This is a genomic window from Streptomyces sp. NPDC051909 (genome assembly GCF_040681095.1).
GTDB lineage: Bacteria > Actinomycetota > Actinomycetes > Streptomycetales > Streptomycetaceae > Streptomyces.
This window is the reverse complement of sequence record NZ_JBFAYA010000005.1, coordinates 1-110,411: the sequence shown is the minus strand read 5'-3', so window position 1 is coordinate 110,411 and position 110,411 is coordinate 1. Positions and strand designations below refer to the sequence as shown.

General features: G+C 72.8%; 112 protein-coding genes, 1 pseudogene and 1 riboswitch (1 of these 114 running past the window's edge). Of the genes and pseudogenes, 64 read left to right on the top strand and 49 right to left on the bottom strand.

The window, feature by feature from the left end:
• The 7 genes from sufB to AB0M18_RS09965 all read left to right on the top strand — a co-directional run.
• A protein-coding gene (sufB, locus tag AB0M18_RS09995) for a Fe-S cluster assembly protein SufB (RefSeq protein WP_365756348.1) crosses the window boundary here: on the top strand, positions 1-628 show its 3' portion. The gene continues 788 nt to the left of window position 1, outside the view; 628 of the gene's 1,416 nt are visible here — the last part of the coding sequence; its start codon lies off the left edge, out of view; it ends in the stop codon at positions 626-628.
• Between the two features lie 82 nt (positions 629-710).
• Positions 711-1,889, top strand: a complete 1,179-nt coding sequence (gene sufD / locus AB0M18_RS09990) for a Fe-S cluster assembly protein SufD (protein ID WP_365756347.1) — start codon at positions 711-713, stop codon at positions 1,887-1,889.
• Complete coding sequence (locus AB0M18_RS09985; protein WP_128984892.1) at positions 1,889-2,206, top strand: non-heme iron oxygenase ferredoxin subunit; 318 nt, start codon at positions 1,889-1,891, stop codon at positions 2,204-2,206. Before sufD ends, AB0M18_RS09985 begins: the two co-directional genes overlap by 1 nt.
• 7 nt (positions 2,207-2,213) lie before the next feature.
• Positions 2,214-2,978, top strand: coding sequence for a Fe-S cluster assembly ATPase SufC (sufC, locus tag AB0M18_RS09980; protein WP_365756346.1), 765 nt, complete (start codon positions 2,214-2,216; stop codon positions 2,976-2,978).
• Positions 2,975-4,243, top strand: coding sequence for a cysteine desulfurase (locus AB0M18_RS09975; protein WP_365756345.1), 1,269 nt, complete (start codon positions 2,975-2,977; stop codon positions 4,241-4,243). The genes sufC and AB0M18_RS09975 overlap by 4 nt, the downstream gene beginning before the upstream one ends.
• 9 nt (positions 4,244-4,252) lie before the next feature.
• A complete protein-coding gene (gene sufU, locus AB0M18_RS09970; RefSeq protein ID WP_365756344.1) occupies positions 4,253-4,717 on the top strand; it encodes a Fe-S cluster assembly sulfur transfer protein SufU in 465 nt (154 codons plus the stop codon).
• Complete coding sequence (locus AB0M18_RS09965; RefSeq protein WP_265866084.1) at positions 4,714-5,070, top strand: metal-sulfur cluster assembly factor; 357 nt, start codon at positions 4,714-4,716, stop codon at positions 5,068-5,070. The genes sufU and AB0M18_RS09965 overlap by 4 nt, the downstream gene beginning before the upstream one ends.
• 72 nt (positions 5,071-5,142) lie before the next feature.
• Here AB0M18_RS09965 and AB0M18_RS09960 read toward each other — a convergent pair whose 3' ends face one another.
• Entirely contained in the window at positions 5,143-6,216 is a 1,074-nt protein-coding gene (locus AB0M18_RS09960) for an oxidoreductase (protein WP_365756343.1), read from the bottom strand.
• A gap of 62 nt (positions 6,217-6,278) precedes the next feature.
• Here AB0M18_RS09960 and AB0M18_RS09955 point away from each other — a divergent pair, with 62 nt between their 5' ends.
• The 3 genes from AB0M18_RS09955 to dapD are packed head-to-tail and all read left to right on the top strand — an operon-like array spanning position 6,279 to position 8,223.
• Entirely contained in the window at positions 6,279-6,599 is a 321-nt protein-coding gene (locus tag AB0M18_RS09955) for a multidrug efflux SMR transporter (RefSeq protein ID WP_365756342.1), read from the top strand.
• On the top strand, positions 6,599-7,195 hold the full coding sequence (locus tag AB0M18_RS09950; protein WP_365756341.1) for a TetR family transcriptional regulator: 597 nt from the start codon (positions 6,599-6,601) through the stop codon (positions 7,193-7,195). Before AB0M18_RS09955 ends, AB0M18_RS09950 begins: the two co-directional genes overlap by 1 nt.
• A 44-nt stretch (positions 7,196-7,239) precedes the next feature.
• Positions 7,240-8,223 (top strand): 2,3,4,5-tetrahydropyridine-2,6-dicarboxylate N-succinyltransferase, encoded by a 984-nt coding sequence (dapD, locus tag AB0M18_RS09945; protein WP_365756340.1) that lies wholly within the window; start codon positions 7,240-7,242, stop codon positions 8,221-8,223.
• A gap of 69 nt (positions 8,224-8,292) precedes the next feature.
• Here dapD and AB0M18_RS09940 read toward each other — a convergent pair whose 3' ends face one another.
• Positions 8,293-8,739, bottom strand: coding sequence for a GNAT family N-acetyltransferase (locus AB0M18_RS09940; protein WP_365756576.1), 447 nt, complete (start codon positions 8,737-8,739; stop codon positions 8,293-8,295).
• A 37-nt stretch (positions 8,740-8,776) separates the two neighbouring features.
• Positions 8,777-10,624 (bottom strand): endonuclease/exonuclease/phosphatase family protein, encoded by a 1,848-nt coding sequence (locus tag AB0M18_RS09935; protein WP_365756339.1) that lies wholly within the window; start codon positions 10,622-10,624, stop codon positions 8,777-8,779.
• A 283-nt stretch (positions 10,625-10,907) separates the two neighbouring features.
• Between AB0M18_RS09935 and AB0M18_RS09930 the strand changes: the two genes are divergently transcribed.
• Complete coding sequence (locus tag AB0M18_RS09930; protein ID WP_365756338.1) at positions 10,908-12,383, top strand: hypothetical protein; 1,476 nt, start codon at positions 10,908-10,910, stop codon at positions 12,381-12,383.
• A gap of 131 nt (positions 12,384-12,514) precedes the next feature.
• Here the strand turns inward: AB0M18_RS09930 and AB0M18_RS09925 are convergent, their stop codons facing one another.
• Positions 12,515-13,285: an SDR family oxidoreductase gene (locus tag AB0M18_RS09925; RefSeq protein WP_365756337.1), complete on the bottom strand. Its 771-nt coding sequence runs from the start codon at positions 13,283-13,285 to the stop codon at positions 12,515-12,517.
• A gap of 87 nt (positions 13,286-13,372) precedes the next feature.
• Here AB0M18_RS09925 and AB0M18_RS09920 point away from each other — a divergent pair, with 87 nt between their 5' ends.
• Positions 13,373-14,806, top strand: coding sequence for an alkaline phosphatase PhoX (locus AB0M18_RS09920; protein WP_365756336.1), 1,434 nt, complete (start codon positions 13,373-13,375; stop codon positions 14,804-14,806).
• 42 nt (positions 14,807-14,848) lie between these two features.
• Complete coding sequence (locus AB0M18_RS09915) at positions 14,849-15,568, top strand: GntR family transcriptional regulator (protein ID WP_365756335.1); 720 nt, start codon at positions 14,849-14,851, stop codon at positions 15,566-15,568.
• A 107-nt stretch (positions 15,569-15,675) separates the two neighbouring features.
• On the opposite strand, the gene AB0M18_RS09910 is transcribed toward AB0M18_RS09915, so the two are convergent.
• Complete coding sequence (locus AB0M18_RS09910; protein ID WP_365756334.1) at positions 15,676-16,881, bottom strand: TerD family protein; 1,206 nt, start codon at positions 16,879-16,881, stop codon at positions 15,676-15,678.
• A 36-nt stretch (positions 16,882-16,917) separates the two neighbouring features.
• The gene (locus AB0M18_RS09905) at positions 16,918-17,157 is read right to left on the bottom strand and encodes a hypothetical protein (RefSeq protein ID WP_365756333.1); all 240 of its coding nucleotides are present in this window, start codon (positions 17,155-17,157) and stop codon (positions 16,918-16,920) included.
• Between the two features lie 55 nt (positions 17,158-17,212).
• Here AB0M18_RS09905 and AB0M18_RS09900 point away from each other — a divergent pair, with 55 nt between their 5' ends.
• Positions 17,213-18,178 (top strand): AraC family transcriptional regulator, encoded by a 966-nt coding sequence (locus AB0M18_RS09900; protein ID WP_365756332.1) that lies wholly within the window; start codon positions 17,213-17,215, stop codon positions 18,176-18,178.
• Between the two features lie 237 nt (positions 18,179-18,415).
• On the opposite strand, the gene AB0M18_RS09895 is transcribed toward AB0M18_RS09900, so the two are convergent.
• Complete coding sequence (locus AB0M18_RS09895) at positions 18,416-19,264, bottom strand: NAD(P)-dependent oxidoreductase (RefSeq protein WP_365756331.1); 849 nt, start codon at positions 19,262-19,264, stop codon at positions 18,416-18,418.
• Between the two features lie 174 nt (positions 19,265-19,438).
• On the opposite strand from AB0M18_RS09895, the gene AB0M18_RS09890 reads away from it, so the two are divergent.
• Both AB0M18_RS09890 and AB0M18_RS09885 read left to right on the top strand, forming a co-directional pair.
• Positions 19,439-20,374, top strand: a complete 936-nt coding sequence (locus tag AB0M18_RS09890) for a 5-dehydro-4-deoxyglucarate dehydratase (protein ID WP_365756330.1) — start codon at positions 19,439-19,441, stop codon at positions 20,372-20,374.
• 86 nt (positions 20,375-20,460) lie between these two features.
• Entirely contained in the window at positions 20,461-21,594 is a 1,134-nt protein-coding gene (locus AB0M18_RS09885) for a hypothetical protein (protein ID WP_365756575.1), read from the top strand.
• 71 nt (positions 21,595-21,665) lie between these two features.
• Here AB0M18_RS09885 and AB0M18_RS09880 read toward each other — a convergent pair whose 3' ends face one another.
• Entirely contained in the window at positions 21,666-22,595 is a 930-nt protein-coding gene (locus AB0M18_RS09880; protein ID WP_365756328.1) for a DUF2867 domain-containing protein, read from the bottom strand.
• Positions 22,596-22,650: 55 nt separating this feature from the next.
• Between AB0M18_RS09880 and AB0M18_RS09875 the strand changes: the two genes are divergently transcribed.
• Entirely contained in the window at positions 22,651-23,253 is a 603-nt protein-coding gene (locus tag AB0M18_RS09875) for a TetR/AcrR family transcriptional regulator (protein WP_365756327.1), read from the top strand.
• On the opposite strand, the gene AB0M18_RS09870 is transcribed toward AB0M18_RS09875, so the two are convergent.
• The 5 genes from AB0M18_RS09870 to AB0M18_RS09850 form a co-directional block, all read right to left on the bottom strand.
• The gene (locus AB0M18_RS09870; protein WP_365756326.1) at positions 23,243-23,677 is read right to left on the bottom strand and encodes a hypothetical protein; all 435 of its coding nucleotides are present in this window, start codon (positions 23,675-23,677) and stop codon (positions 23,243-23,245) included. The genes AB0M18_RS09875 and AB0M18_RS09870 overlap by 11 nt on opposite strands.
• Positions 23,678-23,757: 80 nt before the next feature.
• Positions 23,758-25,209, bottom strand: a complete 1,452-nt coding sequence (locus tag AB0M18_RS09865; protein ID WP_365756325.1) for a penicillin-binding transpeptidase domain-containing protein — start codon at positions 25,207-25,209, stop codon at positions 23,758-23,760.
• A gap of 81 nt (positions 25,210-25,290) precedes the next feature.
• Positions 25,291-25,947, bottom strand: a complete 657-nt coding sequence (locus AB0M18_RS09860) for a response regulator transcription factor (RefSeq protein ID WP_365756324.1) — start codon at positions 25,945-25,947, stop codon at positions 25,291-25,293.
• Positions 25,944-27,200 carry a histidine kinase gene (locus AB0M18_RS09855; RefSeq protein ID WP_365756322.1) on the bottom strand — a complete coding sequence of 419 codons (1,257 nt, stop codon included), beginning with the start codon at positions 27,198-27,200 and terminating at the stop codon, positions 25,944-25,946. The genes AB0M18_RS09860 and AB0M18_RS09855 overlap by 4 nt, the downstream gene beginning before the upstream one ends.
• Positions 27,197-28,216 carry a hypothetical protein gene (locus AB0M18_RS09850; protein WP_365756321.1) on the bottom strand — a complete coding sequence of 340 codons (1,020 nt, stop codon included), beginning with the start codon at positions 28,214-28,216 and terminating at the stop codon, positions 27,197-27,199. Before AB0M18_RS09850 ends, AB0M18_RS09855 begins: the two co-directional genes overlap by 4 nt.
• A gap of 106 nt (positions 28,217-28,322) precedes the next feature.
• On the opposite strand from AB0M18_RS09850, the gene AB0M18_RS09845 reads away from it, so the two are divergent.
• Positions 28,323-28,916 carry a hypothetical protein gene (locus AB0M18_RS09845; RefSeq protein ID WP_365756320.1) on the top strand — a complete coding sequence of 198 codons (594 nt, stop codon included), beginning with the start codon at positions 28,323-28,325 and terminating at the stop codon, positions 28,914-28,916.
• Between the two features lie 22 nt (positions 28,917-28,938).
• Here AB0M18_RS09845 and AB0M18_RS09840 read toward each other — a convergent pair whose 3' ends face one another.
• The gene (locus tag AB0M18_RS09840) at positions 28,939-29,709 is read right to left on the bottom strand and encodes an IclR family transcriptional regulator (RefSeq protein WP_365756319.1); all 771 of its coding nucleotides are present in this window, start codon (positions 29,707-29,709) and stop codon (positions 28,939-28,941) included.
• A gap of 109 nt (positions 29,710-29,818) precedes the next feature.
• Here AB0M18_RS09840 and AB0M18_RS09835 point away from each other — a divergent pair, with 109 nt between their 5' ends.
• The 3 genes from AB0M18_RS09835 to AB0M18_RS09825 all read left to right on the top strand — a co-directional run bounded on the left by AB0M18_RS09835 (position 29,819) and on the right by AB0M18_RS09825 (position 33,354).
• Positions 29,819-31,354, top strand: coding sequence for an aldehyde dehydrogenase (NADP(+)) (locus AB0M18_RS09835; RefSeq protein WP_365756318.1), 1,536 nt, complete (start codon positions 29,819-29,821; stop codon positions 31,352-31,354).
• Between the two features lie 138 nt (positions 31,355-31,492).
• Positions 31,493-32,188 carry a DsbA family oxidoreductase gene (locus AB0M18_RS09830; protein ID WP_365756317.1) on the top strand — a complete coding sequence of 232 codons (696 nt, stop codon included), beginning with the start codon at positions 31,493-31,495 and terminating at the stop codon, positions 32,186-32,188.
• Between the two features lie 83 nt (positions 32,189-32,271).
• Entirely contained in the window at positions 32,272-33,354 is a 1,083-nt protein-coding gene (locus tag AB0M18_RS09825; RefSeq protein WP_365756316.1) for an aminotransferase class V-fold PLP-dependent enzyme, read from the top strand.
• A 10-nt stretch (positions 33,355-33,364) separates the two neighbouring features.
• Here the strand turns inward: AB0M18_RS09825 and AB0M18_RS09820 are convergent, their stop codons facing one another.
• Positions 33,365-33,871: a MarR family winged helix-turn-helix transcriptional regulator gene (locus AB0M18_RS09820; RefSeq protein ID WP_365756315.1), complete on the bottom strand. Its 507-nt coding sequence runs from the start codon at positions 33,869-33,871 to the stop codon at positions 33,365-33,367.
• A 157-nt stretch (positions 33,872-34,028) separates the two neighbouring features.
• Here AB0M18_RS09820 and AB0M18_RS09815 point away from each other — a divergent pair, with 157 nt between their 5' ends.
• Complete coding sequence (locus AB0M18_RS09815; RefSeq protein WP_365756314.1) at positions 34,029-35,096, top strand: alkene reductase; 1,068 nt, start codon at positions 34,029-34,031, stop codon at positions 35,094-35,096.
• A 16-nt stretch (positions 35,097-35,112) separates the two neighbouring features.
• Here AB0M18_RS09815 and AB0M18_RS09810 read toward each other — a convergent pair.
• Positions 35,113-35,388: pseudogene (locus AB0M18_RS09810) on the bottom strand (alanine--glyoxylate aminotransferase family protein); the annotation flags it as partial.
• A 143-nt stretch (positions 35,389-35,531) separates the two neighbouring features.
• On the opposite strand from AB0M18_RS09810, the gene AB0M18_RS09805 reads away from it, so the two are divergent.
• Together AB0M18_RS09805 and AB0M18_RS09800 are read left to right on the top strand one after the other, a co-directional pair.
• Positions 35,532-36,647 carry a hypothetical protein gene (locus AB0M18_RS09805; protein WP_365756313.1) on the top strand — a complete coding sequence of 372 codons (1,116 nt, stop codon included), beginning with the start codon at positions 35,532-35,534 and terminating at the stop codon, positions 36,645-36,647.
• 34 nt (positions 36,648-36,681) lie between these two features.
• Positions 36,682-37,779, top strand: a complete 1,098-nt coding sequence (locus tag AB0M18_RS09800) for an amidohydrolase family protein (RefSeq protein WP_365756312.1) — start codon at positions 36,682-36,684, stop codon at positions 37,777-37,779.
• Between the two features lie 15 nt (positions 37,780-37,794).
• On the opposite strand, the gene AB0M18_RS09795 is transcribed toward AB0M18_RS09800, so the two are convergent.
• Together AB0M18_RS09795 and AB0M18_RS09790 are read right to left on the bottom strand one after the other, a co-directional pair.
• Positions 37,795-38,361, bottom strand: coding sequence for a GNAT family N-acetyltransferase (locus AB0M18_RS09795; RefSeq protein ID WP_365756311.1), 567 nt, complete (start codon positions 38,359-38,361; stop codon positions 37,795-37,797).
• Positions 38,348-40,663: a penicillin acylase family protein gene (locus AB0M18_RS09790; RefSeq protein WP_365756310.1), complete on the bottom strand. Its 2,316-nt coding sequence runs from the start codon at positions 40,661-40,663 to the stop codon at positions 38,348-38,350. The genes AB0M18_RS09795 and AB0M18_RS09790 overlap by 14 nt, the downstream gene beginning before the upstream one ends.
• A 412-nt stretch (positions 40,664-41,075) precedes the next feature.
• On the opposite strand from AB0M18_RS09790, the gene AB0M18_RS09785 reads away from it, so the two are divergent.
• The gene (locus AB0M18_RS09785; protein WP_365756309.1) at positions 41,076-42,068 is read left to right on the top strand and encodes an SCO1860 family LAETG-anchored protein; all 993 of its coding nucleotides are present in this window, start codon (positions 41,076-41,078) and stop codon (positions 42,066-42,068) included.
• 125 nt (positions 42,069-42,193) lie between these two features.
• Here AB0M18_RS09785 and cobC read toward each other — a convergent pair whose 3' ends face one another.
• Positions 42,194-43,795 (bottom strand): Rv2231c family pyridoxal phosphate-dependent protein CobC, encoded by a 1,602-nt coding sequence (gene cobC / locus AB0M18_RS09780; protein ID WP_365756308.1) that lies wholly within the window; start codon positions 43,793-43,795, stop codon positions 42,194-42,196.
• Between the two features lie 6 nt (positions 43,796-43,801).
• Here cobC and AB0M18_RS09775 point away from each other — a divergent pair, with 6 nt between their 5' ends.
• Positions 43,802-44,602 carry a ZIP family metal transporter gene (locus AB0M18_RS09775; RefSeq protein ID WP_365756307.1) on the top strand — a complete coding sequence of 267 codons (801 nt, stop codon included), beginning with the start codon at positions 43,802-43,804 and terminating at the stop codon, positions 44,600-44,602.
• A gap of 2 nt (positions 44,603-44,604) precedes the next feature.
• Here the strand turns inward: AB0M18_RS09775 and AB0M18_RS09770 are convergent, their stop codons facing one another.
• From AB0M18_RS09770 to AB0M18_RS09740, 7 genes are all read right to left on the bottom strand, one after another.
• Positions 44,605-45,963 carry a cobyrinate a,c-diamide synthase gene (locus AB0M18_RS09770; protein ID WP_365756306.1) on the bottom strand — a complete coding sequence of 453 codons (1,359 nt, stop codon included), beginning with the start codon at positions 45,961-45,963 and terminating at the stop codon, positions 44,605-44,607.
• Positions 45,957-46,565, bottom strand: coding sequence for a cob(I)yrinic acid a,c-diamide adenosyltransferase (gene cobO, locus AB0M18_RS09765; protein ID WP_265866045.1), 609 nt, complete (start codon positions 46,563-46,565; stop codon positions 45,957-45,959). Before cobO ends, AB0M18_RS09770 begins: the two co-directional genes overlap by 7 nt.
• Positions 46,566-48,605: a putative cobaltochelatase gene (locus AB0M18_RS09760; RefSeq protein WP_365756305.1), complete on the bottom strand. Its 2,040-nt coding sequence runs from the start codon at positions 48,603-48,605 to the stop codon at positions 46,566-46,568.
• 49 nt (positions 48,606-48,654) lie between these two features.
• Complete coding sequence (locus AB0M18_RS09755; RefSeq protein WP_365756304.1) at positions 48,655-50,211, bottom strand: cobyric acid synthase; 1,557 nt, start codon at positions 50,209-50,211, stop codon at positions 48,655-48,657.
• Positions 50,208-51,182 carry a cobalamin biosynthesis protein gene (locus tag AB0M18_RS09750; protein ID WP_365756303.1) on the bottom strand — a complete coding sequence of 325 codons (975 nt, stop codon included), beginning with the start codon at positions 51,180-51,182 and terminating at the stop codon, positions 50,208-50,210. The genes AB0M18_RS09755 and AB0M18_RS09750 overlap by 4 nt, the downstream gene beginning before the upstream one ends.
• Positions 51,183-51,236: 54 nt before the next feature.
• Positions 51,237-51,312, bottom strand: a riboswitch (cobalamin riboswitch).
• 158 nt (positions 51,313-51,470) lie between these two features.
• Complete coding sequence (locus tag AB0M18_RS09745) at positions 51,471-51,722, bottom strand: hypothetical protein (RefSeq protein WP_365756302.1); 252 nt, start codon at positions 51,720-51,722, stop codon at positions 51,471-51,473.
• 20 nt (positions 51,723-51,742) lie between these two features.
• Complete coding sequence (locus AB0M18_RS09740; protein ID WP_365756301.1) at positions 51,743-53,020, bottom strand: inorganic phosphate transporter; 1,278 nt, start codon at positions 53,018-53,020, stop codon at positions 51,743-51,745.
• A gap of 361 nt (positions 53,021-53,381) precedes the next feature.
• On the opposite strand from AB0M18_RS09740, the gene AB0M18_RS09735 reads away from it, so the two are divergent.
• Both AB0M18_RS09735 and AB0M18_RS09730 read left to right on the top strand, forming a co-directional pair.
• Complete coding sequence (locus AB0M18_RS09735; RefSeq protein WP_365756300.1) at positions 53,382-54,509, top strand: alpha/beta hydrolase; 1,128 nt, start codon at positions 53,382-53,384, stop codon at positions 54,507-54,509.
• Positions 54,510-54,709: 200 nt separating this feature from the next.
• Complete coding sequence (locus AB0M18_RS09730; RefSeq protein ID WP_365756574.1) at positions 54,710-56,002, top strand: hypothetical protein; 1,293 nt, start codon at positions 54,710-54,712, stop codon at positions 56,000-56,002.
• Between the two features lie 18 nt (positions 56,003-56,020).
• Here the strand turns inward: AB0M18_RS09730 and AB0M18_RS09725 are convergent, their stop codons facing one another.
• Positions 56,021-56,425 carry a VOC family protein gene (locus tag AB0M18_RS09725; protein WP_365756299.1) on the bottom strand — a complete coding sequence of 135 codons (405 nt, stop codon included), beginning with the start codon at positions 56,423-56,425 and terminating at the stop codon, positions 56,021-56,023.
• Between the two features lie 31 nt (positions 56,426-56,456).
• Positions 56,457-57,347: a neutral zinc metallopeptidase gene (locus AB0M18_RS09720; RefSeq protein WP_365756298.1), complete on the bottom strand. Its 891-nt coding sequence runs from the start codon at positions 57,345-57,347 to the stop codon at positions 56,457-56,459.
• A gap of 211 nt (positions 57,348-57,558) precedes the next feature.
• On the opposite strand from AB0M18_RS09720, the gene AB0M18_RS09715 reads away from it, so the two are divergent.
• The 3 genes from AB0M18_RS09715 to AB0M18_RS09705 all read left to right on the top strand — a co-directional run bounded on the left by AB0M18_RS09715 (position 57,559) and on the right by AB0M18_RS09705 (position 60,673).
• On the top strand, positions 57,559-59,157 hold the full coding sequence (locus AB0M18_RS09715) for an ABC-F family ATP-binding cassette domain-containing protein (RefSeq protein ID WP_365756297.1): 1,599 nt from the start codon (positions 57,559-57,561) through the stop codon (positions 59,155-59,157).
• Between the two features lie 354 nt (positions 59,158-59,511).
• Complete coding sequence (locus tag AB0M18_RS09710) at positions 59,512-59,733, top strand: helix-turn-helix domain-containing protein (protein ID WP_006123601.1); 222 nt, start codon at positions 59,512-59,514, stop codon at positions 59,731-59,733.
• 130 nt (positions 59,734-59,863) lie between these two features.
• Positions 59,864-60,673, top strand: coding sequence for an enoyl-CoA hydratase/isomerase family protein (locus AB0M18_RS09705; RefSeq protein WP_365756296.1), 810 nt, complete (start codon positions 59,864-59,866; stop codon positions 60,671-60,673).
• A 34-nt stretch (positions 60,674-60,707) separates the two neighbouring features.
• On the opposite strand, the gene AB0M18_RS09700 is transcribed toward AB0M18_RS09705, so the two are convergent.
• Positions 60,708-61,346 (bottom strand): hypothetical protein, encoded by a 639-nt coding sequence (locus AB0M18_RS09700; protein WP_365756295.1) that lies wholly within the window; start codon positions 61,344-61,346, stop codon positions 60,708-60,710.
• A gap of 92 nt (positions 61,347-61,438) precedes the next feature.
• Between AB0M18_RS09700 and AB0M18_RS09695 the strand changes: the two genes are divergently transcribed.
• From AB0M18_RS09695 to amaP, 5 genes are read left to right on the top strand one after another with little or no spacing between them, the layout of a single operon-like run.
• Complete coding sequence (locus tag AB0M18_RS09695; RefSeq protein ID WP_365756294.1) at positions 61,439-61,894, top strand: Asp23/Gls24 family envelope stress response protein; 456 nt, start codon at positions 61,439-61,441, stop codon at positions 61,892-61,894.
• 30 nt (positions 61,895-61,924) lie between these two features.
• A complete protein-coding gene (locus AB0M18_RS09690) occupies positions 61,925-62,116 on the top strand; it encodes a hypothetical protein (RefSeq protein WP_365756293.1) in 192 nt (63 codons plus the stop codon).
• Between the two features lie 5 nt (positions 62,117-62,121).
• Positions 62,122-62,499, top strand: coding sequence for a hypothetical protein (locus AB0M18_RS09685; protein WP_365756573.1), 378 nt, complete (start codon positions 62,122-62,124; stop codon positions 62,497-62,499).
• The gene (locus AB0M18_RS09680; protein WP_365756292.1) at positions 62,496-63,131 is read left to right on the top strand and encodes a DUF6286 domain-containing protein; all 636 of its coding nucleotides are present in this window, start codon (positions 62,496-62,498) and stop codon (positions 63,129-63,131) included. The genes AB0M18_RS09685 and AB0M18_RS09680 overlap by 4 nt, the downstream gene beginning before the upstream one ends.
• A gap of 4 nt (positions 63,132-63,135) precedes the next feature.
• The gene (gene amaP / locus AB0M18_RS09675; protein WP_365756291.1) at positions 63,136-63,723 is read left to right on the top strand and encodes an alkaline shock response membrane anchor protein AmaP; all 588 of its coding nucleotides are present in this window, start codon (positions 63,136-63,138) and stop codon (positions 63,721-63,723) included.
• Positions 63,724-63,769: 46 nt separating this feature from the next.
• Here the strand turns inward: amaP and AB0M18_RS09670 are convergent, their stop codons facing one another.
• The 6 genes from AB0M18_RS09670 to AB0M18_RS09645 all read right to left on the bottom strand — a co-directional run bounded on the left by AB0M18_RS09670 (position 63,770) and on the right by AB0M18_RS09645 (position 69,354).
• Positions 63,770-64,525 carry an SDR family oxidoreductase gene (locus AB0M18_RS09670; RefSeq protein WP_365756290.1) on the bottom strand — a complete coding sequence of 252 codons (756 nt, stop codon included), beginning with the start codon at positions 64,523-64,525 and terminating at the stop codon, positions 63,770-63,772.
• 16 nt (positions 64,526-64,541) lie between these two features.
• Complete coding sequence (locus tag AB0M18_RS09665; RefSeq protein WP_365756289.1) at positions 64,542-66,320, bottom strand: glycoside hydrolase family 15 protein; 1,779 nt, start codon at positions 66,318-66,320, stop codon at positions 64,542-64,544.
• A gap of 95 nt (positions 66,321-66,415) precedes the next feature.
• Complete coding sequence (locus tag AB0M18_RS09660) at positions 66,416-67,219, bottom strand: SURF1 family protein (RefSeq protein WP_365756288.1); 804 nt, start codon at positions 67,217-67,219, stop codon at positions 66,416-66,418.
• An 83-nt stretch (positions 67,220-67,302) separates the two neighbouring features.
• Positions 67,303-67,536 (bottom strand): hypothetical protein, encoded by a 234-nt coding sequence (locus tag AB0M18_RS09655; RefSeq protein WP_078489738.1) that lies wholly within the window; start codon positions 67,534-67,536, stop codon positions 67,303-67,305.
• A gap of 124 nt (positions 67,537-67,660) precedes the next feature.
• The gene (locus AB0M18_RS09650) at positions 67,661-68,635 is read right to left on the bottom strand and encodes a DEDDh family exonuclease (RefSeq protein ID WP_365756287.1); all 975 of its coding nucleotides are present in this window, start codon (positions 68,633-68,635) and stop codon (positions 67,661-67,663) included.
• Positions 68,636-68,730: 95 nt separating this feature from the next.
• The gene (locus AB0M18_RS09645) at positions 68,731-69,354 is read right to left on the bottom strand and encodes a TetR family transcriptional regulator (RefSeq protein ID WP_365756286.1); all 624 of its coding nucleotides are present in this window, start codon (positions 69,352-69,354) and stop codon (positions 68,731-68,733) included.
• A 112-nt stretch (positions 69,355-69,466) separates the two neighbouring features.
• Between AB0M18_RS09645 and AB0M18_RS09640 the strand changes: the two genes are divergently transcribed.
• The 8 genes from AB0M18_RS09640 to AB0M18_RS09605 all read left to right on the top strand — a co-directional run bounded on the left by AB0M18_RS09640 (position 69,467) and on the right by AB0M18_RS09605 (position 77,151).
• Positions 69,467-70,267 (top strand): acetoacetate decarboxylase family protein, encoded by an 801-nt coding sequence (locus tag AB0M18_RS09640; protein WP_365756285.1) that lies wholly within the window; start codon positions 69,467-69,469, stop codon positions 70,265-70,267.
• Entirely contained in the window at positions 70,267-71,151 is an 885-nt protein-coding gene (locus AB0M18_RS09635; protein WP_365756284.1) for an SDR family NAD(P)-dependent oxidoreductase, read from the top strand. Before AB0M18_RS09640 ends, AB0M18_RS09635 begins: the two co-directional genes overlap by 1 nt.
• Before the next feature lie 12 nt (positions 71,152-71,163).
• Complete coding sequence (locus AB0M18_RS09630) at positions 71,164-72,456, top strand: amidohydrolase family protein (RefSeq protein WP_365756283.1); 1,293 nt, start codon at positions 71,164-71,166, stop codon at positions 72,454-72,456.
• Positions 72,456-73,691: an amidohydrolase family protein gene (locus tag AB0M18_RS09625; protein ID WP_365756282.1), complete on the top strand. Its 1,236-nt coding sequence runs from the start codon at positions 72,456-72,458 to the stop codon at positions 73,689-73,691. The genes AB0M18_RS09630 and AB0M18_RS09625 overlap by 1 nt, the downstream gene beginning before the upstream one ends.
• A 39-nt stretch (positions 73,692-73,730) precedes the next feature.
• On the top strand, positions 73,731-74,441 hold the full coding sequence (locus AB0M18_RS09620) for a VIT family protein (RefSeq protein WP_365756572.1): 711 nt from the start codon (positions 73,731-73,733) through the stop codon (positions 74,439-74,441).
• A 137-nt stretch (positions 74,442-74,578) separates the two neighbouring features.
• The gene (locus AB0M18_RS09615; protein WP_365756281.1) at positions 74,579-75,457 is read left to right on the top strand and encodes a sterol desaturase family protein; all 879 of its coding nucleotides are present in this window, start codon (positions 74,579-74,581) and stop codon (positions 75,455-75,457) included.
• A gap of 38 nt (positions 75,458-75,495) precedes the next feature.
• A complete protein-coding gene (locus AB0M18_RS09610; protein ID WP_365756571.1) occupies positions 75,496-76,092 on the top strand; it encodes a lysoplasmalogenase in 597 nt (198 codons plus the stop codon).
• A gap of 15 nt (positions 76,093-76,107) precedes the next feature.
• A complete protein-coding gene (locus tag AB0M18_RS09605; protein WP_365756280.1) occupies positions 76,108-77,151 on the top strand; it encodes a zinc-dependent alcohol dehydrogenase family protein in 1,044 nt (347 codons plus the stop codon).
• Between the two features lies 1 nt (position 77,152).
• On the opposite strand, the gene AB0M18_RS09600 is transcribed toward AB0M18_RS09605, so the two are convergent.
• Both AB0M18_RS09600 and AB0M18_RS09595 read right to left on the bottom strand, forming a co-directional pair.
• Positions 77,153-78,574, bottom strand: coding sequence for a CoA transferase (locus AB0M18_RS09600; RefSeq protein WP_365756279.1), 1,422 nt, complete (start codon positions 78,572-78,574; stop codon positions 77,153-77,155).
• Between the two features lie 63 nt (positions 78,575-78,637).
• Positions 78,638-80,185: a S8 family serine peptidase gene (locus tag AB0M18_RS09595; protein ID WP_365756278.1), complete on the bottom strand. Its 1,548-nt coding sequence runs from the start codon at positions 80,183-80,185 to the stop codon at positions 78,638-78,640.
• 326 nt (positions 80,186-80,511) lie between these two features.
• Between AB0M18_RS09595 and AB0M18_RS09590 the strand changes: the two genes are divergently transcribed.
• The 3 genes from AB0M18_RS09590 to moaA all read left to right on the top strand — a co-directional run bounded on the left by AB0M18_RS09590 (position 80,512) and on the right by moaA (position 83,722).
• The gene (locus AB0M18_RS09590; protein WP_365756277.1) at positions 80,512-80,907 is read left to right on the top strand and encodes a DUF485 domain-containing protein; all 396 of its coding nucleotides are present in this window, start codon (positions 80,512-80,514) and stop codon (positions 80,905-80,907) included.
• On the top strand, positions 80,904-82,553 hold the full coding sequence (locus AB0M18_RS09585; RefSeq protein WP_365756276.1) for a cation acetate symporter: 1,650 nt from the start codon (positions 80,904-80,906) through the stop codon (positions 82,551-82,553). Before AB0M18_RS09590 ends, AB0M18_RS09585 begins: the two co-directional genes overlap by 4 nt.
• Positions 82,554-82,732: 179 nt before the next feature.
• Entirely contained in the window at positions 82,733-83,722 is a 990-nt protein-coding gene (moaA, locus tag AB0M18_RS09580; RefSeq protein WP_365756275.1) for a GTP 3',8-cyclase MoaA, read from the top strand.
• On the opposite strand, the gene AB0M18_RS09575 is transcribed toward moaA, so the two are convergent.
• Together AB0M18_RS09575 and AB0M18_RS09570 are read right to left on the bottom strand one after the other, a co-directional pair.
• The gene (locus AB0M18_RS09575; RefSeq protein WP_365756274.1) at positions 83,705-83,923 is read right to left on the bottom strand and encodes a hypothetical protein; all 219 of its coding nucleotides are present in this window, start codon (positions 83,921-83,923) and stop codon (positions 83,705-83,707) included. The genes moaA and AB0M18_RS09575 overlap by 18 nt on opposite strands.
• A gap of 184 nt (positions 83,924-84,107) precedes the next feature.
• Positions 84,108-84,452, bottom strand: coding sequence for a DUF3099 domain-containing protein (locus AB0M18_RS09570; protein ID WP_365756273.1), 345 nt, complete (start codon positions 84,450-84,452; stop codon positions 84,108-84,110).
• Positions 84,453-84,620: 168 nt separating this feature from the next.
• Here AB0M18_RS09570 and AB0M18_RS09565 point away from each other — a divergent pair, with 168 nt between their 5' ends.
• The gene (locus AB0M18_RS09565) at positions 84,621-84,896 is read left to right on the top strand and encodes a GlsB/YeaQ/YmgE family stress response membrane protein (RefSeq protein ID WP_365756272.1); all 276 of its coding nucleotides are present in this window, start codon (positions 84,621-84,623) and stop codon (positions 84,894-84,896) included.
• A gap of 95 nt (positions 84,897-84,991) precedes the next feature.
• Here AB0M18_RS09565 and tyrS read toward each other — a convergent pair whose 3' ends face one another.
• The 3 genes from tyrS to AB0M18_RS09550 form a co-directional block, all read right to left on the bottom strand.
• Entirely contained in the window at positions 84,992-86,257 is a 1,266-nt protein-coding gene (gene tyrS, locus AB0M18_RS09560) for a tyrosine--tRNA ligase (protein WP_365756271.1), read from the bottom strand.
• A 69-nt stretch (positions 86,258-86,326) separates the two neighbouring features.
• The gene (locus tag AB0M18_RS09555) at positions 86,327-87,718 is read right to left on the bottom strand and encodes a metallopeptidase TldD-related protein (RefSeq protein WP_365756270.1); all 1,392 of its coding nucleotides are present in this window, start codon (positions 87,716-87,718) and stop codon (positions 86,327-86,329) included.
• Entirely contained in the window at positions 87,715-89,247 is a 1,533-nt protein-coding gene (locus AB0M18_RS09550; protein ID WP_365756269.1) for a TldD/PmbA family protein, read from the bottom strand. The genes AB0M18_RS09555 and AB0M18_RS09550 overlap by 4 nt, the downstream gene beginning before the upstream one ends.
• A gap of 186 nt (positions 89,248-89,433) precedes the next feature.
• Between AB0M18_RS09550 and fabG the strand changes: the two genes are divergently transcribed.
• From fabG to AB0M18_RS09535, 3 genes are all read left to right on the top strand, one after another.
• Positions 89,434-90,150 (top strand): 3-oxoacyl-[acyl-carrier-protein] reductase, encoded by a 717-nt coding sequence (gene fabG, locus AB0M18_RS09545; RefSeq protein WP_365756268.1) that lies wholly within the window; start codon positions 89,434-89,436, stop codon positions 90,148-90,150.
• 5 nt (positions 90,151-90,155) lie between these two features.
• A complete protein-coding gene (gene fabI, locus AB0M18_RS09540) occupies positions 90,156-90,929 on the top strand; it encodes an enoyl-ACP reductase FabI (RefSeq protein WP_365756267.1) in 774 nt (257 codons plus the stop codon).
• A 208-nt stretch (positions 90,930-91,137) separates the two neighbouring features.
• A complete protein-coding gene (locus tag AB0M18_RS09535; RefSeq protein ID WP_365756266.1) occupies positions 91,138-91,536 on the top strand; it encodes a hypothetical protein in 399 nt (132 codons plus the stop codon).
• Here the strand turns inward: AB0M18_RS09535 and AB0M18_RS09530 are convergent.
• Positions 91,505-92,194, bottom strand: a complete 690-nt coding sequence (locus tag AB0M18_RS09530; RefSeq protein WP_365756265.1) for a FadR/GntR family transcriptional regulator — start codon at positions 92,192-92,194, stop codon at positions 91,505-91,507. The two genes, AB0M18_RS09535 and AB0M18_RS09530, sit on opposite strands and share 32 nt — an antisense overlap.
• Positions 92,195-92,282: 88 nt before the next feature.
• Here AB0M18_RS09530 and AB0M18_RS09525 point away from each other — a divergent pair, with 88 nt between their 5' ends.
• The 4 genes from AB0M18_RS09525 (at position 92,283) to AB0M18_RS09510 (ending at position 94,712) form a co-directional block, all read left to right on the top strand.
• A complete protein-coding gene (locus tag AB0M18_RS09525; protein ID WP_365756264.1) occupies positions 92,283-93,653 on the top strand; it encodes an MFS transporter in 1,371 nt (456 codons plus the stop codon).
• Positions 93,654-93,657: 4 nt separating this feature from the next.
• Positions 93,658-93,774, top strand: coding sequence for an SGM_5486 family transporter-associated protein (locus AB0M18_RS09520; protein WP_365756263.1), 117 nt, complete (start codon positions 93,658-93,660; stop codon positions 93,772-93,774).
• 177 nt (positions 93,775-93,951) lie between these two features.
• Positions 93,952-94,155, top strand: coding sequence for a hypothetical protein (locus AB0M18_RS09515; protein ID WP_365756262.1), 204 nt, complete (start codon positions 93,952-93,954; stop codon positions 94,153-94,155).
• A 35-nt stretch (positions 94,156-94,190) separates the two neighbouring features.
• Positions 94,191-94,712, top strand: a complete 522-nt coding sequence (locus tag AB0M18_RS09510) for a histidine phosphatase family protein (RefSeq protein ID WP_365756261.1) — start codon at positions 94,191-94,193, stop codon at positions 94,710-94,712.
• 84 nt (positions 94,713-94,796) lie between these two features.
• On the opposite strand, the gene serB is transcribed toward AB0M18_RS09510, so the two are convergent.
• Positions 94,797-96,059, bottom strand: a complete 1,263-nt coding sequence (gene serB / locus AB0M18_RS09505; protein WP_365756260.1) for a phosphoserine phosphatase SerB — start codon at positions 96,057-96,059, stop codon at positions 94,797-94,799.
• A 279-nt stretch (positions 96,060-96,338) separates the two neighbouring features.
• Between serB and AB0M18_RS09500 the strand changes: the two genes are divergently transcribed.
• Complete coding sequence (locus AB0M18_RS09500) at positions 96,339-98,921, top strand: FHA domain-containing protein (RefSeq protein WP_365756259.1); 2,583 nt, start codon at positions 96,339-96,341, stop codon at positions 98,919-98,921.
• A 74-nt stretch (positions 98,922-98,995) separates the two neighbouring features.
• On the opposite strand, the gene AB0M18_RS09495 is transcribed toward AB0M18_RS09500, so the two are convergent.
• Positions 98,996-99,733 carry a transglycosylase SLT domain-containing protein gene (locus tag AB0M18_RS09495; protein WP_365756258.1) on the bottom strand — a complete coding sequence of 246 codons (738 nt, stop codon included), beginning with the start codon at positions 99,731-99,733 and terminating at the stop codon, positions 98,996-98,998.
• A 564-nt stretch (positions 99,734-100,297) separates the two neighbouring features.
• Between AB0M18_RS09495 and AB0M18_RS09490 the strand changes: the two genes are divergently transcribed.
• From AB0M18_RS09490 to AB0M18_RS09480, 3 genes are all read left to right on the top strand, one after another.
• Positions 100,298-101,446, top strand: coding sequence for a GAF domain-containing sensor histidine kinase (locus tag AB0M18_RS09490; RefSeq protein WP_365756257.1), 1,149 nt, complete (start codon positions 100,298-100,300; stop codon positions 101,444-101,446).
• Positions 101,439-102,089 carry a response regulator transcription factor gene (locus AB0M18_RS09485; protein ID WP_365756256.1) on the top strand — a complete coding sequence of 217 codons (651 nt, stop codon included), beginning with the start codon at positions 101,439-101,441 and terminating at the stop codon, positions 102,087-102,089. The genes AB0M18_RS09490 and AB0M18_RS09485 overlap by 8 nt, the downstream gene beginning before the upstream one ends.
• A gap of 143 nt (positions 102,090-102,232) precedes the next feature.
• Complete coding sequence (locus tag AB0M18_RS09480) at positions 102,233-102,472, top strand: chaplin (protein WP_365756255.1); 240 nt, start codon at positions 102,233-102,235, stop codon at positions 102,470-102,472.
• A gap of 553 nt (positions 102,473-103,025) precedes the next feature.
• Here AB0M18_RS09480 and AB0M18_RS09475 read toward each other — a convergent pair.
• A complete protein-coding gene (locus tag AB0M18_RS09475) occupies positions 103,026-103,814 on the bottom strand; it encodes a hypothetical protein (RefSeq protein WP_365756254.1) in 789 nt (262 codons plus the stop codon).
• A gap of 165 nt (positions 103,815-103,979) precedes the next feature.
• Between AB0M18_RS09475 and AB0M18_RS09470 the strand changes: the two genes are divergently transcribed.
• From AB0M18_RS09470 to AB0M18_RS09455, 4 genes are all read left to right on the top strand, one after another.
• Positions 103,980-104,777, top strand: a complete 798-nt coding sequence (locus tag AB0M18_RS09470) for an ABC transporter ATP-binding protein (RefSeq protein WP_365756253.1) — start codon at positions 103,980-103,982, stop codon at positions 104,775-104,777.
• 97 nt (positions 104,778-104,874) lie between these two features.
• Entirely contained in the window at positions 104,875-105,303 is a 429-nt protein-coding gene (locus AB0M18_RS09465; RefSeq protein ID WP_365756252.1) for an NfeD family protein, read from the top strand.
• Between the two features lie 96 nt (positions 105,304-105,399).
• The gene (locus AB0M18_RS09460) at positions 105,400-106,350 is read left to right on the top strand and encodes an SPFH domain-containing protein (RefSeq protein WP_365756251.1); all 951 of its coding nucleotides are present in this window, start codon (positions 105,400-105,402) and stop codon (positions 106,348-106,350) included.
• 114 nt (positions 106,351-106,464) lie between these two features.
• Positions 106,465-107,238, top strand: a complete 774-nt coding sequence (locus AB0M18_RS09455) for a sulfite exporter TauE/SafE family protein (RefSeq protein ID WP_365756250.1) — start codon at positions 106,465-106,467, stop codon at positions 107,236-107,238.
• A gap of 69 nt (positions 107,239-107,307) precedes the next feature.
• On the opposite strand, the gene AB0M18_RS09450 is transcribed toward AB0M18_RS09455, so the two are convergent.
• The 3 genes from AB0M18_RS09450 to AB0M18_RS09440 form a co-directional block, all read right to left on the bottom strand.
• Positions 107,308-107,814 carry an HNH endonuclease gene (locus AB0M18_RS09450; RefSeq protein WP_365756249.1) on the bottom strand — a complete coding sequence of 169 codons (507 nt, stop codon included), beginning with the start codon at positions 107,812-107,814 and terminating at the stop codon, positions 107,308-107,310.
• Between the two features lie 160 nt (positions 107,815-107,974).
• Complete coding sequence (locus tag AB0M18_RS09445; protein ID WP_365756248.1) at positions 107,975-108,508, bottom strand: YbhB/YbcL family Raf kinase inhibitor-like protein; 534 nt, start codon at positions 108,506-108,508, stop codon at positions 107,975-107,977.
• 55 nt (positions 108,509-108,563) lie between these two features.
• The gene (locus AB0M18_RS09440; RefSeq protein ID WP_365756247.1) at positions 108,564-109,346 is read right to left on the bottom strand and encodes a sporulation protein; all 783 of its coding nucleotides are present in this window, start codon (positions 109,344-109,346) and stop codon (positions 108,564-108,566) included.
• Positions 109,347-109,426: 80 nt separating this feature from the next.
• On the opposite strand from AB0M18_RS09440, the gene AB0M18_RS09435 reads away from it, so the two are divergent.
• Entirely contained in the window at positions 109,427-110,089 is a 663-nt protein-coding gene (locus tag AB0M18_RS09435; protein ID WP_365756246.1) for a DNA-3-methyladenine glycosylase, read from the top strand.
• Positions 110,090-110,411 lie beyond the last annotated feature (322 nt).

Below are 110,411 nucleotides of genomic sequence, written 5' to 3'. Positions count from 1 at the left end.
CTACACGACCATCCAGAACTGGTCGAACAACGTCTACAACCTGGTGACCAAGCGCGCCGTCGCCTACGAGGGCGCCACCATGGAGTGGGTCGACGGCAACATCGGCTCCAAGGTCACCATGAAGTACCCGGCCGTCTACCTGATGGGCGAGCACGCCAAGGGCGAGACCCTGTCCATCGCCTTCGCGGGCGAGGGCCAGCACCAGGACGCCGGCGCCAAGATGGTCCACATGGCCCCGAACACCTCGTCGAGCATCGTCTCGAAGTCGGTGGCCCGCGGCGGCGGCCGCACCTCCTACCGCGGTCTGATCGAGATCGGCGAGGGCGCCCCCGGCGCCAAGTCCAACGTCCTCTGCGACGCCCTGCTCGTCGACACGATCTCCCGCTCGGACACGTACCCCTACGTGGACGTCCGCGAGGACGACGTCACCATGGGCCACGAGGCGACCGTCTCCAAGGTCTCCGAGGACCAGCTCTTCTACCTGATGCAGCGCGGCCTGACCGAGCAGGAGGCCATGGCGATGATCGTGCGCGGCTTCGTCGAGCCGATCGCCAAGGAGCTGCCGATGGAGTACGCGCTGGAGCTGAACCGGCTGATCGAGCTGCAGATGGAGGGTGCGGTCGGCTGACGCCGCAAGGCCCCCGCCCCACCCCGCCCCGTACGCAGCGACCGATTTCTTTGTGATGCAGGAAGAGAGCAAGACGACAGCCATGGCTGAGGCTCAGAACATCCCCGCGGGCTCCACCACCGCGGGCTCGATCGCGGTGGCCGCCGAGTCCACCGTCGCCACGCGCATGAGCGCCCCGCCGTCCTTCGACGTCGCGGACTTCCCGATCCCGCACGGCCGCGAGGAGGAGTGGCGCTTCACCCCGCTGGAGCGCCTGCGCGGTCTGCACGACGGCACCGCCGTCGCGACCGGCGAGGGTGTCCGCGTCGAGATCGAGGCGCCCGAGGGCGTCACCGTGGAGACCGTCGGCCGCGACGACGCCCGCCTCGGCAAGGCCAAGCCGGTCGACCGGGTCGCCGCCCAGGCGTACTCCGCCTTCGAGAAGGCCGCCGTCGTCAGCGTCCCCAAGGAGGCCGTGCTCACCGAGCCGATCCGGATCTCCGTGCACGGCCAGGGCGGCGTCGCCTTCGGCCACCAGGTGATCGAGCTCGGCGCCTTCGCCGAGGCCCTGGTCGTCCTCGACCACACCGGCGACGCGGTGCTCGCCGCCAACGTCGACTACGTGCTCGGCGACGGCGCCAAGCTCACCGTGGTCTCCGTCCAGGACTGGGACGAGAAGGCCGTCCACGTCGCCCAGCACAACGCGCTGGTCGGCCGCGACGCCTCCTTCAAGTCGGTCGTCGTCACCTTCGGCGGCGACCTGGTGCGCATCCACCCGCGCGTGGAGTACGCCGGCCCCGGCGGCGAGGCCGAGCTGCTCGGCCTCTACTTCACCGACGCCGGCCAGCACCAGGAGCACCGCCTCCTGGTCACCCACAACACCCCGCACTGCAAGTCCAACGTGGCCTACAAGGGCGCGCTGCAGGGCCAGGACGCGCACGCCGTGTGGATCGGTGACGTCCTCATCGAGGCCAGGGCCGAGGGCACCGACACCTACGAGCTCAACCGGAACCTCGTCCTCACCGACGGCGCCCGGGTCGACTCCGTGCCGAACCTGGAGATCGAGACCGGCGAGATCGCCGGCGCCGGCCACGCCTCCGCCACCGGCCGCTTCGACGACGAGCAGCTCTTCTACCTGATGGCCCGCGGCATCCCGGAGACCGAGGCCCGCCGCCTGGTCGTCCGCGGCTTCTTCGCCGAGCTGGTCCAGCAGATCGGTCTGCCGGACGTCGAGGAGCGCCTGATCGCCAAGATCGAGGCCGAGCTGGAGGCTTCCGTCTGATGGCCTTCGTCCGCGCGTGTGCGCTGAGCGAGCTGGAGGAGGACACCCCGAAGCGGGTGGAACTCGACGGCACGCCGGTGTCCCTCGTCCGCACCGAGGGCGAGGTGTTCGCGATCCACGACATCTGCTCGCACGCGAACGTCTCCCTCTCCGAGGGCGAGGTCGAGGACTGCCAGATCGAGTGCTGGCTGCACGGCTCCGCGTTCGACCTGCGCACCGGCAAGCCGTCCGGCCTTCCCGCGACGCGCCCCGTCCCCGTATACCCCGTAAAGATCGAAGGGGACGATGTGCTCGTCTCCGTCACCCAGGAGTCCTGAGTCACCCATGGCAACGCTTGAAATCCACGACCTGCACGTCTCCGTCGAGGCCGAGAACGGTCCGCGCGAGATCCTCAAGGGTGTCGACCTGACCATCAAGCAGGGCGAGACCCACGCCGTCATGGGCCCGAACGGCTCCGGCAAGTCGACCCTGGCGTACTCCCTGGCCGGCCACCCGAAGTACACGATCACCGGCGGCACCGTCACCCTCGACGGCGAGGACGTCCTGGAGATGTCGGTCGACGAGCGCGCCCGCGCCGGTGTCTTCCTGGCCATGCAGTACCCGGTCGAGGTCCCCGGCGTCTCGGTCTCCAACTTCCTGCGCACCTCCGCCACCGCCGTCCGCGGCGAGGCGCCGAAGCTGCGCCTGTGGGTGAAGGAGGTCAAGGAGGCCATGGAGAAGCTCCAGATGGACCCCGCCTTCGCCGAGCGCAACGTCAACGAGGGCTTCTCCGGCGGTGAGAAGAAGCGCCACGAGATCCTCCAGCTGGAGCTGCTCAAGCCCAGGATCGCCATCCTCGACGAGACCGACTCCGGCCTCGACGTCGACGCCCTGCGCATCGTCTCCGAGGGTGTCAACCGCGTCCGCGAGACCGGCGAGGTCGGCACCCTGCTGATCACGCACTACACGCGGATCCTCCGCTACATCAAGCCCGATTTCGTGCACGTCTTCGCGAACGGCCGCATCGTCGAGTCCGGCGGTGCCGAGCTCGCCGACCAGCTGGAGAACGAGGGCTACGACAAGTACGTGAAGGGTGGCGCATCCGCGTGACTTCCGCCCATCAGGGGCTGACCGGCCTCCTCGACACCGAGGCGATCCGCAAGGACTTCCCGCTCCTGGACCGCACGGTCCACGACGGCAAGAAGATCGTCTACCTGGACTCCGCGGCGACCTCGCAGAAGCCGCGCCAGGTGCTCGACGCGCTCAACGCCTACTACGAGCGGCACAACGCGAACGTCCACCGCGGCGTGTACACGGTCGCCGAGGAGGCCACCGCGCTGTACGAGGGCGCCCGCGACAAGGTCGCCGCCTTCATCAACGCGCCGAGCCGCGACGAGGTGATCTTCACCAAGAACGCCTCGGAGTCGCTCAACCTCGTGGCCAACATGCTGGGCTGGGCCGACGAGCCCTACCGCGTGGACCACGAGACCGAGATCGCCATCACGGAGATGGAGCACCACTCCAACATCGTGCCGTGGCAGCTGCTCGCGCAGCGCACCGGCGCGAAGCTGAAGTGGTTCGGCCTCACCGACGACGGCCGTCTCGACCTCTCGAACATCGAGGAGGTCATCACCGAGAAGACCAAGATCGTCTCCTTCACCCTGGTGTCGAACCTGCTCGGCACGGTCAACCCGGTCGAGACGATCATCCGCCGGGCCCAGGAGGTCGGTGCGCTGGTCTGCATCGACGCCTCCCAGGCCGCCCCGCACATGGTGCTCGACGTGCAGGCGCTGCAGGCCGACTTCGTGGCCTTCACCGGCCACAAGATGTGCGGCCCGACCGGCATCGGCGTGCTGTGGGGACGCCAGGAGCTCCTGGAGGACCTGCCGCCGTTCCTCGGTGGCGGCGAGATGATCGAGACCGTCTCGATGCACTCCTCCACCTACGCGCCGGCCCCGCACAAGTTCGAGGCGGGTACGCCCCCGATCGCCCAGGCCGTCGGCCTCGGCGCGGCCGTGGACTACCTGTCGGCGATCGGCATGGAGAACATCCAGCGCCACGAGCACGCGATCACCGAGTACGCCGTCCGCCGCCTCCAGGAGGTGCCGGACCTGCGGATCATCGGCCCGACCACGGCCGAGGACCGCGGCGCGGCGATCTCCTTCGTGCTCGGTGACATCCACCCGCACGACGTGGGCCAGGTCCTCGACGAGGAGGGCATCGCGGTCCGGGTCGGCCACCACTGCGCGCGGCCGGTCTGCCTGCGGTACGGAATTCCCGCGACCACGCGAGCGTCGTTCTATCTGTACTCCACTCCGGCCGAGGTCGACGCCCTGGTCGCGGGCCTGGAGCACGTCCGTAACTTCTTCGGATAGGGCTGACCTGTGAAGCTGGATTCGATGTACCAGGACGTCATCCTGGACCACTACAAGCACCCGCACGGCCGGGGCTTGCGGGACGGCGACGCCGAGGTGCACCACGTCAACCCGACGTGCGGCGACGAGATCACGCTCCGCGTGAAGTACGCCGGTGAGCGCATCGAGGACGTGTCGTACGAGGGCCAGGGCTGCTCCATCAGCCAGGCCTCCGCCTCCGTCCTCAACGAGCTGCTCGTCGGCAAGGACCTGGCCGAGGCGCAGAAGATCCAGGGCACCTTCCTGGAGCTGATGCAGTCCAAGGGCCAGATCGAGCCCGACGACGCGATGGAGGAGATCCTGGAGGACGCGGTCGCGTTCGCCGGTGTCTCGAAGTACCCGGCCCGGGTGAAGTGCGCGCTGCTCAGCTGGATGGCGTGGAAGGACGCGACGGCCCAGGCGCTGGGCTCCGACGCGGAGAGGAAGTCGGCATGACCGAGAACGCGACCGAGACCGAGACCGCCGAGGCCACGATCAAGCCGGCCTCCGAAGAGGAGATCCGCGAGGCGCTGTACGACGTCGTCGACCCCGAGCTGGGCATCGACGTCGTCAACCTCGGCCTGATCTACGGCATCCACATCGACGACTCCAATGTCGCGACGCTGGACATGACCCTGACGTCGGCGGCCTGTCCGCTGACCGACGTGATCGAGGACCAGGCGAAGGCCGCCACCGACGGCATCGTCAACGAGCTGAAGATCAACTGGGTCTGGATGCCGCCGTGGGGCCCGGACAAGATCACCGACGACGGCCGCGAGCAGCTGCGCGCGCTCGGTTTCAACGTCTGAGGCGGCACCGCACGTGGCAAGGGCCGCACCCCGCCGGGGTGCGGCCCTTCGCGTTGCCCGGAGATCCGCCGCTCAGCCGACCTGAGCCTGCTGGGCCAGCAGCGGGCCCAGGTTCTCCTTGCGGATGCGCTGGTCGACGTAGACCAGGCCCATGACCAGGGGCTGGAAGGGGGCGATGAGCGCCTGGGTGATCACTCCCGCGACCGAGAGGATCGCCAGCACGCCGCCGAGGGCGGACAGCACCTCGCCCGGGGTGACGTCCTCGCCCGGCGTGAACGTCAGCATCGGGAGACCGGCCACGGTCTGGATCACCTGCTGGATCGCGAAGCTGACCATGCCGGCGAGCAGGCCGGCGGCGATCATGCAGCCGAAGGTCCGCCACCAGGAGCCCTTGACGAGAGCGGAGGAGCGGCGCAGCGAGGCCACGGCGCCCTGCTGCTCGATGACGGCCACCGTCGGGGCCAGGCTGAACCTGATCTGCAGCCACAGGGCGAACGGCACGGTCGCCAGCATGCCCAGGATGACCAGCCCGCCGACGACGGCCAGCCCCTGCCCGTTGTCGAGGGTGTTGTCCTCACTGGCCGCGACGGCCGCGAAGATCGCCGCCACCAGGAAGCCGAGGCCGACCACGGCGAGCAGCATCGGCACCATGACGGCGAGCATGCTGAGGAAGACCGAGCCGATCACCGCCCCGAGCCGCGACCAGGCGCGCCGCCAGGCCTCGCCGAAGCCGATCGGGCGGCCGACGACGGCCTCCTGGAGCACGGCCGGGACCGCCGCGTAGACCAGACCGCCGAGGAGGATGAAGCCGGCCATGGCAACGAGCCAGACGCAGCCGAAAGCGATGATCAGCGGCTGGACGTCGGCGAGGTCCGGGGCCTGGTCGGAGGGCAGGTCGCCCAGCCGTCGCACGTCGTCCCCGACGGCCGCCCACGCGGCCAGGAGCGCCACGCCGACCAGCACGGACGCGGCCGTGTAGGCGGCCAGGGCCACGCCGAGGAGCGGCTTCCAGTAGCGGCCGTAGGTGCTGAAGGCGCCGGTGAGGATCTCGCTGAAGCCGAGCGGCGCCAGGGGTATGACGCCCGGCTTCGGCGGGGGAGGCGGAGGTGGGTAGCCGTATCCGTACGGCCCCGAGGGGTATGTCATGCGCACACCGTATCGGGCGTCGGTGTGTACGGGCGTACACACCGATGCGTACACTCGTACACATGGGATACGGACTGCTCGCGGGGGCCATAGCGGCCGAGATCGCCGCCACCACCTCCATGAAGTACAGCGAGGGCTTCACCCGCCTCGGCCCCTCGCTCGTCACCGGCGCCGGCTACCTCCTCGCCTTCGCGCTGCTCGCCCGCGCCCTCAAGACCCTGGAGGTCGGCACCGCCTACGCGATCTGGTCCGGCGTCGGCACCGCCGCCGTCGCCGCCATCGGCGCCCTCTTCCTCGGTGAGTCCATGAACCTCGCCAAGATCGCCGGCCTCGTCCTGATCATCGCCGGGGTGGCCGTGCTCAACCTGGGCGGAGCCCACTGATGGCGCGCCCCCGGCGCCACGACCCCGAGCGGCGGGACCGGATCGTCGACGCCGCCCTGCGGGTCGTCGGCCGGGCCGGGATCGCCGGACTGAGCCATCGCACGGTGGCCGCCGAGGCCGATGTGCCGCTCGGCTCCACCACGTACCACTTCGCCTCCCTCGACGAACTCCTCGTCGCGGCCCTGCGCCGGGTCAACGCCACCTTCGGAGCGCGGCTGCGGCAGGGTCCCGAGGTCCAGGCGCCCGACCTGGCCGCCGGTCTCGCCGCGCTCATGGGGGAGTGGCTCGCCGCCGAACGCACCGGCGTGGAGCTGGAGTACGAGCTCTACCTCGCCGCCCTGCGCCGGCCCGCCCTGCGCCCGGTCGCCGCCGAGTGGGCCGACGAGGTCGTCGCCGCCCTCGCCCCGCGCACCGGACCCGGCACCGCCCGCGCCCTGGTCGCCCTCATGGACGGCATCAGCCTCCAGACACTGCTGACGGGCGCTCCGTACGACGAGGGGTACGCGCGCGAGATGCTCGCCAGGATCCTGAACGAAGACCCGAAAGGGCGGGCCGGGACCTCGTCGGATCCGCCCATGGACGCGACCGGCACCTGAGACCGGTTGGCCCGCGCCCGGGCCCGACCGTTAGGTTTTCCGTCATGACCTCTGCTCCTCGCTCCACCGGCGCCGTCGCCGCCGGCCTCGCCACCATCGCCGGCGACGGCACCGTTCTCGACACCTGGTTCCCCGCCCCCGAGCTGACCGACGCCCCCGGCCCGGCCGGCACCGAGCGCCTCGACGCCGACGCCGCCGTCAACGCCCTCGGCGAGGGCGCCGCCAAGGCCCTCGGCGTGGACGCCCGCCGCGGTGTCGAGGTGGTCGCCGTGCGCACCGTCATCGCCTCGCTCGACGACAAGCCGCTCGACGCCCACGACGCCTATCTGCGCCTGCACCTGCTGAGCCACCGCCTCGTGAAGCCGCACGGCCAGAGCCTGGACGGCGTCTTCGGCCTGCTCGCCAACGTCGCCTGGACCTCGCTCGGTCCGGTCGCCGTCGACGACGTCGAGAAGGTGCGGCTCAACGCCCGCGCCGAGGGGCTGCACCTCCAGGTCACCTCGATCGACAAGTTCCCGCGCATGACCGACTACGTCGTCCCCGCCGGCGTCCGCATCGCCGACGCCGACCGGGTCCGCCTCGGCGCCCACCTCGCCGCCGGCACCACCGTCATGCACGAGGGCTTCGTCAACTTCAACGCCGGCACCCTCGGCACCTCCATGGTCGAGGGCCGCATCTCCGCCGGCGTCGTCGTCGGCGACGGCTCCGACATCGGCGGCGGCGCCTCCACCATGGGCACCCTGTCCGGCGGCGGCAACGTGATCATCTCCATCGGCGAGCGCTGCCTCATCGGCGCCGAGGCGGGCGTCGGCATCGCCCTCGGCGACGAGTGCGTCGTCGAGGCCGGCCTGTACGTCACCGCCGGCACCCGGGTCACCATGCCCGACGGCGAGATCGTCAAGGCCCGCGACCTCTCCGGCGCCGACAACATCCTCTTCCGCCGCAACTCGGTCACCGGCGCCGTCGAGGCCCGCCCGAACAACGCGGTCTGGGGCGGCCTGAACGAGATCCTGCACAGCCACAACTGATCCCGGCTGATGCTGTGAGACGGCCCGTCGCCCTGGTGGTTCACCGCTCGGGGCTGCGGGCCGTCGGTCTCACAGCGCGAGCTTGAAGCCGTCGTGGCTGCGGGCGAAGCCCAGCGAGACGTAGAAACGATGGGCGTCGCTCCGGGACTTGTGGCTGGTCAGCTGGACGAGCCCACAGCCGCGGGCCCGGGCCCGGTCGACCGCGCCGTCCATCAGCGCCCGGCCGAGACCGCCGCCGCGCCGGTCGGCCCGGATCCGGACCGCCTCGATCAGGGCGCGCTCGGCGCCGCCCTTGCCGAGGCCGGGGATGTAGGTGGCCTGGAGGCAGCCGAGGACGGTGTCGTCGGTGTCCACGAGGACCAGCAGCTCGTTGCGCGCGTCGGCCTCGATGTCCGCGAACGCCCGCTCGTGGGCGGGGGTCACGGTCACCGAGGCCGGGTCGGTCACCCGCTCCTCGTCGGCGAGGAGCGCGAGGACGGCGGGCAGCTCGGCACGGGTGGCGGGACGCAGGACGATCACGGCCGCAGTCTCGCACACCCGTGCGCGGGGATGATCACGGACGGAAGCGCAGCACCTGCGGGTCGTGGTCGCTGTTCTGGTCGGCGAACTCCGCGTTGATGTGCACGCTGTCGTACTCGAAGTGGTGCACCCCGGGGCTGGTCAGGATCTGGTCGAGAACCTGGCTGTTGCCCTGGTAGACGTACGAGTAGCGCTCGCTCGCCGGCAGGGACTTGACGGCCGGGAACAGCGCGCCGTCCGCGGTCAGCGCCTGCGTGGCGCCGGAGAACTCGAAGTCGTTGATGTCGCCGAGGACCAGCACGTCGGCCTGCTTGTCGACCGCGAGGACGTCCTTCACGAAGGCGTTGACGGCCTGGGCCTGGAGCAGCCGCCTGGTCTCGGAGGAACGCTTCGGCGGCTGGTGGTGCGAGACGATCGACTCGTCGCCGCCCTTGGAGCCGAAGTGGTTGGCGACCACGATGACCGTCCGGCCGCGGAAGCGGAACTCGCCCGCGAGCGGCTTGCGGCTGTCCTGCCACGCGGCGTTCGACGGGTCGATGCGGCCGGGGGAGACGGTCAGGTGCGCGTCGCCCTTGGTGCCGGTGACCGCGGTCGCGGTGGTCGCGTCGCCGCCCGGGCGGTCCACGAAGGAGACCCGCGCGGGGTTGAAGAGGAAGACCTGACGGATATTGCCGCCGGGCTCGCCGCCGTCCTTGAGGTTCTCCGGGTCGATCGAGCGCCACTCGTACGCCGGGCCGCCGGCCGCGACGATCGCCGCGGTGAACTTCTTGAGCGTCTCGCCGGCCGTCACCGTGCCGTCGTTCTTGGCGCCGTTGTCGTCCTGGATCTCCTCCAGGGCGACGATGTCGGGCGAGGCCAGGTTCTCCACGACCGCCTTGGCGAGCGCGTCGAACTTCGTCTGCGGGTCGGACGGGTCGAGGTTTTCCACGTTGTACGTGGCGACCGCCAGCTCGTTCTTGTGCTGGCGGTCGGTCACCTCCCGCTCCAGACCCAGGTCCACCGCACGGCCGAGCGAGTTGGCGACCAGGGTGTAGCCCCCGTACTGGTTGAAGTCCAGCGGGCCCTCGGTGGTGCCGGCCAGCCAGTCGCCGACGTTCAGCTTCGGGAAGGGCTGCTGCGCGACCGGGGCGAGCTGCTGGATCTGCAGCCGGCCGGTGTTCTGGGACTCGTACGAGCCGTAGACCGTGCCGCCGCGGACGTTGTCGTTCTCGAACGGCTTCACCGTCACCCACAGCTCGTTGTACGGGTCGGTGGCGCCGACCACGCGCGAGGAGCCGATCCGGACGTTGGTGCCCTCCAGGGACTCGTAGTAGTCCAGGGCGTACGTCTCCGGGGCCAGGGTGAGGCCGTTGATCGAGCCGCCGGCCGCCGGGTCGCCCTCGGGGGCGTACGCGTCCGGGACGGAACCGGCCCAGACGGTGACCGGGGCCGGGACCCGGTTGCCCTTGGACAGGACGGTGACCACCGGCTTGGAGATCTGGGTCAGCGACTGGTTGCCCGAGTTCAGACCGCCCGGGACGTACTCGGTGACCGAGCCGTCGACGCTCACCGCGTCGCCGACGGCCACGGTCGGCACCGAGCTGGTGAAGACGAAGATCCCCTCGCTGGTGGCCGGGTCGGCGTCGGCCTGCGGGTCCTGCATCCAGAAGCCGCGCGAGCCGAAGGTGCGCACGCCGGTGACGATGCCGGTCACGCCGGTGACCGGCTTGCCGGCCAGCGGCGAGACACGGGTGGTGCCCTGGATGTCGTGGATCCGGACGGGGGCCGCGTCGGCGGCGGTCGCGTCCTCGGCCATCGCGGCCGAGCCGCCGAGCAGACCGGCGGCGAGGGCGGCGGAGACGACGGCGGCGACGGCGGCCGATCTCGGTATGGAGGAAGACATCAAGGTGCTCCGTGAGGGTTTGGACGAACGGTCGAACGATCTACGCGCGTCAATTTCCTTGGAGAGCCGTTGTCTTGTCAAGGGTCGACGGGTGTACGAAGGCTGACGCCCGCATGAACCGCCGGACCGCCCCCGGAATGCGTCTACGCTGAAGGCCGCACCGAAGGCCGCCCGAAGCACCGGCACACCGCACGGGACGCGCGCACCGCACGGGACGCACGCACCGCGCGCGACGTGGCCACCGCACGTACCCGCCGACACCCCGTCGAGGAGAACACCCCAGATGGCACCCGACCGCCCGACCCTTCCCCCCGTTCGGCTGCGCGCGGACGCGGAACTCGCGCGGGACGCCCTGGCCGCCCCCCTGCTCACCCGCGCCGTCCGGCTCGCCCGCTGGGCCGGCCCGGACACCCGGGTCGGCGCGGGCGGCGAACTCGTCGACGAGCAACTGCCCGCCGCGGCCGAGGTGCTCGGCCTGGCCGACGACGAGGACGGCGAGGCGTACGCGAGCGAGGCGTGGCGGGTCGCGGTCGACACCGGTCTGGTGGAGGTCGAGGACCCGGCCGAGGAGCCGGAGGACGGCGCCTCCGGTGCCGACGAGGAGACCGGGACCGCCCGGCCCGGCGCGAACCTGGCGCTGCTCACCGGCGGATCGCCCCACGACGTCCTGTCGATCTGGCTCGACGGTCTGGAGACCGTCTTCGCCGACGCCACCGCGCCGTACGTGGACGACCTGGAGGCGCTGGTCGGCGAGGACGGCACCATCGACTTCGAGGCGCTCGACTGGGACCCCGAGGGCGAGGCGGACTTCCTGGAGGGTGTCCTCGGCAACCTCTATCTGCTGACCGTCAGCGCGGGCGGCCCGGGCGAGGGTCCGGTGCCGCTGCCCGCGCTCGCCGCGTCGATGGTCGTCCCCGACGACATGGGGGAGCCGACCGACGACGTCCTGGAGCAGGTCTCCGACGCGATGATGCGGCTCGACGAGCAGTTCCGGATCCTGGAGCCGATCGGACTCGTCGCGTACGAGCCGGTCGACGAGGCGCTGATGGTGGAGGCGGGGGCCGAGGGCTCCGCGTCGGACGTGCCGTTCGACGAGGAGGACGTCAGCCGCTACGGCATGGTCCGGCTCACCCCGCTCGGCCTGTACGGGGTGCGCGCCCGCATGCTGGAGGCCGGGCTCGTGGTGCCCGCGGTCGGCGAACTCGCCGACAAGGGCGCGGAGGTCCTCCTCGACGGCATCGCCCACTACCCGGAGGAGGCGGCCCGCGCCGAGACCACCGGCTGGCTGGCCGGCCGCGAGGCCCCGTCCGCCGCGCGCGAACTCCTCGACGCGGCCCGCGGCACCGACCCCGGCGCCCCGCTCCGCCGCCTCCACGCCCAGCAGGCCCTCGCCCTCGTCGGCCCCGAGGCGGAGCCGGCCGTCCGCGACGTCCTCGACGACCGCGAACTCGGCGGCCTCGCCCGCGTCTGGCTCGCCGAACGCGGCGCCGCCGACATCCCGGCCCCGCCGGAGACGATGATCTTCTGGCTCGCCGTCGACACGATCGCCGCCCACCTCGACGCGGACGGCGACCCCGAGGAGCTCCAGGACCTCATCGAGGGCCTCACCGCCGGCCACGGCGGCTTCTTCGAAGCGGCCTGGCGCGTCGACCACCCGGCCACCGCCGACGTCCTGGAGGCGATGGGCCGCCTCCACCGCGACAAGCCTTCGGCGAAGGAGGCCCGGAAGGCGGCCTTCAAGGCGAGGTCGCGGGCCTGAGGTCCCGCCCGGGCCTGAGGTCCCGCCCGGGCCTGAGGCCCCGCCCCGGGCGCCGTTCCGTTCGCGGGCCGCGCCCGGCTGGGGCGGTCCCACCCACACGGGGGTGGGCGAGGGCTCCCGCGCCGTACCCCTCACGTCCTCAGGTGCGACGCCCCGTTCAGGTCCAGGATCGTGCCCGAGGCCCACTCCGCCTCCGGCGACGCCAGCCACAGCACCGCCGACGCGATCTCCTCCGGGGTGGCCACGCGGCCGAAGGGGCTCTGGGCCAGGATGGCCGCGCCCTCCGGGCCGGACAGGCGGGGGGCCACACGCTCCGTGGTGAAGAAGCCGGGGGCGACGGACGCCACGGCGATGCCGTGGGGCGCCAGGGCGACCGCGAGGGACTGGCCGAGGGCGTGGACGGCGGCCTTCGTGGCGCCGTAGGCCGGGTGGTCCGGTTCGCCGCGGAAGGCGCCGCGGGAGCCGATGTTGACGATGCGGCCGGGGGTGCCCGCGGCGATCATGCGGCGGGCGGCGAGCTGGCTCACGTACGCCGTGCCGAGCAGGTTCACGGAGACGTGCCGCTGCCAGAGCTCCACCCACTCCTCGTACGGCGTCGTCGCCGGCGGGTGCGGCAGGTTGACGGCCGCGTTGTTGACCAGGACGTCGAGCCGGCCGCCGAGGCCCTCCGCCGCGCCGGAGACGACGGCCTCCGCGGCGGCCGGATCGGCGAGGTCGCCGGAGACCAGGACGTGACCGGTGCCGTCGAGGGACTCCAGGGTCGCGCGGGCCTCGTCCGCACGGGAGCCGTAGTGGACGGCCACCCGGTCGCCGTTCGCGGCGAAGGCGCGCGCCACCGCGCGGCCCAGGCCGCGCGAGGCACCGGTGACGAGGACGCGGCGTCCGGAGGCAGGCAGGTTCATAAGGGGTCGCCTTTCTGTTCAAGTGCCGTTTATACGGGGGCGCGAGCGTGTGCCGCGACACCGGGTGACGACAGGAAGAAGACCGTCATGTCCCTCAACCGCAGAGAGTTCACCAAGCAGTCCGCCGCCGCGGGCGCCGCGCTCGCCCTCACCGGCGCCGTCGGCACGCTCGCCACCGCCCCGCAGGCGCTGGCCGCCGAGGACCACGCGGACGACCACGGCGCGGGCCACGGCCACGGTCACGGCCACCGGCTCGGCTACGGTGAGCTGATCGCCGACCCCGAGGGCCTCCTCGCCCTGCCCGAGGGCTTCACCTACCGCGTCATCACCCACAGCGGTGTCACCCGTCTGGAGTCCGGCGAGTTCACCCCCTCCAAGCACGACGGCACCGCCGCCTTCGCCGGGCCGCGCGGCACCACGTACCTCGTGAACAACCACGAGCTCAAGGGACCCCGCTCCAAGTGGGCTCACCCGGTCCCGCTCGCCGAGGGCCTGGTCTACGACCCGGCGGCCTCCGGCGGCTGCACGGTGGTCGAGGTGCACCGCGACGGCACCGTCGCCGAGTGGGTCGGCATCGCCGGCACCTCCACCAACTGCGCGGGCGGCAGCACCCCCTGGGGCACCTGGCTCACCTGCGAGGAGAACTCCGACCTGGCCGGGGTCAACGGCATGACCAGGGATCACGGCTACGTCTTCGAGGTCGACCCGCACGACCGCCGCGCCAACCGCGCACCGAAGCCGATCAAGGCCTTCGGCCGCTATGACCACGAGGCCGTCGTCATCGACACCAAGCGCGGCCACGCCTACCTCACCGAGGACGCCGCCGGCCCCAACGGCCTGTTCTTCCGCTGGGTTCCGCCGCAGGGCTTCGAGCACGGCCGCGGCCGCCTCGCGACCCTCGCCGACGACGCCGGCCGCCTCCAGGCCCCCAAGTGCTACGACTCCGCCGGCACGTTCGTCGACGACCTGTCCCGCGCCACGAAGATCGGCACCGTGTACGGCGTCGACTGGGTCGACGTCCCGGACCGCGACGGCCGCACGACCCCGGTCCGCAAGCAGTTCGGCACGGCCGAGGTCACCCGCGCCCGCAAGCTGGAGGGCATGTGGTGGGCCGACGGCGGCGCCTACATCGTCTCCTCGTACGCCCGTGCGGAGAGCCCCGGCGCCCCGCACGACGGCCAGGTCTGGTTCTACGACCCCAAGCGCCGCACCCTCACCCTCAAGGTGCTGCTCGGCGTCAACGCCACCCCGGACGTGGACGGCGCCTACGACGGCCCGGACAACATCACCGTCTCCCCGTACGGCGGCCTCGTCATCGCCGAGGACGGCGAGGGCGTGCAGCACCTCTTCGGCGCGACCGACAGCGGCCGCACCTACCCGATCGCCCGCAACGACCTGAACGACAGCGAGTTCACGGGCGTGACCTTCTCGCCCGACGGCGACACCCTTTTCGCCAGCATCCAGACCCCGGGCATCATGGTCGCGATCACCGGCCCGTGGCGCCGCCAGCCGCGCCGCTGAAGCCTGGTGTGCTCCCTGAGCCGACATCTAACATGTCAGTTCATGGACGCCTTGCGGCCCGTGGGCCGGACCCTGCTGCGTGACCGGGCGTACGAGACGCTGCGCGACGCCATCGTGCGCGGCGATCTCGCGCCCGGTTCCGTGGTCAAGGACTCCGAACTGGCCGAACGGCTCGGGCTCTCGCGCGCACCCGTGCGCGAGGCCCTGGCCCGGCTCGGCGACGAAGGCCTCGTCGAGACCAAGCCGCAGAGCTACACCCGGGTCACCCGGCTCGTCAGCCGGGTCGTCCGGGACGCCGCCTCCGTGGTGCGGGTGATGCACGAACTCGCCGCCCGCACCGCCGTACCGCTGCTCGGCCCCGAGGGCATCCGGGCCATGCGCGAGGCCAATGAGCGGTTCGCCGCGGCCGTGCGCGCCGCCGACGTCGACGCCGCCCTGCGCGCCGACGACGAACTCCACCAGGTCCTGGTCGGCGCGAGCGGCAACCACGCCCTCGCCACCACCGTCGAACGCCACACCCCGCTGATCCGCCGCGTCGAGCGGCATCTCTTCGGCGACGCGGGCACCTGCGTCTCCGCCGCGCTGCACACGCTCCTCATCGACGCGTGCGAGGCGGGCGACACGGAGGAGGCGGTACGGGTGACGACGGAGATATGGCGGGCCCTGGAGGAACTCGCGGACGAGGCGACCGAGCCCAGGACGCCGGCGCCCGGGCCCAGGGGCCCCGCGGCCAGGCCCAGGACGCCGGCGTCCACGACCTGACCGTCCTCTACGCCCACCTGGGCGGCCAGCCGGCCCTCAACGCGTACAGCGCGCTGTTCCAGGAGACACACACGCCCGAGCGCCGTACGCCGTGGTGAGCGCGCGGCTCAGAGCGACTGGGCCGCGGGCTTCACCATGCCCCGCACGGTGCGGGACTTCACGAACTCGCCCATCGCCGTCATCTCCCACTCGCCGGAGAACTGCTTGATGAGCTTGGCCATCATCACTCCGGTCTGCGGCTCGGCCGTGGTCAGGTCGAAGCGGACCAGCTCCTCGCCGCTGGCGGCGTCGATGAGCCGGCAGTACGCCTTGGCGACCTCGGTGAACTTCTGGCCGGAGAAGGAGTTGACGGTGAAGACCAGACCGGTGGTGTCGGCCGGCAGCCGGCCCAGGTCGACCACGATGACCTCGTCGTCGCCCGCGCCCTCGCCGGTCAGGTTGTCACCGGAGTGCTTGATCGCGCCGTTGAGGATGGACAGCTTGCCGAAGTAGCAGCTGTCGATGTGGTTGCGCTGGGGTCCGTACGCGATGACCGAGGCGTCGAGGTCGATGTCCTTGCCGCGGTAGGCCGGTTCCCAGCCCAGGCCCATCTTCACCTGGGAGAGCAGCGGGCGGCCGCCCTTCACCAGGGAGACGGTCTGGTTCTTCTGGAGGCTGACCCGGCCCTTGTCCAGGTTGATCTTCCCGGTGCCGGCGGGCGGCGCGGGCGGGGCCGGGGGAGCCGCCGGCGGGGCGGCGGGCATCGGGGGAGCGGTGACCGGAGCCGCGGGTGCGGCCGGTGCGGCGGCGGGCGCGGGCGTCGGCGTCGGCTCCTCGTCCACGCTCACACCGAAGTCGGTGGCGATCCCGGCCAGCCCGTTCGCGTACCCCTGGCCGACCGCGCGGGCCTTCCACTGCCCGTTGCGCAGATAGATCTCCATGACCACGAGCGCCGTCTCGGTGCCCAGCTGCGGCGGGGTGAAGGTGGCGAGCACGCTGCCGTCGTCGGCGTTGCGCAGGGTCGCGGTGGGCTCGATGCCCTGGAAGGTCTGGCCGGCGGCGTCCGGGCTGGCGGTCACCACGATCTTCTCGATCCCGGCCGGCACGGCGGCGGTGTCCACCAGGATGGCGTCCGGCCCGGCGCCGCCGCCCGAGCGGTAGGTGACACCGGGGCCGGCGGGCTGGTTGTAGAAGATGAAGTCGTCGTCGGAGCGCACCTTGCCGTCGGCGCCGAGCAGCAGGCCCGAGACGTCGAGCCGCACCGGGGCGGCGACGTCCACCGCCACGCGCGCCGCGGTGAGAGGGATGTTCGAGCCAGGGGTCATAGCGGTCATGACCGGGGTAACGAACGAGACGCCTTTGCCGTTCCCTTACCTTCCCCGGGTTCGGCCACCTTGATTACGCGGGTGGTTCCGGGCGGTCCGTTCGTTGCCGATCTTGTACGCGCCGGTCCAGCGCGCCATCACCAGCTGCCGGTCCCCGGACTCGACCTCGGCCAGGAACTTCTGCGCGCGGGCACCGCGCAGGGTGGCGGCGGTCCGCCCGTGATGGACGACGACGACCGTGCCGTCCGTGCGCTGCTCGTACCCGAATCCCCGTGGCTGTGGCATGACCGGCATCCTGCCGTTCCCGGTCACGTCCGTCATATGAATATTCTTTCGAACCGTGGGTGGGAGCTCTTTCCGGACGCGGGACGTGGACGAGGCGCGCGAGGAGATCGGCGCGCGCTATTACGCCAACTTCATGGATGTGATCGACACGCGCGGCCGGCCCTTCGCGGCCCGCTTCGACACCGTCGGCCTCGGGCCGCTGATGATCGGCGACCTCGGCTGCGGGGCCGACGTGCGGATGCGCTTCGGCGAGCTGGGGGCGTTCCACGTCAACGCGCCGATGAGCGGGACCATGGAGGTGCGGCAGGGCGGGAGCGGGCGTCGGCTGCTCGCCACCGCGGAGGAGGCCATGCTGCTCGACCCGTCGGGGGACACCTTCCTCGACCGGTGGAGCGGGGACTGCCGCTCGCTTTCGGTCAAGATCGACGCGGCGGCGCTCCAGGACCGTCTGGAGCAGCTCCTGGGCCGCTCGCCGGGCCGCCGGCTGACCCTCGGCCCGCGCCTCGACATCACCCGGGGGCCCGGACTGAGCTGGGTGACCTTCGCCCGGCAGGTGGCGGCCGGGGCGCTCGCCGGGGACGGCCTCGCCACCCACGAACTGGTGTCCCGCCCGCTCCAGGAGGCGCTGCTCAACGGCCTGCTGCTCGCCGCCGAGCACCCCTGGCGGGACGAGCTGGCGCACCCCGGCGGACCGGTCAGGCCCGCGCCGGTGAAGCGGGCGATGGACGCGGTGCGGGCCCGCCCCGAGCACCCCTTCACCACCACCGAACTGGCCGCCCTCGCCCGGGTCAGCGTGCGCCGGCTCCAGGAGTCCTTCCGGCAGTACGTGGGGATGTCGCCGATGGCGTACGTGCGCGAGGTGCGCCTTGACCGGGTCCACGAGGAGCTCCGGGCGGGCGACCCGGACGGGCTGAGCGTCGGCGAGGTCGCCTGGCGCTGGGGCTTCACCCACCCGGGCCGCTTCGCGGCCCAGTACCGGGCCCGGTTCGGCGAGGCGCCCTCGCGCACCCTGCGCGGCTGAGCCCCGCCCCTCCGTTTCGGGCGGCGGGGGCCGGGGTCCGTGTCCGGCATGCGAACACGTCGCGCTTTGCGGATGGTCGCCGCGCTCAGCGGATCGCGGTGATCTTGACCGAAACGTATCGTCGATCTTGTCCGCGGGCGTCATGCGTCGCCCGTGTCGAACCGGGTCCCGGCCGGCTCCCCCGCATTGTCCGGCCGGGCCTGTGCTCTTCCCCGCCGTGGGTGCCCGGGGTGCGTGTCAGTGCGGCCAGCGCGGCGGGTCGTCGCAGAAGTGGCCGCCCAGATAGCGGTCGAGGGCGCTGCCGGGGGCCGGGAGGCCCTGCTCCGAGAGGATCTTCTCGGCCCAGGCCTCCGAGTCGTCCTTCGGCTCGTAGCCGAGTGCCCGGGCGGACGACAGGTCCCACCACTCACGGGTGTTGGCGGAGGACCCGTACACCACGGTGTGGCCGACCCCGGGCGCGGAGAGCGCCGCGTGGAAGAGGCGCGCGCAGTCGGCGGGGCTCAGCCACAGCGACAGGCTGCGCACAGAGTTCGGCTCGGGGAAGCACGAGCCGATCCGCACCGAGACCGTCTCGACGCCGTGCTTGTCCCAGTAGAACTGCGCCAGGTCCTCGCCGAAGGCCTTGGACAGGCCGTAGTGGGTGTCGGGCCGGTGCGGGATGTCGACGGGCAGCGGCGGTTCGCCCGGGCGCGGCCGGGGCGTGAAGCCGACGGCGTGGTTGCTGGAGGCGAAGAGGACCCGGGGGACGCCCTCCTCCCGTACCGCCTCGTAGAGGTGCTGGAGGCCGACGACGTTCGCCGCGACGATCTTGTCGAAGCCGGCCTCCAGGGAGATCCCGGCGAGGTGGATCACCGCGTCGACGCCGCGCACGGCCTCCCGCAGCGCCGCGCGGTCGGCGAGATCGGCGACGATCGCGTCCGGGGCGCCGGGGACCGGAACCATGTCGAGCAGTCGCAGCCGGTAGCCGTACGCGGGTAGCAGGTCGCGCATGAGGGTGCCGACGCCGCCGGCGGCCCCGGTGAGCAGGACGGTGCGGGGTGCGGGGTTCAAGGGAGGGATCTCCGTCCGTAGACCGTATTCACGCATGTGGAAGGCCGCCACGCTAAGGATCCGGCAGGCGCAGCGTCAAGAACGCGTGCAGTAAAGGGATTTCGCTTCTTGACCGCTCCATTGGAGCTGCCTTAGCGTGCTGTCGTTCAAGAGTATGGACAGTAGTCAGAATCTTGTACGAGTCAGAATCTTGTACGACAGGGAGTGCCCGTGACCACACCCCCGCTCGCCGACCGGCTCGACGGACTGCTCTTCTTCCCCGTCACCGCCTTCGGTCCGGACGGCGCCCTCGACCTCGACGTCTTCCGCGCCCATGTGCGCGCCGGGATCGACGCCGGCGCGGGCGCCGTCTTCGCCTGCTGCGGCACCGGCGAGTTCCACGCCCTGACCCCCGAGGAGTTCCGCGACTGCGTCGCCGCCGCCGTCGACGAGGCCGCCGGGCGGGTCCCCGTGCTCGCCGGCGCGGGCTACGGCACGGCCCTCGCCATCCGGTACGCCCGGCTCGCCGAGGAGGCCGGCGCCGACGGACTGCTCGCCATGCCCCCGTACCTCGTCGTCGCCGACCAGGCCGGACTGCTCCGCCACTACACCGAACTCGCCGCCGCCACCCGGCTCGACGTCATCGTCTACCAGCGCGACAACGCGATCCTCACCCCCGACACGGCCGTCGCACTGGCCCGCACCCCCGGCGTCATCGGCCTCAAGGACGGTCACGGCGACCTCGACCTGATGCAGCGGATCGTCAGCGCCGTCCGCTCCGCCGGCCTCGGCCTTCGCTACTTCAACGGTCTGCCCACCGCCGAACTCACCGGCCTCGCCTACCGGGGCATCGGCGTCAGCCTCTACTCCTCCGCCGTCTTCTGCTTCGCCCCCGACATCGCCCTCGCCTTCCACCGCGCGCTGACCACCGGCGACGACCCCGCCGCCGAGCGCCTCATCGACGCCTTCTACCGCCCGCTCGTCGAACTGCGCTCGCGCGGCCGCGGCTACGCGGTCTCCCTCGTCAAGGCGGGGGTCCGGATGAACGGCCTGGACGTCGGAGAGGTCCGGCCCCCGCTCAGCGAGCCGCACCCCGAGCACGTGAAGGAGCTCGCCGCGATCCTCGCCCGGGGCCGGGCCGCGCTCGCCGAGGGTGAGAGCCGGTGAGGACAGGTTCGATGAGGAGCGGCCCGATGAGGACCGGCCCGGTGAGGACCGGCCCGGTGAGGACCGGTCCGGTGAAGACCGGTCCGGTGAGGACCGGTGCCTTCCTCTATCCCTGGGACGTCACCGGCGACCCGGCCGCCGCCGGCCGGCTCGCCGCCCTCGGCCTCGACCGGATCACCCTCGCCGCCGCCTACCACTCCACCCGCGCGCTGACCCCGCGTCACCCACGCCACCGGATCGTCACCGCCGCGCACGCCGCCGTGCTCTACCCGCCGGACCCGGCGCGCTGGCGGGGCCGCGCCCTCGCCCCGTACCCGGCGGGGGACTGGGCCCCCGGCGACGCCTTCGGCGCGGCGGCCGACGCCCTGGCCGGCGCGGGCCTCGAACTGCACAGCTGGGTCGTCCTCGCGCACAACTCCCGGCTCGGCGCCGAGCATCCGGACACCTCCGTGGTCAACGCGTACGGCGACCGCTACCCCTGGGCGCCCTGTATCGGTCAGGACGCCGTGCGCGCCTTCCTGGTGGACCTCGCGGCCGAGGCGGCGGTACGGCCCGGAGCGGCCGGCACCGAGCTGGAGTCCTGCGGCTGGTACGGGCTCGCGCACCTGCACGCCCACGACAAGACCGCCGGCGTCCCGCTCGACGAGGCCGCCCATTACCTGATGTCGCTGTGCTTCTGCCCCTCCTGCCGCGAGGGGTACGGGAGACACGGCGCCGACCCCGACGAGCTGGCCGCGGCGGTGCGGGCCGCCCTGGAGCCCGGCTGGTGCGGCGACCGGGCCGACCCGCTCCCGGCGCCCCTCGCGGACGCCGCCCTCGCCTGGCGCCTCGTCGCCGCCCGCACCCTCCAGGAGGACGCCGTCGCCGCCGTCCGGGCCGCCGCCCCGCCCGGCTTCCGCGTCCTGCTGCACGCCGACCCCGTCCCGTACCACTGCGGCGCCAACGCCGGCACCGACCCGGCCCATGTCCTCGGCGTCGCCGACGGCGTGGTGACCCCGGCACCGCAGGTGTCCGCCTTCGTGCCCCACGCGCGCGTGGGGACGGTCGTCGCCGCCAACCTCACGGTGGTGGCCGGAATGGGCGGCTCGCCGTGCACGCTGGCCACCGACGCCCGCCGGGCGGCGGACCAGGGGGCCACCGAACTGAGCCTGTATCACGCGGGGCCGGCCTCGGACGCGGATCTGGCGGCGGTCCGGGAGGCGCTGGCGGCGCTGCGCTGACGCCGGGGGGAACCGAGGTGCCCCGCGCGGATCGGGAGTCTTCCCTTTCCCTCCTTTTCCCCGGATTCCCCCTAGGCAGGGTCCCTCAGGGGTGAGGCGGACGCCGCCCGGTTGCGCTCGCCCGCCGGGCGGGCCGCGAAGGCCGCGCGGCGGTGCGCCCGGCGCAGGACCCGGCGGGCCAGCAGCGGGTGGACGCGGCGGACGGCCGCGAAGTAGAGGCGGCCCCGGGTGTTGTGCAGACGGACGGCGGTGGCCAGGGTGAGCGAGTCCTCGCCGATCACCACCGAGGCGCGGAAGTCCAGGTGGGAGGCGTCCTCACCGAGCATCAGCTCGCGGTCCGAGGCACCTTGCACCGGGAACGGCAGCACCTGCCGCCAGGCCTGCGGGTCGCGGGCCAGGCCGGGCGGGAGCGGCATCCGGTAGGCGTCGGTGTAGTCGGGGGCCGGGACGGCGGCGCGGAGCAGCGCGGCCTCCGGCGGGACGGGCACGGTGGCCGGACGCGCCCAGAACAGGCGGTTGACGAGCAGCGCGCGGGCCGGCCGGCGGGCCGGCGGGTGCGGCAGGGTGCCGCCGAGCGCGGCCCGCTCGGCGTTGTCGAAGGCCTCCTCGACCATGGTGTCGTGCACGGGCTCGATCGCCAGCTTGAAGAGGACGAACGCCTTGGTGTCCATGGCCACTTCGAGGACGTGGGAGATCCGGCAGCGGTCCGGGCCGAGCGGCTCGACGTCGAAGCGGTGGTAGCCGGTGCCGAGGCCGTCCCCGGTGGTGTCGAAGCGGACCGAGCGGCCGGGCTCGTGGGCGCCGACCCGGTAGCGGACCCGGCCGTGGCCGCCGTCGGCGCCCACGCCGAGCGGCCGGTCGAGCACCATCGCGGGCCACACGGGGGTCGGGAAGAGCGGGTCGTCCGGCGCGGAGAGCCGGTCGAGGAGCGCCCCGACGGTCTCGGCGGGGGCCTCGACGACCCGCTGGTGGACGTTGCGTACCGTGCGCGTTCCGGGCATGACCGGACCTCCATACGGGAGCGTATGTTCCAACCGTACGGTACCGTACGGAAACATGCACGACTCCCCGGCCCCCGACTCCCCGGCCCCCACGGCCCGACGCGGCGCCCGCAAGCGGCTCGGCGCCGACGACTGGGCGGACGCGGCCCTCGCCGCGCTCGCCGAACGCGGACTCGCCGGGGTCGCGGTCGAACCGCTCGCCGCGCGCCTGGGTACCACCAAGGGCAGCTTCTACTGGCACTTCGCCAACCGGGACGCGCTCGTCGCCGCGGCCCTCGCGCGCTGGGAGGAGCGGTCCACCGAGCGCATCATCCGCGCCATGGAGGCCGCCGAACCGGACCCCGCCGCCCGTCTCGGCGCGCTGCTGCGCGGCGCGACCGCGACGGCCTCCGAGGACCCGCTGGAGGTGCGGCTGCTCGCCGCGGGCGACCACCCCGAGGTCGCGGCGGCCCTCGCCCGGGTCACCGAGCGCCGCGTGGGCTACCTCGCCCACCTCTTCGAACTGCTCGGCTTCCCGGCCGACCGGGCCCGCCACCGCGGCCTGCTCGCCTACACCAGCTACCTGGGCCACGCCCAGCTCGCCCACGCGACCCCGTCCGCCGTCCCGGCGGACCCCGCCTACCTGGACGCGGTCATGGAGACCCTGCTCAGGCCGTGACCTGCGCCGCGCGGTGCGACTCGACGCGCAGGGCGATGCCCGTGGCCAGGGCGCCCAGGCCCTCCCAGAGGCCGACGCCGAGGAAGCCGGCGGGGGCGCGGTCGGTGAGGACGGCGAGGGTGAAGACCGAGAAGGTGAGGAACCGGAACGGGACCGTCCAGCGGAAGAACGCCTTCCAGTCGGCCAGGGCCGCCAGGACGTAGTAGACGCCCATGTTGAGGGCCGCCATGGAGGAGGCCGTCAGGAAGAGCAGGGTGTGGTCGTCCGCCGCCCGGTCCGCGCCGGGTACGGGGGCCAGGCCCATGAGGCGGATCGTGGTGTCGGGGGAGACCAGGCCCACCGCGCCGAGCACCGCGGCGAGGACGCCGAAGACGGCCATGGTCCAGGCGGACGGGGAGCGGGGCAGACGCACGTTCGAGAGCATGCGCCCTGCATACCGCGCGGCGGGGGCCGGACACCAACCGGCCCCCGCCGTCCGTCACTTCGGACAGCCGGTTCGGCTCGTCACTTCAGCGCGGCCTTCATCATCTTCTGCGCCACCGGCGCCGCGAGCCCGTTGCCGCTGACCTCCGAGCGCGCCGCGCCCGAGTCCTCGATCATCACCGCGACCGCGACCTCCTTGCCGGTCGTCGGGTCCTTCGCGTACGAGGTGAACCAGGCGTACGGCGTCTTGCTGTTGTTCTCGCCGTGCTGCGCCGTGCCCGTCTTGCCACCGACCTCCACCCCGCCGCCGATCGCCGCGTTGGTGCCGGTGCCCTCCTCGACCACCGTCCGCATCGCACTGCGCAGCTGCCGCGCCGTGTCCGCGGACACCACCCGCTTCGTCGCCCCGTCCTCGTACGTCTGCAGCGCGTCGCCGTCCGAGTCGACCACCTGCGAGACCATGTGCGGGCTCGCCAGCAGACCGTCGTTGGAGAGAGCGGCCGACACCATCGCCATCTGCAGCGGGGTCGCCGTCACCTCGAACTGCCCGATGCCGCTCAGCGCCGTCTGCGCCTTGTCCATCTCCGACGGATAGACGCTCGGGTACGCACGGACCGGCACGTCCAGCTCCTTGTCGTCGAAGCCGAACCTCTCCGCCATCGCCCGCACCTTGTCCTGGCCGAGGTCGACCGCCATCTTCCCGAAGACGTTGTTGCACGAGTAGCGCAGCGCGGTACGGATCGTCGCGTTCTCGCAGGGCGCCGACGCGTTCTCGTTCTTCAGCACGGTCCGGGTGCCGGGCAGCGTGTACGGGGTCGGGCTGTCCGTCGCCGTGTCGACGGAGCCGTACAGACCGTCCTCGAGCGCCGCCGCGGCGACCACCAGCTTGAACGTCGAGCCCGGCGGCAGCGGCTGCCGCAGCGCCCGGTTCACCAGCGGCTTGTCCTCGTCCTCGGTCAGCCGCCGCCACTCCTCGCCGTCCGTGAGCCCGGCGATCTTCGACGGGTCGTACGACGGGGTGGACACCATGCCGAGGATCCGGCCGGTCCTCGGGTCGATGGCGACGGCCGCGCCCTTCTTGTTCCCGAGCGCCTCGTAGCCGGCCTTCTGCACCGCCGGGTCGATCGTCGTCAGCACGGTGCCCGGCTCCGCCCGCTTGCCGGTCAGCGCGTCGAGCGGGTTCTTCAGCCGGGTGTCGGTGCCGTCCAGGATCCCGGAGTAGATGCCCTCCAGCTGGGTCGCCCCGTAGGCCTGCGAGCTGTAGCCGGTGACGGCCGCGTACAGCTCGCCGTCCGTGTAGTCCCGCTTGTAGGCGAGGTCGCCGCCCTTGGTCTCCTTCGATCCGGTGACCGGCGAGCCGGCCACGACGATGTTCCCGAGCGGCTCCGCGTACTGCGCGATGATCTTCCGCCGGTTCTTGTTCTCGTTCGCGAGGGCCTTGCCTTCGTACGCCTGCACCCAGGTGGCCCGCCCGAGGAGGGCGAGCACCAGGAGGAGCACGAAGGCGCCGCCACGCCTGATCGTCTTGTTCATCCCACTCAGCGGGACGACCGGGACGACGGCGATCGTTCCGGATCTGTCCGGTTTCTCAGGGAACCTTCATGTGATCTCCGGTCAGGAGTTCGGGCGGATGAAGCCCGACTCGTACGCCGCGATCACCGCCTGGGTACGGTCCCGGGCGCCCGTCTTCGCGAGCACCGCCGCCACGTGCGACTTCACCGTCGCCGCGCCCACCCCCATCCCGGCCGCGATCTCCGCGTTGGCCAGGCCCTTCGCCATCCGGCGCAGCACCTCCGCCTCCCGGTCGGTGAGCCGGGCCGCCCAGGGCGGCGCCGCCGGGTGCCGGCGGGCGTGATCGGCGGCCAGGGCCCGCACCGCCGCCGGATAGAGCAGCGAGTCGCTGCGCGCGACCAGGCGCGCCGCGCTCACCAGCTCCTCCGGCGCCGCCCGCTTCAGCAGGAAGCCCGCCGCGCCCGCCCGCAGCGCGTCGTACACATAGGCGTCGTTCTCGAAGGTGGTGACGACCACGATCCTGGGCCCCTCGGGGCCGGACAGGATCTGCCGGGTCGCCTGGATGCCGTCGATCTCCGGCATCCGTACGTCCATCAGGACCACGTCCGGCCGCAGCTCCCGCACCACCGACACCGCCTCGGCGCCGGTCGCGGCCTCCCCGACGACCTCAAGGCCGTCCTCCGCGTCCAGGATCACGCGCAGCGCCGTCCGCACCATCCGCTCGTCGTCCGCCAGGACGACCCTGATCACGTCGCTCACCGCGCACTCCCGACCGGCAGCCGGGCGGCGAGCCGCCAGCACCCCTCCACCGGGCCCGCCTCGGCGGCGCCCCCGAGCAGCCGGGCCCGCTCGGCCACGCCCCGCAGACCGCGCCCGCCGTCCGGGCGGGCCACCGGCGCCGGCCCGGCGCCGGGCAGCGGATTCTCCATGGTGATCTCCAGTTCGTCCCCCGACAGCGCGATCCGCGCCGTCACCGTCTCGTCCCGCGCGTACCGCACGGCGTTCGTCAGCCCCTCCTGCACGATCCGGTACGCCTCCCGGGACACCGCCTCCGGCAGCCCCGCCAGATCCCCGCGCACCGTCAGCGCCACCCGCGGCCCGGCGCCCCGCACGAGTGCGTCCAGCGCCTCCAGGCCGGGCGCCGCGAGGTCGCCGTCGTCCTCGCCGCTGCGCAACAGGCCGAGCACGGCGTCGAGTTCGCCGACCGTGCGCCGGGTCGTCTCCTCGATCGCGGTCAGCGCCTCCCGTACGAAGTCGAGATCGCCCGCTCCGGTGTCGAGGACCCGGCGTGCCGCCCCCGCCTGGAGGGTGACGGCGCTCAGCGCGTGGCCGACCGAGTCGTGCAGCTCGCGGGCGAGCCGGTTGCGCACCGCCAGCTCGGCGGCCCGCCGCTCGGCCGCGGCCAGCCGGTCCGCCGGGCTCGGCCCGAGCAGCCGGGGCGCGGCCGCGGCGAGCAGGGAGCCCGCCGCCGCGGCCGCCGCGGCCAGGGCGAGCAGCATCAGGATGCCGAGCGGCAGCCCCGCCCAGGCGAGCCACGGCCGGTCCAGGTGCCAGAAGCGGCCCAGCTCCGATGCCCGCAGAGCGGGCGAGAACGGCAGCGCCGCCACCGACAGCGCGAACGGCGGCAGTGCCAGGCTCGCCCCGCTGACCAGCGCACCCGTGCCCAGGTGCAGCACGAACCAGCCGGCCGTGCGCGCCCTGGCCTCCGGCCCGCGCGCCGGGCCCTCCGCGAACCGGCCGGGCGCCACCCCGCACAGCGCTCGCGCCACCGCCACCGACATCGGCCGGGTCAGCGGGAACAGCGCGGTGAGCGCGGCGATCGGCAGCCCCACCCCGTACGCGCCGAACTGCACGAGCAGACTGCCGCCGAACGGCCCCCCGCCGTCCGTCAACGGGATGAGGACCACGGTGCCGACCAGCCAGTACGGCATGAACAGCGCGCCGCCCACGATCAGATGGAGCCAGCGCCGCCGGGCCCGCTGCCCGAACAGCGCCTGCCAGAGGCGGGTCATCCGGTCGCGGCCCGGCGGCGCAGCACCACGGCCAGGCAGCCGGCCAGCAGGAATCCGATGATCATCTCGCTAGCGTAGAGGGCGGTCATCAGCCCCGTCGGCTCTTTCCCGGGATCGGCGAGCGGCAGCAGCGACACCAGCGACATGTACCCGCCCCAGCACCCGACCGCACCCGAGGACACCCAGGCCAGGGCCATCACGGTGCGCGTCCGCAGTCCGGCGGGCCGGCGCCCCACCAGGAGCAGTGTGGCGAGCGGGGCGAGGACGAGGAACAGGACCCGCACCGCGTCCACGGTCGCCTTGTCGGCGTCGTACTCCGCGGCGAGACCGGGGGCGAGACCGTCCGTCATGCCACCGATCCACAGCACGGCCAGGGTGGCGGGCAGCAGGGCGAGGACGGCTGCGGCGAGGACGGCGGCGCGCATCCCGGGCCCGGCGAGCCCGGCCGGCAGGCCGCCGAGCCGCCCGGCCCAGACATGGCCCCAGCGGTCGCGGGCGTACAGCGCGAAGAGGCTGCCGAGGGCGAGGCCCTGGACGATGAAACCGCCGTAGACGACGGGGAAGACCCAGGCGTCGAGGAAGGGCTCGTCGGCCGGCCCGGAGGAGCCGCCCTCCTGCCCGGTGAGGAGGGCGACGACCAGCTGGGCCGGATAGCCCGCCATGATCGGGGCGAGCAGACCGGTCGCCGCCCACATCGGCAGCACAAGCAGCCAGGCCCGCACCCGCAGCCCCCACGGCTGGGTGAGCAGCAGCGCGAGGACCACGACCAGGGCATCGGCGAGCACGGTGAGGGAGTTGCCGACGGCCATCGCCGTCGGATGGTCGAGAAGCCCGCTCCCGTCGGGGATGCCGATCCGGCCGCCGGCGATCCAGCCCACCTTGAGCGTGATGTACGGCAGGCAGGCGACGATCGCGAGGATGCGCAGCGCGCGCTGGCCGGGTGAGGCGGCGGGGCCCCTGGAGGGGGAGGCGGCGGGGCGTTCGGTGTTGGCCGGTGGGGCTGTCGGTGTCGTCATGCCCTCACGCTCCCGCGCCCGCCCGCCCCGGCGCGTCCTGCCGGACGGCGAACCGTCTCCGCCGCGCGGGGGAGAGGGAGGTGGGTCCGACGTAGCATCGGCGCCCATGGGGACCGACATCGAAGGCGTGATCGAGGCGCGGGCGGCCGGCGGGGGGTGGGAGGACAAGGCCTGGCTCTGCGACTTCGGCCTCTGGCGGGAGTCGTACGCGCGCGAGGTCCTGTTCGGCTACGGCGGGGGCCTCGGGACCGTACGGGAGCTGTTCGGGCTCCGTGGGCTGCCGGCGGACGCCGCCGACCACATCCCCGACGACGACATCAACCACACCCATTCGTACGTCACCTGGGCCGAGGTCGCGGTCGCCGACTGGGACGCGCCGCTGTGCGACGGCCCCGTCGGCCCCTGGGTCGGCGAGTGGCGGCCGGGTCCGGACGGCGAGCCGGTCTTTCACGACATCGTCTGGATTCCGGACGAGGTGGACCGCGCGGCCGACGAGGTCTTCGGCGAAGAACTGTGCCCGTGGGAATGGCCGGAGGGCGGTGAGGTCGCGCTGAACGGGTCCGTGTACCGCCGGGTCGTCATCACCGCCCGGATGTTCGCTCCGCCGGACGGCAGGTGGGCCCCGGTATGGGACACCATGCGCACGCTGGCCGCCGAGTACGGGGACGACAACGTGCGCCTGGTGGTCTGGATCGGCTGAGGCCGCTGGACCCCGCCGCGCGTCAGAGCCGCCGGGTCGCCAGCGTCAGCCGGTCGCGGGCGTCGAACAGAGCGTCCTTGATGAGCTGTTCGTGCCCCGGGGTGAGCCGGGCCACCGGCACCGAGCAGCTGATCGCGTCGCGGGACGGGGTGCGGTAGGGGATCGCGATGCCGAAGCAGCGCAGGCCCAGGGTGTTCTCCTCGCGGTCCACCGCGAAGCCCTGCTCGCGGATCACCCGCAGCTCCTCGATCAGCCGCTCGCGGTCGGTGACGGTGTGCTCGGTGAGCGCGGGCAGCGTCTCCGGCAGCAGCTTGCGGACCTGCTCGTCGCTGTGGGTGGCGAGCAGCGCCTTGCCCAGGGAGGTCGAGTGGGCCGGTAGCCGGCGGCCCACCCGGGTGAACGGGCGCAGGTAGTGCTGGGACTGGCGGGTCGCCAGATAGACCACGTTGGTGCCGTCGAGCCGCGCCAGGTGGATGGTCTCGGTGGTGTCGTCGGACAGCCGGTCGAGGGTGGGACGGGCGGCGGCCACCACCTCGTCGCCGTCGATGTACGACGTGCCGACGAGCAGCGCGCGCACCCCGATGCCGTACCGCGTGCCGGTCGCGTCGGTCTCCACCCAGCCCAGCTCGACCAGGGTGCGCAGCAGCATGTACAGGCTCGACTTCGGATAGCCGACGGCCTCCTGGACGGCGGCGAGCGAGTGCATGCCCGGCCGCCCGGCGAAGTACTCCAGCAACTCCACCGTCCGCACCGCGGACTTGACCTGCGCCCCACCGGCGTCGCTCGTCGCCATCGCCCCTCGCCCCTTGTCGTCCCTCGCCCTTGGTCCCGCCCGGCCTCCTGCTCCGCCCGGCCTTCCGGAACCCCCTTGTGGAGACGGCTCGGCCGTCCCTAGAGTCCCGATGTCGGATTCACCTACAGGGACCGCGTTCAGAATAGCGAACAACGTGGGCGAGGGGCGTGTCGTGGCAGCACCAGTGTGGAGTGTGGACCCCCGGACGGGGAAGGCGCGGGAGCAGGTCGCCGTGGAGGCCGACGCGGCCGAGGTCGACGCGGCCGTACGGGCCGCGTACGCCACCCGCGAAGCCCTCGCCGACCGCGGGGCGCGGGCCCGGCTGCTGCGCGCCGCCGCCGATCTCCTCGACGCGGCCCGCGACCGGGTCGTCGAGGCCGCCGACGCCGAGACCGCCCTCGGGCCGGTCCGGCTCACCGGGGAACTCGCCCGCACCACCGCCCAGTTGCGCTACTTCGCCGCCATCGCCGAGGACGGCGCCTTCCTGGACGTGCGGATCTCCCGTCCCGACCCGACGACCACCCCGCCCACGCCCGACCTGCGGCGCATGAAGGTCCCGCTCGGCGTCGTCGCCGTCTACGCGGCGAGCAACTTCCCGCTCGCCTTCTCCGTCCCCGGCGGCGACACCGCGAGCGCGCTGGCCGCCGGCTGCCCCGTGGTGATCAAGGCGCACCCCGACCACCCGGCCACCTCCGAACTGTGCGCCGCGCTGCTGCGCAAGGCCGCCGCCGAGAGCGGACTGCCCGAGGACGTCGTCCGGCTCGTGCACGGCTTCGACGCGGGCACGGAACTCGTCCGGCACCCGCTGGTCGCCGCCGCCGGCTTCACCGGTTCGGTACGGGGCGGCCGGGCGCTCTTCGACGCCGCCGCCGCCCGCCCCGTACCCATCCCCTTCCACGGCGAACTCGGTTCGCTCAACCCCGTGGTGATCACCGAGGCCGCCGCGGCCGAGCGGGCCGAGGAGATCGGCGCGGGTCTTGCCGCCTCCATGACCCTGGGGCAGGGCCAGTTCTGCACCAAGCCCGGCTTCGTCCTGGCGCCCGCCGGCGAGGCGGGCGACCGGTTCGTGGCCGCGCTCACGGGCGCCGTGAGCGAGACCGAGCCCGGCGTGATGCTCGACCACCGGATGCGGGACGCCTTCCTCGACGGCGTGCGCGAGCGGGCGGCCCTGCCGGGCGTCACCGTGCCCGTCACCCCGGGCGCCGGCGGCGAGCACACCGTCAGCGGCGGAGTCCTCGTCACCGACGCCGGCCCGCTGGCCGAGGGCGGCCACGCGGCCCTCCTGGAGGAGTGCTTCGGCCCGGTGACCGTCGTCGCCCGCTACACCTCGCGCGAGGAGGCCGGCACGGTCCTCGGGCTGCTGCCCGGCAACCTCACCGCCACCCTGCAGACGGCCGACGAGGACCCCGACGCCGCCGGCCTGCTCGCCGCCCTCACCCCGCTGGCCGGCCGGATCCTCGTCAACGGCTGGCCGACCGGCGTCGCCGTCGCCGACGCACAGCACCACGGCGGCCCCTACCCGGCCACCACCTCCCTCTCCACCTCGGTCGGCGGCACCGCGATCGAGCGCTGGCTGCGCCCGGTCACCTACCAGTCGACGCCGCGGCACCTGCTGCCGCCGGAGCTGCGGGACGCGGGGGAGTAGGGCCGTCGCGCAGCCCCGGGGGCGGCCGGAGGTGCGCCCGCTCACACCGGCGGCCGCGGCGGAATGAAAACGGCGGGCGGGGGCGTTCCCGTCACGGAAGACCCGCACCACCGAACCCCCCCGTAGGAGAAGCCACCCATGCGCGTCGAGATCTGGAGCGACATCGCCTGCCCCTGGTGCTACATCGGCAAGGCCCGCTTCGAGAAAGGGCTCGCGGCCTTCGCCCACTGCGACGAGGTCGAGGTCGTGCACCGCTCCTTCGAGCTCGACCCGCACCGCGCCAAGGGCGACACCGGCCCGGTCCTCCAGATGCTCGCGCAGAAGTACGGGCGCAGCCTCGACGAGGCCCGCGCCATGGAGGCGCACGTCGCCGGCAACGCCCACTCCGAGGGCCTCGGCTACCGCACGGAGGGCCGCGACCACGGCAACACCTTCGACATCCACCGTCTGCTGCACCTGGCCAAGGAGCGCGGCCGGCAGAACGAGCTGCTCGACCTGGCCTACCGGGCCAACTTCGCCGAGGAGCGCTCCGTCTTCGACGACGAGACCCTGGTGACCCTCGCGGTCGAGGCCGGTCTCGACGAGGCCGAGGCGCGCGAGGTGCTCGCCGACCCCACCGCGTACGCCGACGCCGTACGGGCCGACGAGCGCGAGGCGGCCGAACTCGGGGCGAACGGCGTGCCGTTCTTCGTCCTCGACCGGCGCTACGGGGTGTCCGGCGGCCAGCCCGCCGAGGTCTTCACCCAGGCCCTGGAGCAGGCCTGGCAGGGCCGCGCCCTGCAGCCGGTGGGCGGCGACGCCGCCGCCTGCGACGTCGACGGCGGCAACTGCTGAGCGCCCACCCATAAGGATTGCTTGGGAATTCCCCATGATCTATCGCAATTGACGTGAGATCGTGGGGAATCCAGTCTTGTCCCATGGAATCCGTGGAACACCTGGACCGTCCGGACCGCCTGGAGCCGCTGGGCGGAGCCGAGTTCGCCCCGAAGCAGACCTATCTCAACACCTCCGCCTGCGGGCTGCTGCCCCGCCGCACGATCGACGCGGTCACGGCGCTCGCCGAGGAGACCGCCGACGGGCGCCCGGGCGGCGCCGGCGACTTCGAGGTGGTCGACGAGGCCCGGGCCGCCTTCGCCCGGCTCGCGCACACCACCCCCGACCGCGTCGCGGTCGGCAGCTCCGTCTCCGTCCATGTCGGCATGGTGGCGCAGTCCATGCCGGCCGGGGCCGAGATCCTCTTCCCCGAGGGCGACTTCTCCTCCGTCATCACCCCCTTCACGGTCCGCGGCGACCTGAAGACCCGCTTCGTGCCCCTTGACCGGCTCGCCGAGTCCGTACGGCCGGAGACCGCGCTCGTCGCCTTCTCCTCCGTGCAGTCGGCGGACGGCCGCACCGCCGACTTCGCGGCCCTGCGCGCCGCCGCGGCCGCGCACGGCGCCCGTACCCTGCTCGACGCCACCCAGTCCGCGGGCTGGCTGCCGCTGTACGCGGGGGAGTGGGACTTCACCGTCTCCGGCGGCTACAAGTACCTGCTCTGCCCGCGCGGGGCGTCCTTCCTCACCGTCACGGCCGAGGCGCAGGACGCGCTGCTGCCCATCCACGCGGGCTGGACCACCGGCGAGGAGCTGTGGGGCAACAACTACGGCCCGGTGCGCGAACTCGCGCGCTCCGCACGCCGGTTCGACGAGCCGCCGGCCTTCCTCTCGTACCACGGCGCGGCCCGCTCGCTGGCCCTCCTGGAGGAGATCGGCATCGAGCGGATCGAGGCCCACGACAAGGCCCTCGCGGCCCGCTTCCGGGCCGGGCTCGCCGCGCTCGGGCACCCGGCGGTCGCCGACGACTCGACGGTCGTGAGCGTGCCGGGCATGGGCGACCGCGCGGAGGCGCTGCGCGGGGCGGGCGTGCTGCTCTCGGCCCGCGCCGGGAACCTGCGGGCCTCCTTCCACCTCTACAACTCCTCGGCCGACGTCGACCGGGCCCTGGAGCTCCTCGCCGCCTGACCCGGGGGCGTCAGCGGTTCTCCGGCCCGCACTCGCCCGCCTCGCCGCACAGGTTCTCCTCCAGGCGGGCGAGCAGCCGGGTCAGCTGCGCGCGGTCATCGGCGTCGAGCCCGGCCAGGGTGCGCGCCTCCAGAGCCGCCCAGGCGGCCTCGACCCGTGCCCGCAGGGCCTCGCCCTCCTCCGTCGGCTCGACCAGCACGGCCCGCCGGTCGTCCGGGTCCGGCCGGCGGCGCACATGGCCGCACTGCTCCAAGCGCTGGAGCATCTTCGTGACCGTCGACGGGTCGAGCCCCAGCGACTGGATCAGCGCCGACTGGCGCACCGGCCCGCAGTCCCAGAGGGCCATCATCAAGAACTCCTGGCCCGGATAGAGGTCCGCCTCCTTGAGCAGCCGCGCCGCCGCGATCCGGTGCAGCCGGGCCACCCGGGACAGTGCGTGGCTGGCCGGCCCGCCGCGGGCCGCCGACGGCAGGCCGTCGGTGGCGGGGTGGGTACAGAAGGGTTCGGTTCCGGACACGGGGGCTCTCCTCCAGGGTGCTGGTCTCCAGATTAGCTTGGTCGGCCAAGGAATGGGTTACAGTGGAGCCCGCAGCAAATCATTGGTCGACCACATATTTATGGTTGGCCGACCACATAAATACTTGGTCGACCACATATGCCCCGGGAGGGCCGCCATGACCACCGCCTTCGACCCCATCGACCTCGCCGGCACGCGGCTCGCCAACCGCATCGCCATGGCCCCCATGACCCGCAGCCGGGCCGAGAGCGAGCGCCGCATCCCCACCCGGCTCACCGCCGAGTACTACGCCCAGCGCGCGTCGGCCGGTCTGATCATCACCGAGGGCGTGCAGCCCACCGCCGTCGGCCAGGGCTACCCCGACACCCCCGGACTGCACAGCGCCGAACAGGTCGCCGCCTGGCGCGAGGTCACCGACGCCGTCCACGCCCGCGGCGGCACGATCTTCGCCCAGCTCATGCACGCCGGCCGGATCAGCCACCCCGAGGTCCTCGGCGACGGCCTCCACCCCGTCGGCCCCTCCGCCGTCACCCCGGCCGGACAGCTCTTCGCCGGCCCCGGCATGAAGGACTTCGAGGCCCCGCGCGAGCTCACCGCCGAGGAGATCCGCGAGACCGTCGAGGGCTTCGCCGCCGCCGCCCGCAACGCCGTCGAGGCCGGCTTCGACGGCGTCGAGATCCACGGCGCCAACGGCTACCTGGTGCACCAGTTCCTGGCCACCAACACCAACCACCGCACCGACGAGTGGGGCGGCTCCGTCGAGAACCGCATCCGCTTCGCCGTCGAGGTCGTCAAGGCCGTCGCCGACGCCATCGGCCCCGAGCGCACCGGACTGCGGATCTCCCCGGCCAACGTCTACAACGACATCGCCGAGACCGACACCGCCGAGGTGTACCCCGCGCTCGTCGCCGCGATCAACCCGATCGGCATCGCCTACCTGCACGTCACCGAGCCGGCGCCCGAGGTCCGCGAACTCACCCAGACCCTGCGCAAGCTGTTCACCGGCACCCTCGTGCTCAACCCGGCCACCGAGGGCCCGACCGGCCCCGAGGCCCTGACCCTGATCGAGGACGGCACCGCCGACATCCTGGCGTACGGCGCCCTGTTCCTCGCCAACCCCGACCTGCCGGCCCGCCTCCGGGCCGACGGACCGTACAACACCCCCGACACCGCCACCTTCTTCGGCGGCGACCACCGCGGCTACACCGACTACCCGGCGCTGTAACGGCGCTCGGGGCGCGTCAGGCGGTCCAGGCCTCCGTGACCGCCCGGCGCGCGCCCTCCAGGTCCACGGCGCGGCCCGTCTCCGCGAGGGCCGCGCCGAGCGCCGCGAGCGAGGACTGCACCACGCCGGGCGCCGCGTCCACCCCGTAGTGGTTCACCCGGATCATCTCCTTCGCCAGCGCACCGCCCCCCGCGACCAGCGGCAGCGACGGGTCGGCGGCCAGCGCCTTCGCGACCAGCTCGGAGGCGTCCACCCCGGCCGGGGAACGCAGCGTCGTCGCGACCGGCGCCGCGTGTGACAGCGCTGTACGGAACGTGTCACAGGGCATGCATCGTGGGGCCCGGCCGCTTCCCGCCGGGCCGCGGCGGTGGGATGTTACGGGCCGCAGCGGCCGCACTCGGGCGCGCCGCCGGGAGGGAAGACGGGGTGGACACCATGACGGACAGTGCCGGCAGAGAGAACGGAAAGACCGGAGACGCCGGAGAGACCGGAGAAGCCGGGTACGGCAGGGCGCGCGGCCGGCGGGCCGCGCTGGCGGCCGTCGTGGCCGCCGCGGCGCTGGCCCTGGCGGCGCCGCTGGCCGTCGGCGGGGAGGCGACAGGGGGCGCGACGGGACGCACGGGACCGGCCGAACCGGCCGCGACGACGGGACCTGCCGGACTGACGACCCTTGCCTCGACGGAATGGACCCCGATTCCGCGGCCGTCGAACCCCGCGCTCGAGCGCTTGGTGATCAGCCGCCCCATCGTCTTCGCCCGCTACACGGCGACGGACTCGATCGAGGACCTCTACACGATCTCCCCGCTCGGCGGCGCGGCCGTCAAGCTCACCGCCACCCCGACCGTCAGCGACGTGATGCCCAGCTGGTCCCCGGACGGCAAGCGGGTGGCGTTCCTCCGGTACGGCTCCGGGGGAGCGATCGACGGCATCTGGACGATGAAGAGCACCGGCGGCGACCTCAAGCCCGTGCCCGGCACCGAGGGCGCCTCCGACCCGGCGTGGTCGCCGGACGGAAAGAGGATCGCCTACTCCAAGCCGGTCGGTACCGAGCGCGAGATCTACGCGGCCGACGTCGACGGCACGTCCGCCACGCGCCTGACCTTCACCACCGAGGACGAGTACCACCCGACGTGGTCCCCGGACGGCGCACACCTGGCGTTCAGTCGCGCGGACGCGTCCGGGCACAGCCGGCTGATGCGGATCCAACTGTCCACCCTGGCCCAGAATCCGATCACCGCGGCCGGCTCCCAGGACTGGACGCCCGACTGGTCGCGCGGCAACCGGATCGTCTTCAGCCGGGTGGACTCCACCGGCTTCGCCCACCTCTACGTCATCCGCCCCGACGGCACGGGCGAGAACCGCATCACCTCGGCCCGGGCCAACGACAAGTACCCCTCCTGGTCGCCGGACGGCAGGCGCCTGGTCTTCACCCGGGGCGGCGCCGACGACGCGGACCCCGAGCACCTCTTCCTGGTACGGGGCGACGGCACCGCGCTCACCCAGCTCACCAAGACCGACTCGCACGACCTGGAGGCCGACTGGCGCCCGTGACCTGCCCGCTCGACACGGCTCGTAGAGTGCCGGTATGAGCGATCACGCGGTGCTGCATGTGAAGGGGCGGGTGCTCGTCGGCCCGGAGGACGTACGGGACGAGCTGTGGTGCGTCGACGGGCGGATCACCTTCGAGCGGCCCCCGGCCGCCGTCGCCGGCCGGGCACTGACCGTCGAGGGCTGGGCGCTGCCCGGCCTGGTCGACGCGCACTGCCACGTCGGGCTCGACAAGCACGGCGCGGTCGACGCCGACGCCGCCGAGAAGCAGGCGCTCACCGACCGGGACGCCGGCACGCTGCTCATCCGCGACGCGGGCTCGCCCTCCGACACCCGCTGGATCGACGACCGCGAGGACCTGCCGAAGATCATCCGGGCCGGCCGGCACATCGCCCGCACCCGCCGCTACATCCGCAACTACGCCCACGAGATCGAGCCCGACGAGCTCGTCGCGTACGTCGGCCGCGAGGCCCGGCGCGGCGACGGCTGGGTCAAGCTGGTCGGCGACTGGATCGACCGCGACCTCGGCGACCTCTCCCCGTCCTGGCCGCGCGCCGAGGTCGAGGCCGCCATCGCCGAGGCGCACCGGCTCGGCGCCCGGGTCACCGCGCACTGCTTCGCCGAGGACTCGCTGCGCGACCTGGTCGAGGCGGGCATCGACTGCGTCGAGCACGCCACCGGACTCACCGAGGACACCATCCCGCTCTTCGCCGAGCGCGGTGTCGCCATCGTCCCCACCCTGGTCAACATCGCGACCTTCCCGCATCTCGCGGACGGCGGCGAGGCCAAGTTCCCGCGCTGGTCGGCGCACATGCGGCGGCTGTACGAGCGCCGGTACGACACGGTGCGCGCCGCCTGGGACGCGGGCATCCCGGTCTTCGTCGGCACCGACGCGGGCGGCTCGCTCCCGCACGGCCTGGTCGCCGCCGAGGTCGAGGAGCTGACCCGGGCCGGCATCCCCGCCCTGGACGCGCTGTCCGCGACGGCCTGGCGGGCCCGCGACTGGCTGGGCCGCCCCGGCCTGACCGAGGGCGCCCCGGCCGACCTCGTCGTCTACGGCGAGGACCCGCGCGCGGACGTCCGGGTCCTCGCGGCCCCGCGGCGGGTCGTCGTCGACGGCCGGGTGATCGGCTGACCGCCTGACTGCTGGTCAGCCCTTGGTGTAGAAGGCGAGCCGCGCCCGCTTCTCCGGGATGAACACCTCCGGCAGGTCCACCTCGGGCAGCACGACCTCCGGGCCGAGCTCGAAACCTGCCCGCACCAGCCGGGCGACCGCCCTCTCGTTGGCGGCGTCCGGCTCGCCCACGATCCGGCTGCGGCCGATGAGCGCGAAGTCCAGCAGGGCGACGAGCAGCGCACCGGTGAAGCCCTGCTCCGGCGCGGCGGCCGAGGGGGCCAGGAAGAGGTGTACGCCGATGTCGCCCGGCCGGACCTCGTAGCACTCGGAGACCCGGTCGGCCTCGGGGTCGTACGTCTGGAAGAGCCCGACCGGCACCCCGTCGCGGCGTACCAGGAAGCCGTGGTGGGTGGTGAGCGAGTCGAGGTGCGCGTAGATCTCCCGCACCTGCTCGACGGTGGCGCCGTTCATGCCCCAGAAGCGGGCCCGCTCCTCGTTCACCCAGGAGTGGATCAGCGGGGCGTCGGCCTCGGGGTCGATCCGGTCGACGCGGACGGTGCCGAAACCCTCGACGGTCCGTGTGTACTCAGTCCTGCTCATGGTCGTTGACTTCCTTGTCTTCCCTCACGAGGTCTTCCTTCACGAGGCGGGTCCAGTCGGTGGTGACGGGGGCGAGCTCGCCCCGCAGCCACAGGGGGAGCTGTTCGCGGTGGTGCGGGTCGCCGGGTACGCCGGAGGCGCCGAACGGCACGATCCACCGGCTGCGTTCGCGGTCCGCCAGGTCCCACACGTAGCGGGCGGCGGAGGCCCGGGCGCTGCGGTCGGTGTATCCGGGCACGCTGGAGGTCGAGAGCACGCAGTCGTGGTCCCCGGACAGACCCGGCCAGGACCCGTCGTCCTCGTCCGGCAGCGCCTGCCAGGGCGCGAGCCGGTGCGTCACGCCCCACGCGGGCGGCGGGTCCCCGGCGGCGACCTCCTCCAGGGCCTCGCGCACGATCCGCGCGAGATCGGCGTCCGGCACCGGCCCGCCGGTCAGCAAGGTCTCCAGGGCGAGCCCGACCCGCGGGCCGAGCGCCAGCCAGGGCCGGAACAGTTCGGGATACGGGGCGGGTTCGCGCAGCTCCGCGAAGGCGTCGTGGGCGGTGATCCGGCGTACGACCGCGCCCCGCACCGCCGCGTAGCGCCCGGCGTCCGTGCTGTCGGCGTCCATCCGCCGGTCCCAGCCGAGCAGCGCGGCCCGCACCCGGCGGGCGGCGGGGGAGAGCGCCGCCTCGTCGGTGGCGCCGATCCGCTCCAGGAGCCGCCGGGCGGACGGGTTGTCGGTGTCGGTGTGCACGGCGGCGGTCGCGGCCGGGGTCCAGGTGTCGGAGGCCGCCAGGAGCGCGGCGATCCGCTCGGCGCGGTGCGGCGGGGCGAACTCGACGCCCAGCGGCGCGGCCAGCCCGCGCGCGTTGGCCATCACCGCGTACCCCTCGGCGCCGACCTCGGCGCGGGGCAGGGGTGCGGGCGCGTCCGCCCAGACGTACCGGGCCTCCCACGCGGGCACCACCCGCAGCGCGTTGGCCCGGTCCCGCACCGGGACGTGTCCGGCGACCCGGTGCAGCAGACCGCCGTCCGCATCGGCCGCCTGGACCACGTTCACCGGCTCCACCCAGGGGCCGAGCGCCCGGTCCACATCCCCGACACTCCGCGCCCGCAGCAGCGCGGGCAGCGCGGCGAAGCCCAACTCGCCGGTGACGCGCGGCGGGTGGCGCAGACTGATCGCCTCCCACTCGACGACGCCGGAGGCGTCCGCCCGGGCGGACGGACCCGAGTCGGCGTCCACGGTGAAGCCCTCCGGCCCGGCCGAGCCTGTGCAGGCGCCTGCGCCGCCGCCTGTGCCGCCGCCTGTGCCGTTGGCCGTGCCGGCCTGGCCGGCACGGCGGCGTGCGCCGCCGCCCGCGGCCTGGGCCCCGCCCGCCTGCTCCCCGCCCCCGGCGCCGAAGGCGCGCTCCGCTCCGATGATCACCGGGCCCCGAGCAGTCTCCACCACCTCGACGCGCACCGCGTCGGCCGCGTCCTTCACCCGTACCGTCTCGGTGTGCGCGGTGGCCGGTTCCCAGCCGTGCGGGCCGAGCGCCTCGATCCGTCCGTCGGGCAGCCGGCGCAGGCGCTCGCGGTAGAGGTCCTGGTAGTCGGCCATGGCGTTGGTGATGGCCCAGGCGACCCGGCCGGCGTGGCCGAAGTGGGCGAGTCCGGGGACGCCGGGGACGGCGAGGCCGAGGACGTCGTGGTCGGGGCAGGCGAGGCGGATCTGCTGGTAGACGCCGGGTGCCTCGATGAAGCGGTGCGGGTCGCCGGCGACGAGCGGGGCGCCGCTCGCCGTCCGCGCGCCGGAGAGCAGCCAGCCGTTGGAGCCGGCCGTGCCCGGGCCGTCGGCGGCGAAGAGCTCCGTCCACTCCTCGCCCAGCCGCGCCGCGACCCGGTCGCGCCACAGCTTGGTGGGGAAGCCGGCGAAGAGGATGTGGGTGGAGAGCCACACCGCCAGCGGCGTCCAGGGCTCCCAGCGGCCCGGCCGCAGCCCGGTCGCCGCGAACTCGGGCGCGCGCCGGGCGCCCGGCGCGAGGCCCTCGTTGACCCCGTCCACGTACGCCCGCACCCAGGCCGCGGTCTCCGCGTCCAGCCGGTCGTGGCAGCGGCGCGCGGTGTCGGCGAGCCGCGCCTGCCGTACGAAGACGTCCCAGCCGGTCTCCGCCGCGCCCAGGAAGGCGGCGCTCGTGCCCTGTGCCCGGTGCCGCTCGACCTCCAGCTGCCAGGCCCGGTCCCGGGCGGTCACCAGGCCCTGGGCGCGGGCCAGTTCGAGGGGGTCGGCGGCACGCAGATGCGGTACGCCCCAGGCGTCCCGGAAGACCTCGATGCTCACGCGTACGACCCCGATCAGATCAACAGCTCTTGGGCTGGTTCTTAGGTTAGGCTGCCCTAAATTAATCTACAGGAGTCCCGGCGGGCGAACGCGGGGGTGGGTGCGGCGACAGATTGACGAACCGTTACGCCTGCCCGGCGTGCATCGTTCTCACCTTCACCGAACACCCCCGAGTGCGCCCCTGTGCGCTCGCACACCGTGCGACGGACGGGGCAATCGAGAACGCCTGTGCCGAAAGATTCGAATATGGGCACGGAAACCACCCTTTGGAGTGAACTCACGCCAGGTGTCCGCCAGTTCACTCTCAGTGCGTAAAGATTCCGGTGTCTCGAGTCGCCGGCGCCGCAGTGACCCACAGTCCCCGTGGGGAGCGGCCTGGCGACGCCATGTCTCTCGTGGGGGTTCCACCGTCTTGAACAGCAACACCTTCCGCCTGCCCGCACGCCGTACCGCCGCCGCGACCGCCGTCGCCGCCCTCGCCGTCGGACCCCTGGTCCTCGCGGCCCCCGCCGCCCACGCCACCGGCGGCGACGGCGAGCAGGGCGGCGAAGGCCACGCCACCGCCGTCGTCCTGCGCACCGGCCTCGACGTCAACCTGCTCAACAAGGCCGTGAACGTCCCGCTGCGCGCCTCCCTCAACGAGGTCGAGGCCCCGGCCAGCGCCGAGAAGACCGCGCTCAGCGTCAGGGTGGAGGGCGCCGAGAACGGCAAACCGGTCAGCGTGGTCAAGGCGGACGTCGCGACCTCCGAGGCGACCGTCGAGGGGAGGACCGCCAAGGGCTACGTCAACCTCGCCAAGGCTCGGCTGCACGTCCCCGGCCTGCCGCTGCTCTCCCTGGTCGAGGTCGAGAAGGTCACCTCCAAGGCCGTCTGCGAGGCCGGCAAGCGCCCGGTCGCCGAGTCCAACCTGCTCGGCAGCGTCACCGTGCTCGGCAAGAAGACCACCCTGTCCACCGGCGGCCAGACCAAGGTCACGGTGCCGGGTGTCGGAGAGGTCGTCCTCGACCTCTCCCGTACCTCCACCACCTCGAACACGGCCGCCGCCACCGCCCTCGAACTGTCGGTGGAGGTCAACCCGCTCAAGCTCAACGTCGCCGAGGTCAAGGGCAAGGTCACCCTCGCCGAGGCCACCTGCGCCACCCCGCACGGTGGCGAGCCGACCCGGCGGCCCAGTGAGCAGCCGACGGAGCAGCCCTCGCAGCAGCCCACGGACCAGCCCTCCGACCGGCCGAGCCACGACACGGGCGTGACCACCCAGAACGGCGGCGGCACCCCGACCCAGAACCTCGCCGAGACCGGCGGCAGCTCCGTGACCCCGTACCTCGCGGCCGGCGCGGTCGTACTGCTCGGCGTCGGCGGCGGCGCCCTGGTCCTGGCCCGCGGCCGCGCCCGCGCGCGCGGCTGACCGGCCCGAGGGGGAACGACCAGGGGGCGAAGGAAGGGGGTGCCGCACCGGCACCCCCTTCTCCGAGGCCGGGACCGAGACCGGGACCGAGACCGAGGCCGGGATCGAGGCCGGGGCCGAAGCCCTCAGCCCAGCAGCAACAGCGCCTGGTCCAGCGCCTGCAGGAAGCGGTTCGTCGTCACCCGGTCCCGCACCGCGATCCGCAGCCAGTGCCGGTCGAGCCCCGGGAAGGTGTCCCCGCGCCGCACCGCGAAGCCGAGGAGCCGCAGCCGGTCCCGCACCGCGTCCGCGCCCTCGATCCGGACCAGCACGAACGGCCCCTCCGCCGCCGCGACCACCCGCACCTCGTCGAACTCCGCGAGCCCCGCGAGCAGGTGCGCCCGCTCCACCCCGATCCGGAGCGCCGCGTCCTCCGCCTCCATCAGCGCCACCGGCGCCATGCACGCCTCCGCCGCCACCAGTGCCGGCGTCGACACCGGCCACAGCGGCTGTACGCGTTCGAGGGCGGCGATCGTCTCCGGCTCCGCCAGCACATAGCCGATCCGCAGCCCCGCGAGACCCCAGGTCTTCGTCAGGCTCCGCAGCACCACCAGACCCGGCACGTCCGTCCGCGAGGCGAGCGACTCCCGCTCGCCCGGCACCGCGTCCATGAACGCCTCGTCGACCACCAGCCACCGCCCGGGCCGGGCCAGCGACGCGATCGCCGCCGCCGGGTGCAGCACGGAGGTCGGATTCGTCGGATTGCCGATGACGACCAGATCCGCGTCCTCCGGCACCGCCGCCGGATCGAACCGGAAACCGTCCTCCTCGCGCAGCAGCACCCGCTCCACCGCGTGCCCGGCGTCCCGCAGCGCCGCCTCCGGCTCGGTGAACTGCGGATGCACCACCACCGCCCGGCGGGCCGGCAGCGCCCGCGCGAGCAGCACGAACGCCTCGGCCGCGCCCGCCGTGAGCAGCACCCGCCGGGCCGGCAGATCGTGCCGGTCGGCGACCGCCGCCCGCGCCGCCCGCCCGTCCGGATAGGCCGCCAGACCGGCCAGGGACTCGGCGATCCGCTCCCGCAGCCAGTCCGGCGGCGTGTTCGTCCGCACGTTCACCGCGAGGTCGATCAGCTTCTCGTCCCGGACCTCGGCGTCGCCGTGGTGTCTGAGGTCGTGCGCGTCAGCGGAGGTGCCCGCAGAGGTGTCGATGTCCATGGCCGCCGTCGTGTGGGGGGAGGGGATGGGGATGGTGCCGGTGGGACGAGTGTGGGGCTCGCCACCGGTGTACCCGTGAGTATCGGGCAACAACCGTGCGCATGGGGAGACTTCGTTCGGGCGAAGTGGTACGGAACGGGCAATGGCGCAGGTCACACGCCTGCTCTTCCGCTTCGGCACCACCAGCACCGCCCCCGGCCCCGCCGCCCGCAGCGCCGCCGCCTCCGCCACCGACGCCGTGCCCGTCGCGGCCAGCGGCCGCTCGGAGGGATGCGGTACGGCCACCCCGGCCAGCTCCGTGCTCCCGAACCCGCGCAGCGGCACCCCGAGGCGGGCCGCCGCCCCGACGATCCCCGGCTCGCCCGCCCGTATGTCGAGGGTGGCGAGCGCCGTCACCGCCGCGCCCGTGAGACCCGCCTCCCGCAGCGCCGCACCGACCAGACCGAGCACCTCGTCCACGGCGACCCCGGACCGGGCCCCCACCCCCACGACCACGTCGAGGTGCGCGGAGGAGGCCGCATCGGATAGCAAAGGCCCATGGCTGTAGTCGTCGCGCTCGGCGCGTTCCTCATGACGCTCTTCGGCGGCTGGGTCGCCGGGCGCGTCACCGACCGCCGCCACCTCGTCCTCGGTCTCGCCGGCGGCCTGATGCTCGGCGTCGTCGGACTCGACCTGCTGCCCGAGGCCATGGAGGCCGCCGGGGAGACCGTCTTCGGCGTCCCCCAGGCCCTGCTGCTCTTCGTCGGCGGCTTCCTCTTCGCCCACGTGGTGGAACGGCTCCTCGCCACCCGCCGCGCCTCCTCCCACGGCGCCGAGAACGGGCCCGGGGAGCACGGGGCTCATGGAGCGCACGGAGCGCACGGAGCTCACGAGGCGCCCGGGGAGCCGGGCGGAAAGACCCCGCAGGTCGGACTCGTCGCAGCCGCCGCCATGGTCCTGCACAGCCTCATGGACGGCATCGCGCTCGGCGCCGCCTTCCAGGTCGGCGGCGGCATGGGCGCCACCGTCGCGCTCGCCGTCATCACCCACGACTTCGCCGACGGCTTCAACACGTACACGCTCACCAGCCTGTACGGGAACGACCGCCGCAAGGCCGTCGCCATGCTCGTCGCCGACGCGGTCGCCCCGATCGCCGGCGCCGGTCTCGCCACCCTCCTCACCCTTCCGGAGGAACTGCTCGGCAGCTATCTCGGCTTCTTCGGCGGTGCCCTGCTCTACCTCGCCGCCGCCGAGATCCTGCCCGAGGCCCACCACGAACACCCCGCCCGCACCACCCTGCTGTGCACGGTCGCGGGCGTGGCCTTCATCTGGCTCGTGGTGGGCCTCTCCGGCGGCTGAACTCACGCGGCCGGACCGCCGGCGCAGTGGGCCGTGAACCGGGCCGCGGCCTCCGGGGCCCCCGCCCAGTGGGTGTGCACATAGCTGGCGTGCACCCCGCCCCGCACGAAGCCCTCCACGCGCATCTCAGGCTGACGCAGCCCCCAGGCCGCCGGCGACCCGGCGCCCGGCTCGATCACCGTGCGGTGGAACTCGTGCCCCCGCATCCGCGTCCCGGCCGCCGCGAGCACGCTGTCGCTCACGGCCACCGCGTCCCGGTAGCCGAGCGTCAGCCGCGGCGACATCCGCGCGTCCGCGTCGAGCACCCCGCACATCGGACGCCCGTCGAGCGAGCGCGCCAGATACAGCAGCCCGGCGCACTCGGCGGCGATCGGCGCGCCGGAGGCGGCGAGCTCCGCCACCGCCGCCCGCAGCCTCGCGTTCGCGGACAGCTCCTCCCCGTACACCTCGGGGAACCCGCCGCCTATGACGAGTCCGCGGGTCCCCTCGGGGAGGCTCTCGTCCCGGAGCGGATCGAAGGTGACGACCTCGGCGCCGGCGGCGGTGAGCAGCTCGGTGTGCTCGGCGTACGAGAAGGTGAAGGCGGCCCCGCCGGCGACGGCGACCACCGGCCGACCGGCCTGCGCCGGCAGCCCCGCCACCTCCGCCGACCACGGCTCGTCGCGCAGCCCCGGCGCGGACCGCGCCAGCGCGAGCAGCCCCTCCAGGTCGCACCCGGCCCGCACCTGCTCCGCCTGCGCGGCGACCGCCGCCACCGCCTGCGCCTGACGCTCCGCCACCGGCACCAGACCCAGGTGCCGCGACGGCGTCTCCACGGCGGGCGCCCGCCGCAGCACGCCGAGCACCGGCACCCCGGACTCCTCCAGGGCCTCCCGCAGCAGCGCCTCGTGCCGGTCCGTGGCGACCTTGTTCAGGATCACCCCGCCCAGCCGCACCTCCGGGTCCCAGGACGCGAAGCCGTGCACGAGCGCGGCCACCGACCGCGACTGCGACGAGGCGTCCACGACGAGCACCACCGGCGCCTTCAGGAGCTTCGCCACCTGCGCGGTGGACGCCAGCTCGCCCTGTCCCGCGGCCCCGTCGTACAGGCCCATCACGCCCTCGACGACCGCCAGGTCGCAGCCACGCGCCCCGTGCAGGAACAGCGGCGCGATCCGGTCCGTGCCGCACATGTACGCGTCGAGGTTCCGGCCCGGGCGGCCGGTGGCGAGCGCGTGATAGCCCGGGTCGATGTAGTCCGGACCCACCTTGTGCGGCGAGACCGCCAGACCACGGCCGGCGAACGCGGCCATCAGACCGGTCGCGACCGTGGTCTTGCCCGCGCCCGAGGACGGGGCGGCGATGACGAGACGTGCTACCACTCGATGCCCCGCTGGCCCTTCTGACCCGCGTCCATCGGGTGCTTCACCTTCGACATGTCCGTCACCAGGTCCGCGAAGTCCACCAGCTCCTGCGGCGCGTTGCGGCCGGTGATGACGACGTGCTGCTGCCCGGGACGGTTCGCGAGCACCTCGACCACCTCGGCCGTGTCGATCCAGCCCCAGTGCAGCAGATACGCGAACTCGTCGAGGACGTAGAACTTGTACCTCTCCTCGGCCAGATCCCGCTTGACCTGCTCCCAGCCCTCGCGCGCCTTGTCCTCGTGCGACTGCTCGCCCTCGGCGACCTCGCGCTGGATCCAGGACCAGCCCTCGCCCATCTTGTTCCAGACGACCGTGCCGCCCTTGCCCGTCTCGCCGAGCGCCTTCAGGGCGTTCTCCTCGCCGACCCGCCACTTGGCGGACTTCACGAACTGGAACACCCCGATCGGCCAGCCCTGGTTCCAGGCGCGCAGCGCCATGCCGAAGGCGGCCGTCGACTTCCCCTTGCCGACGCCCGTGTGCACCATCACCAGGGCACGGTTGCGGCGCTGACGGGTGGTGAGACCGTCGTCCGGAACGACGGTCGGCTGTCCCTTGGGCATTTACGCGGCCCTCCTGGTCGCAGAGTGATTGCCTTGTACGTCCCTGACCAGCCCGGCGATCGAGTCGGCGCGCAGCTCGTCCAGGGTGACGGCGGTGCCGCCGAGTTCACGCGCGAGGTTCCCGGCGAGGCCGAGCCGCACCGGTCCCGTCTCGCAGTCCACGACCACCGCGGCCGTGCCGTCGGCCGCGTGCAGCCGCGCCGCCCGCGCGGCCAGCGCCACCGGGTCCGCGCCGCCGCCGGTCGCCCGCCCGTCGGTCACCACGACGAGCAGCGGGCGCCGCGAGGGGTCGCGCAGGCGCTCCACACGCAGCACGTCGTGCGCCTTGAGCAGCCCGGCCGACAGCGGGGTCCGGCCGCCCGTCGGGAGCTGTTCGAGCCGGGCGGCGGCGGCGTCCACGGACGAGGTCGGCGGCAGGGCGAGGTCCGCGCCGCGGCCCCGGAAGGTGACCAGACCGACCTTGTCGCGCCGCTGGTAGGCGTCGAGCAGCAGCGACATCACCGCGCCCTTCACGGCGCCCATCCGCTGCCGCGCCGCCATCGACCCGGACGCGTCCACGACGAACAGGACCAGGTTGCCCTCCCGCCCCTCGCGGGTGGCCTGCCGCAGGTCGTCCCGCCGCACCACCAGACCCCGGCCGCTCCGCCCCCGCGCCTTCTGGTGCGGGGCGGCGGCCTGCACGGTCGCGGCCAGATGCAGCTTGGTCAGCGCCCCCCTGGGCCGGGTGGCACCGGTCGTCCGCCCGTGCTCGGTCCGGGCCCGGGAGCGCCGCCCGGCGGCGCCCTCGCCGAGTCCGGGCACGCTCAGCATCTTCGTACGGAAGGGCTCACCGGCCTTGACGGCGGCCCGCTCGCCGGCGCCGCCGCCCTGCGGCGCGGGGGCGCTCTCAGGGGCCTCGGCGGACTCCGGAGCGGGACCGTCGGGCCCCTCGCCCTGCGGCGGAATGCCCCCGCCGCCGTCCGGACCGCCCCCGCCGGGACCGCCGTCACCCGGACCGTCCGGCTCGGGGTCGTCATCCGGCTCGTCCTCGCCCTTGAACCGTTCAAGCGTCTCGTCGAGCTTGTCCTCGTCCAGACCCGGGGCGTCGAACGGATTGCGCCGCCGTCGGTGCGGCAGCGCGAGCAGGGCCGCCTGCCGTACGTCCTCGGAGGTGACCTCCGTCCGCCCCGCCCAGGTGGCGAGCGCCGTCGCCGTCCGCGCCATCACGATGTCGGCGCGCATGCCGTCCACCTCGAACGCGGCACAGGTCGCCGCGATCTGCAGCAGCACCGCGTCCCCGAGCACCACCTTCGGCAGCAACTCCCGTGCGGCCACGATCCGTTCGCGCAGCACCCGCTCCTCGTCCGCCCAGCGGGCGGCGAACGCCGCCGGATCGTCCTCGAACGCGAGCCGCCGCCGTACGACCTCGACGCGCTGCTCGGGCTCCCGGGAGGCGGCCACCTCCACGGTCAGCCCGAACCGGTCGAGCAGCTGCGGCCGCAGCTCGCCCTCCTCGGGGTTCATCGTCCCGACGAGCAGGAAACGGGCGGCGTGCCGCACGGAGACGCCTTCGCGCTCGACGTGCGACTGCCCCATGGCGGCGGCGTCCAACAGATGGTCGATCAGATGGTCGGAGAGGAGATTGACCTCGTCGACGTACAGAATCCCCCGGTGCGCGGCCGCGAGCAGTCCGGGCTCGAACGCCTTCACGCCCTCGGCGAGCGCCTTCTCGATGTCGAGCGACCCGACGAGCCGGTCCTCGGACGCCCCGACGGGCAGCTCGACCATCCGCGCGGGGCGTGCCTCGTACGCCCCGTCCGCGTGTGGCCCGTCCGGGCACCCCGGATCGGGGGACGCCGGAGCACAGCTGAACCGGCAGCCCGCGACGACGTCCACCTCCGGCAGCAGCTCCGCGAGCGCGCGCACGGCGGTCGACTTCGCCGTCCCCTTCTCCCCGCGCACGAGCACACCGCCCACCGCCGGGCTGACGGCGTTCAGCAGCAGCGCGAGCCGCAGGTCGTCCATGCCGACGACGGCGGTGAACGGATAGCGGTTGCTCATCGGTCGGTCGCTCCTTCGAGACGTACGGAAGTGACGGTGGCGACGGGGCTCACGGCGCCCCCGGCGGTACGAACGGCAGCCCCACCGGCGCGCCCTTCTCGATCAACCGCAGCAGCGCGTCCGTGTCGGCGTGCTCCTCGATCAGGTCGCCGAGGCGGTCCAGCTGTTCCTCGCGCAGGGCGCCGAAGGACGTGTCGGGCGCGGGCACGAAGGCCCGCCCGGCCGCGGCCGCCACCTCGCGCAGGAAGGCCCGGCGGAAGCCGTCGCTCTCCAGGGAGCCGTGCCAGTGGGTGCCCCAGACCGCGCCGACCCGGCACCCGTCCAGGAACGGTTCCCCGCCCCGTACGTCCGCCACGCCGTGGTGGATCTCGTACCCCTCGACCCGCTCGCCGAGTGCCTCGCCGACCGGCCGGGCCAGCGTCTTCTCGGGCGCGAACCGGATCCGTACGGGAAGCAGACCGAGCCCGGCGACGGCGCCCGCCCGGGACTCGACCTCGTCGTCGATGTGCTCGCCGAGGGCCTGGAAGCCGCCGCAGATGCCGAGGACCGGGCGGCCCTCGGCGGCCCGCCGGACGAGCGCGTCGGCGAGGCCGCGCTCGCGCAGCCAGGCGAGCGCCTTGACCGTGCCCCGTGTCCCCGGCACGACCACCAGGTCGGCGTCGGCGAGTTCCTCCGGGCGGTCCACGAAGCGGACCACGACACCCGGCTCGGCGGCCAGCGCGTCCACGTCGGTGAAGTTGGACATCAGCGGTACGGCGCAGACGGCGACCCGCAGCACGTCCGCGCCGACCGGCGGCGCCACGACCGACTCGCGCACCGCGCCGCGCAGCGAGACCCGCAGGCCGTCCTCCTCGTCGATGCCGAGGCCGTGCGCGTACGGCAGGACGCCGAGCGTCGGGCGCCCGGTGAGGCCGAGCAGCATGTCGAGGCCCGGCTCCAGGAGGCTCACGTCGCCGCGGAACTTGTTCACCAGGTAGCCGGCGACCAGCTCCTGGTCCTCGGGCGCGAGCAGCGCCGTCGTGCCGAAGAACTGGGCGAAGACCCCGCCGCGGTCGATGTCGCCGACCACGACCACCGGGAGCCGCGCGGCCCGCGCGATGCCCATGTTGACGATGTCGGTGCGCCGCAGATTGATCTCGGCCGGGCTTCCCGCGCCCTCGCAGATCACCGCGTCGTGCGTGGCGCGCAGCTCCTCCAGACACGCGAGGACCGGCTCGAACAGCTCCTTCTGCCGCCCCCCGTGCAGCATCTTCCCGGGGGACGACCCCCCGGACCCCCCGGACCCCCCGAAGAACCCACGGGCGCTCAGCTCCCCGACCGGCTTCCCCATGAGCACGACCTGGCTGGACCGGTCGCTGCCCGGCTTGAGCAGCACCGGGTTCATCAGCGCGGTCGGCTCCACGCGCGCGGCCTGCGCCTGCATGGCCTGCGCGCGGCCGATCTCCGCGCCCTCGCGGGTCACGAAGGAGTTGAGGGACATGTTCTGCCCCTTGAACGGCGCCACCTTGACGCCCTGCCGGACCAGCCACCGGCAGATGCCGGCCGTCACGACGCTCTTGCCCGCGTCGGACGTCGTCCCGGCGACGAGCAGCCCCCCACCCCTCACTTCGTCCTCCGCTTCACCGTGTCCGTCAGGATCCGGCCGCCCACGCAGGCGGCCAGGGTCAGCCAGGTCACCCGGCGGGACAGCCGGACGGCCCGCTCGATGTCGGCGACCCTCACGGGCCGCCCCCCGTCGTTGAGCACGGGCCGGTGCTCGACCCGTCCGCCGTACGAGAGGGTCCCCCCGAGTCGTACCCCGAGCGCCCCCGCGAACGCGGCCTCCACCGGCCCCGCGTTGGGGCTCGGGTGCTTGCCCGCGTCCGCCCGCCAGGCGCGCACGGCCCCCCGCGGGTCGCCGCCGGCCAGAGTCGCGAGGACGGCGGTGAGCCGGGCGCCGGGCGCGCCGGCCAGGTCGTCGAGGCGGGCCGAGGCCCAGCCGTAGCGCCGGTAGCGCGGCGACCTGTGGCCGACCATGGCGTCCAGGGTGTTGACGGCGCGGAAGCCGAGCAGGCCCGGCACGCCCGCGACCGCGCCCCAGAAGAGGGCGCCGACGACGGCGTCGGAGGTGTTCTCGGCGACGGATTCGACGACCGCGCGGGCCATCGCGGGCCCGTCGAGGGCCTGCGGGTCGCGGCCGACCAGGTGCGGCATGCGGTCCCGGGCGACCTCCAGGTCGCCGGCGGCGAGCGCCCCGCCGATCGCCCGGGCCTCCCGGCCCAGGGTCGTACCGCCGACGACGGCCCACACGGAGGCGGCGGTCAGGGCGACGGTGGCGGTGCGGCTGCCTCGTACCGTACGGGCGGCGAGGGCGCCGAGCGCGACGGCGCCGCCCGCGCAGACGGCGGTGTGCAGGGCGCCCCGGCCGCGGTCGTCGCGGTACAGGCGCCGTTCGACGGCGCTCGCGGCCCGGCCGAACGCGGCGACGGGGTGGCCGCGGCGCGGATCGCCGAGGAGCAGGTCGACGGCGAGGCCGGCGGCCGCTCCGTACGCGAAGAGGGACGTGCGGGCGGACGGTCTGGAGCCGCGGCCGGGCATGGCGCTGTGTCCTCACTCAGGGTCCGCGCCCTGGGTCGACGTGACCGGCGGCGAGAGTTCCTGACTCCCGGCCCCTCGGGGACCGGTCACAGTGGCGGGACCGCGCCGGAATCGCACCGGACTTCCTCTTCTTGCCGCCGTATTGGCCCCGGCAGTCCACCACGCCCCGCGAACACCCGTCAACTCACTCTTGACCTGCGACGGGTCACTGTGCGAAGCACCACAGACACGACGGCCGGGCGGCCCGCACACGAGGTGCGGACCGCCCGGCCGGGGAGCGTCGGACCGTCAGGCGACGATCAGATAGATGCCGTACGCCACGGCCGCCGCGCAGAGCGCGAAGCAGGCGTAGGCGCCGGTGCGGGCCAGGGCGGCGGAGCCTCCCCCACGGCCTTCGGCGTGGGAGGTACCCCCATCCGCAGTGGCCTGCTCCTGCTTGCCGAGGGCGACGACACCGAGGGTGAAGAGGCCCACGAGGGCCACGGTGGCCACGAGGCTGACTCCGAACACGGAGCCGAGGGCTGCCCAGTCGATCTTCATGCTGTTCCGGTTCCTCTTCCTCAGACCGCGGCGGCGGGGGCCGCGGGAGCGGCGGGGTCCGCGGGGTTGGGGGCGGGGATGGTGGTCTTCAGGTCCGGGTCCGCGACGGCGGCGACGGAGCCGGCCGGCGGCGGGGTGACGGCGGCGATGGCGGTGGTGACGACGCCCGCGGGCTCGGCCGCGGTGTCGGTGCCGGACTCGACGTCGTTGACGTTGGTGTGGTCGACGACCTTGCGGCGCGAGACGAGCCAGATGCCGGCGCAGGAGGCGACGAGGAAGGCCGCGACGAGGTAGACGCCCCACTGGCCCTGGCGGGCGACGAACTCGGCACCGGCGCCGACCAGGCCGGCGGCCGGGAGGGTCAGACCCCAGGCGACGAACATCCGGGTGGCGGTCGACCAGCGGACGACACCGCCCTTGCGGCCGAGACCCGCGCCCATCACGCCACCGGAGACGACGTGGGTGGTGGAGAGCGAGAAGCCGAGGTGGGAGGAGGCCAGGATGGTCGTGGCCGCGCTGGTCTGGGCGGCGAAGCCCTGCTGCGGCTGGAGGTCCGTGAGGCCCTTGCCCATGGTGCGGATGATGCGCCAGCCGCCGAGGTAGGTGCCCAGCGCGATCGCCGTACCGGCGGAGACGATGACCCAGACCGGCGGGTTGGAGCCGGGGGCGAGGACGCCGCCGGCGACCAGGGCGAGGGTGATGATGCCCATGGTCTTCTGGGCGTCGTTGGTGCCGTGGGCGAGGGAGACGAGACCGGCGGAGGCGATCTGCCCGGCCCGGTAGCCCTTCTCGGTCGTCTTGGCGTCGGTCTTCCTGTCCAGGCGGTACGTCAGGCGGGCCGCGAGCATCGAGGCCAGGCCGGCGACGATCGGTGCGGCGACCGCCGGGATGAGCACCTTGGTCACGACGCTCTCGCCGTTGACGCCGCTGATGCCGATCGAGGCGACCGTCGCGCCGATGAGGCCGCCCATGAGGGCGTGGGAGGAGCTGGAGGGCAGTCCGACCAGCCAGGTCACCAGATTCCAGAGGATCGCGCCGACGAGCGCGGCGAGGATGACTTCGGGCTGGATGCCTTCTTCGTTGACCAGTCCCTTGGAGATCGTCTTGGCGACCTCCACCGAGAGGAACGCGCCGACGAGGTTCAGCACGGCGGACATGGCCACCGCCGTCTTGGGCTTGAGAGCACCGGTCGAGATGGTCGTCGCCATCGCGTTGGCGGTGTCGTGGAAACCGTTCGTGAAATCGAACACGAGAGCTGTCACGACCACAATCGCGAGCAGCAGCGTGATGTGTTCCATTTACCCAGGCAATCGTTTGACGTCAGTGGCTCGTCGAACGTAGGCAACCTGGGTGAACGGAAGGTGAACTGGGTCGGGCGGCATGGTGTCCCGATCCGGAGTCCGGAGGTTCCGCTTCCGCTCGTGTTCGTATGGATGTCCACGATGCGGGCAGGGTGCGACCCCGGGTAATCCGGGCGTTTCCGGGCCTCGCGCAACGCGCGTAGCGTTCCTCCACTCTCACCCCGTATCGCCCCGTGGACCACTTCAGCCGTGCGGAGTACCCGGTGGACGAGACCCACATCACTCGAAGGAGCTCGAAGGAGCTCGCAGGAGGGTCCGCCCGGTGGCAGAGCGCGGGCGGGCTGCCGACACTGGGAGCGTGCGCCCGGCTACAGCGACGGCAGCGGCCGTCACCACAGTGACAGTCCTCGGCGCGGCCGCGGTGGCGGCCGGCCGCTACGCCAGCGACGCCGCCCTCGGGGTGCCCTCGGGCCGCCCCTTCCCCGGCGATCCACGGCTCACCGTGCATGCCACCGGCCCCGGCCGGATCACCCTCACCCGCAGCCTGGCCTCCCTGCGGCCCGGTACGTACGGGATCGAGGCGGACGGCCTGCACGCGGTGATCGGCCCGGTCCTCGACCGGGTCCCGCACACCGCCGACACCGTCGTCCGCCGGCTCGAACGGGTCGAGCTCGGCACCCTCGGCCCCGGCGCCAAGGTCCGGCTCACCCCGCAGCTGCACTGCGGCACCCCCGAGACCGCGCTCGGCCTGCGATACGAGGACGTCGAGATCCCCGGCGAGCTCGGCAACCTGCCCGGCTGGCTCGTGCCCGGCGCGCGCGGCACCTGGGTGATCGCCCTGCACGGCCTCGGCACCACCCGTGAGCATCCGCTCAACCTGGTGCCCTTCCTGCAGCGGCGGCAGGTGCCCGTCCTGATCCCCGCCTACCGCGGCGACGCTGGCGCGCCGCCCGCCCCCGACGGGCTCGCCCACCTCGGCGACTCCGAGTGGCGCGACGTCGACGCCGCCATCCGCTACGCCGTCCGGCGCGGCGCCACCGGCGTGGTCCTGCACGGCTTCGGCACCGGCGCGGCGATGGCGCTGCACGCCGCCGCCGGCTCCGGCGTGCGCGACCGGATCCGCGGCCTGGTCCTGGACTCCCCGGTGCTCGACTGGGAGGCCACCCTGCGCAACCTCGCCGCCGCCCGCCGGGTCCCCGGCATCCTGCTCCCGCTCGCCGTCCGCGCCGCCCAGGGGCGCACCGGACCGCACGCCGACCGCCTCCAGGAGGCCGCCGACCCCGCCGCCCTGCGCGTCCCGGTCCTCCTCTTCCACGGCCCCGACGACACGATCGCCCCGTGGGAGGACTCCCGCCGCCTCGCCGACCTCCGCCCCGACCTGGTCACCCTCACCCCGGTCCGGAACGCCCCGCACGCGGCGATGTGGAACGCGGACCCGGTGCGCTACGAGGAGGCGGTCCGACGGTTCGTCACGCCCCTGGTCTGAGGACGGGGCAGGGCCGGGGACGGGGCCCGGCTGGGCGTCGGCCGGGCCCCGGCGGCGGGGCTGCCGATTCCGATTGGGCTTTCGGGCCGTCAGCGGGAAGACTGCCCTCCGTGACGTCTCGAAAGCCCGATGAACCCTTCGCGCGCAACTCCAGACTCCGACTCGTCCGTCCGGGGGCCCTCGCCACCGCACGAAAGGCCGTGACGGCCCGGCGGACCCGGCCGGCGCCCCGGCCGCCCGAGGGGACTCCGCCCCGCGCGGAACTCGCCCTGCAGGCGCGCGCGGTGCTCGCCGACGCGGTACGGATCGCCCGCTGGGCCGCCGTCGGCCGGCGGCCCGAGACGGCACCCCCGGACGGGGAACGGGCCGCCGCCGCACTGGATCTGACCCCCGGGCAGGTCCGGGCCGGCTGGGACCGCGCCCGGCTCGCCGGGCTCGTCGAACTGCACGGCGAGACCGCCCGCCCCGGCTGGCGGCTCCAGGCCTGGGACCGGGACGACTCCGCCGTGCTGCGCGGCTGGGTCGCGCTGTTCGACGCCTGGTCGCTGGTGCACCCGGCGCCCGAGGGCGTCGCCACCGGCGCCGTCGCCGAGGTCGTCGAGGCCGTCCCGCAGGTGCTCTCGCTGCTCCAGCTGTCCGCCGGGCCGGTCGCCGTCAGCGGACTGCTCGACCTCCTGGAGCAGCGCGTCGAGGAGCTCCGCGAGGAGCGCTGCGAGGTGCCGGACCCCGGCGAGGCCGTCGAGCAGGCGCCCGCCGCCGAGGGGCTGCCCCCGCTGCTCGACTGGGCCCTGGAGGGCCTGGCCGCCGTCGGCGCGCTCACCCTCGCCGCCGCCCCCGAGGGCCGGCACGCCACGCTCACCCCGCTCGGCAACTGGGCGGTCTGGGTCAAGCTGGAGCAGATCTGCGTCGCCGCGCAGAGCCCGGCCGGCAACATCGAGCAGTCCGCCGAGGACATGCTCCGCGGCTGTGCCCGGCTCACCCCCGGCCCGGCCCGCGACGAGTACCGCGCCTGGCTCGCCGCCCGCACCCTCTCCAGCGCGGTCGGCGAACTCCTCGCCGTCGCCCGCGGCGAGGACGCCCTGCTGCGCGGTCTCGCCTTCGAGGCCCTGCGGGTCGTCGGCGCGCCGGCCGAGCCCGAGGTCCGCGCCGCCCTCGCGGACGCCTCGCTCCGCCCGTACGCCCTGCTCTGGCTCGCCGAGTACGAGGGAGCGGACCCGGACGAGGCGCCCGAGGTGCTGACCCGCGAGGAGGCCACCTGGCTGTGGGTGGACACCGCGGCCGCCGTCGCCGACCACGGCGAGGGCATGCTGCTCGTCCGTCACCTGGACTCCGCCGTGCAGGGCACCGTGCCCGCCCTGCTCGACGAGGTCCGCGCCGTCGGCCACCCCCGCACCGTCCAGGTCCTGGTCGCCCTCGCCGCCGCGCACCCCGACCCGGCCCTCGCGAAGGCGGTCCGCCGCGCCGCCTTCCAGGTCCACACGGGTGGGGCCTGAGCCCCGCGGGACCAGGGGTCAACCCGCGCTCGCGCCGGGGGCGTACGTCCCGAAGCTCCAGATGTTGCCCCCGGTATCGCGGGCCATGTAGTCCCGCGAGCCGTAGTCCTGGTCGGTGGGCGGCATGACGATCTCCACCCCGTGGGCGACGGCGCGGGCGTGGTGGTCGTCCACGTCGGTCACATGGACGTAGACGCCCACCGGGCCGCCGGAGGCCATGAGCTTGTCGAACTCGCTGCCGGTCCCCGTGCTGCCGAGCATCACCATGCCGTTGCCGTAGGTGAGCTCGGCGTGCGCGATCCGGCCGTCCTCGCCCTCGTACACGGCGTGGGCGGTGAAGCCGAAGGCCTCGGTCAGCTGTGTGATCGCGGCCTTCGCGTCCTCGTAGCGCAGGGCGGGGCAGATGTCGGGTGCCTCGGACATGCCGGTCTGTTCCTCTCGTCGGGCCGGTGGGTCACCGGAAGGTGTTGCACTGCGCCATGTCGCCCGTCCGGTAGCCCTGGTGGAACCACTGCTGCCGCTGCGCGGCCGAGCCGTGGGTCCAGTTCTCCGGGGTGACCCGGCCCTGGGAGCGCTCCTGGATCCGGTCGTCGCCGACCGCCGCCGCGGCGTCCAGGCCGTCGCGGATGTCCTCGTCGGTGAGCCGGGTGAGCAGCGGCCGGCCCGTCCTGTCGTCCGGGGTGGTCGTCGCGTGCCGCGCCCACACGCCCGCGTAGCAGTCGGCCTGCAGCTCGACCTTCACCGCGTTGGAGTCCGCGCCGGTCCGGCCGTCCTGGGCGCGCGCCAGGGTGCCCATCAGGTTCTGCACATGGTGGCCGTACTCGTGCGCGACCACGTAGGCCTGCGCGAAGGGGCCGCCGGTGGAGCCGAACGTGGTGCGCAGCTCGTCGAAGAAGCCCAGGTCCAGATAGACCTGCCGGTCGCCGGGGCAGTAGAAGGGGCCGACCGCCGAGCTCGCCTGGCCGCAGGCGGTGGGGACCTGTCGGCTGAACATCACGGTCGAGGCCGCCCCGTACCGGCCGCCGCGCCGCGCGTACTCGGTGCGCCAGTAGTCCTGCACGCTGTTGACGACCGCCACGATCCGGCAGTCCTCGCGGGTGTTGGCGTCCGCGCCGGTCCGGCAGCTCTGCTGCACCTGGGCGGCGGAGGAGGCGCTCGCGGCCGGTTCGTCGCCGCCCGAGGAGAGGCCGAGCTGTTCCGGGCCCACCCCGAAGAGCAGGCCGAGGACCAGCGCGACGAGGCCCGCGATGCCGCCGCCGACCGTGGCCCGGCCGCCGGGAATGCGGCTGCCCCGGACGTCCTTGACCTCTGATGTGTCCAGATTGGCGTCGTCGTCGAACTGCATGGCCACCGCCCTCCGCGTCTCTGCCGAGTATCAGCAGGCAGAGAGCGTTTCACCCCTTTTGCGAGGCATGTGAGGTATCTCGCAGAGCCCAAAAGCAGTTGCAGGTGCCCGTTAGACTGGCCGCATGGCCATTCTCCCCGCGCACTAGCGGCGTCGAAGCTCCGCGCCTGCCGTCCTTCCGCCGTCTTTCCCACCGCCCTGGAGTCTGTCCGTGATCACCGCTTCCGGCATCGAGCTGCGCGCCGGCGCCCGAGTCCTCATCGAGAACGCTTCCTTCCGCGTCGCCAAGGGCGACCGCATCGGCCTCGTCGGCCGCAACGGAGCGGGCAAGACCACGCTCACCAAGTGCCTCGCCGGCGAGGGCCAGCCCGCCGGCGGCACCATCACCCGCTCCGGCGAGGTCGGCTACCTCCCGCAGGACCCGCGCACCGGCGACCTCGACGTGCTCGCCCGCGACCGCGTGCTGTCCGCCCGCGGCCTCGACGTGCTGCTCCGCAAGATGCGGCAGAACGAGGAGCGCATCGCCAACGGCTCCGGCGCCACCCGCGACAAGGCCCTCAAGCAGTACGAGCGCCAGGAGACCGAGTTCCTCACCAAGGGCGGGTACGCCGCCGAGGCCGAGGCCTCGACCATCGCCGCCGCCCTCGGGCTGCCCGACCGGGTGCTCGGCCAGCCGCTGCACACCCTCTCCGGCGGTCAGCGCCGCCGCATCGAGCTCGCCCGCATCCTCTTCTCCGACGCGGACACCCTGCTCCTCGACGAGCCCACCAACCACCTCGACGCCGACTCGATCGTCTGGCTGCGCGACTACCTGAAGACCTACCGCGGCGGCTTCATCGTCATCTCCCACGATGTCGACCTGGTCGAGACCGTCGTCAACAAGGTCTTCTACCTGGACGCCAACCGCTCGGTGATCGACGTCTACAACATGGGCTGGAAGCTCTACCAGCAGCAGCGCGAGGCCGACGAGAAGCGCCGCCGCCGCGAGCGCCAGAACGCCGAGAAGAAGGCCGCCGCGCTCAACTCGCAGGCCGACAAGATGCGCGCCAAGGCCACCAAGACCGTCGCCGCGCAGAACATGGCCAAGCGCGCCGAGCGCCTGCTCTCCGGCCTGGAGGCGGTCCGCGTCTCCGACAAGGTCGCCAAGCTGCGCTTCCCGGAGCCCGCGCCCTGCGGCCGGACCCCGCTCACCGCGGAGGGCCTGTCCAAGTCGTACGGTTCCCTCGAAATCTTCACCGACGTGAACCTGGCCATCGACAAGGGCTCCCGGGTCGTCATCCTCGGCCTCAACGGCGCCGGCAAGACCACCCTGCTCCGCCTCCTCGGCGGGGTCGAGCAGCCCGACACCGGCGAGGTCACCCCGGGCCACGGCCTCAAGCTCGGCTACTACGCCCAGGAGCACGAGACCCTCGACCCCGAGCGCTCCGTCCTGGAGAACATGCGCTCCGCCGCGCCCGACCTCGACCTGGTGGAGGTGCGCAAGGTGCTCGGCTCCTTCCTCTTCTCCGGCGACGACGTCGACAAGCCGGCCGGCGTGCTCTCCGGCGGCGAGAAGACCCGTCTCGCGCTCGCGACCCTGGTCGTCTCCTCGGCGAACGTGCTGCTCCTCGACGAGCCGACCAACAACCTGGACCCGGCCAGCCGCGAGGAGATCCTCGGCGCGCTGCGCACGTACAAGGGCGCGGTCGTGCTCGTCACCCACGACGAGGGCGCCGTCGAGGCGCTCGACCCGGAGCGGATCATCCTGCTCCCGGACGGCGTGGAGGACCTGTGGGGCGCGGACTACGCGGACCTGGTCGCCCTGGCCTGACCCGGCCGCGGGGCCGTCGCCGGGCCCGGTGATCATGCCGGACCGGATCATTCGGCTCATGGGTGATCCATCATCTGAGTGAGAGCATCTCGTACCTTCGGCGCGGGCCCTGCGGAATCCTTCCGTCAGGGCCCGCGCCGTACTCGTACCGGCACCGGCGCGCTGACCAGGCACTTCCCGTCCGAGCGCGTCGCCGGGCCGGTTCTCCGGCGACCGGAACGATCAATTCCGGTCGTGGTGATCGACGCCGCTCGGCGCAAGCTCGTGGCACGGACCTTGTCGAATGGGTGGCCAGGACGTCCGAGAGGGGTGATCATGAGAAGTCCAGAGCGCACTTCCCATGAGGAGGCACGGGTGGCCGAGACTCTGAAGAAGGGCAGCCGGGTGACCGGCGCCGCGCGCGACAAGCTCGCGGCAGACCTGAAGAAGAAGTACGACTCCGGTGCGAGCATCCGGGCGCTGGCCGAGGAAACCGGCCGCTCCTACGGATTCGTCCACCGGATGCTCAGCGAGTCCGGAGTCACGCTGCGCGGACGCGGCGGAGCGACACGGGGCAAGAAGGCGGCCTCGGCCTGACATCGGGGCGGCTCGACCGGTCCACCGGGTCTCTCGGTGACCACCCGGTCGGCCGTGTGGCCGACCGGGTGGTTACTGTGCAGTCACTTAGCATCGGATGCAGTGCTGCACCGTAACCGGGAGACGCCCCATGACTACGTTCGACGACTCCGAGCACGCAGAGCTCGTTTTCGACAAGGACGGTGTACGGCTCACCGTCGAGGACGCCGTTGCCACGGTGACCCTGACCAATCCGGCGAAGCGCAACGCCCAGTCTCCCGCTCTGTGGCGGGCGTTGACGGAGGCCGGCCGGTCACTGCCGGGCAATGTGCGGATCGTCGTCCTGCGGGGTGAGGGCAAGTCCTTCTCCGCCGGACTCGACCGCCAGGCGTTCACGCCCGAGGGCTTCGACGGAGAGCCGTCCTTCCTGGAGATGGCGCGTGGGTCCGAGGCGGACCTCGACGCGCTCATCGCCGAGTACCAGGAGGCGTTCACCTGGTGGCGGCGCAGCGACATCGTGTCGATCGCGGCCGTCCAGGGCCACGCCATCGGCGCCGGTTTCCAGCTCGCGCTCGCGTGCGACCTGCGGATCGTCGCCGACGACGTGCAGTTCGCCATGCGCGAGACCAGCCTCGGTCTGGTCCCGGACCTCACCGGCACGCACCCCCTGGTCTCCCTCGTGGGCTACGCCCGCGCCCTTGAGATCTGCGCGACCGGCCGGTTCGTGCACGCCGAGGAGGCCGAGCGCATCGGCCTGGCCAACATCGCCGTGCCCGCCGCCGAGCTCGGCGCCGCGGTACGCGACCTGAGCGCCGCCCTGCTCGCCGCGCCGCGCTCCGCCGTCATCGAGACCAAGGCGCTGCTCCAGGGCGCCTCGGGCCGCTCGTACGAGGACCAGCGCACCGCCGAACGCGCCGCCCAGGGCCGCCGTCTGCGGGACCTCGCAGGCCTCGGCGACTGAGTCGCACCCCGGCCCCGATCGGGCGGGCGAGGTCTCACCGCAGCTCCGACACCACCACCGTGACCGTCGTCGCCTCCGGGGCGGCGGCGGTCACGGCCGTGCGCAGGGCGCGGGCCGTGTCGACGGCCCGGTGGTCCTCCGTCACCGCCGCCGCGATCTCGACCCGCAGCCGGCCGTCCGGCGCGCGCAGTACCGGCGGGCCGAAGGCGTCGGTCAGGGCCGCCACCCCCGGGACCGTGAGGGCCGCGCGGGCGGCGGGGTCGTCGGGGGCGGGCGGCGAGGTTCGCCCGGGCGGCCCAGTGGGCGCCGGGGAATCCGGGAGCGCGTCGAGCAGCTCCGTCACCCGGAGGTCCACCTCCGCCACCACCAGACCCAGCGGGCCCTCCGCCGTACGGAGCAGCGCGGTCCGCAGCCGGTCCGCGAGCTCCGGCAGCGGGCGCCCCGGCACCGCCGCGAAGCCGAGCGTCACCCGCAGCGGCCCGGGCGGCAGCCCGCCCGGCGGTACGGGGAAGGGGGCGTCGCCCGTGTCGTCCGCGAGCCGGAACCGCGGAACGTCCGGGACCAGGCCCCGTACCCCGCGGGCAGCCGCCAGGAGCGCGGCCCGTACCGCCCGCTCCGCGATCCATGCGCCGTCCGCCGCCTCACCGAGCGGCAACAACCGGTCCGTCGTCATTGCTCCAGCCTGCCGCATCCCCGGCGCGATACCGGGCAAGCCGCCTTAGTGTGGGCAAACAAGGCAAAAGCCTCAGGGAAGGACGAGTGGCGATGGCTGACAACGCGCACTCCGACCAGCAGAACCCCGTGACCAGGCGCGGCGGCGGCGACCCGGCCGCCCGGGGCCGCACCACCATCGCGGACGGCGTCGTCGAGAAGATCGCCGGGCTCGCGGCCCGCGACGTCGTCGGCGTCCACGCCATGGGCAGCGGCCTGTCCCGCACCCTCGGCGCCGTGCGCGACCGGGTGCCCGGCGGCGGTGGCAGGTCCGGCGGCGTGACCCGCGGCGTCAAGGCCGAGGTCGGCGAGGTGCAGACCGCGCTCGACCTGGAGATCGTCGTCGACTACGGGGTCTCCATCGCCGATGTCGCCGGCGCGGTGCGCGAGAACGTCATCGCCGCCGTCGAGCGGATGACCGGCCTGGAGGTCGTCGAGGTCAACATCGCCGTCAGCGACGTGAAGCTGCCGGACGAAGAGGAAGAAGAGCCGGAGTCGCGGCTCCAGTAGTCGCGGGCGGCACGGCGGAAAGGACTCAGCATGAGCATGGCGGTGGTCGGCCTGGTGGCCGGCATGGCGCTCGGCTTCGCCGGGTACTTCGGCGGCTTCGGCGCGTTCGTCCTGGTCGCCGCCCTCGGCGCGGTCGGCTTCGTCGTCGGCCGGTTCCTCGACGGGGACCTGGAGCCCGGCGACCTCTTCCGGGGCCGCGAGCGCGGCGACCGGCGGCGGTGACCCGGGTGCCGGACCTGCTCGACCCGCGGGCCGGCCGGGGGGACCCGGTCGGCGCGGCGGCCCGCGGCGCGACCACGATCGCCGACCGGGTGGTCGCCAAGATCGCCGCGCAGGCGGCCCGCGAGGCGATCGTCGCGGTGCCCAAGGACGGCAAGCCGCCGCACGCCTCGGTCGTCGTCCACCGGGACGTCGCCCGGGTCTCGGTGAGCCTCGAACTCGACTACCCCGCCGACCTCGGGCACCAGTGCGGCGCCGTGCGCGGCCGGGTCCGCGGGCGGGTGGAGTCGCTCACCGGCATCGAGGTCCACGAGGTCGCCGTACACGTCGAACGGCTCCACTCGGCGCACACGGCCCACGACCGGAAACGGGGGCGACTGGCATGACCACCGGACCGCAGGAGAGACCGGAATCCGAGGTCCCCGGGACCGTGCCCGTCCTGGAGAAGGACCCGCCCCCCGAGGACCACGGCCCGCCCGTACGCCGCTTCTGGGCCGTACGGCGGATCCCCGCGGCCGTCGTCGCGGCCGTCCTCCTCGGCGGCGCCGGACTGCTCCTCTACGACGTCGCCGCCGTCCGGGCGGAACACACCGCCATGGCCTGGCGCCGCTCCCTCGCCGACGACCTCGCCACCCGCCCCCTCGACGACATCGTGGTGGTCGTCGGTGCGTGCGTCGCCGTGGTCCTCGGGCTCTGGCTGCTCGTCCTCGCCCTCACCCCGGGCCTGCGGGCCGTGCTGCCCATGCGGCGCGAGCACGCCGACGTACGCGCGGGCCTCGACCGCGAGGCCGCCGCGCTCGCCCTGCGCGACCGCGCCATGGAGGTCTCCGGCATCCAGTCCGTACGGGTCAGCATGAAGCGGTCCAAGGTCGGCGTCCGGGCCGTCTCCCACTTCCGCGAACTCGACGAGGTCCACGCCGACCTGGAGACCGTCCTCCACGGCGGCATCGACGAACTGGGCCTCGCGCACCCGCCGGCCCTGACGGTGCGGGTGGCCCGCCCGCCCAGGAAGGGGTGACCCGGTGACCGTGGTGCTCCGGCGCGTCAACCGGACCGTGCTCGCCCTCGTCGGGCTGCTGCTCGTGGTGGGCGGCGGCGCCGTGCTCGCGGCCGCCCTCGACCTGCCCGTGCCGTCCTGGTGGCCCTGGTCGGGCCCCGACGACGTGCTGCTCAGCCGCTCCGAGCGGCAGCACTGGCGCGCCGAGAGCTGGTGGTGGCCGCTGGTCATCGCCCTGCTCGGGCTGATCGTGCTGCTCACCCTGTGGTGGCTGGTCGTCCAGTTCCGCCGGGCCCGGCTCCGCGAGGTCCTCGTCGACACGGGCGACGGCGAGGAGGCCGTACTGCGCGGCCGGGCCCTGGAGACCGTCCTGGAGGCCGACGCGGCCGCCCAGGAGGGCGTCGCCCGGGCCAAGGTCGCGCTCACCGGCCGCCGCACCGCCCCGCGCACCCGGGTGGCCCTGCTCCTGGAGGCGTACGCCTCACCGGCCGACGCCCTGACGACCCTCTCCGACGAGGCCCTCGCCCACGCCCGGACCTCCACCGGCCTGCCCGCGCTGCCCACCGAGGCCCGGCTCCGCGCGGTCAAGCACCGCGCGCGCCGGGTGGCCTGACGCCGGCTCGGAATCCCGGCCCGGAATCCCGGCTCGGAATCCCGGCTCAGAAGCCGCTGCGCGCCCCGCCGTCCACCGGGAGCATCACACCCGTCAGATACGAGGCGGCGGGGGAGAGCAGGAACGCGGCGGTGCGGCCGAACTCCTCCGGGGTGCCGTACCGCCGCAGCGGGATCGTCGCCTCGTTCGCCATGCGCGAGGCGTCCGCGTCCCCCGACAGCGCGTCCAGCTGGCGCACCCGGTCGGTGTCGATCCGGCTCGGCAGCAGCCCGACCACCCGGATGCCGCGCGGGCCCAGGTCGTTGGCGAGGGACTTCGCGAAACCGGCCAGGCCGGGCCGCAGCCCGTTGGAGATGGTCAGACCGGGGATCGGCTCGTGCACCGAACCCGAGAGCACGAAACCGATGACCCCGCCCTCCGGCAGCGTCTCCGCCGCCGCCCGGGCCAGCCGCACCGCGCCCAGGAACACCGTCTCGAAGGCGGCCGCCCACTGCTCGTCGGTGTTGTCGGCGGCGAAGCCCGGCGCCGGGCCGCCCACGCTGATCAGCACGCCGTCGAAGCCGCCGAACCGGGCGCGCGCCTCGGCGATCAACCGCTCCGGGGTGCCCGGGTCGGAGTTGTCCGCGGCCACGCCCGCCGCGTCCGGCCCGAGTTCGGCCACCGCGTCGGCGACGCTCTTCTCCTCGCGCCCGGTCAGCAGCACCTTCGCACCCTCGGCGAGCAGCGCCTCCGCCGAGGCCCGCCCGAGCCCACGGGTCGCGCCGGTCACCACGTACACACGGTCCTTCAGCCCAAGATCCATGGCCCCATCTTGGGGCCTACGCCTCCTCCGCGGCCAGCGCGAGGGCGGTGCCCACCAGACCGATGTGGCTGAAGGCCTGCGGGAAGTTGCCCAGCTGACGGCCCGACGCCGGGTCGTACTCCTCCGCGAGCAGCCCCACGTCGCTGCACAGCCCCACCAGCCGGTCGAACAGCTCCCGCGCCTCCTTCACCCGCCCGGTCAGCCGCAGCGCGTCCGCCAGCCAGAACGAGCACACCAGGAAGGTGCCCTCCTCGCCCGGCAGCCCGTCGACCGAGGAGCCCGACGTCGAGTAGCGGCGCAGGAAACCGTCGTGCGTCAGCTCCGCCCGTACCGCGTCGACCGTGCCCACCACCCGCGGGTCGTCCGGCGGCAGGAAGCCCACCCGGGGGATCAGCAGCGTCGCCGCGTCCAGCTCGCGCGAACCGTAGGACTGGGTGAAGGTGTTCCGCTCCGGGTCGAAGCCCTTCGCGCACACCTCCGCGTGGATCTCGTCCCGCATCGCCCGCCAGCGCGCCGCGTCCCCCGGCAGCGACGGGTCGTCCTCCAGGGTGCGCACCGCCCGGTCCGCCGCCACCCAGGCCATCACCTTGGAGTGCACGAAGTGCCGGCGCCCGCCGCGCACCTCCCACAGCCCCTCGTCCGGCTCCCGCCAGGTCGACTCCAGGAAGCCGAGCAGGCTCAGCTGCAGGTTCCAGGCGTTCCGCTCGGCCGGGATGCCCGCCTCCCGGGCCCGGCACAGCGAGTCCAGGACCTCGCCGTACACATCGAGCTGGAGCTGCTCCACCGCCGCGTTCCCGGTGCGCACGGGGGTGGAGTCGGCGTAGCCGCTCAGCCAGGGCAGGGTCGTCTCGGGCAGCCGCCGCTCGCCCGCCGGGCCGTACATGATCTGCAGGTCGGCCGGGTCGCCGGCCACCGCGCGCAGCAGCCAGTCGCGCCAGGCCGCCGCCTCGTCCACGTACCCGGCGGACAGCAGCGCGCCGAGGGTGAGCGAGGAGTCGCGCAGCCAGCAGGCCCGGTAGTCCCAGTTGCGCACCCCGCCGAGGTCCTCGGGCAGCGAGGTGGTGGCGGCGGCGACGATCCCGCCGGTCGGGGCGTAGGTGAGCGCCTTCAGGGTGATCAGGGAGCGGACCACCGTGTCCCGGTGGGGGCCCTCGTAGGTGCACCGCGCGGCCCACGCGCGCCAGTCGGCGAGCGACTGCTCCAGCGACTCGAAGGGGTCGATCAGGGCGGGGCGCGGCTCGTGGGAGGGGTGCCAGGTGAGCACGAAGGCCACCTTCTCGCCGGCCTCGACGGTGAAGGCGGAGCAGGTCGCGAACTGCTGACCCCAGGTCTTCACCGGCGGCTCGCTGCGCAGCCACACCGAGTCGGGACCGGCGATCGCCACCCGGTGGCCCTCGGCCCTGCGCACCCACGGCACGATCGAGCCGTAGTCGAAGCGCAGCCGCAGCACGGCGCTCATCTCGACGCTCCCGCTGACGCCCTCCACGATCCGGACGAGATCGGGGGCCTTGTCCCGCTGGGGCATGAAGTCGGTGACCCTGACCGTGCCCGTACGGGTCTCCCAGAAGGTCTCCAGGACCAGACTGTCCTCGGCGTACCGGCGGCTCGCGCAGGTCGTGGCGCCCTTGGGGGCGATCCGCCAGTGCCCGTTGTCCTCGTCGCCGAGGAGGGCGGCGAAGCACGCGGCCGAGTCGAAGCGGGGCAGACACAGCCAGTCGACCGACCCGTCGCGGCCGACGAGCGCGGCGGTCTGCAGATCGCCGATCAGGGCGTAGTCGTCGATACGTTGCGTCACGCTTTGGGCTGTTCCCGGAAGCGGGGACGGTCAATCAGCGTCGCCGGCCGGTGAGGCGTCGGTCACTCCGCCCTAGGGCGTGTCCGGCGGTCGGCTCAGGCCGTCGCACCCGCCGGCGCGGGGGTCCCCTCCGACGCGTCGGTCCCGCCGGCCGCCGCCTCCCGGTCGCGCTTCTCGCGCCGCGCCAGGACGAACCAGCCGACCGGCACACCGGCCGAGAACAGCCACCACTGGATCGCGTACGCCATGTGCGCGCCGATCGAGTCGTGGTCGGGGTCCGGGATCAGCTCGGGGGTGTCGCCGGCCGGCTCGGGGCCGGTCTGCTCCAGATAGCCGCCGAGCACGGTGCGGCCCTGCAGGGCGGCCTGCTGCCTGCTGTCGATCAGCATGACCTGACGGTCCGGCAGACCCTTGAGGTCCTTGATGCCGCTGGCGCCGGTGGTCTCGTCGGCCATCAGGCGGCCGGTGACCGTCACCTCGCCCTTCGGCGCGGGCGGCACGTCCGGGTAGGCCCGCTGGTCGCCGGCGGCCGGGATCCAGCCCCGGTTCACCATGACGACCCTGCCGTCCTTCAGCACCAGCGGGGACAGCACGTGCACGCCGACCCGGTCGTCCGAGGAGGTGCGCCGGCGCACCACGACCTCGTGCGCGGTGTCGAAGGTGCCGGTGGCGGTCACCCGCCGCCAGTAGTCCGAGCGGGGCACGGTGTGCCCGGGGGAGGTGAGCTCCTCGACGGGGACGGGCCTCGCCGTGAGGTTGTCCGCGATCAGGGCGTTCTGGGCGACCCGGCGCTCGTGCCGGTGGAACTGCCAGAAGCCCAGCTCGATCATCACGGGGATGAGGACGAGGGCCACGAGGGTGAGGATCACCCACTGCCGGGACAACAGGAAGCGGTACACGCGATCGACCGTACCTCGTTGCCCGTGGCCCCCTCGCGGCGGGTGCCGGAGGGGGCGCCCCGGCGCTCGGGGGGATCGTTTCGTCACACCTTGTCGACGATGCCCACCTTCCCCTCCGCGCGGGCGCAGTGACCCCCGCAGTACCAGCTGCCCTCGACCTCGACGCCCTGGCCGATGATCTGGACCCGGCAGTGCTCGCAGATGGGCGCCATGCGGTGGATGGCGCAGGCGAAGCAGTCGAAGACGTGCACCGCGCCCTGCGCGTGCACCTCGAAGGACATGCCGTAATCGTTTCCGCAGACCTCACAACGTGCCATGCGCCACAGGGTGGTGCCACGGACGGGCGAGGGCCGGGCGGCGCGCCCGGCCCGCGCCGGGCCGTCACTCGTCTGCCGTCACCCGTGCGTGGTCACCCGTGCGTGGGGCACCCGGGTGCCGTCGTCACTCGTCGGCCGGGGCGACGTCCCGCAGCAGCTGGGTGTAGGCGGCCTCGTCGACGATCGGCGTGCCGAAGGACTTGGCCTTGAGCGTCTTGCCGGTGGCGGAGTCCGGGTCGTTGGTGACAAGGAGGCTGGTGAGCCGCGACACACTGCTCGCCACGTGCAGCCCGGCGTCGACCGTGCGGTCCTCCAGGAGCTCGCGGTCGATGGAGGTGTCGCCGGAGAACGCCACCCGCATGCCCTGCTTGAGCGGTTTGTCCGACTCGTAACGTCCGGGGTTGGGGTGCGGGCAGGCGGGCCGCTTCTTCGAGGGGCGCCAGCTGTTGGCCCGGTACGAGGCCTGGTAGCCGATCCGGGGCCGCTCGGGGCTCTGGGCCCACTCGGTCAGCGGGCGGCACTCCAGGAGCGGCAGCCGTACGTTCCGCTCGGCGGCCGTGTGCAGGCTGGGCCGGAACGCCTCGGCGAGCACCCGCGCGTCGTCGAGGGCGTTGTGCGCGCGCTGCTGGACCACGCCGAAGTGCGCGGCCAGCGACTCCAGCTTGTGGTTCGGCAGCGGCAGCGCCAGCTCCTTCGACAGCGCGATGGTGCACAGCCGCTGCCGCACCGGCGCGGTGGCCTCCGCCCGCGCGTACTCACGGGCGATCATCTGCCAGTCGAACATCGCGTTGTGCGCGACGAGCACCCGTCCCTCCAGGCGGGCCGAGAACTCCTCGACGATCTCCGGGAAGAGCGGCGCGCCCTCCAGAACGTCGCTGGTGAGCCCGTGGATCCACACCGGCCCGGGGTCCCGCTCGGGGTTGACCAGGGTGTACCAGTGGTCCTCGACGTTGCCCTGCGCGTCGAGCCGGTAGACGCCAGCCGACACTATCCGGTCGTCGCGGGCGAGGCCGGTGGTCTCCACGTCGACGACCGCGTAGCCCTGTGGGTACGCGGTCGGCCACGTCGCTGCTGTCGTACGGTCGTCGAGCATGGTCACTGAGAATACGGGCCGCGACTGACAGTCCCGCGCGCGGTGTCCGCTTCGGTGGCCGGATCCGTTCGTACGCCGGCCGGCCTCGTCTCCCGGAGCCCTCAGGCGAGCAGCCCCGCCACCAGCGCCCGTACCCCCGCCGTGAAGACCGCCTCCGTGTCGATCGGGGCGGCGAGCGCGGCGGCCAGTTCCGGGTCCGCGTCGGCGGGGGTGCCCGTGGCCGTGCCCCACAGGTCGGGTTCGGCGGGGGACTGGGTGGGCGAGCGCTCGCGGTTGCGTTCGACGAGGACGTGGCCGACGACCTGGAACTGGACCGCGCGGACCAGTGCGGCGGCGCGGACGCCGCGCAGGCCGGCGGCATGGGCCTCGTGGACGAGGGCGTGCTGGGCGGGCAGGAACATGCGTTCCGTCAGGCCGCGCTCGTGGACCAGGGCGACCAGGTGGGGGCGGTCGCGCAGGGCGCGGCGCAGCAGGGTGGCCACCGAGACGATCCGCTCGGCCGGGTCGGCGCCGCGCGGGCGCAGCGTGCCGAGGTCGGCGACGGTGCGCTCGACGAGGGCGTCGAGCAGCGACTCGCGGTTGCCGACGTGCCAGTAGATCGAGGTGACGGCGGTGCCGAGCTCGGCGGCGAGCCGGCGCATGGTGAGCGCGTCCGGGCCGTGCTCCCTGACCAGGGCGGCGGCCGTGTCCAGGACCCCGTCGCGGGTCAGCGCGCTGCGTGCCATCCGATCAGCTCCCCCAACTCCCGTGCACCGCACGGGTCTTTACCCTTCCGGGCGGTCGGTGTAACTGTGTTACAGGCGTACAGGCCGATACCTTCCCGAAGGGTGGTACGTCATGGCACGAGTACGGTACGGGGCGCGCACCGAGGCGGAGATCGCCGCGACCCGGGCGAAGAGCGCGAAGCTCCCCGACATCTGGTCCACCGGGGTCGTCGCCGTCTGGGAGACCGACCCGGACGTCGTGGCGGCCGTCCTGCCGCCGCCGCTCGAACCCACCGGACGCCCGCTCGTCCGGGTCAACATCAGCAAGGTCGACCTCCCCGGTTACCCCCTCGGCGCCGGCTCCGTCGCCGTCGCCGCCGCCCACGGCGACCGGGAGGGCTGGTACCCGCTGGTCATGCCGATGACCCACGAGCGCGCCCTGACCGGCGGCCGCGAGGTCTTCGGCGAGCCGAAGAAGCTCGGCGAGGTCCTCGTCGAGCGCGACGGCCTGACGGTCCGCGCCTCCCTTGCCCGGCACGGCATCGCCTTCGTCGAGGTGCGCGGCGCCGTGTCCGGCGCCCTGCCGCTGCCCGAGCCCACCGAGAAGACCGACTTCTACTTCAAGTTCCTTCCCGCGGTGGACGGTTCGGGCTTCGACACCGACCCCGTCCTGGTCCACTGCCTGCGCCACGAGAAGGTGCGCAGGCTTGAGCGGGTCACCGGCGACGTCGTGCTCCGCGAGTCGATGTACGACCCGGTGGCCGACCTGCCGGTGCGCCGGCTCGTCGAGATCACCCTCGGCGAGAAGACCACCGACCAGCGCGGCCGGGTCGTCGAGCGGGTCGACCCCGCCGCCCTGCTGCCCTATCTCCACCAGCGCTACGACGATCCGCGACAGACCCTGGACGCCCCGCCGGAAGGGAGCGCGGTCTGATGGAGCTGCGCCAGGGACAGGTCGCCGTCGTCACCGGCGCCGCAAGCGGCATCGGCCTCGCCATGGCCCGCCGCTTCGCCGCCGAGGGACTCGCCGTCGTCCTCGGGGACGTCGAGGAGGAGCCACTGGCCAGGGCCGCCGAGGAGCTGATGGCGGACGGGGCGCAGATCCTCGCCCGTACCGTCGACGTCAGCGAACCCGGCTCCGTGCAGGACTTCGCCGACGCCGCGTACGAGACCTTCGGCGCCGTGCACGTGCTGTGCAACAACGCCGGCGTCGGCTCCGGCGCCGAGGGCCGCATGTGGGAGCACGAGCCCAACGACTGGAAGTGGGCCTTCGCCGTCAACGTGTGGGGCGTCTTCCACGGCATCCAGGCCTTCGTGCCCCGGATGCTCGCGGGCGGCGAGCCCGGCCACGTCGTCAACACCTCCTCGGGCGACGGCGGCATCGCCCCACTGCCCACCGCCTCCGTCTACGCCGTCACCAAGTCCGCCGTCGTCACCATGACCGAGTCGCTCTACGCGCACCTGAAGGCGGAGCACGCGCGCGTGGGCGCGTCCGTGCTCTTCCCCGGGCCGCACATGCTGCGCACCGGTCTGTGGGAGTCGCACCGCAACCGGCCCGAGCGCTTCGCCAAGGAGCGCCCCCGGAAGACCCCGTACCGCAGCCTCGACCAGTGGGAGGCGGCGATGAAGGAGGCGGGGCACGAGGTCGCCTTCACGCCGGTCGAGGAGGTCGCCGGGCACGTCGTCGACGGCATCAGGGCCGACCGGTTCTGGATGCTCCCGGCGAGCGAGCACAGCGACCGGCAGATCAGGGCGCGCTCGCAGTCGATGCTCGACCGTTCCGACCCGTCGTACCTGGAGAGCTTCATCCTCGACTGAGAGGGCTTGGCCATGAGCCACGAAGACCCGTACCTGGACCCGTACCTGATCGTCTCGTCCGACTGCCACGCCGGTCTGCCCACCGAGGAGTACCGGCCCTATCTCGACTCCCGCTTCCACCGCGCCTTCGACGAGTTCCTCGCCGGCCGGGACGCCCGCCGCGAGGCCATGACCCGGCTCGGGGTGCGCAACGAGGCCTTCGCCGACAAGTGGTTCAGCGACCACGAGGAGGGGCTGCGCGGCGGCTGGGACGCCGCGCAGCGCATCAAGGAGCTCGACGGCGACGGGGTGGCCGCCGAGGTCGTCTTCCCCGACGCGGACGCCGTCGACAGCCGGACCGCCGCGCCCTTCGGCGTCGGCCTCGGCCTCTCCGGCGACCAGGACCCGGAGCTCGGCATGGCGGGCGCGAAGGCGCACAACCGCTGGCTGGCCGACTTCGTGTCGCAGCACCCCGAACGGCACTGCGGGGTCGCGCTGCTGCCCGTCACCGCCGACCCGGCCGAGGTCGTCGCCGAGATCCACCGGGCGAAGGAGTCCGGGCTCGGCGCGCTGATGATCCCCTCCATGTGGGTGGACAAGGCGCCCTACCACGACCGGCGTTACGACCCGGTGTGGGCGGCCGCCGCCGAGACCGGCATGCCGGTGGTCACCCACTCCGGCGCCGCGCCGCGCCACGAGTACGGCGACCACCTCGGGATCTACGTCTCCGAGGTCACCTGGTGGCCGGCCCGGCCGCTGTGGTTCCTGCTCTGGTCCGGGGTCTTCGAACGGCACCCGGGGCTGCGCTTCGGCGTCGCCGAGTCCGGCTGCTGGTGGCTGCCGAACCTGCTGTGGTTCATGGACCGGCTCTACCTCGGCGCGCACGGCGGCAAGAAGCTCTCGCCGTTCGCCGAGCTGCGGCGCCCGCCCAGCGAGTACCTGGACCGGCAGGTCTTCGTCTGCGCGACCAACACCAAGCGGCGCGAGCTGGCCCAGCGCTACGAGATCGGTGTCGACAACATCCTGTGGGGCTCCGACTTCCCGCACCCCGAGGGCACCTGGCCGCGCACGCGCGCGTGGCTGCGGGACACCTTCCACGACATCCCGGTCGCCGAGACCCGCCGGATGCTCGGCCTGGCCGCCGCCGAGGTGTTCGGCTTCGACCTCGGAAGGCTGACGCCGATCGCCCGGTGGATCGGCCCCACCCCGGCCGAGCTCGGCCAGGACCCCGACCAGACCGCCGTCGAGGCCTCCTGGGCCCGCTCGCGCGAGGTCGGCCGGCACTGGCTCACGGAGCACGACTTCCCGGTCATCGGAGCGCACTGATGGACAGGCGCAGGGAGAGGTACACCGTCGTCTCCGCCGACTGCCACGCCGGCGCCGACCTCCTCGACTACAAGCCCTACCTGGCGAAGAAGCACCACGACGCCTTCGACGCCTGGGCGGCGGCCTACGTCAATCCGTACGAGGACCTGCTCGCCGACACCGCCGACCGCAACTGGAACTCGCGGCGCCGCCTGCGCGAACTGGAGGCGGACGGCATCGTCGCCGAGGTCGTCTTCCCCAACACCATCCCGCCGTTCTTCCCCAAGGCCTCGCTGATGGCCCAGCCGCCCACCCGGGCCGAGTACGAGCGGCGCTGGGCCGGGCTCCAGGCGCACAACCGCTGGCTCGCGGACTTCTGCGCCGACGCGCCGGGCCGGCGGGCGGGCGTCGCGCAGATCCTGCTCAACGACGTGGACGCGGCCGTCGCCGAGATCCGCCGGGCCCGCGCGGCCGGGCTCACCGGCGGCATCCTGCTGCCCGGCGTGCCGCCCGGCTCGCCCGTCCCGGAGCTGTACTCGGAGGCGTACGACCCGATCTGGGCGGTCTGCGCGGAGCTGGACGTCCCGGTCAACCACCACGGCGGCTCGGCCTCGCCGCCGCTCGGCGACGAACCGGCCGCGCGGGCGGTGTTCATGGTGGAGACCACCTGGTTCTCGCACCGGGCGCTGTGGCACCTGGTGTTCGGCGGCGCCTTCCGGCGGCACCCCGGGCTCAAGCTGGTGCTGACCGAGCAGGGCTCGGGCTGGATCCCGGGCGTGCTGGACATGCTGGACTACTACCACGGACGCATGGTCACGGCCTCGGCCACGGCGACCACGGCCGAGTCCAGGTTCGGCGCCGGCCTCGCCGAGTCCATGGGCAGGGGGCCGCGCGAGGTGTGGCGGGACAACTGCTTCGTCGGCGCGAGCTTCATGCGCCCGCACGAGGTGCCGCTGCGCGACCGGATCGGCCTCGACAAGATCATGTGGGGCAGCGACTACCCGCATGACGAGGGCACCACCCCGTACTCCCGGGAGGGCCTGCGGATCGCCTACGCGGGGCTGCCGCGGGACGAGGTCGCCGCCATGGTCGGCGGCAACGCGGCCCGTGTCTACGGCTTCGACCTCGCCCTGCTCGACTCCCTGGCCGCGGTGCACGGCCCGACCGTCGAGGAGATCGCCGAGCCGCTGACCGAGGTTCCGGCGGGCGCCACCAGCCCGGCCTTCGCGAAGGGCGGGTCGGTCCGCGTCTGGTGACGTGCCGGGTGCGACCCTCCAGGAGTGACCGACGCACCCGTGCCCGCCCCCGCACACGACGAGGCCCACGGCGGCGGCCTCGGCTCCCGGCTCAACTGGCTCCGGGCCGCCGTGCTCGGAGCCAACGACGGAGTCGTCTCCACCGCGGGCCTCGTCGTCGGCGTCGCCGGCGCCACCGGGTCCCGGGACACCCTGCTCACCGCGGGCCTCGCCGGACTGCTGGCCGGCTCCATGTCGATGGCAGCGGGGGAGTACGTCTCCGTCTCCACCCAGCGCGACTCCGAGAAGGCCGCGCTCGCCCAGGAGCGCCGGGAGCTGCGCGAGCAGCCCGAGGCCGAACTCGCCGAGCTCACCGGCCTGCTCGCCCGCCGCGGCCTCAGCCCGGAGGTGGCCCGCGAGGCCGCCGTCCAGCTCACCGAACGCGACGCGCTGCGCGCCCACGCGCGCGTGGAGCTGGGCATCGACCCCGACGAGCTCACCAACCCCTGGCACGCGGCCGGCGCCAGCTTCCTCGCCTTCACGGCCGGCGCCCTGCTGCCGCTGCTCGCGATCGTGCTCCCGCCGGCCGACCACCGCCTCTGGATCACGGTGGTCTGCGTCCTGGCCGCCCTCGCCCTCACCGGCTGGTCCTCGGCCCGCCTCGGCGCCGCCCCCGTCCCCCGGGCCGTCCTGCGCAACGTCGCCGGCGGCGCGCTGGCGATGGCGGTGACGTACGCGGCGGGGTCGCTGCTGGGGGCGGCGGGGGTCTGAGGCGCTGCCCACCCGTGTTCGTGTTCGCCAGCAGGCGCCGTTGTCAGAAGGCGCCAAAGCTTGCTGACATCCGGTCTTACTTACTTGTTGGTAAATACGTCTAGTCGCCGCCCCGCCCCGCCTCTACCGTCATCGGCATGCCGAACCTGCCCGATGTCGTGCTCTGGTCCATACCGGCGTTCGTCCTGCTCACCGTCGTCGAGATGGTCAGCTACCGGCTCCACCCGGACGACGACGCCGCCGGATACGAGGCGAAGGACGCCGCCACCAGCATCGGGATGGGACTCGGCAGTCTCGTCTTCGACGCCCTGTGGAAGATCCCGGTCGTCGCGATCTACACCGCCGTGTACGAACTGACGCCGCTGCGCGTGCCCGTGCTGTGGTGGACGATCCCGCTGATGCTGCTCGCGCAGGACTTCTGCTACTACTGGTCGCACCGCGGCCACCACGTCATCCGCATCCTGTGGGCCTGCCACGTCGTGCACCACAGCAGCCGGAAGTTCAACCTCTCCACCGCGCTGCGGCAGCCCTGGACCGGTCTGACGTCCTGGCCGTTCTATCTGCCGATGATCGCGCTCGGCGTGCACCCGGCGGCCGTCGCCTTCTGCTCCTCGGTGAGCCTGGTCTACCAGTTCTGGATCCACACCGAGCGGATCGACCGGCTGCCCCGCCCCTTCGAGTACGTGCTCAACACGCCCTCGCACCACCGCGTCCACCACGCCTCCCAGGGCGGCTATCTGGACCGAAACTTCGGCGGCATCCTCATCGTCTGGGACCGGATGTCCGGCTCCTTCGTCGCCGAGACCGAGCAGCCCGTCTACGGCCTCACCAAGAACATCGGCACCTACAACCCGCTGCGGGTGGCCACCCACGAGTACGCCGCCATCGCCCGCGACCTCAGGGCCGCGCGCGGCTGGCGCGAGCGGGCCGGCCGGGTGTTCCGCGGGCCGGGCTGGCAACCCGGGCCGGAGCAGCCCCTGACGCGGGGCGGCGCCGCGCCGGAGGCGGCCGCGTGAGCCGCGTCTCGCAGATCCTCCTGGGCACGTTCTTCTTCCTGGCACTCCAGGACCTGACCTCGCTGGCCTTCGGCATCGAAGGCGTGTTCAGCCACCAGGTCGCCAAGCCGCTCCTGATGCCGCTGCTCGCCGCGTACGCCGCCACCCGGGGCGCGCCGAAGCCGCTGATCGGCGCGCTGCTCTGCGGCTGGGCCGGCGACGTGCTCCTCCTCTCCGACGCCGACTGGGCCTTCCTGGCCGGCATGGGCTGCTTCGCCGCCGGACACGTCTGCTATCTGGTGCTCTTCGGCTGCCGGCGGACCTCCCCGCTCCTCGGCCTGGTGTACGGGGCCGTCCTCGGCGTCACGGTGACCGCGCTGTGGCCCGGCCTCCCGGCCGACCTGCGCATCCCGGTCGCCTGCTACTCGCTGCTGCTCACCGCGATGGCCTACCGGGCCGGCTCCCTCGGAGTCATGGCCGGCATCGGCGGCGCCCTGTTCCTGCTCTCCGACACCCTCATCGCCACCGGCGTCGCCGACTGGCCCCAGCTGCCCGCGCCCGACTTCTGGGTCATGCTGACCTACATCGCGGCGCAGTACCTGCTGACCGAGGGAACCCTGCGCGCGATGTACGGTGAACGTCGTACAACCAGCTGACCCGGACGAGGAACCATGCGCGCCACCACCATCCACGCCCCCTTCGACATGCGCGTGGAGGACGTGCCCGACCCCGTGATCAAGGCGTCCACGGACGTCGTCGTCCGGGTGCTCCGCGCCTGCATCTGCGGCAGCGACCTGTGGGCCTACCGCGGCGAGTCCGCCCGGCAGCCCGGCCAGCGGATCGGCCACGAGTTCCTCGGCCTGGTCGAGGAGACCGGAGCCGAGGTCCGCGACTTCCGCGTCGGCGACCTCGTCGTCGCCCCCTTCGTCTGGTCCGACGGCACCTGCGAGTACTGCGCCGAGGGCCTCCAGACCTCCTGCCCCAGCGGCGGCTTCTGGGGCTCCGTCGGCTCCGACGGCGGCCAGGGCGAGGCCGTCCGCGTCCCGTTCGCCGACGGCACCCTCGTCAAGCTGCCCGCCGAAGCGGCCGGCGACGACCACCTGCTCACCGCGCTGCTCGCGCTCTCCGACGTCATGGGCACCGGCCACCACGCCGCCCTCGGCGCGGGAGTCACCAAGGGCTCCACCGTGGCCGTCGTCGGCGACGGCGCCGTCGGCCTGTGCGGCGTCCTCGCCGCCCGGCGGCTCGGTGCCGAGCGCATCATCGCCCTCGGCCGGCACACCGCCCGCACCGACATCGCCCGCGGCTTCGGCGCCACCGACGTCGTCGCCGAGCGCGGCGAGGCCGCCGAGGCCGCCGTCCGCGCACTCACCGGCGGCCAGGGCGCCCACGCCGTCATCGAGGCCGTCGGCACCGAGCAGTCCATGCGCACCGCCGTGAACATCACCCGCGACGGCGGCGCCATCGGCTACGTCGGCGTCCCGCACGGCTCCGGCACCGGCCTCGACCTCTCCGTCATGTTCGACCGGAACATCGCCCTGCGCGGCGGCGTCGCCCCGGTCCGCGCCTACATCCCGGAGCTGCTCCCCGACATCCTCGACGGGACGATCGACCCGTCCCCGGTCTTCGACCTGACCGTGGATCTCGCGGGCGTCCCCGGCGGATACCGGGCGATGGACGAGCGCACGGCGCTGAAGGTCCTGGTCAAGCCGTAGTTCAGGCCCCGAGCCACTCCGGGGTGTCCGCCCCCGCGACGCCCGGCGGGCGCTTCCAGCCCGCCGGGCCGCCCTCGTACGCCACGGGCGAGAGCGCGTGCCGCAGACGCCCCAACGGGCCGGCCGACTCGGTGAGCCAGCGCTCCGGCTCGTACCGGGGGAGCGCGTGCGTGAGCCAGTGGCCGGTCTGTGCGAGGGCGAGGCGTACGAGCCGGGTGCCGCCGTCCCGGTCCTGCTCGGTCAGCGAGCGCAGGACGGCCGCCGCGAGGAGGTAGCCGGTGCCGTGGTCGAGGGCCTGCGCGGGCAGCGCGCCCGGGTCCTGCTCAAGGGCTTCCTCCCCTCCGGAGCGCTCAAGTCGCTGCCGACGGTCGACCGTGCTCGGCAGCTCGTTCCTCGCCGCCTCCGCGCCCTCTCCCTTTCGGCACCGCCGCGCTCCTCCGGCGGGCGAACCCTCCACTGCCGCGATGCCGGTGGCCACCTGCACCAGGCTGTCGAAGCCGCGCCGGTCGCCCCAGGGCCCGTAGTCGCCCCAGGCGGACAGCCGGGCCACGACGAGACCGGGCCGGTCGAGGTCGAAGCGGTCGAGCGCTCCGGGCCGGTAGCCGGTCACCAGCACATCGGCCGCGTCGAGGAGTTCGCCGAAGGTCCGCCGGTCCGACGGGCTGTCCAGGTCCAGGGCCGCCGTCCGCTTCCCGACGTTCGTGTCGGCGTGCTGGTCCGGCAGCTCCGGGTTGCCCGGCGGATCGATCCGCAGCACGTCCGCGCCGAGCAGCGCCAGGGTCCGGGTGGCGACCGGGCCCGCGATCACCCGGGTCAGGTCCAGGACCCGCAGCGGCCGGTCCGAACGGCTCCGGGGCGGCGCGTCGTCGAGCCGCTCCCGGGTCAGCAGCGGGCGGGCGGCCACCGCCCGGCCCTGCTCGTGGGCGGCCCACTCCTCGGGCGTGCGCAGGGCGACGGCCAGGCCCCCGGCCGCGTACACCGCCGTCTCGACCTCGACGGCCTTCCGCTCGGCGATCGCCGCCGCCACGCCGTCCACCGCATCGGGCGCACCGAGCGCGGTGAGCAACGCGGCCTTGTGGTGCGGGTAGTTGGCGTGGGTGCGGACCCAGCCGTCGGCCGCCCGCCAGAACCGGGACAGCGGCGCGAACGACACCGGCGCCCGCCCGTCCACCCGCAGATGCCGCTCGCTCACGAACGCGGTCGCCACCGCCCCGTCGTCCACCCGCACCGGCCCCGGCAGCCCGGCCCGCTCCACCGCCGCGAGCCCCGCGACGGCGACCGTCGCCCGGGCCAGGTCCATGACGGGCAGCCGGGCCGGCAGGAGCCCCGAGGGCCCGCCGTACGTCACCCGGTCGAGCAGTGCGGGATCGCCGCCCAGCTCGGCCCACAGCAACTCCGTACCTGTACGCACTGTGTTGTCCATGGGCCCACGATAGAACCACCCGTGGCACTGAGTGCCACGGGTGGTTCAGGGATCCTCGGGAGGTTACTTGCGGACCGCGTCCAGCGCGTCCACCAGGCCGGCCCCGTAGAAGCCGTTGTAGCCCTTCTCGCCCTCGCACACCGCGTCGACGGTGCCGTCGCCATTGATGTCGTACGGGTTGGTGCAGGCGCGGTCGTCGGCCTGCGCGTACAGCAGGGCCTTCAGCGCGGCCGGGCTCGCCTTCGGGTGCGTCGACTTCAGCAGCGCGAGGACGCCCGCCACGTGCGGCGAGGCCATCGACGTGCCGGCCTTGTAGTTGTAGCCGCCGTTCACCGTGGTCGACCAGATGCGGCCGTTGACCGCCGGGGCGTCCGGGGTCTGGTACTCGGTGCGGTCGCCGCCGGGCGCCGCGACGTCGATGACGCCCAGGCCGTAGTTGGAGTAGGACGCCTTCAGGTCCTTGGCGCCGGTCGCGGAGACCGTCACCACGCCCGGCAGCATCGCCGGGTAGTCGAAGCACTCCTTCGGGTCGATGACCCGGTCGCCCGGAGTGCTGTCGTTCGGGCTGCCGTCGTCCAGGATCGAGTCGGCCGCCAGGTCGAACCTGGAGTTGCCGGCCGCCGCCACGTTGACGGTGCCCTTCTTCTCCGCGTACCGGGTCGCCCGGGTGACCGCCTCGATGAGGGCCTTCTGGTCCTCGTCGCTCTTGCAGGCGAACATCCACGGGTCGGTGAAGTAGCTGTTGTTGGTGATGTCGACACCGTGCTCGGCCGCCCACACGAAGCCGCAGACCACGGCCTCCGTGAAGAAGTAGCCGTCCGGCGTGGACACCTTGATGCCGGCCAGCTTCACACCGGGCGCGACACCGGTCATGCCGATGCCGTTCTTCGCGGCGCCGATGGTGCCCGCCACGTGCGTGCCGTGGTCGCTCTCGCCCGGCTTCGGACGCCACGAGCCCGGCGTCGTGTCGGCCTTGCCGCTCACGCAGTTGGCGGAGGCGGCGGCGTCGAAGTTCGGCGCCAGGTCCGGGTGGGTGTCGTCCACGCCGGTGTCGATGACGCCGACCGTGACGTTCCTGCTGCCGAGGGTCTTCGCGTGCGCCTGGTCGGCCTTGATCGCCCGGAGGTCCCACTGCAGGGGCTCCATCGGGTCCTGACCGTCCGTGGCGGCGGCCGCGGCGGCCTGGATCTCGGCCGGGGTGGCCGTCTGCGAGCCCTCGCCCACCGAGTCGTCGGCGAAGGCCGACTGCGCGGACAGCGGAGCCGTACGGGTCGCACCCGCCGACACCACACCGGGCGCCGTGCGGATCGTCTGCGCGAACGCGGGGTTCTGCGAGTGGACGACGATCACGCCGATCCGGTCGTAGGACACGACCACCTCGCCGCCCGCGGCGGCTATCGCCTTGCGCACCCTGTCCGGCGTCTTGCTGCCGCCCGCCACGTTCACCACGTAGCTGAGCTTCGGCCCGTCCGTGGCCACGGCGGCCGCCGGGGCGTCGGACAGCTCCGCCGCCGAGGCTGCGCCGGCGGGCAGGAAACCGAGCGAGGCCGTGAGCGCGAGACCGGCCGGCAGAGCGAGTACTCGACCGCGCCGCGATCCCAGATGAGCCATGGGTTCTCCACATCATCCGTACGTGCTGCCCGGCGCCGATGTGCGGCCGGGCAGGTGCATGACGAGTGAAGCTATCGCCGATCTTCCCCGCTCATCAATGAGTTGAGAAGACTTCATGAAGATCCCTGGCGAGAAAACCACTCCGGTGAACCACTTCGCCGCGCGCTCCGTGCCGTTGATCAGGGGAGGGTTCCGGCCGGAACCCCGAACTCCGCATCCCCAGCGAGGCCCCCATGACCCTGCCCACCGCGCCCGCGTCCCCCGAATCGCCCGGATCGCGAGGATCACAAGGAACGCGCGGAACACAAGGAACCCGAGGAGATTCCGTGGCCACCGACGCACCGCCGCCACCCCGAACCAGTACGGACGCCGCCACCCCGGCCGGTCCCACCACCGAGGAGTTCGTCGAGGTGCAGCAGAGCGCCGAGTTCGGCGAACTGCGCCGCACCTACCGCTCCTTCGCCTTCCCCCTGACGATCGCCTTCATCGCCTGGTACCTGCTCTACGTGCTGCTCTCCAACTACGCGGGCGGCTTCATGGGCACCAAGGTCTTCGGCAACGTCAACATGGCCATGGTCCTCGGCCTCGCCCAGTTCGCGACCACCTTCCTCATCGCCTGGCTCTACTCGCGGCACGCCGCCAACCGCCTGGACCCGCAGGCCGAGGCCATCAAGCGGCACATGGAGTCCCGCAGCACGACCCGTACGGAGGCCGACGCATGAGCACCGCCCTCGGCAGCCCCCTCGGCAGCCCCGTCCTCCTCGCCGCGGGCAACGCGACCAGCGAGCACCGGACCCTGATCATCTCCCTGTTCGCGGCCTTCGTCCTCGCCACCCTCGTCATCACCGTCTGGGCCGGCCGGCAGACCCGCTCCGCCGCCGACTTCTACGCCGGCGGACGCCAGTTCACCGGCTTCCAGAACGGCCTGGCGATCTCCGGCGACTACATGTCCGCCGCGTCCTTCCTCGGCATCGCCGGCGCCATCGCCCTCTTCGGCTACGACGGCTTCCTCTACTCCATCGGCTTCCTCGTCGCCTGGCTGGTCGCGCTGCTCCTGGTCGCCGAACCGCTGCGCAACTCCGGCCGCTTCACCATGGGCGACGTCCTCGCCTACCGGATGCGCCAGCGGCCCGTCCGCACCGCCGCCGGCACCTCCACCATCGTCGTCTCGATCTTCTACCTGCTCGCCCAGATGGCCGGCGCCGGCGTCCTCGTCTCACTGCTGCTCGGCATCACCAGCGACGGCGGCAAGATCGCCATCGTCGCCCTGGTCGGCGTCCTGATGATCGTGTACGTGACCATCGGCGGCATGAAGGGCACCACCTGGGTGCAGATGGTCAAGGCCGTGCTGCTCATCGCCGGCACGCTCCTGATCACCTTCCTCATCCTGTGGAAGTTCCACTTCAACGTCTCCGAGCTGCTCGGCGCCGCCGCCACCAACAGCGGCAAGGGCGACGCCTTCCTGGAGCCCGGCCTCAAGTACGGCCTCACCGCCACCTCCAAGCTGGACTTCCTCTCGCTCGGCATCGCTCTCGTCCTCGGCACCGCCGGCCTGCCGCACATCCTCATCCGCTTCTACACGGTGCCCACCGCCAAGGCCGCCCGGAAGTCCGTCAACTGGGCCATCGGCATCATCGGCGCCTTCTACCTGATGACGATCGTCCTCGGCTTCGGCGCCGCCGCCCTGCTGAAGAACAGCGACATCGTCGCCTCCAACAAGGCCGGCAACACCGCGGCCCCGCTCGCCGCCCTGGAGATCGGCGGCGGCGCCGACTCGACCGGCGGCGCGATCCTGCTCGCCGTCATCTCCGCCGTCGCCTTCGCGACCATCCTCGCCGTCGTCGCCGGCCTCACCCTGGCCTCGTCCTCGTCCTTCGCGCACGACATCTACGCCAACGTGATCCGGCGCGGCAAGGCCACCGAGAAGGAGGAGGTGCGGGCCGCCCGCTGGGCCACCGTCCTCATCGGCATCGTCTCGATCGCGCTCGGCGCCCTCGCCCGCGACCTCAACGTCGCCGGCCTGGTCGCCCTCGCCTTCGCGGTCGCCGCCTCCGCCAACCTGCCGACGATCCTCTACAGCCTCTTCTGGAAGCGCTTCACCACCCAGGGAGCGCTCTGGTCGATCTACGGCGGACTGATCTCCGCGGTCGTCCTGGTGCTGTTCTCGCCGGTCGTCTCCGGCAAGCCGACCTCCATGTTCAAGGAGGTCGACTTCTACTGGTTCCCGCTGGAGAACCCCGGCCTGATCTCCATCCCGCTCGGCTTCCTGCTCGGCTGGCTCGGCTCGGTCCTCTCCAAGGAGGAGCCGGACAAGGGCAAGTACGCGGAGCTGGAGGTCAAGTCCCTCACCGGCGTCGGAGCGCACTGACCGAAGCGCTGACCGGAGTGCACCGAGTCGTATACGTTCCGCGATGAACCACCGGCCGCGTCGTAGAGTTCTACGACGCGGTCGGCCCCGTCCTCGTGACAATCGGCCCGTGCTCTGTGTCGGAGGCGTCACGTAGGCTCGGACACGAAGCGAAAGCCGTACGAGAGGGAGGGGGCCCAGTGCTCATCGACACCTATGGCCGCGTCGCCACCGACCTGCGGGTATCCCTCACCGACCGGTGCAATCTGCGCTGCACCTACTGCATGCCGGAAGAGGGCCTGCAGTGGCTGGCCAAGCCCGACCTGCTCACCGACGACGAGATCGTCCGCCTGGTCCGGATCGCCGTCACCGAGCTCGGCGTCACCGAGGTGCGCTTCACCGGCGGCGAGCCGCTGCTCCGTCCCGGCCTCGTCGGCATCGTCGAGCGCTGCGCCGCCCTCGCACCCCGCCCCAAGCTGTCCCTGACCACCAACGGCATCGGACTGGGGCGCACCGCCACCGCCCTCAAGGCGGCCGGCCTCGACCGGGTCAACGTCTCGCTCGACACCCTGCGCCCCGAGGTCTTCAAGACCCTCACCCGCCGCGACCGGCACCACGACGTCCTCGACGGCATGGCCGCCGCCCGCGACGCCGGCCTCACCCCGGTCAAGATCAACGCGGTCCTGATGCCCGGGCTCAACGACGACGAGGCCCCCGACCTGCTCGCCTGGGCCATGGAGCAGGGGTACGAGCTCCGCTTCATCGAGCAGATGCCGCTCGACGCCCAGCACGGCTGGAAGCGCGACGGCATGATCACCGCCACGGACATCCTGGAGTCGCTGCGCACCCGCTTCACCCTCGACCCCGAGGGCGCCGACGAGCGCGGCTCCGCCCCCGCCGAGCGCTGGGTCGTCGACGGCGGCCCGCACACCGTCGGCGTCATCGCCTCCGTCACCCGCCCCTTCTGCCGGGCCTGCGACCGCACCCGCCTCACCGCCGACGGCCAGGTGCGCACCTGCCTGTTCGCCACCGAGGAGACCGACCTGCGGGCGGCGCTGCGCTCGGACGCGCCCGACGCGGTGATCGCCGAGATCTGGAAGAAGGCCATGTGGGGCAAGAAGGCCGGATCGGGCCTCGACGACCCGGGCTTCCTCCAGCCGGAGCGCCCGATGTCAGCGATCGGCGGCTGAGTCCCAGTCGGCGAGCGGGACGACGTCCTTCAGGAAGCCCCGTACCCCCAGGAACTGGGAGAGGTGCTCGCGGTGCTCCTCGCACGCGAGCCAGGTCTTGCGCCGCTCCGGCGTGTGCAGCTTGGGGTTGTTCCAGGCGAGGACCCAGGCGGCGTCGGCCCGGCAGCCCTTCGCGGAACAGATCGGCTTCTCTTCGCTCACTGGACCTGGGATCACCTGATCATTGTCCAGCAAGGGCGATGCCGAGCAGCCACGGGGGGAGCTGCCCGGCATCGGTCCGTCGCTCCGACGGGGGATGCGGAGCGCGTAGGCAGTATGTCACGGGGGATGGGGTGCGGTGCACCGGAACTTCATGATTGATCTGAGCTTTTCCTGAGCTTTCCGCTCACGCTGCGTGATCGCTCGGGGTGTTCGTTTCGGCGTCCTCGGAAGGCTTCGCCGGCAGTTCCGGCCGCACCGGAGGCGGGACGAACGTGGACGGGAGGGACGGAGTCGTCTCCCGGCCGGCGTTGGCGATCACCACCGCGATGTACGGGAGCACGGCGCCGACCACCAGCGCCACGATCGCCACGTACCGCTCCACGTTCCACAGCGAGGCCGCGGCGATCACGGAGAGCGTACGGATCGACATCGAGATCACGTACCGGCGCTGCCGCCCGCGCACGTCCTCGGCAAGGCCCTGCCGGGCCCCGGTGATCCGGAAGACCTCGCCACCGCCATGCTTCCGCATCACTTCCACCACCCGCACACCGTGCCGGACCCTCCCCGGTCCGGTCCTCCTTCCACCGTACGCCCGGCGTCCCCCGCCGAGGAGGCCGGGGCACGTTCGGTCCCGTCCGACATGCGCTGATTGGCCGACGGGCCGAGACTGGGCACACCTGTGCACGAGGAGGCGACGATGAGTTGGTTGTGGGCGATCATTGTGGGCTTCGTCCTGGGACTGATCGCCAAGGCGATCCTCCCGGGCAAGCAGCAGATCCCGCTGTGGCTGACGACGATCTTCGGCATTCTGGGCAGCGTGCTCGGCAACGCGGTCGCGGCCTGGATCGGGGTCGAGGACACCAGGGGCATCGACTGGACCCGGCACCTCCTCCAGCTCATCGGCGCCGTCGCCGTGGTCGGCGTGGGCGACATGCTGTGGACCTCGATCAAGGGCAACAAGCAGCGGGTCTGATCGCGTGGCGGACATGCCGGAGGCCCGGTACGGCGCGGAGCGCGCGTACCGGGCCTCCGGTGTACGACCCGTACGGGTACGGGTACGGGTACGCCCTAGGCGCCGACCTCGATCGCCGCCAGGTTCTTCTTGCCCCGGCGCAGCACCAGCCACCGGCCGTGCAGCAGCTCGTCCGCCGTCACGACGGCGTCCTCGGCGGTCACCTTCACGTTGTTCACGTAGGCGCCGCCCTCCTTCACCGTGCGACGGGCGGCCGACTTGCTGGCCACCAGACCGACCTCGGCGAACAGGTCCACGACCTGCCCGAGCTCCGCCACGCGCGCGTGGGGCAGCTCGGAGAGGGCCGCGGCGAGAGTGGCCTCGTCGAGCTCGGCGAGCTCGCCCTGGCCGAACAGCGCCTTGGACGCGTCGATCACGGCCCGGCACTGGTCGGCGCCGTGCACCAGGGTGGTGAGCTCCTCGGCGAGGGCCCGCTGCGCGGCGCGCGCCTGCGGCCGCTCCGCCGTCTGCTTCTCCATCTCCTCCAGCTCCTCGCGGGACTTGAAGGACAGGATCCGCATGTACGTGGAGATGTCACGGTCGTCGACGTTCAGCCAGAACTGGTAGAACGCGTACGGCGTGGTCATCTCCGGGTCCAGCCACACCGCACCGCCCTCGGTCTTGCCGAACTTGGTGCCGTCGGCCTTCACCATCAGCGGCGTCGCCAGCGCGTGGACCTGCGCCTCCGGCTCCAGCTTGTGGATCAGGTCGAGGCCGGCCACCAGGTTGCCCCACTGGTCGGAGCCGCCCTGCTGCAGCGTGCAGCCGTGGCGCCGGTACAGCTCCAGGAAGTCCATGCCCTGGAGCAGCTGGTAGCTGAACTCGGTGTAGCTGATGCCCTGCTCGGACTCCAGGCGCCGGGCCACGGAGTCCTTGGTCAGCATCTTGTTGACCCGGAAGTGCTTGCCGATGTCCCGCAGGAACTCGATCGCCGACATGCCGGCGGTCCAGTCCAGGTTGTTCACCATGACCGCCGCGTTCTCGCCCTCGAAGGACAGGAACGGCTCGATCTGCGAACGCAGCCGGTTCACCCAGTTCGCGACCGTCTCCGGGTCGTTCAGGGTGCGCTCGGCGGTCGGCCGCGGGTCGCCGATCTGGCCGGTGGCCCCGCCGACCAGCGCCAGCGGCCGGTGCCCGGCCTGCTGGAGCCGGCGGACGGTGAGGACCTGGACCAGGTGGCCGACGTGGAGACTGGCCGCGGTCGGGTCGAAACCGCAATAGAACGTGACGGGACCGTCCGCGAGGGCCTTGCGCAGGGCCTCCTCGTCGGTGGACTGGGCGAAGAGCCCACGCCACTTCAGCTCGTCGACGATGTCCGTCACGTCGTCCGTCTCCTCGTGATGCGTATACGACAGAGTTGTCCCGGCCAGTCTAGGCCGTGTCCGAGCGGGTCAGACGCCCTTGCTGACCGAGCTCATGTTGAAGTCCGGCACCCGCAGGGCGGGCATCGCGGCCCGGGTGAACCAGTCGCTCCACTCGCGCGGCAGCGTCTGCTCGGTGCGGCCCGCCTCGGTGGCCCGGGACAGCAGGTCGACCGGCGACTCGTTGAACCGGAAGTTGTTCACCTCGCCGACCACCTCGCCGTTCTCGACCAGGTAGACGCCGTCCCGGGTGAGGCCGGTGAGCAGCAGGGTCGCCGGGTCGACCTCGCGGATGTACCAGAGGCAGGTCAGCAGCAGACCGCGCTCGGTCGCCGCGACCATCTCGTCCAGGGACTTCTCGCCGCCGCCGTCCAGGATCAGGTTCCCGGCGGCCGGAGCCATCGGCAGCCCGGTCAGCCCCGCGGTGTGCCGGGTGGTGACCAGATGGGCGAGCTTCCCGTCCCGTACCCAGTCGACCGGACCGACCGGCAGACCGTTGTCGAAGACCGACGAGTCGTCGCCCGAGCTGTGCGCGATGACGAACGGCGCGGACTCCAGGCCCGGCGCGTGCGGGTCGCTGCGCAGGGTCAGCGGCAGCGGCGACAGGGTCTCGCCGATCCGGGTGCCGCCGCCCGGCTTGGAGAAGACCGTGCGGCCCTCGGCCGCGTCCCGGGCCGCCGCGGACCACAGCTGGTAGATCATCAGGTCGGCCACCGCGGTCGGCGGCAGCAGCGTCTCGTACCGCCCGGCCGGCAGGTCGATCCGCCGCTCCGCCCAGCCGAGCCGGGTGGCCAGCTCGGCGTCGAGCGCGGCCGGGTCGACGTCCTTGAAGTCCCGGGTCGAGCGCCCGGCCCACGCGGAGCGGGACCGGTCCGGGGACTTGGCGTTGAGCTCCAGGGTGCCGTTCGGCTGGTCGTGCCGCAGCCGGAGCCCGGTCGAGGTGCCGACGTAGCTGGATTTCAGCGCGTGGTTGGCGAAGCCGTACAGCTCGCGGCCGCCCGCACGCGCGCGTGCGAAGGCCTCGCCCAGCGCCGGCGCGAAGGCGTCGAAGACGGCGGAGGAGGTCTCGGCCGGGGCGTCGGTGAAGTCGGGCGACACGGGCACGCCCTCGACCAGCGGCTGCGCGTCCTCGGCGGGCCCGGCGGCCCGCGCCGCCTCCTCGGCCGCACGCACCAGCGGCTCCAGGTCGTCCGCGGTCACCGCCGAACGCGACACCACACCGGAGGCGGCGCCCTGGGCCCCGTCCACGGTCGCGATCACGGTGAGGGTGCGGCCCCGGGTGACACCGTTGGTGGTGAGCGCGTTGCCGGCCCAGCGCAGGTTCGCCGAGGACTCCTCGTCGGCGATGACGACACACCCGTCGGCGCGCGACAGCTCAAGCGCCCGCTCGACGATCTCGTACGGCTTGCTGACGCGGCTCATCGACCGGCCTCCTGCGTGGTGTTAAGGATGTTCACACCCCGGAACAGGGCGGACGGGCAGCCGTGCGAGACCGCGGCGACCTGGCCGGGCTGGGCCTTGCCGCAGTTGAACGCGCCGCCGAGGACATACGTCTGCGGGCCGCCGACCTGCTCCATGGAGCCCCAGAAGTCGGTGGTCGTCGCCTGGTACGCGACGTCCCGCAGCTGGCCCGCGAGCCGCCCGTTCTCGATGCGGAAGAAGCGCTGACCGGTGAACTGGAAGTTGTAGCGCTGCATGTCGATCGACCAGGAACGGTCGCCGACCACGTAGATCCCGCGCTCCACCCCGCCGATCAGGTCCTCCGTGGACAGACCGCCCGGGTCCGGCTGCAGCGACACGTTCGCCATCCGCTGCACCGGCACATGGCCGGGGGAGTCGGCGAAGGCACAGCCGTTGGAGCGGCCGAGGCCGGTCAGCTTCGCGATCCGGCGGTCCAGCTGGTAGCCGACGAGCGTGCCGTCCTTCACCAGGTCCCAGCTCTGCCCCTCGACGCCCTCGTCGTCGTAGCCGACGGTCGCCAGGCCGTGCTCGGCGGTCCGGTCACCCGTCACGTTCATGATCGAGGAGCCGTACGCCAGCTTGCCCAGCTGGTCGAAGGTCGCGAAGGAGGTGCCCGCGTACGCCGCCTCGTAGCCGAGCGCGCGGTCCAGCTCGGTGGCGTGGCCGATCGACTCGTGGATGGTCAGCCACAGGTTCGACGGGTCCACGACCAGGTCGTAGCGCCCGGCCTCGACGCTCGGCGCGCGCATCTTCTCGGCGAGCAGCCCGGGGATCTCGTCGAGCTCCTTGTCCCAGTCCCAGCCGGTGCCCGTCAGATACTCCCAGCCCCGTCCGACCGGCGGCGCAAGGGTCCGCATCGAGTCGAACTCGCCGGTCGACGCGTCCACCGCGACCGCCGTCAGCTGCGGGTGCAGCCGGACCCGCTGCTGGGTGGTGACGGTGCCCGCCGTGTCCGCGTAGAACTTGTTCTCGAAGACCGTGAGCAGCGAGGCGTCCACGTGCGCCACGCCCTCGGCCCGCAGCAGCCGCGCGCTCCACTCGGCGAGCAGCCCGCTCTTCTCCTCGGCGGAGACGGTGAAGGGGTCGATCTCGTACGAGGAGATCCACACCCTGTCCGCGTGCACCGGCTCCTCGGCCAGCTCCACGCGCTCGTCCGAGCCCGCCGCCGCGATCACCTTCGCGGACAGCTTGGCCATGGCCACCGCCTGCGAGGCCACCCGCGCCGCCCCGTCCATGGTCAGGTCCACACCGGACGCGAACCCCCACGCGCCGCCGTGCACCACCCGCACCGCGTAGCCGAGGTCCGTGGTGTCCGACGAGCCCGAGGGTTTGGCGTCGCGCAGCCGCCACGAGGCGCTGCGCACCCGCTCCAGGCGGAAGTCGGCGTGCTCGGCCCCGAGCGCCCGCGCCCGCGCGAGCGCCGCGTCGGCCAGCGCCCGCAACGGAAGCTGGGTGAAGGCTTCGTCGAGGGAATGGGTCCCAGATTGCACAGCTGTCTCCTGTCGTGTGAGACCGGTCGCCCCCGATCATGTCGTGCTTTCGGCCGTGATGCCCAGAGCTTTCTGTAGGGACCCGACAGCGACACCAGGACGCCACTGTCAGGGCCCGATTCTCCGTATCGAGGGAGGGACCGATAGGTTTTCGGCATACCAGACCGCTATCGAAAGGGTGATCCGTTGAGCCGCTCGGTTCTCGTCACCGGAGGCAACCGGGGCATCGGCCTCGCCATCGCCCGCGCGTTCGCCGAGGCCGGCGACAAGGTCGCGATCACGTTCCGCTCGGGCGATCCCGCGGAGCTGGAGAAGCAGGGCTTCCTCGCCGTCAAGTGCGACATCACCGACTCCGAGCAGGTGGACCAGGCCTACAAGGAGATCGAGGAGAAGCACGGTCCGGTGGAGGTCCTCGTGGCCAACGCCGGCGTGACCAAGGACCAGCTCCTCATGCGGATGTCCGAGGAGGACTTCACGTCCGTCCTCGACACCAACCTCACCGGCGCCTTCCGGGTCGTGAAGCGTGCCAACCGCGGCATGCTGCGCGCCAAGAAGGGCCGCGTCGTGCTGATCTCCTCCGTCGTCGGCCTGCTCGGCTCGGCGGGGCAGGCGAACTACGCCGCCTCGAAGGCCGGCCTGGTCGGATTCGCGCGGTCCCTGGCCCGGGAGCTCGGTTCGCGCAACATCACCTTCAACGTCGTCGCGCCCGGTTTCGTCGACACCGACATGACCGCGGTGCTCACCGACGAGCAGCGCGCCGGCATCGTCTCCCAGGTTCCGCTGGGCCGCTACGCGCAGCCCGAGGAGATCGCCGCCGCGGTGAAGTTCCTCGCCTCGGACGACGCCTCGTACATCACTGGAGCCGTCATCCCGGTTGACGGCGGACTGGGAATGGGTCACTGAACACCATGGCTGGAATCCTCGAGGGCAAGAAGATCCTCATCACCGGTGTGCTGATGGAGTCCTCCATCGCCTTCCACGCCGCGAAGCTGGCCCAGGAGCAGGGCGCGGAGATCATCCTCACCGCCTGGCCGCGGCCGACGCTGACCGAGCGCATCGCCAAGAAGCTGCCCAACCCGGACGTCAAGGTCCTGGAGCTCGACGTCTCCAACGACGAGCACCTCGCCCGCCTGGAGGGCCAGGTCCGCGAGCAGCTGGGCGACCGCCTCGACGGCGTCGTGCACTCCATCGGCTTCGCCCCGCAGGACGCGCTCGGCGGCAACTTCCTGAACACGCCGTTCGAGTCGGTCGCCACCGCCATGCACGTCTCGGCCTTCTCGCTGAAGTCCCTGACGATGGCGCTGCTGCCGCTGATGAGCGAGGGCGGCTCGGTCGTCGGCCTCACCTTCGACGCGCAGTTCGCCTGGCCGCAGTACGACTGGATGGGCCCGGCCAAGGCCGCCCTGGAGGCCACCAGCCGCTACATGGCGCGTGACCTGGGCAAGCAGAACATCCGCTGCAACCTGGTCTCGGCCGGTCCGCTCGGCTCGATGGCCGCGAAGTCCATCCCGGGCTTCTCCGACCTGGCGAGCGTCTGGGACACCCGCTCCCCGCTGGCCTGGGACCTGAGCGACCCGGAGCCGGCCGGCCGCGGCATCGTCGCGCTGCTCTCCGACTGGTTCCCGAAGACGACCGGCGAGATCGTCCACGTGGACGGCGGTCTGCACGCGATCGGCGCCTGATCTCGGACGCGGTGTCTGATCTCGGACGGGGTGTCTGACCTCGGACGATGTGAGGGGCCGGGGGCCCGCCCGACCGGCGGGCCCCCGGCCCCTCGTCGTTTCCCCGGCCGCCTTCGCCGCCCCCTCCCCGAGTCGAAAAGTCGGCCGACTCACCCCAGACTGGTCGGAGCGTGACATTCCGGCTACTGCATGGGGAGGAGGTACGGACATGCGCACGCCGCTCTTCCGGGCGCCCGCGCTCGTTCCGGCCGCCGCACTCCTCGCGGGTCTGGCCGGCCTCGCCGTCGCCGCCGAGGTCCGTGCCGCTCCCGCCCCCGCCGAGGACGGCGTCGCACGCTCCACCCCCGCGACCGGGGATCCCGAGAACTTCGGAGCCTCCTGCCGCACCCTCGTCCAGGGCTCCGCCGTCACCGTCCACTGCCAGAACCCCTATCCCCGCACCGACCGGGTCCGCCTCCACGTGGAGTGCGCGCGCTGGTGGGACGTGGACACCGACAGTGCCCCCGTCGAGGTCGGCCCCGCCGACTACGCCCAGGTGACCGGCCGCTGCTGGAAGGAGGTCAAGGCCGCGTGGATCACCCACGAACCGGCGGCTCCGGGCTCCTGAGGCACATGAAGGGATAGCCGGCCGCCTCGGTCGCGGCCCGCTCGGCGTCGCCCTCGTGGATCGCCGCCACCAGGCGCGCGTGGTCCATGTGGTTCTCCGGGCGCAGCTCTTGGCCCACGTCCTCGCGCAGCCAGGAGCGCAGCACGTGCCCCAGGTCCGAGTAGAGCCCGGTCAGCACCTCGTTGTGCGAGGCCACCACGACCGCGTGGTGGAAGGCCGCGTCCGCGGTCACGAACTCCTCCGCGTCGCGCGCCGCCCAGGCCTCCTCGCGGCGGGCGAGGAGCGCGTCCAGCTGCCTGAGGTCCCGTTCGGTGCGCCGCTGCGCGGCCAGCCGGGCGGCCGAGGACTCCAGCGTGGCGCGCAGTTCGGCCACGTCGCGCGGGTCGGAGCCGGCGAACCTGCGGTGCATCACGCCGGCCAGCTCGCTGGTCGCCACCACATAGGTGCCGGAGCCCTGCCGGATGTCGAGCAGCCCGTTGTGGGCGAGCGCGCGGACCGCCTCGCGCACGGTGTTACGGGCCACCCCGAGCTGTTCGACCAGCTCGGGCTCGGTCGGGATGCGGGTGCCGACCGGCCACTCGCCCGAGGTGATCTGGTTCCGCAGCTGGGTGATCACCTGGTCGGAGAGCCCGCTGCGCCGCGGTTGCCCGAGGGCCATGCCACACCTTCCGTCCGTTCGTCCCGTACCGGCGATCGATTGTCCAAAACTGGACAACCAATCATCCCATGATTCTATGATGAGTCTCATGCCAGACGAGCCGCAGACACTCGACCCCGCCCTCAGGAAGCAGCAGGAACAGAAGAGGCCGCAGCAGCAGGCCCGCGGCAGCGCCGGCGCCCCCGATTCTCCCGCATCCGCCGGACCCGCCCGCTGGGTCGGCGTGCTCGTCGCCGTCGGGCTCGTCCTCGCCGCGTTCAACCTGCGTCCGGCGATCACCAGCCTCGGCGCCCTCCTCGAAGAGGTCAGCGCGGGACTCCACATGAGCGGCAGCGTGGCCGGCGTCCTCACCTCCGTGCCGCCGCTGTGCTTCGCCCTCTTCGGCATCGCCGCCCCGCGGCTCGCCCGCCGCTTCGGCCCCGCGGCCGTGGTCTGCGCCGGCATGGCCGCGATCGCCGCAGGCCTCGTGCTGCGCTCCCTCGCGGACGGCACCCCCGCCTTCCTCGCCGCCAGCGCCCTCGCCCTCATGGGCATCGCGCTCAGCAACATCCTCATGCCGGTCCTGGTCAAGCGGTACTTCCCGGACCGCATCGGCAGCATGACCGGCCTCTACTCGATGGCCCTCGCGCTCGGCACCTCCGTGGCCGCCGCCGCGACCGTGCCGCTCACCGACGCCCTCGGCGGCGGCTGGCGGCTCGGCCTCGGCATCTGGGCCGCCCTCGCCGCCCTCGCCGTACTGCCCTGGATCCCGCTGATCCGCGACCGCGCCGCGGCCGGTGCGGGCGTCGGCGTCGGCGGTGGCAGTGGCAGTGGCAGTGGCAGTCGTACGGGGCGGCAGGCGGCTCCCGTCGACACCCCGGCCGCCGCACCGCGCGTCGCCCGCAGCCGCACCGCCTGGGCCCTCGCCGCCTTCTTCGGCCTCCAGGCCACCGGCGCGTACATCACCATGGGCTGGATGCCGCAGATCTTCCGCGACGCCGGCGTCCCCGCCTCCACCGCGGGCGTGCTCCTCGCCGTCACCATGGTCATGGGCGTGCCGCTCGCCTTCGTCATACCCGGCCTCGCGTCCCGGCTCCGCCACCAGGGCCCCATCGTCGTCGCCCTCGGCCTGTGCGGCCTCAGCGGCTACACCGGCCTCTACTTCGCGCCGGCCGGCGGCGCCTGGGTCTGGGCGGTCCTCCTCGGCGTCTCCAACTGCGCCTTCCCGCTCGCCCTCACCATGATCGGCATGCGCTCGCGCACCGGTGCCGGCGTCGTGAAGCTGTCCGCCTTCGCGCAGAGCGTCGGCTACCTCATCTCCATCCCCGGGCCGCTCCTCGTCGGCGTCCTCTACCAGCACAGCGGAGGCTGGGGCCTGCCCGTCGCGCTCATGGGCGCCCTGATGGTCCCCCAGATGATCGCGGGCGTCCTCGCCGGCCGGGACCGGATCGTCGAGGACGAATCCGGGATGCGAGACTGAGGGCATGCCCGTACTCGAACCGAATCCCCCGAACGGCCAGAAGACGCTCCTCGTCATCCTCGGCGCCATGCTCGGCATCACGGTGGTCATCGCCGTCATCGCCACCCTCGCCTCGCCCTGACGTCCGGGGAGCAACCCTCCGGGGGGCAACCCTCCGGGGGTGGGGACAACCCCCGCATCCCCTAGGGGGCAGGTGTCAGGGTCAAGTGGGTGGATCACCTGATGGGCCGAGGGCCGCCCGCTCCGTACGTTGGTGTCAACGCGGAAAACGCGAGGAGCCCATCCCACGGAGGCGGCCATGACGGCGCGAATCCCCACCGGTGTCCGGACCCGGCAGGCCGGCGTCGACACCCGGCTGCCCTGGTGGGCACTCGCTCTGCCGGTGGCCGCGTTCGTGGCCCTCTTCCTGCTCATAGCGGGCCCGGGGGAGGCCCGGGCGGTCAGCCGCGACCCCGCCATCGGGCACATCCTGGAGCAGCTCCAGCAAACGCTCTCTCTCTGAGTCAACCCGGGCCGTTTCGTGCGAAGCTGTCCAGCATGAGCGTCGACACACCCCGCAGGATCGTGCTGCTCCGACACGCCAAGGCGGACTGGCCCCAGACCTCCGACCACGAGCGCCCGCTCGCCGAGCGCGGCCGCACCGACGCCCCCGTCGCGGGCCGCAGGCTCGCCGACACCGGCATCGGCTTCGACCTCGCCGTCTGTTCGACCGCCGTGCGCACACGGGAGACCTGGAAGCTCGCCGTGCACGAGCTCCCCGAGCGTCCGAAGACGGTGTACGAGGAGCGGCTGTACGAGGCCTCCCTCGGCGAGCTCCTCGCCGTGGTCAACGAGACCCCGGAAACCGTCGACAATCTGCTGCTCATCGGCCACAACCCCGGGATGCACGCGCTCGCCGACGCCCTCTCCGGTGCCTCGGAGGGCGACACGCTGGCCCGGATGACCCGCACCGGCTTCCCGACCTCCGCCTTCGCCGTCGTGAGCTTCAACGGCTCCTGGAAGTCGGTCGAACACGGCATGGCCGGCACCCTGGTCGAGTTCTGGACCCCGCACGACTGAGGCGGGTCCACAACGGACAGCCGTACGTGAAGGGGCCCGGCCGTCCTGCGACGCCCGGGCCCCTCACGTACGCGCGTACGCAGATCAGTGCGGCAGGTCCTCGGCGCCGTCGTCCGCCGCCTCGACCTCCTCGCGCGTGATGCCGAGCAGATAGAGCACGGTGTCCAGGAAAGGCACGTTCACCGCGGTGTCCGCGGCCCGGCGCACCACCGGCTTCGCGTTGAACGCCACACCCAGACCCGCCGTGTTCAGCATGTCCAGGTCGTTCGCGCCGTCGCCGATCGCCACCGTCTGCGCCAGCGGCACCCCGGCCTCCGCGGCGAAGCGGCGCAGCAGCCGCGCCTTGCCCGCCCGGTCGACGATCTCCCCGGTGACCCGGCCGGTCAGCTTCCCGTCCACGATCTCCAGGGTGTTGGCCTGGGCGAAGTCGAGGCCGAGCCGCTCCTTCAGGTCGTCCGTGACCTGCGTGAAGCCGCCGGACACCACACCCACCTGGTAGCCGAGCCGCTTGAGCGTACGGATCAGGGTGCGGGCGCCGGGCGTCATCCGCACCTCGGCCCGCACCTTGTCCACCACGGACGCGTCCAGACCGGCGAGCAGCTTCACCCGGGCGTGCAACGACTGCTCGAAGTCCAGCTCGCCGCGCATCGCGGCCGCCGTCACCTCGGCGACCTCGTCCTCGCAGCCGGCGTGGGCCGCGAACAGCTCGATGACCTCGTCCTGGATCAGCGTCGAGTCGACGTCCATCACGACAAGACGCTGGGCCCGGCGGTGCAGCCCGGCGGAGACCACGGCCACGTCCACGCCGATCGAGTGCGCCTCGGTCGCGAGCGCGGTCCGCAGCTCCTCGGTCCCGCAGCCGGACACGGCGAACTCGACCGCCGTCACCGGGTACTTGGCGAGGCGGAAGATCCGGTCGATGTTGCCGCCGGCCTCCGCGATCCTGGCCGCTATGGCCGCCGTCTGCTCGGCGGTCAGCGGATGCCCGAGCACGGTGACGTGCGAGCGGCCCTCGCCACGCGGCCGGTTGTCACCGGTGCCCGAGATGATCTCGGCCTGGAGCTTCATGGACTCGGCCCAGCTGTGCACGGTCGCCCGCAGCTCGCCCTGGCCGGCGACGGTCGGCTCCGTGACCAGCGCGCACAGCACGAGCCGGCCGCGGGACACGACCTGCTCGATGTCCACGACGTCGACGGAGTAGGCGGCGAGAGTGTCGAAGAGTCCTGCGGTGATCCCGGGACGGTCCTTCCCGAAGATCTTGACGAGGAGAGTCGGCACGTCCGAGGCGGGAACGCCCGGGGTGGGAACGTCCGAGGCGGGAACGTCTGGGGTCTGCGATGCGCTCATGGTATGTCCACCGTATCGGGCACCCGGTGCCACCAGACCCCCCGTCCCGCCTGCCGGACACCCGGGTGGCCGCAGGCTTGCGCCCGGCTGCGCCGGGTGATCCGCGTGTGGCGATCCCCGCCGGGCGGTCTCGCGCCGGGCGCGTCGGGTGATCTCGGGCTCTTGCGCAAGCTCTTCACGCGGCCCGACTTTCGGATACGGGCCGGGGCCTGAAATAGTTCCCCCGGATGTTCACCATCCCTGGGCTCCCGAAGACGGGGGTGCATCGGGGGACAAGTAGTGGGGCATGGAGTGCCAGAACTCGTACTGGAATTGAATGGAAGGACCTGGACTCTCGATCCGTCCAGGTCGTACACCCTGGGCCGCGATCCCCAGGGCGACCTGGTGATCGACGACGCCAGGGTCTCGTGGCGGCACGCCACCATCAGCTGGGGCGGCCGGAGTTGGGTCATCGAGGACCACGGCTCCACCAACGGCACGTTCGTGCAGGGCCAGCGGATCCACCAGGTGGAGATCGGCCCCGGCTCGGCCGTCCACCTCGGCAACGCCACCGACGGGCCGCGGCTGAACCTGGCCGCCACCGGCGCGCCGGTCCAACAACAGATGCAGCAGCAGGTGCCGCACCAGCAGGCGCCGCAGGTGCAGCAGCCCGCCCACCAGGGCGTGCATCAGGAGGTCACCCACCAGGCGCCGCCGCAGCACCAGCCGCCTCAGCAGCAGGGCTGGCCTCAGCAGCAGCCGCAGCAACACCAGGCCGCGCCGCACCAGGTCCCGCACCAGCCGCCGCCGGCCCAGCAGGGCGGGTACCCGCAGGGCGGAGCGCCGGCGCACGGCGGCGGCGACCACCGCAACCCCACGACCTTCTACCAGCTGAACCTCGGCCGGGAGATGAGCATCGGTCGTGCGCTGGAGAACGACCTGGTCGTCTCCGACCTCCAGGTCTCCCGACAGCACGCCACGTTCCACGCGACGCCGGACGGCCGCTTCGAGATCCGCGACCTCGGTTCGCACAACGGCACGTACGTCAACGGTCAGCCGATCGCCAAGGGCGGCTCCGTCCTCATCGGCCCCAACGACGTCGTCGGTGTCGGTCACTCGACCTTCCGGATCGTCGGCAACCAGCTCGAGGAGTTCGTCGACACCGGCGACGTCTCCTTCTCGGCCCGCCACCTCACGGTGACCGTCGACGGCGGCAAGCAGATCCTCAAGGACGTCACCTTCGGCGTCCCCGAGAAGTCGCTCATCGGCGTCATCGGCCCCTCCGGCTCCGGCAAGTCGACCCTCCTCAAGGCGCTCACCGGCTACCGGCCCGCCGACCAGGGTGACGTCCTCTACGACAACCGCAGCCTCTACAAGCAGTTCGCCGAGCTGCGCCAGCGCATCGGTCTGGTCCCGCAGGACGACATCCTGCACAAGGAGCTGACCGTCCAGAAGGCGCTCAAGTACGCCGCCAAGCTCCGCTTCCCCGGCGACACCGCCGAGGCCGAGCGCGAGGCCCGGATCGACGAGGTGCTGCGCGAGCTCAAGCTCGACATCCACCGCGAGAAGAAGATCACCTCCCTCTCCGGCGGCCAGCGCAAGCGCGTCTCCGTCGCCCTGGAGCTGCTGACCAAGCCCTCGCTGATCTTCCTGGACGAGCCGACCTCCGGCCTCGACCCGGGCATGGACCGCGATGTCATGCAGCTGCTGCGCGGCCTCGCCGACGACGGCCGCACGGTCCTCGTGGTCACCCACTCGGTGGCCGAGCTGGCCCTGTGCGACAAGCTGCTCGTGATGGCGCCCGGCGGCTCGGTGGCCTACTTCGGTCCGCCGGACGAGGCGCTGAACTTCTTCGGCTACTCCACCTGGGCCGATGTCTTCTCCGCGTTCGAGAACTACCGCGACTACGACTGGGCGGGCCGCTGGAAGGGCTCGCAGCACTACCAGATGTACGCGGCCGAGATCGACGCCGTCGCCGCCCAGCCGGTGCAGATGCCGCAGCAGGCGCAGCAGGCGATGACCAAGCCGCCCAAGCCGCAGGGCTGGGGCTCGCAGCTGTGGACGCTGATCCGCCGCTACGTCTCGGTGATCGTCTCCGACAAGGGCTTCCTCGCCCTGATGGTGATCCTGCCGGCCGTCATCGGCTCGGTCTCCGTGGTCATCCCGGCCGACTTCGGCCTGGCGCCGCCCAAGCCGCCGTCCCGGTTCAACGGCGACGCCGGCATCATCATGCTGATCCTCGCGGTCGGCATGTGCTTCTCCGGCGCCGCGAACTCGGTCCGAGAACTGATCAAGGAACGGGTCATCTACGAACGGGAGCGCGCCACCGGCCTGTCCCGCTCGGCGTACCTGATGTCCAAGGTGATCGTCCTCGGTGTCGTCACGGCCTTCCAGGGCGTCATCCTCTGCGCCATCGGCTTCGCGATCCGCGACCTGCCCGCCGAGGGCCTGATCATGCCGCCGGCCGTCGAGCTCTGCCTCGTCGTCATCGCGCTCGGCCTCACCTCGATGATGGTGGGCCTGGTCATCTCCGCGCTGGTGAAGACCGCCGAGAAGACCATGCCGCTGCTGGTCATGTTCGCCATCGTCCAGGTGGTCTTCACCGGCATCCTGTTCAAGGTCTTCGGTTCGCCCGGCCTGGAGCAGTTCGCCTGGCTGATGCCGTCCCGCTGGGCCATCGCCGGCGCCGGCACCACCCTGGACCTCGCGCACCTGATGGCGCCGTGGGACCCGAAGAACCCGACCGACCTGGACCCGCTGTGGGACCACAGCGCCGGCCAGTGGTTCTTCAACGTCGGCGTGCTGCTGTTCATGACCACGGTGCTCGGCATCCTGGTCGCGCGGCTGCTGCGCCGCCACGAGCCGGAGGTCATGCGCAAGTAGGCGCACCCCGGTCCGTACGACGCCGAAGGGCGGCACCCCGCACAGGGTGCCGCCTTTCGCGTGTCCGTACCGGCTCAGTACGCGCTGTTGACGTTGTCGATCGTGCCGTAGCGGTCGGCCGCGTAGTTGCAGGCGGCGACGATGTTGGCGACCGGGTCGTACTGGTCGAACTTGGTGCCGGGGATGTGGTACGCCTTGAAGGTCGGGTAGATCACCTGGAGCAGGCCCTTGGAGGGCACGCCGTTGATGGCGTTGATGTCCCAGTTGTTGATCGCGTACGGGTTGCCGCTGGACTCGCGCATCACGTTCTTGTAGATGCCGTTGTAGGTACCCGGGATGTTGTGCTTGTCCATGATGAACAGCGCCTCGCGGATCCAGCCGTCGAGGTTGTTCGCGAAGACCGGCTTGCGGGCCGCGGCACGGCTCGCGGCGGCCTTGGCGGCGGCGCGCTTCTTCGCCTCGGCCTTCGCCTTGGCGGCGGCAGCGGCCTTGGCCTTCGCGGCGGCGTCGGCCTTCGCCTTGGCGGCGGCCTTGGCCTTGAGGTCGGCCTCCTGCTTCGCCTTGAGGGTGAAGGCGGAGGTCTGCTGGTCGAGGCTGGCGGCCAGCGCCTTGGCCTGCGGGCTGCCGGCGTCGTACGACCAGGCGACCTGCTGGGTGTGGGCGAGGGCCTGGGGCTCGGTCTCGGTCGAGCCGCCGTTGCCCTGGACGAGAGAGAGACCGAGCGCCGCGGCGCTGAGGGTGGCGACGCCGGCGATCGCGGCCTTGTGGGTCTTCTTCAGACCACGACTGTGGCCAGGGGTGTTCGCAGACATGCAGGACTACCTCTTCGAATCGCTGGGGGTCGCTCAGGCCGGGGCGGCGCTGCGCCATGCTCGGCGGCGACGGACGCAATTCTTAGCGGCAGCAAAATCCGCTGGCAAAGGTGTGACCTACGATCCCGGATAGTGGATCAGGGCCCCCTAAGGGAGCCCTTCGGACCGGTATGCGACCAGTTCTGACGGCCCTGATCCCGCTTTTATCCGTCCACTAGGGACATTCGTAAGTGATCTGGGTCCTATGCGCGGGCTCACATCGGCCAGGTAACAAACTCACCGCGCGTTGCGTCTGCGATGCGTACGGTGAGCCCTCTCTTCCGGGAGGGGGGAGGAGAGGGGGGAGGAGAGGGGGAGAAGCGGGTCCGCGCCCGCGGGCACGCTCGCACGCGCGCGCGTGGTCCCCTCTCCCTCTCACGGGTACGTCGGCCCCTCCCACGGGGTACGTCGGTCTGGTCCCCGTCCTGGTCCCCGTCCTGGTCCCCGTCCTAGTCCTCCGGTCCCGGTCCGCCGCCGTCCCCGGGCGGATACGGACCGTCACACCCCACCGGTACGGTGGAACGCATGAGCCACCGTCCGAGCTCCGGCCTCGCCGCCGTGAGCAGCGCCCTCCTGGCGATGAACCGCCAGATGGAGGTCCGCGACGTCCTCAAGACGATCGTCGCCTCCGCGCGCGAGCTCCTCGACGCCGAGTACGCGGCGCTCGGCGTCCCCGACGACCACGGCGGCTTCGCCCAGTTCGTCGTCGACGGCGTCAGCGACGCCCAGTGGCACGCCATCGGCCCGCTGCCCCGGCAGCACGGCATCCTCGCCGCCATGCTCCACAGGGCCGAGCCCGAGCGGCTCGCCGACGTCCGCAAGGACCCCCGCTTCGAGGGCTGGCCCGAGGCCCACCCCGAGATGTCCGACTTCATCGGCCTCCCGGTCCGCGACGGCGACGAGACCCTCGCCGCCCTCTTCCTCGCCAACAAGGGCTGCCCCAAGCCCGACGGCTCCTGCGGCTTCACCTCCCAGGACGAGGAACTCCTCGCGCTCCTCGCCCAGCACGCCGCCATCGCCCTCACCAACGCCCGGCTGTACGAGCGCAGCCGCGAGCTCACCATCGCCGAGGAGCGCTCCCGGCTCGCCCACGAGCTGCACGACGCCGTCAGCCAGAAGCTCTTCTCCCTCCGGCTCACCGCCCAGGCCGCCGCCGCGCTCGTCGACCGCGACCCCGCCCGCGCCAAGGGCGAGCTCCAGCAGGTCGCCGCGCTCGCCGCCGAGGCCGCCGACGAGCTGCGCGCCGCCGTCGTCGAGCTGCGGCCCGCCGCCCTCGACGAGGACGGCCTCGTGCACACCCTGCGCACCCAGATCCAGGTCCTCGACCGCGCCCACACCGCCCGCGTCACCTTCGACGGCACCGGGGTCCGCGCCCTGCCCGCGTCCCAGGAGGAGGCCCTGCTCCGGGTCGCCCAGGAGGCCCTGCACAACGCGCTGCGCCACTCCGGTGCCGACCGCGTCACCGTCGCCCTCACCCGCACCGGCCCCGGCGGCGCCCGGCTCACCGTCACCGACGACGGCAAGGGCTTCGAGCCGTCGACCGTGCGCAGCGCCGGTCGCCACCTCGGCCTGGTCTCCATGCGCGACCGCGCCGCCGGCGTCGGCGGCACCCTCACCGTGACATCGGCCCCCGGTCGGGGCACCACGATCGAGATGGAGGTCCCCGGTGGCTGACAAGGTCATCCGCGTGCTCCTGGTCGACGACCACCAGGTCGTCCGCCGCGGCCTGCGCACCTTCCTGGAGGTCCAGGAGGACATAGAGGTCGTGGGAGAGGCCTCCGACGGCGCCGAGGGCGTCGCACGGGCCGAGGAGCTGCGCCCGGACGTCGTCCTCATGGACGTGAAGATGCCGGGCACCGACGGCATCGAGGCGTTGCGCAAGCTGCGCGAGCTGGCCAACCCGGCCCGGGTCCTGATCGTCACCAGCTTCACCGAACAGCGCACGGTGGTGCCCGCGCTCCGCGCCGGCGCGAGCGGATACGTCTACAAGGACATCGACCCCGACGCGCTCGCGGGCGCGATCCGCTCCGTCCACGCCGGGCACGTGCTGCTCCAGCCCGAGGTCGCCGACGCGCTGCTCAGCCAGGACGAGCAGGGCCAGGGCGGCGGCTCGGGCCGCGGGTCCACGCTGACGGAGCGGGAGCGGGAGGTCCTCGGCCTGATCGCCGACGGGCGCTCCAACCGGGAGATCGCCCGGGCGCTCGTCCTGTCCGAGAAGACGGTGAAGACCCACGTCTCGAACATCCTGATGAAGCTGGACCTCGCCGACCGTACGCAGGCCGCGCTCTGGGCCGTACGGCACGGGCTGACCTCGTAGCTCGGGCGGAGGGGGGTACGGCCGTTCCCCTCTTCATACAGTCGGGTGTATGTCCCCCACATGGCGCAACCCGGCGGGGCCGGCGGCGTTCTTCATGGCGAGCCGCGGCGGACCGGTCGCGGCGATGACCAGGAGGAACATCTGTGAACAAGCTCAAGAAGGCCGCTGCCCTCACCATGGTCGCCGGTGGCCTCGTCGCCGCCGGTGCCGGTGTCGCCTCCGCTGACGCGGACGCCCAGGGCCAGGCCCTCCACTCCCCGGGCGTCGCCTCCGGCAACCTGGTGCAGGCCCCGGTCCACGTCCCCGTGAACGTCTCCGGCAACACCGTCAACGTGATCGGCCTGCTCAACCCGGCCTTCGGCAACGGCGCCGTCAACCACTGACGCCCCGCCCCCTCCCGGCCCCCGGACGATCCCCCGGGGGCCGGACCCGCCCCTCCTTCTCGACGCGCGGCTCGCGCCCCTGCGCCGGCTGTGGGCCGGGGCCTCTGGGGTCTAGAACCCCTGTTCTCGTTCGCGTTCCTCTACGTACGCGTTGTACGCGGCGACCTGCGCTCGCCTCGCCACCCGTTCCACGGGCCGCAGCGCCGCGCCCCGTGCCGCCAGCCCCTCCTTCTCGACGCGCGGCTCGCGCCGTTCGGCGCCGGGGCGCCTCCCGGGCTTCGCCCCGCTGCGCCGGCCTCCGGCCGTCGGCTGTGGGCCGGGGCCTCTGGGGTCTAGAACCCCTGTTCTCGTTCGCGTTCCTCTACGTACGCGTTGTACGCGGCGACCTGCGCTCGCCTCGCCACCCGTTCCACGGGCCGCAGCGCCGCGCCCCGTGCCGCCAGCCCCTCCTTCTCGACGCGCGGCTCGCGCCGTTCGGCGCCGGGGCGCCTCCCGGGCTTCGCCCCGCTGCGCCGGCCTCCGGCCGTCGGCTGTGGGCCGGGGCCTCTGGGGTCTAGAACCCCTGTTCTCGTTCGCGTTCCTCTACGTACGCGTTGTACGCGGCGACCTGCGCCCGCCTCGCCACCCGTTCCACCGGCCGCAGCGCCGCGCCCCGTGCCGCCATCTCACCCGCGCTCACCGCGCCGCCGTGGCCGTCGTACGCCAGGTCCACCAGGAGGGCGATGCGCTGGGCCAGCTCCAGGACGCGCACCGCGCGGGCGGGGTAGCCGGGGGCCAGGACGTCGCGGCCGGCCTCCGCGCGGGCCCGGTACGCGTCGCGGGCCGCGTCCGCCGCAGGGCCCGCGGCGGCCACGTCAAGCCGGGTGAGCACCGTCGTCGCCTCCCGCAGGGCCTCCGCGAGCTCCCGCTCCGCCTCACCGAGCGACGGCACGTCCGCGGGCGGCGCCTCCCGTACCGGAAGGCAGTGCCAGACCACCTCCACGTGCACGTCACCCACCGGGCCCGCCTCCGACACCTCCGGCACCAGACCGTACGGCGCGCCGAAACCGACCACCGCCTCCTCCGCGTCCAGCGCCCGCGCGTTGAACTCCGGCGGACCGCTCAGCCCCAGCGGATGCCCCGGCGCCGGCAGCGCCACCCGCCACCCCGTCACCCCGAGCCGCCGCAGCCGCCCGAGCGCCAGCGTCAGACCGACCGGCCCCGCCTCGCCCGGCAGCCCCTCCACGCGGTGCACCGCGTCCTCACCGACAATGGCCTGCGCCGCATCGTCCGGCGACACCGCACCGGCCAGCAGGGCATTGCCCCAAGCGGCCAGCCGTCCTGAGCGTGGTTCCGAAAGCATGCCCCTACCCTAGGGACTCGAACGGGCCCCCAAGACGCAAAGCCGTCCCTTAGCAAGCCCTAGAGACCGGCCCGGCCACCCGGTGGCGTAGGTTTTCCCCTGGACGCCGCGCCCAGACCCGCACGGCGGTGACACGACTCGACCGCAAGGGGAGACAACGCGCTCATGAGCGATGTACTGGAGCTGGTGGACGTATCGGTGGTCCGCGACGGACGCGCTCTGGTGGACGAGGTCTCCTGGTCGGTCAAGGAGGGCGAGCGCTGGGTCATCCTCGGCCCCAACGGCGCGGGCAAGACCACCCTCCTCAACGTCGCCTCCAGCTACCTCTTCCCCACCAAGGGCAGCGCCACCGTCCTCGGCGAGCGCCTCGGCGGCGTCGGCACCGACGTGTTCGAGCTCCGCCCCCGCATCGGCGTGGCCGGCATCGCCATGGCCGAGAAGCTCCCCAAGCGCCAGACCGTACTCCAGACCGTCCTCACCGCCGCGTACGGCATGACCGCCACCTGGCACGAGGACTACGACCCGGTCGACGAGGAGCGCGCCAGGGCCTTCCTCGACCGCCTCGGCATGAGCGACTACCTCGACCGCAAGTTCGGCACCCTCTCCGAGGGCGAGCGCAAGCGCACCCTCATCGCCCGCGCGATGATGACCGACCCCGAGCTGCTGCTCCTCGACGAGCCCGCCGCCGGCCTCGACCTCGGCGGCCGCGAGGACCTCGTCCGCCGCCTCGGCCGCCTCGCCCGCGACCCGTACGCGCCCTCCATGATCATGGTGACCCACCACGTCGAGGAGATCGCCCCCGGCTTCACCCACGTCCTGATGATCCGCCAGGGCAAGGTCCTCGCCGCCGGCCCCATGGAGACGGAGCTCACCTCCCGCAACCTCTCCCGCTGCTTCGGCCTCCCGCTCGTCGTCGAGCACGTCGGCGACCGCTACACCGCCCAGGGCCTCCCGCTCAAGTAGAACCGGGTACGGACGGCTCAAGTAGGGCCGTACGGCGCCGAGTCCGCACAGCTGCGGCGCCCTGTCACAGCGGACCCCACCGCCCTACCATGACCATGTGGACATCGACGCATGGATCTGGTGGCTGATCGGCGCGGTGGGGCTCGGCATTCCCCTCGTCCTCACCGCGATGCCCGAGTTCGGCATGCTGGCCGTCGGCGCGGTCGCCGGCGCCGTCACCGCCGCGCTCGGCTTCGGCATCGTCGCCCAAGTGATCGTCTTCGCCGTGGTCTCCGTCGCCCTGATCGCCGTGGTGCGCCCCGTCGCCGCCCGGCACCGCGACGGCCGCCCCGGACTCGCCACCGGAGTCGACGCCCTGAAAGGGCGTCAGGCCGTGGTCCTGGAACGGGTGGACGGCCAGGGCGGCCGCATCAAGCTGGCCGGCGAGGTCTGGTCCGCCCGCACGCTCGACTCCGGGCAGAGCTTCGAACCCGGCGAACAGGTCGACGTCGTCGACATCGACGGGGCGACCGCCGTCGTGATGTGACCGAACCTCACCCATGACCCCCGACGGTCTGGGAAACTCGATCATCGAGATCAACATCTGGTCATCAACCCGGCAGCGAAGGGCACAGGGAGCGCGATGTCAGCAGTCATCATCGTCCTGATCATTCTGGTGGTGCTTGTCTTCATCGCCCTGATCAAGACGATCCAGGTCATTCCCCAGGCGAGCGCCGCCATCGTGGAGCGCTTCGGCCGCTACACCCGCACGCTCAACGCCGGCCTCAACATCGTGGTCCCGTTCATCGACCGCATCCGCAACCGCATCGACCTCCGCGAACAGGTCGTGCCGTTCCCGCCGCAGCCGGTGATCACCCAGGACAACCTGGTCGTCAACATCGACACCGTCATCTACTACCAGGTGACCGACGCCCGGGCCGCCACCTACGAGGTCGCCAGCTACATCCAGGCCATCGAGCAGCTCACCGTCACCACCCTCCGCAACATCATCGGCGGCATGGACCTGGAGCGGACCCTCACCTCACGCGAGGAGATCAACGCCGCGCTCCGCGGAGTCCTCGACGAGGCCACCGGCAAGTGGGGCATTCGCGTCAACCGCGTCGAGCTCAAGGCCATCGAACCGCCCACCTCCATCCAGGACTCGATGGAGAAGCAGATGCGCGCCGACCGCGACAAGCGCGCCGCGATCCTCACCGCCGAGGGCATCCGCCAGTCCCAGATCCTCACCGCCGAGGGCGAGAAGCAGTCCGCCATCCTCCGCGCCGAGGGCGAGGCCAAGGCCGCCGCCCTCAAGGCCGAGGGCGAGGCCCAGGCCGTCCGGACGGTCTTCGAGGCCATCCACGCCGGTGACCCCGACCAGAAGCTGCTCTCCTACCAGTACCTCCAGATGCTCCCGAAGATCGCCGAGGGTGACGCCAACAAGCTCTGGATCGTGCCCAGCGAGATCGGCGACGCCCTCAAGGGCCTCTCCGGCGCCTTCGGCAACGTCGCCCCCGGCGTCCCCGGCTTCAACACCAAGAACGCCCCGACCGCGGACATCCCCGCCCGCCGCGAGGAACCCCAGGTCGACTGAACCCCGGTTGACTGACACGTACACGTAATCTCGCGATCTCGGGCATGATCGGCGCGAGCCCCTCGATCCCGCCACAGGCGGGACGGGGAGGCGACTCACCGAACCCGTTAGGAGATGGCGTTGTCCATCTGGGAAATGCTCGCGGTCCTCGCGGCCGGCATCGCCGCCGGAGGCATCAACACCGTCGTCGGATCGGGAACGCTGATCACGTTCCCGGTCCTGCTCGCCACCGGCCTCCCACCGATCACCGCGAACGTGTCGAACACCCTCGGCCTGGTCTCCGGATCCATCAGCGGCGCCATCGGCTACCGCAGCGAACTCAAGGCACAGAAAGCCCGCGTCCTGCGCCTCGGCACCACGGCCCTCCTCGGCGGCCTCGTCGGCGCGATCCTCCTCCTCGCCCTGCCCTCCGAGGCCTTCGACGCGATCGTCCCCGTCCTCATCGGCATCGCCCTGATCCTCGTCCTCTTCCAGCCCCGCATCGCCGCCGCCGTGCGCCGCCGCCGCGAGGCCAACGGCACCGAGGCCCACCCCCACGGCGGCGCCGCACTCCTCGTCGGACTCTTCCTCGCCAGCATCTACGGCGGCTACTTCGGCGCCGCCCAGGGCGTCCTCTACATCTCCCTCATGGGCCTGCTGCTCAACGACAGCCTCCAGCGCATCAACGCCGTCAAGAACATCCTCGGCGCCGTCGTCAACGGAGTCGCCGCCGTCTTCTTCCTCTTCGTCGCCGACTTCGACTGGACCGCCGTCCTCCTCATCGCCGTCGGCTCCACCATCGGCGGCCAGATCGGCGCCAAGGTCGGCCGCCGCCTCTCACCCACCGTCCTGCGCGGCGTCATCATCGCCGTCGGCATCGTCGCCATCCTCCAACTCACCCTGAAGTAGGCCGAGAACGCGGCGGGCCCGCCCCTGGAATGCACCGACCAGGGCGGGCCCATACTCATACGAGACCGACTACGCGGCCTGCGCGGCCAGCCACTCCGGCAGCGCCGAACGCTCGGCAGCCTTCAGCGCCAGCAGCATCGCGTCCGCCGGCGTCGGCTCGAACGGCTGGTGCAGCAGCGGCATCCCCGCCTGCTCCGGCGTCCGGTCCGCCTTGCGGTGGTTGTCCTCCGCGCAGGACGCCACCGTGTTCAGCCAGCTATCCCCACCACCCTGCGCCCGCGGCACCACGTGATCCACCGTCGTGGCCCGCCGCCCGCAGTACGCGCACCGGTGCTGGTCCCGCACCAGCACACCCCGCCTCGACCACGGAGCCTGTCTTCGGAACGGCACCCGTACGTACCTGCACAGCCTGATCACCCGCGGCACCGGCATGTCCACGGCGGCCGCGCGGACTCGAAGACCGGGGTGCTCCTGCTCCACGACGGCCTTGTCCTGCAGGACAAGCACCACCGCACGGTTGAGTGTGACCGTCGAAAGCGGCTCGAAGCTCGCGTTCAGTACCAGCGTGTCCCGCATGTTGCCCACCTCCCGTGTGCCGGCCCACCCCCGTGGCGGGCTTGGATCAACTCTGGCCGGGCGCGCCGGGTAGGACAACGCAATATCCGCGCAAAGAAAGATGCCCGCTTCTGATCTCTCCAAGACCAGAAGCGGGCAAACAACAGACGAACGGTGAGCCTTAAGCGGGGTTCTCGTACTCCGACACGAGCTGGGCGCGCCCCAGCGTGTGGAACCGCAGATTGAAGCCCACCGCCGCCGGCGAGGCGTCCGCGTCCGGACCCAGCTTCTCCTGGTCCACCGCGTACACCGTGAAGACATAACGGTGCGGCCCGTCGCCCTTCGGCGGAGCGGACCCGCCGAAGTCCTTCGACCCGTAGTCGTTACGGGCGTGCACGGCACCCGCCGGCAGCCCCGCGAACGACCCCGAACCCGCACCCGCCGGCAGCTCCGTCACCGACGCCGGGATGTCGAACAGCACCCAGTGCCAGAACCCGCTGCCGGTCGGCGCGTCGGGATCGAAACACGTCACCGCGAAGCTCTTCGTCTCCGCGGGGAAACCCTCCCACCGCAGATGCGGCGAGGTGTTCCCCTTCGCGTACACCTGCGCGTCCGGCACCACACCACCGTCCCGGACGTCGTCGCTCACCACGGTGAACGACGCCACCGGCGGGTGGAAGTCATGGGGGAGCGGTGCCCGCTTGCCCTCGGCCACGTCTGAACCTCCGTCTCGCTGACCGGTCCTACGGGACCGAGCCTAGATCCCGTCCCTAGAGCCAGTTGCGACGCCCGCCGACCTCGGCGAGCCACTGGTTCAGGTACGCCGCCCAGTCCGTCGTGTGGAAGTCGTGCAGCCCCACCGTGAACGAGCGGTACGAGTCGCTGCCCTCGACGAACAGCCCCGGCTTCTTGTCCATCTCCAGAACGACGTCCATCTGGTGCTCGTCCGCGACGAAGCTGACCTCGACCTGGTTCAGACCCCGGTACTGCTGCGGCGCGAAGAACTCGATCTCCTGGTAGAACGGCAGCCTCTGCCGCGTCCCCCGGATGTGCCCGCGCTCCATGTCCGCGTTCTTGAAGCGGAAGCCCAGCTGGATGAAGGCGTCCAGGATCGCCTGCTGCGCCGGCAGCGGGTGCACGTTGATCGGGTCCAGGTCGCCCGAGTCCACCGCACGGGCGATCTCCAGCTCCGTCGTCACACCGATGTGCATGCCGCGCAGCTGCTGCCCCGCGATCGCGGTGACCGGCGTCTCCCACGGGATCTCCAGACCGAACGGCACCACGTGCACCGCCCCGGCCTGCACCTCGAAGGCCCCGCCCAGGCGCACCTTCACGAACTCGATGTCCTGCTTGTACTCCTGGTCGTTGCCCTCGACCTCGACCCGCGCCTGCAGGCCGACCGAGAGTCCCTCGATCTGCTGGGCGACCGAACCGCCCTGGATCCGCACCTCACCCTGCACGACGCCGCCGGGGACCACGTTCTCCTCGGTGAGCACGGTCTCCACGGACGCCCCACCGGCACCCAGGCTCGCGAGCAGCTTCTTGAACGCCATGTCCTGCGTCCTCTCCTTAGACGGTCTGACCCCTACATACGCGCAACGAAGGTAGCCGGTTCCCCGTACCCTCGGACGCCATGAGCGAGAGCCCCGACCGTACGCCGCTCCCGCGGAGCTTCTTCGACCGCCCCGTCCTGGAGGTCGCCCCGGACCTGCTGGGCCGCACGCTGGTACGGAACTCCCCGGACGGCCGTATCGAGCTCCGGCTCACCGAGGTGGAGGCGTACGCCGGCGCGATCGACCCCGGCTCCCACGCCTTCCGCGGCCGCACCCCGCGGAACGCCGTCATGTTCGGCCCGCCCGGACACGCGTACGTCTACTTCACCTACGGCATGTGGCACTGCCTCAATCTGGTGTGCGGCCCGGAGGGCGAGGCGAGCGGAGTACTGCTCCGAGCGGGTGAAATCCTGACCGGCGCCGAACAGGCGAGAAAGCGACGCCTTTCGGTCCGTTACGACTCCGAGCTCGCGAAGGGCCCGGCCCGCCTGGCCACCGCCCTCGACGTCGCCCGCTCCCTCAACGGCACCGACGCCTGTGCAGGCCCGGACGCCCCGCTCACCGTCCTCACCGGCACCCCACCCACCCCCGACCTGGTCCGCAGCGGCCCCCGCACAGGAGTGGGCGGTGACGGCGCGCCGCACCCCTGGCGCTTCTGGATCGACGGCGACCACACGGTCAGCCCCTACAGGGCGCACGTCCCACGCAAGCGCCGCCTTGACTCGGGCGCCACGGATGCGTAATGTAGCCCGAGCCGCTTGAGACGGGAAGTGCTCACTGAAGCCTCTCGGAAGCGGCCATCCACTCCTTACAACGATCTCCTACCGGGGCTCATTTCGGCGTGCCGAAATTTGTTTCGAAAGGCTCGATTATGAGTCGCCATGGAAATCCGCTAACGTAGTGGACACGCCGGAAGGGCCCGGAACGACGAAAGTCGAAAAGGGACCGGAAAGCACCGAGGAAATCGGACCGGAAAGATCTGATAGAGTCGGAAACGAAGGAAGCGCCCGGAGGAAAGCCCGCGAGGGTGAGTACAAAGGAAGCGTCCGCACCTTGAGAACTCAA

Coding starts and splice junctions, on each gene's coding strand:
- sufD (WP_365756347.1), top strand. CDS start 711: ATGGCTGAGGCTCAGAACATCCCCGCGGGCTCCACCACCGCGGGCTCG.
- AB0M18_RS09985 (WP_128984892.1), top strand. CDS start 1,889: ATGGCCTTCGTCCGCGCGTGTGCGCTGAGCGAGCTGGAGGAGGACACC.
- sufC (WP_365756346.1), top strand. CDS start 2,214: ATGGCAACGCTTGAAATCCACGACCTGCACGTCTCCGTCGAGGCCGAG.
- AB0M18_RS09965 (WP_265866084.1), top strand. CDS start 4,714: ATGACCGAGAACGCGACCGAGACCGAGACCGCCGAGGCCACGATCAAG.
- AB0M18_RS09960 (WP_365756343.1), bottom strand. CDS start 6,216: ATGACATACCCCTCGGGGCCGTACGGATACGGCTACCCACCTCCGCCT.
- AB0M18_RS09955 (WP_365756342.1), top strand. CDS start 6,279: ATGGGATACGGACTGCTCGCGGGGGCCATAGCGGCCGAGATCGCCGCC.
- AB0M18_RS09950 (WP_365756341.1), top strand. CDS start 6,599: ATGGCGCGCCCCCGGCGCCACGACCCCGAGCGGCGGGACCGGATCGTC.
- dapD (WP_365756340.1), top strand. CDS start 7,240: ATGACCTCTGCTCCTCGCTCCACCGGCGCCGTCGCCGCCGGCCTCGCC.
- AB0M18_RS09935 (WP_365756339.1), bottom strand. CDS start 10,624: ATGTCTTCCTCCATACCGAGATCGGCCGCCGTCGCCGCCGTCGTCTCC.
- AB0M18_RS09930 (WP_365756338.1), top strand. CDS start 10,908: ATGGCACCCGACCGCCCGACCCTTCCCCCCGTTCGGCTGCGCGCGGAC.
- AB0M18_RS09925 (WP_365756337.1), bottom strand. CDS start 13,285: ATGAACCTGCCTGCCTCCGGACGCCGCGTCCTCGTCACCGGTGCCTCG.
- AB0M18_RS09920 (WP_365756336.1), top strand. CDS start 13,373: ATGTCCCTCAACCGCAGAGAGTTCACCAAGCAGTCCGCCGCCGCGGGC.
- AB0M18_RS09915 (WP_365756335.1), top strand. CDS start 14,849: ATGGACGCCTTGCGGCCCGTGGGCCGGACCCTGCTGCGTGACCGGGCG.
- AB0M18_RS09910 (WP_365756334.1), bottom strand. CDS start 16,881: ATGACCGCTATGACCCCTGGCTCGAACATCCCTCTCACCGCGGCGCGC.
- AB0M18_RS09905 (WP_365756333.1), bottom strand. CDS start 17,157: ATGCCACAGCCACGGGGATTCGGGTACGAGCAGCGCACGGACGGCACG.
- AB0M18_RS09895 (WP_365756331.1), bottom strand. CDS start 19,264: ATGCGTGAATACGGTCTACGGACGGAGATCCCTCCCTTGAACCCCGCA.
- AB0M18_RS09880 (WP_365756328.1), bottom strand. CDS start 22,595: ATGCCCGGAACGCGCACGGTACGCAACGTCCACCAGCGGGTCGTCGAG.
- AB0M18_RS09875 (WP_365756327.1), top strand. CDS start 22,651: ATGCACGACTCCCCGGCCCCCGACTCCCCGGCCCCCACGGCCCGACGC.
- AB0M18_RS09870 (WP_365756326.1), bottom strand. CDS start 23,677: ATGCTCTCGAACGTGCGTCTGCCCCGCTCCCCGTCCGCCTGGACCATG.
- AB0M18_RS09865 (WP_365756325.1), bottom strand. CDS start 25,209: ATGAACAAGACGATCAGGCGTGGCGGCGCCTTCGTGCTCCTCCTGGTG.
- AB0M18_RS09855 (WP_365756322.1), bottom strand. CDS start 27,200: ATGACCCGCCTCTGGCAGGCGCTGTTCGGGCAGCGGGCCCGGCGGCGC.
- AB0M18_RS09850 (WP_365756321.1), bottom strand. CDS start 28,216: ATGACGACACCGACAGCCCCACCGGCCAACACCGAACGCCCCGCCGCC.
- AB0M18_RS09845 (WP_365756320.1), top strand. CDS start 28,323: ATGGGGACCGACATCGAAGGCGTGATCGAGGCGCGGGCGGCCGGCGGG.
- AB0M18_RS09840 (WP_365756319.1), bottom strand. CDS start 29,709: ATGGCGACGAGCGACGCCGGTGGGGCGCAGGTCAAGTCCGCGGTGCGG.
- AB0M18_RS09835 (WP_365756318.1), top strand. CDS start 29,819: ATGTCGGATTCACCTACAGGGACCGCGTTCAGAATAGCGAACAACGTG.
- AB0M18_RS09830 (WP_365756317.1), top strand. CDS start 31,493: ATGCGCGTCGAGATCTGGAGCGACATCGCCTGCCCCTGGTGCTACATC.
- AB0M18_RS09825 (WP_365756316.1), top strand. CDS start 32,272: ATGGAATCCGTGGAACACCTGGACCGTCCGGACCGCCTGGAGCCGCTG.
- AB0M18_RS09815 (WP_365756314.1), top strand. CDS start 34,029: ATGACCACCGCCTTCGACCCCATCGACCTCGCCGGCACGCGGCTCGCC.
- AB0M18_RS09805 (WP_365756313.1), top strand. CDS start 35,532: ATGACGGACAGTGCCGGCAGAGAGAACGGAAAGACCGGAGACGCCGGA.
- AB0M18_RS09800 (WP_365756312.1), top strand. CDS start 36,682: ATGAGCGATCACGCGGTGCTGCATGTGAAGGGGCGGGTGCTCGTCGGC.
- AB0M18_RS09795 (WP_365756311.1), bottom strand. CDS start 38,361: ATGAGCAGGACTGAGTACACACGGACCGTCGAGGGTTTCGGCACCGTC.
- AB0M18_RS09775 (WP_365756307.1), top strand. CDS start 43,802: ATGGCTGTAGTCGTCGCGCTCGGCGCGTTCCTCATGACGCTCTTCGGC.
- cobO (WP_265866045.1), bottom strand. CDS start 46,565: ATGCCCAAGGGACAGCCGACCGTCGTTCCGGACGACGGTCTCACCACC.
- AB0M18_RS09760 (WP_365756305.1), bottom strand. CDS start 48,605: ATGAGCAACCGCTATCCGTTCACCGCCGTCGTCGGCATGGACGACCTG.
- AB0M18_RS09750 (WP_365756303.1), bottom strand. CDS start 51,182: ATGCCCGGCCGCGGCTCCAGACCGTCCGCCCGCACGTCCCTCTTCGCG.
- AB0M18_RS09745 (WP_365756302.1), bottom strand. CDS start 51,722: ATGAAGATCGACTGGGCAGCCCTCGGCTCCGTGTTCGGAGTCAGCCTC.
- AB0M18_RS09740 (WP_365756301.1), bottom strand. CDS start 53,020: ATGGAACACATCACGCTGCTGCTCGCGATTGTGGTCGTGACAGCTCTC.
- AB0M18_RS09725 (WP_365756299.1), bottom strand. CDS start 56,425: ATGTCCGAGGCACCCGACATCTGCCCCGCCCTGCGCTACGAGGACGCG.
- AB0M18_RS09720 (WP_365756298.1), bottom strand. CDS start 57,347: ATGCAGTTCGACGACGACGCCAATCTGGACACATCAGAGGTCAAGGAC.
- AB0M18_RS09705 (WP_365756296.1), top strand. CDS start 59,864: ATGACTACGTTCGACGACTCCGAGCACGCAGAGCTCGTTTTCGACAAG.
- AB0M18_RS09700 (WP_365756295.1), bottom strand. CDS start 61,346: ATGACGACGGACCGGTTGTTGCCGCTCGGTGAGGCGGCGGACGGCGCA.
- AB0M18_RS09695 (WP_365756294.1), top strand. CDS start 61,439: ATGGCTGACAACGCGCACTCCGACCAGCAGAACCCCGTGACCAGGCGC.
- AB0M18_RS09690 (WP_365756293.1), top strand. CDS start 61,925: ATGAGCATGGCGGTGGTCGGCCTGGTGGCCGGCATGGCGCTCGGCTTC.
- AB0M18_RS09680 (WP_365756292.1), top strand. CDS start 62,496: ATGACCACCGGACCGCAGGAGAGACCGGAATCCGAGGTCCCCGGGACC.
- AB0M18_RS09670 (WP_365756290.1), bottom strand. CDS start 64,525: ATGGATCTTGGGCTGAAGGACCGTGTGTACGTGGTGACCGGCGCGACC.
- AB0M18_RS09655 (WP_078489738.1), bottom strand. CDS start 67,536: ATGGCACGTTGTGAGGTCTGCGGAAACGATTACGGCATGTCCTTCGAG.
- AB0M18_RS09645 (WP_365756286.1), bottom strand. CDS start 69,354: ATGGCACGCAGCGCGCTGACCCGCGACGGGGTCCTGGACACGGCCGCC.
- AB0M18_RS09640 (WP_365756285.1), top strand. CDS start 69,467: ATGGCACGAGTACGGTACGGGGCGCGCACCGAGGCGGAGATCGCCGCG.
- AB0M18_RS09635 (WP_365756284.1), top strand. CDS start 70,267: ATGGAGCTGCGCCAGGGACAGGTCGCCGTCGTCACCGGCGCCGCAAGC.
- AB0M18_RS09630 (WP_365756283.1), top strand. CDS start 71,164: ATGAGCCACGAAGACCCGTACCTGGACCCGTACCTGATCGTCTCGTCC.
- AB0M18_RS09625 (WP_365756282.1), top strand. CDS start 72,456: ATGGACAGGCGCAGGGAGAGGTACACCGTCGTCTCCGCCGACTGCCAC.
- AB0M18_RS09615 (WP_365756281.1), top strand. CDS start 74,579: ATGCCGAACCTGCCCGATGTCGTGCTCTGGTCCATACCGGCGTTCGTC.
- AB0M18_RS09605 (WP_365756280.1), top strand. CDS start 76,108: ATGCGCGCCACCACCATCCACGCCCCCTTCGACATGCGCGTGGAGGAC.
- AB0M18_RS09600 (WP_365756279.1), bottom strand. CDS start 78,574: ATGGACAACACAGTGCGTACAGGTACGGAGTTGCTGTGGGCCGAGCTG.
- AB0M18_RS09595 (WP_365756278.1), bottom strand. CDS start 80,185: ATGGCTCATCTGGGATCGCGGCGCGGTCGAGTACTCGCTCTGCCGGCC.
- AB0M18_RS09585 (WP_365756276.1), top strand. CDS start 80,904: ATGAGCACCGCCCTCGGCAGCCCCCTCGGCAGCCCCGTCCTCCTCGCC.
- AB0M18_RS09570 (WP_365756273.1), bottom strand. CDS start 84,452: ATGCGGAAGCATGGCGGTGGCGAGGTCTTCCGGATCACCGGGGCCCGG.
- AB0M18_RS09565 (WP_365756272.1), top strand. CDS start 84,621: ATGAGTTGGTTGTGGGCGATCATTGTGGGCTTCGTCCTGGGACTGATC.
- AB0M18_RS09555 (WP_365756270.1), bottom strand. CDS start 87,718: ATGAGCCGCGTCAGCAAGCCGTACGAGATCGTCGAGCGGGCGCTTGAG.
- fabI (WP_365756267.1), top strand. CDS start 90,156: ATGGCTGGAATCCTCGAGGGCAAGAAGATCCTCATCACCGGTGTGCTG.
- AB0M18_RS09535 (WP_365756266.1), top strand. CDS start 91,138: ATGCGCACGCCGCTCTTCCGGGCGCCCGCGCTCGTTCCGGCCGCCGCA.
- AB0M18_RS09530 (WP_365756265.1), bottom strand. CDS start 92,194: ATGGCCCTCGGGCAACCGCGGCGCAGCGGGCTCTCCGACCAGGTGATC.
- AB0M18_RS09525 (WP_365756264.1), top strand. CDS start 92,283: ATGCCAGACGAGCCGCAGACACTCGACCCCGCCCTCAGGAAGCAGCAG.
- AB0M18_RS09520 (WP_365756263.1), top strand. CDS start 93,658: ATGCCCGTACTCGAACCGAATCCCCCGAACGGCCAGAAGACGCTCCTC.
- AB0M18_RS09515 (WP_365756262.1), top strand. CDS start 93,952: ATGACGGCGCGAATCCCCACCGGTGTCCGGACCCGGCAGGCCGGCGTC.
- AB0M18_RS09510 (WP_365756261.1), top strand. CDS start 94,191: ATGAGCGTCGACACACCCCGCAGGATCGTGCTGCTCCGACACGCCAAG.
- serB (WP_365756260.1), bottom strand. CDS start 96,059: ATGAGCGCATCGCAGACCCCAGACGTTCCCGCCTCGGACGTTCCCACC.
- AB0M18_RS09495 (WP_365756258.1), bottom strand. CDS start 99,733: ATGTCTGCGAACACCCCTGGCCACAGTCGTGGTCTGAAGAAGACCCAC.
- AB0M18_RS09490 (WP_365756257.1), top strand. CDS start 100,298: ATGAGCCACCGTCCGAGCTCCGGCCTCGCCGCCGTGAGCAGCGCCCTC.
- AB0M18_RS09475 (WP_365756254.1), bottom strand. CDS start 103,814: ATGCTTTCGGAACCACGCTCAGGACGGCTGGCCGCTTGGGGCAATGCC.
- AB0M18_RS09470 (WP_365756253.1), top strand. CDS start 103,980: ATGAGCGATGTACTGGAGCTGGTGGACGTATCGGTGGTCCGCGACGGA.
- AB0M18_RS09460 (WP_365756251.1), top strand. CDS start 105,400: ATGTCAGCAGTCATCATCGTCCTGATCATTCTGGTGGTGCTTGTCTTC.
- AB0M18_RS09455 (WP_365756250.1), top strand. CDS start 106,465: ATGGCGTTGTCCATCTGGGAAATGCTCGCGGTCCTCGCGGCCGGCATC.
- AB0M18_RS09450 (WP_365756249.1), bottom strand. CDS start 107,814: ATGCGGGACACGCTGGTACTGAACGCGAGCTTCGAGCCGCTTTCGACG.
- AB0M18_RS09440 (WP_365756247.1), bottom strand. CDS start 109,346: ATGGCGTTCAAGAAGCTGCTCGCGAGCCTGGGTGCCGGTGGGGCGTCC.
- AB0M18_RS09435 (WP_365756246.1), top strand. CDS start 109,427: ATGAGCGAGAGCCCCGACCGTACGCCGCTCCCGCGGAGCTTCTTCGAC.